The sequence below is a fragment of the Pseudoxanthomonas winnipegensis genome (assembly GCF_004283755.1).
In the GTDB taxonomy this organism is placed as follows: domain Bacteria; phylum Pseudomonadota; class Gammaproteobacteria; order Xanthomonadales; family Xanthomonadaceae; genus Pseudoxanthomonas_A; species Pseudoxanthomonas_A winnipegensis.
The window spans coordinates 226,420-332,413 of record NZ_SHMH01000003.1; the positions used below are offsets into that span (position 1 = coordinate 226,420).

Annotated in this window: 131 protein-coding genes, 3 tRNA genes and 1 pseudogene (2 of these 135 running past the window's edge); 61 read left to right on the forward strand and 74 right to left on the reverse strand. The window is 66.1% G+C overall.

Features of this window, described 5'->3' with window-relative positions:
- The 5 genes from uvrC to EAT51_RS07325 form a co-directional block, all read left to right on the forward strand.
- Nucleotides 1-1,697 carry the 3' portion of an excinuclease ABC subunit UvrC gene (gene uvrC / locus EAT51_RS07305; protein ID WP_130519558.1) on the forward strand. Its footprint begins 175 nt before the window's first position, so only the last 1,697 of its 1,872 coding nucleotides appear in the window; the start codon falls outside the window, past its left edge; it ends in the stop codon at nt 1,695-1,697.
- The gene (pgsA, locus tag EAT51_RS07310; RefSeq protein ID WP_130519560.1) at nt 1,694-2,338 is read left to right on the forward strand and encodes a CDP-diacylglycerol--glycerol-3-phosphate 3-phosphatidyltransferase; all 645 of its coding nucleotides are present in this window, start codon (nt 1,694-1,696) and stop codon (nt 2,336-2,338) included. Before uvrC ends, pgsA begins: the two co-directional genes overlap by 4 nt.
- A tRNA-Gly gene (locus EAT51_RS07315) sits at nt 2,329-2,404 on the forward strand. The genes pgsA and EAT51_RS07315 overlap by 10 nt, the downstream gene beginning before the upstream one ends.
- 108 nt (nt 2,405-2,512) lie before the next feature.
- Nucleotides 2,513-2,586, forward strand: a tRNA-Cys gene (locus tag EAT51_RS07320).
- Nucleotides 2,587-2,633: 47 nt separating this feature from the next.
- A tRNA-Gly gene (locus EAT51_RS07325) sits at nt 2,634-2,709 on the forward strand.
- A 188-nt stretch (nt 2,710-2,897) separates the two neighbouring features.
- Here EAT51_RS07325 and EAT51_RS07330 read toward each other — a convergent pair.
- Genes EAT51_RS07330 through EAT51_RS07340 form a run of 3 tightly spaced genes read right to left on the reverse strand, consistent with a single transcriptional unit; the run spans nt 2,898 to nt 4,380 of the window.
- Nucleotides 2,898-3,230, reverse strand: coding sequence for a putative quinol monooxygenase (locus tag EAT51_RS07330; RefSeq protein ID WP_130519562.1), 333 nt, complete (start codon nt 3,228-3,230; stop codon nt 2,898-2,900).
- Nucleotides 3,227-4,021 (reverse strand): alpha/beta fold hydrolase, encoded by a 795-nt coding sequence (locus EAT51_RS07335; protein ID WP_130519564.1) that lies wholly within the window; start codon nt 4,019-4,021, stop codon nt 3,227-3,229. The genes EAT51_RS07330 and EAT51_RS07335 overlap by 4 nt, the downstream gene beginning before the upstream one ends.
- A complete protein-coding gene (locus tag EAT51_RS07340) occupies nt 4,018-4,380 on the reverse strand; it encodes a nuclear transport factor 2 family protein (RefSeq protein ID WP_130519566.1) in 363 nt (120 codons plus the stop codon). The genes EAT51_RS07335 and EAT51_RS07340 overlap by 4 nt, the downstream gene beginning before the upstream one ends.
- A 106-nt stretch (nt 4,381-4,486) precedes the next feature.
- Here EAT51_RS07340 and EAT51_RS07345 point away from each other — a divergent pair, with 106 nt between their 5' ends.
- Nucleotides 4,487-5,281: a helix-turn-helix domain-containing protein gene (locus EAT51_RS07345; RefSeq protein ID WP_130519568.1), complete on the forward strand. Its 795-nt coding sequence runs from the start codon at nt 4,487-4,489 to the stop codon at nt 5,279-5,281.
- Here EAT51_RS07345 and EAT51_RS07350 read toward each other — a convergent pair.
- A complete protein-coding gene (locus tag EAT51_RS07350; RefSeq protein ID WP_130519570.1) occupies nt 5,262-5,966 on the reverse strand; it encodes a hypothetical protein in 705 nt (234 codons plus the stop codon). The genes EAT51_RS07345 and EAT51_RS07350 overlap by 20 nt on opposite strands.
- 136 nt (nt 5,967-6,102) lie before the next feature.
- Here EAT51_RS07350 and EAT51_RS07355 point away from each other — a divergent pair, with 136 nt between their 5' ends.
- Nucleotides 6,103-6,714: a M23 family metallopeptidase gene (locus EAT51_RS07355; RefSeq protein ID WP_165422515.1), complete on the forward strand. Its 612-nt coding sequence runs from the start codon at nt 6,103-6,105 to the stop codon at nt 6,712-6,714.
- Between the two features lie 666 nt (nt 6,715-7,380).
- Here EAT51_RS07355 and EAT51_RS07360 read toward each other — a convergent pair.
- From EAT51_RS07360 to EAT51_RS07470, 23 genes are all read right to left on the reverse strand, one after another.
- Nucleotides 7,381-7,623: a DUF2274 domain-containing protein gene (locus tag EAT51_RS07360; RefSeq protein WP_057386249.1), complete on the reverse strand. Its 243-nt coding sequence runs from the start codon at nt 7,621-7,623 to the stop codon at nt 7,381-7,383.
- Nucleotides 7,620-8,891: a TraB/TrbI/VirB10 family type IV secretion system protein gene (locus EAT51_RS07365; RefSeq protein WP_057380739.1), complete on the reverse strand. Its 1,272-nt coding sequence runs from the start codon at nt 8,889-8,891 to the stop codon at nt 7,620-7,622. Before EAT51_RS07365 ends, EAT51_RS07360 begins: the two co-directional genes overlap by 4 nt.
- Before the next feature lie 2 nt (nt 8,892-8,893).
- Entirely contained in the window at nt 8,894-9,886 is a 993-nt protein-coding gene (gene trbG / locus EAT51_RS07370; protein ID WP_057380740.1) for a P-type conjugative transfer protein TrbG, read from the reverse strand.
- On the reverse strand, nt 9,883-10,587 hold the full coding sequence (trbF, locus tag EAT51_RS07375) for a conjugal transfer protein TrbF (protein WP_057386250.1): 705 nt from the start codon (nt 10,585-10,587) through the stop codon (nt 9,883-9,885). Before trbF ends, trbG begins: the two co-directional genes overlap by 4 nt.
- Before the next feature lie 12 nt (nt 10,588-10,599).
- Entirely contained in the window at nt 10,600-11,985 is a 1,386-nt protein-coding gene (gene trbL, locus EAT51_RS07380; RefSeq protein WP_130534012.1) for a P-type conjugative transfer protein TrbL, read from the reverse strand.
- Nucleotides 11,982-12,302, reverse strand: a complete 321-nt coding sequence (locus EAT51_RS07385; protein ID WP_057380742.1) for a hypothetical protein — start codon at nt 12,300-12,302, stop codon at nt 11,982-11,984. Before EAT51_RS07385 ends, trbL begins: the two co-directional genes overlap by 4 nt.
- A gap of 12 nt (nt 12,303-12,314) precedes the next feature.
- A complete protein-coding gene (gene trbJ, locus EAT51_RS07390; protein WP_057380743.1) occupies nt 12,315-13,040 on the reverse strand; it encodes a P-type conjugative transfer protein TrbJ in 726 nt (241 codons plus the stop codon).
- On the reverse strand, nt 13,037-15,490 hold the full coding sequence (trbE, locus tag EAT51_RS07395; RefSeq protein ID WP_057380744.1) for a conjugal transfer protein TrbE: 2,454 nt from the start codon (nt 15,488-15,490) through the stop codon (nt 13,037-13,039). The genes trbJ and trbE overlap by 4 nt, the downstream gene beginning before the upstream one ends.
- 9 nt (nt 15,491-15,499) lie before the next feature.
- A complete protein-coding gene (locus EAT51_RS07400; RefSeq protein ID WP_008786754.1) occupies nt 15,500-15,772 on the reverse strand; it encodes a VirB3 family type IV secretion system protein in 273 nt (90 codons plus the stop codon).
- The gene (locus EAT51_RS07405) at nt 15,769-16,152 is read right to left on the reverse strand and encodes a TrbC/VirB2 family type IV secretion system protein (protein WP_003103996.1); all 384 of its coding nucleotides are present in this window, start codon (nt 16,150-16,152) and stop codon (nt 15,769-15,771) included. The genes EAT51_RS07400 and EAT51_RS07405 overlap by 4 nt, the downstream gene beginning before the upstream one ends.
- A complete protein-coding gene (gene trbB / locus EAT51_RS07410; protein ID WP_057386253.1) occupies nt 16,149-17,201 on the reverse strand; it encodes a P-type conjugative transfer ATPase TrbB in 1,053 nt (350 codons plus the stop codon). Before trbB ends, EAT51_RS07405 begins: the two co-directional genes overlap by 4 nt.
- A complete protein-coding gene (locus tag EAT51_RS07415) occupies nt 17,198-17,662 on the reverse strand; it encodes a ribbon-helix-helix protein, CopG family (RefSeq protein ID WP_057380746.1) in 465 nt (154 codons plus the stop codon). The genes trbB and EAT51_RS07415 overlap by 4 nt, the downstream gene beginning before the upstream one ends.
- Nucleotides 17,659-19,659: a conjugal transfer protein TraG gene (locus tag EAT51_RS07420; RefSeq protein WP_130534009.1), complete on the reverse strand. Its 2,001-nt coding sequence runs from the start codon at nt 19,657-19,659 to the stop codon at nt 17,659-17,661. The genes EAT51_RS07415 and EAT51_RS07420 overlap by 4 nt, the downstream gene beginning before the upstream one ends.
- A gap of 217 nt (nt 19,660-19,876) precedes the next feature.
- A complete protein-coding gene (locus EAT51_RS07425; RefSeq protein WP_016451559.1) occupies nt 19,877-20,104 on the reverse strand; it encodes an EexN family lipoprotein in 228 nt (75 codons plus the stop codon).
- A 13-nt stretch (nt 20,105-20,117) separates the two neighbouring features.
- Complete coding sequence (locus EAT51_RS07430; protein WP_049098552.1) at nt 20,118-21,044, reverse strand: LysR family transcriptional regulator; 927 nt, start codon at nt 21,042-21,044, stop codon at nt 20,118-20,120.
- Between the two features lie 147 nt (nt 21,045-21,191).
- A complete protein-coding gene (locus EAT51_RS07435) occupies nt 21,192-21,476 on the reverse strand; it encodes a CopK family periplasmic copper-binding protein (protein WP_057386255.1) in 285 nt (94 codons plus the stop codon).
- A gap of 128 nt (nt 21,477-21,604) precedes the next feature.
- Entirely contained in the window at nt 21,605-22,516 is a 912-nt protein-coding gene (gene copD / locus EAT51_RS07440; RefSeq protein WP_425599565.1) for a copper homeostasis membrane protein CopD, read from the reverse strand.
- A 19-nt stretch (nt 22,517-22,535) separates the two neighbouring features.
- Complete coding sequence (gene copC, locus EAT51_RS07445) at nt 22,536-22,922, reverse strand: copper homeostasis periplasmic binding protein CopC (protein ID WP_057386257.1); 387 nt, start codon at nt 22,920-22,922, stop codon at nt 22,536-22,538.
- A 141-nt stretch (nt 22,923-23,063) separates the two neighbouring features.
- Entirely contained in the window at nt 23,064-25,502 is a 2,439-nt protein-coding gene (locus tag EAT51_RS07450) for a heavy metal translocating P-type ATPase (protein WP_228257848.1), read from the reverse strand.
- Between the two features lie 155 nt (nt 25,503-25,657).
- Complete coding sequence (locus EAT51_RS07455; RefSeq protein ID WP_006226242.1) at nt 25,658-25,930, reverse strand: DUF2933 domain-containing protein; 273 nt, start codon at nt 25,928-25,930, stop codon at nt 25,658-25,660.
- 33 nt (nt 25,931-25,963) lie between these two features.
- Nucleotides 25,964-26,449 (reverse strand): DUF411 domain-containing protein, encoded by a 486-nt coding sequence (locus EAT51_RS07460; protein ID WP_006226241.1) that lies wholly within the window; start codon nt 26,447-26,449, stop codon nt 25,964-25,966.
- Nucleotides 26,450-26,486: 37 nt separating this feature from the next.
- A complete protein-coding gene (locus tag EAT51_RS07465; RefSeq protein ID WP_005408883.1) occupies nt 26,487-27,467 on the reverse strand; it encodes a copper resistance protein B in 981 nt (326 codons plus the stop codon).
- A gap of 25 nt (nt 27,468-27,492) precedes the next feature.
- On the reverse strand, nt 27,493-29,403 hold the full coding sequence (locus EAT51_RS07470) for a copper resistance system multicopper oxidase (protein WP_079742344.1): 1,911 nt from the start codon (nt 29,401-29,403) through the stop codon (nt 27,493-27,495).
- A 255-nt stretch (nt 29,404-29,658) separates the two neighbouring features.
- Between EAT51_RS07470 and EAT51_RS07475 the strand changes: the two genes are divergently transcribed.
- Both EAT51_RS07475 and EAT51_RS07480 read left to right on the forward strand, forming a co-directional pair.
- Entirely contained in the window at nt 29,659-30,351 is a 693-nt protein-coding gene (locus tag EAT51_RS07475; RefSeq protein ID WP_012202383.1) for a heavy metal response regulator transcription factor, read from the forward strand.
- Nucleotides 30,323-31,756, forward strand: a complete 1,434-nt coding sequence (locus tag EAT51_RS07480) for a heavy metal sensor histidine kinase (RefSeq protein ID WP_012202384.1) — start codon at nt 30,323-30,325, stop codon at nt 31,754-31,756. Before EAT51_RS07475 ends, EAT51_RS07480 begins: the two co-directional genes overlap by 29 nt.
- Nucleotides 31,757-31,831: 75 nt before the next feature.
- Here EAT51_RS07480 and EAT51_RS07485 read toward each other — a convergent pair whose 3' ends face one another.
- The 9 genes from EAT51_RS07485 to EAT51_RS07535 form a co-directional block, all read right to left on the reverse strand.
- Entirely contained in the window at nt 31,832-33,814 is a 1,983-nt protein-coding gene (locus EAT51_RS07485) for a relaxase/mobilization nuclease domain-containing protein (RefSeq protein WP_130561446.1), read from the reverse strand.
- A gap of 460 nt (nt 33,815-34,274) precedes the next feature.
- Entirely contained in the window at nt 34,275-34,871 is a 597-nt protein-coding gene (locus EAT51_RS07495) for a S26 family signal peptidase (RefSeq protein ID WP_057386259.1), read from the reverse strand.
- On the reverse strand, nt 34,868-35,401 hold the full coding sequence (locus EAT51_RS07500) for a DUF2840 domain-containing protein (protein WP_130561447.1): 534 nt from the start codon (nt 35,399-35,401) through the stop codon (nt 34,868-34,870). Before EAT51_RS07500 ends, EAT51_RS07495 begins: the two co-directional genes overlap by 4 nt.
- On the reverse strand, nt 35,398-35,682 hold the full coding sequence (locus EAT51_RS07505; protein ID WP_057380615.1) for a hypothetical protein: 285 nt from the start codon (nt 35,680-35,682) through the stop codon (nt 35,398-35,400). The genes EAT51_RS07500 and EAT51_RS07505 overlap by 4 nt, the downstream gene beginning before the upstream one ends.
- Nucleotides 35,679-36,317 carry a ParA family partition ATPase gene (gene parA, locus EAT51_RS07510; protein WP_013517157.1) on the reverse strand — a complete coding sequence of 213 codons (639 nt, stop codon included), beginning with the start codon at nt 36,315-36,317 and terminating at the stop codon, nt 35,679-35,681. The genes EAT51_RS07505 and parA overlap by 4 nt, the downstream gene beginning before the upstream one ends.
- 253 nt (nt 36,318-36,570) lie before the next feature.
- Entirely contained in the window at nt 36,571-37,428 is an 858-nt protein-coding gene (locus EAT51_RS07520; RefSeq protein WP_015014850.1) for a replication initiator protein A, read from the reverse strand.
- A gap of 26 nt (nt 37,429-37,454) precedes the next feature.
- Nucleotides 37,455-37,736, reverse strand: a complete 282-nt coding sequence (locus EAT51_RS07525; RefSeq protein ID WP_013721771.1) for a helix-turn-helix transcriptional regulator — start codon at nt 37,734-37,736, stop codon at nt 37,455-37,457.
- Nucleotides 37,737-37,820: 84 nt separating this feature from the next.
- Entirely contained in the window at nt 37,821-38,585 is a 765-nt protein-coding gene (locus EAT51_RS07530; RefSeq protein ID WP_057380590.1) for a DUF2285 domain-containing protein, read from the reverse strand.
- Between the two features lie 308 nt (nt 38,586-38,893).
- The gene (locus EAT51_RS07535) at nt 38,894-39,244 is read right to left on the reverse strand and encodes a DUF2958 domain-containing protein (protein ID WP_057380591.1); all 351 of its coding nucleotides are present in this window, start codon (nt 39,242-39,244) and stop codon (nt 38,894-38,896) included.
- A 240-nt stretch (nt 39,245-39,484) separates the two neighbouring features.
- On the opposite strand from EAT51_RS07535, the gene EAT51_RS07540 reads away from it, so the two are divergent.
- Nucleotides 39,485-39,790: a helix-turn-helix domain-containing protein gene (locus EAT51_RS07540; protein ID WP_041110964.1), complete on the forward strand. Its 306-nt coding sequence runs from the start codon at nt 39,485-39,487 to the stop codon at nt 39,788-39,790.
- A 63-nt stretch (nt 39,791-39,853) separates the two neighbouring features.
- On the opposite strand, the gene EAT51_RS07545 is transcribed toward EAT51_RS07540, so the two are convergent.
- A complete protein-coding gene (locus EAT51_RS07545) occupies nt 39,854-40,168 on the reverse strand; it encodes a DUF736 domain-containing protein (RefSeq protein ID WP_057380592.1) in 315 nt (104 codons plus the stop codon).
- Nucleotides 40,169-40,984: 816 nt separating this feature from the next.
- On the opposite strand from EAT51_RS07545, the gene EAT51_RS07550 reads away from it, so the two are divergent.
- Nucleotides 40,985-41,503, forward strand: a complete 519-nt coding sequence (locus tag EAT51_RS07550; RefSeq protein ID WP_130561448.1) for a GNAT family N-acetyltransferase — start codon at nt 40,985-40,987, stop codon at nt 41,501-41,503.
- 131 nt (nt 41,504-41,634) lie between these two features.
- Here the strand turns inward: EAT51_RS07550 and EAT51_RS07555 are convergent, their stop codons facing one another.
- The 6 genes from EAT51_RS07555 to radC all read right to left on the reverse strand — a co-directional run bounded on the left by EAT51_RS07555 (nt 41,635) and on the right by radC (nt 47,070).
- Complete coding sequence (locus EAT51_RS07555) at nt 41,635-41,844, reverse strand: hypothetical protein (RefSeq protein ID WP_057380594.1); 210 nt, start codon at nt 41,842-41,844, stop codon at nt 41,635-41,637.
- Between the two features lie 62 nt (nt 41,845-41,906).
- Nucleotides 41,907-43,955 carry a ParB/RepB/Spo0J family partition protein gene (locus EAT51_RS07560; RefSeq protein ID WP_130561449.1) on the reverse strand — a complete coding sequence of 683 codons (2,049 nt, stop codon included), beginning with the start codon at nt 43,953-43,955 and terminating at the stop codon, nt 41,907-41,909.
- A 78-nt stretch (nt 43,956-44,033) separates the two neighbouring features.
- A complete protein-coding gene (locus EAT51_RS07565; RefSeq protein ID WP_057386264.1) occupies nt 44,034-44,858 on the reverse strand; it encodes a DUF932 domain-containing protein in 825 nt (274 codons plus the stop codon).
- A gap of 708 nt (nt 44,859-45,566) precedes the next feature.
- Nucleotides 45,567-45,845, reverse strand: a complete 279-nt coding sequence (locus tag EAT51_RS07575; RefSeq protein WP_057386265.1) for a hypothetical protein — start codon at nt 45,843-45,845, stop codon at nt 45,567-45,569.
- Between the two features lie 72 nt (nt 45,846-45,917).
- Nucleotides 45,918-46,268: a DUF2958 domain-containing protein gene (locus EAT51_RS07580; protein ID WP_130561451.1), complete on the reverse strand. Its 351-nt coding sequence runs from the start codon at nt 46,266-46,268 to the stop codon at nt 45,918-45,920.
- A gap of 295 nt (nt 46,269-46,563) precedes the next feature.
- Nucleotides 46,564-47,070: a RadC family protein gene (gene radC / locus EAT51_RS07585; protein WP_130561452.1), complete on the reverse strand. Its 507-nt coding sequence runs from the start codon at nt 47,068-47,070 to the stop codon at nt 46,564-46,566.
- Nucleotides 47,071-47,434: 364 nt separating this feature from the next.
- Between radC and EAT51_RS07590 the strand changes: the two genes are divergently transcribed.
- From EAT51_RS07590 to arsC, 6 genes are read left to right on the forward strand one after another with little or no spacing between them, the layout of a single operon-like run.
- A complete protein-coding gene (locus EAT51_RS07590; RefSeq protein WP_425478572.1) occupies nt 47,435-47,782 on the forward strand; it encodes an ArsR/SmtB family transcription factor in 348 nt (115 codons plus the stop codon).
- A 12-nt stretch (nt 47,783-47,794) separates the two neighbouring features.
- Complete coding sequence (locus tag EAT51_RS07595) at nt 47,795-48,247, forward strand: ArsI/CadI family heavy metal resistance metalloenzyme (RefSeq protein ID WP_057380596.1); 453 nt, start codon at nt 47,795-47,797, stop codon at nt 48,245-48,247.
- 12 nt (nt 48,248-48,259) lie between these two features.
- The gene (locus tag EAT51_RS07600) at nt 48,260-48,757 is read left to right on the forward strand and encodes an arsenate reductase ArsC (RefSeq protein WP_057380597.1); all 498 of its coding nucleotides are present in this window, start codon (nt 48,260-48,262) and stop codon (nt 48,755-48,757) included.
- 58 nt (nt 48,758-48,815) lie between these two features.
- The gene (gene arsB, locus EAT51_RS07605) at nt 48,816-49,850 is read left to right on the forward strand and encodes an ACR3 family arsenite efflux transporter (RefSeq protein ID WP_425478575.1); all 1,035 of its coding nucleotides are present in this window, start codon (nt 48,816-48,818) and stop codon (nt 49,848-49,850) included.
- An 8-nt stretch (nt 49,851-49,858) separates the two neighbouring features.
- Complete coding sequence (locus tag EAT51_RS07610) at nt 49,859-51,154, forward strand: hypothetical protein (RefSeq protein WP_057380599.1); 1,296 nt, start codon at nt 49,859-49,861, stop codon at nt 51,152-51,154.
- A complete protein-coding gene (gene arsC / locus EAT51_RS07615; RefSeq protein WP_057380600.1) occupies nt 51,151-51,546 on the forward strand; it encodes an arsenate reductase (glutaredoxin) in 396 nt (131 codons plus the stop codon). Before EAT51_RS07610 ends, arsC begins: the two co-directional genes overlap by 4 nt.
- A 68-nt stretch (nt 51,547-51,614) precedes the next feature.
- Here the strand turns inward: arsC and EAT51_RS07620 are convergent, their stop codons facing one another.
- The 3 genes and pseudogenes from EAT51_RS07620 to EAT51_RS07630 form a co-directional block, all read right to left on the reverse strand.
- Nucleotides 51,615-54,575 carry a Tn3 family transposase gene (locus EAT51_RS07620; protein ID WP_057380601.1) on the reverse strand — a complete coding sequence of 987 codons (2,961 nt, stop codon included), beginning with the start codon at nt 54,573-54,575 and terminating at the stop codon, nt 51,615-51,617.
- An 18-nt stretch (nt 54,576-54,593) separates the two neighbouring features.
- Nucleotides 54,594-55,550 (reverse strand): annotated as a pseudogene (locus EAT51_RS07625) (site-specific integrase); the annotation flags it as partial.
- A complete protein-coding gene (locus tag EAT51_RS07630) occupies nt 55,547-55,978 on the reverse strand; it encodes a MerR family transcriptional regulator (protein ID WP_057380603.1) in 432 nt (143 codons plus the stop codon). The pseudogene EAT51_RS07625 and the gene EAT51_RS07630, both read right to left, overlap by 4 nt.
- An 82-nt stretch (nt 55,979-56,060) precedes the next feature.
- On the opposite strand from EAT51_RS07630, the gene EAT51_RS07635 reads away from it, so the two are divergent.
- From EAT51_RS07635 to EAT51_RS07660, 6 genes are read left to right on the forward strand one after another with little or no spacing between them, the layout of a single operon-like run.
- Entirely contained in the window at nt 56,061-58,010 is a 1,950-nt protein-coding gene (locus EAT51_RS07635) for an FTR1 family protein (RefSeq protein ID WP_057380604.1), read from the forward strand.
- Between the two features lie 48 nt (nt 58,011-58,058).
- Entirely contained in the window at nt 58,059-58,682 is a 624-nt protein-coding gene (locus EAT51_RS07640) for a cation efflux transmembrane domain-containing protein (RefSeq protein ID WP_057380605.1), read from the forward strand.
- Between the two features lie 23 nt (nt 58,683-58,705).
- On the forward strand, nt 58,706-59,986 hold the full coding sequence (locus EAT51_RS07645) for a TolC family protein (RefSeq protein ID WP_057386272.1): 1,281 nt from the start codon (nt 58,706-58,708) through the stop codon (nt 59,984-59,986).
- Nucleotides 59,983-60,936, forward strand: a complete 954-nt coding sequence (locus EAT51_RS07650; RefSeq protein ID WP_079743958.1) for an efflux RND transporter periplasmic adaptor subunit — start codon at nt 59,983-59,985, stop codon at nt 60,934-60,936. Before EAT51_RS07645 ends, EAT51_RS07650 begins: the two co-directional genes overlap by 4 nt.
- 10 nt (nt 60,937-60,946) lie before the next feature.
- Nucleotides 60,947-64,120, forward strand: a complete 3,174-nt coding sequence (locus tag EAT51_RS07655) for an efflux RND transporter permease subunit (RefSeq protein WP_057380607.1) — start codon at nt 60,947-60,949, stop codon at nt 64,118-64,120.
- Nucleotides 64,121-64,139: 19 nt separating this feature from the next.
- Nucleotides 64,140-64,421, forward strand: a complete 282-nt coding sequence (locus tag EAT51_RS07660; protein ID WP_057380608.1) for a hypothetical protein — start codon at nt 64,140-64,142, stop codon at nt 64,419-64,421.
- A gap of 207 nt (nt 64,422-64,628) precedes the next feature.
- Here EAT51_RS07660 and merR read toward each other — a convergent pair whose 3' ends face one another.
- Nucleotides 64,629-65,030, reverse strand: a complete 402-nt coding sequence (gene merR, locus EAT51_RS07665; RefSeq protein ID WP_057380609.1) for a mercury resistance transcriptional regulator MerR — start codon at nt 65,028-65,030, stop codon at nt 64,629-64,631.
- Nucleotides 65,031-65,101: 71 nt separating this feature from the next.
- On the opposite strand from merR, the gene merT reads away from it, so the two are divergent.
- Genes merT through EAT51_RS20415 form a run of 4 tightly spaced genes read left to right on the forward strand, consistent with a single transcriptional unit; the run spans nt 65,102 to nt 66,508 of the window.
- The gene (merT, locus tag EAT51_RS07670; protein ID WP_057380610.1) at nt 65,102-65,452 is read left to right on the forward strand and encodes a mercuric ion transporter MerT; all 351 of its coding nucleotides are present in this window, start codon (nt 65,102-65,104) and stop codon (nt 65,450-65,452) included.
- Nucleotides 65,453-65,464: 12 nt separating this feature from the next.
- Nucleotides 65,465-65,749 (forward strand): mercury resistance system periplasmic binding protein MerP, encoded by a 285-nt coding sequence (gene merP, locus EAT51_RS07675; protein ID WP_057380611.1) that lies wholly within the window; start codon nt 65,465-65,467, stop codon nt 65,747-65,749.
- Entirely contained in the window at nt 65,746-66,117 is a 372-nt protein-coding gene (locus EAT51_RS07680; RefSeq protein ID WP_057380612.1) for a carboxymuconolactone decarboxylase family protein, read from the forward strand. Before merP ends, EAT51_RS07680 begins: the two co-directional genes overlap by 4 nt.
- Nucleotides 66,118-66,151: 34 nt before the next feature.
- Nucleotides 66,152-66,508: a VOC family protein gene (locus tag EAT51_RS20415; RefSeq protein WP_057380613.1), complete on the forward strand. Its 357-nt coding sequence runs from the start codon at nt 66,152-66,154 to the stop codon at nt 66,506-66,508.
- A gap of 110 nt (nt 66,509-66,618) precedes the next feature.
- Here EAT51_RS20415 and EAT51_RS07690 read toward each other — a convergent pair whose 3' ends face one another.
- The 3 genes from EAT51_RS07690 to EAT51_RS07700 all read right to left on the reverse strand — a co-directional run bounded on the left by EAT51_RS07690 (nt 66,619) and on the right by EAT51_RS07700 (nt 69,297).
- Nucleotides 66,619-66,810 (reverse strand): copper-binding protein, encoded by a 192-nt coding sequence (locus tag EAT51_RS07690; RefSeq protein WP_057380614.1) that lies wholly within the window; start codon nt 66,808-66,810, stop codon nt 66,619-66,621.
- 121 nt (nt 66,811-66,931) lie between these two features.
- Nucleotides 66,932-68,095: a PDDEXK nuclease domain-containing protein gene (locus EAT51_RS07695; protein WP_057380149.1), complete on the reverse strand. Its 1,164-nt coding sequence runs from the start codon at nt 68,093-68,095 to the stop codon at nt 66,932-66,934.
- Complete coding sequence (locus tag EAT51_RS07700) at nt 68,092-69,297, reverse strand: tyrosine-type recombinase/integrase (RefSeq protein WP_057380150.1); 1,206 nt, start codon at nt 69,295-69,297, stop codon at nt 68,092-68,094. Before EAT51_RS07700 ends, EAT51_RS07695 begins: the two co-directional genes overlap by 4 nt.
- Nucleotides 69,298-69,680: 383 nt before the next feature.
- Between EAT51_RS07700 and EAT51_RS07705 the strand changes: the two genes are divergently transcribed.
- Nucleotides 69,681-70,670: a tyrosine-type recombinase/integrase gene (locus EAT51_RS07705; protein ID WP_130554111.1), complete on the forward strand. Its 990-nt coding sequence runs from the start codon at nt 69,681-69,683 to the stop codon at nt 70,668-70,670.
- Here the strand turns inward: EAT51_RS07705 and EAT51_RS07710 are convergent.
- From EAT51_RS07710 to EAT51_RS07805, 19 genes are all read right to left on the reverse strand, one after another.
- Nucleotides 70,654-70,908 (reverse strand): hypothetical protein, encoded by a 255-nt coding sequence (locus tag EAT51_RS07710; RefSeq protein WP_130554110.1) that lies wholly within the window; start codon nt 70,906-70,908, stop codon nt 70,654-70,656. The genes EAT51_RS07705 and EAT51_RS07710 overlap by 17 nt on opposite strands.
- A gap of 213 nt (nt 70,909-71,121) precedes the next feature.
- Nucleotides 71,122-71,304 (reverse strand): hypothetical protein, encoded by a 183-nt coding sequence (locus EAT51_RS07715; protein ID WP_130561454.1) that lies wholly within the window; start codon nt 71,302-71,304, stop codon nt 71,122-71,124.
- Nucleotides 71,304-71,810, reverse strand: a complete 507-nt coding sequence (locus tag EAT51_RS20585) for an XF1762 family protein (RefSeq protein ID WP_228257849.1) — start codon at nt 71,808-71,810, stop codon at nt 71,304-71,306. Before EAT51_RS20585 ends, EAT51_RS07715 begins: the two co-directional genes overlap by 1 nt.
- Before the next feature lie 235 nt (nt 71,811-72,045).
- Complete coding sequence (locus tag EAT51_RS07725) at nt 72,046-73,059, reverse strand: hypothetical protein (RefSeq protein WP_130561455.1); 1,014 nt, start codon at nt 73,057-73,059, stop codon at nt 72,046-72,048.
- The gene (locus EAT51_RS07730; protein ID WP_130561456.1) at nt 73,056-73,247 is read right to left on the reverse strand and encodes a hypothetical protein; all 192 of its coding nucleotides are present in this window, start codon (nt 73,245-73,247) and stop codon (nt 73,056-73,058) included. Before EAT51_RS07730 ends, EAT51_RS07725 begins: the two co-directional genes overlap by 4 nt.
- 60 nt (nt 73,248-73,307) lie before the next feature.
- A complete protein-coding gene (locus EAT51_RS07735; RefSeq protein ID WP_228257850.1) occupies nt 73,308-74,732 on the reverse strand; it encodes an RNA-directed DNA polymerase in 1,425 nt (474 codons plus the stop codon).
- 32 nt (nt 74,733-74,764) lie between these two features.
- A complete protein-coding gene (locus EAT51_RS07740) occupies nt 74,765-75,178 on the reverse strand; it encodes a four helix bundle protein (RefSeq protein ID WP_165422692.1) in 414 nt (137 codons plus the stop codon).
- 53 nt (nt 75,179-75,231) lie between these two features.
- Complete coding sequence (locus EAT51_RS07745) at nt 75,232-75,657, reverse strand: Lcl C-terminal domain-containing protein (protein WP_130554099.1); 426 nt, start codon at nt 75,655-75,657, stop codon at nt 75,232-75,234.
- A gap of 33 nt (nt 75,658-75,690) precedes the next feature.
- On the reverse strand, nt 75,691-76,239 hold the full coding sequence (locus tag EAT51_RS07750; protein ID WP_130561457.1) for an Lcl C-terminal domain-containing protein: 549 nt from the start codon (nt 76,237-76,239) through the stop codon (nt 75,691-75,693).
- Nucleotides 76,236-76,430: a hypothetical protein gene (locus tag EAT51_RS07755; RefSeq protein WP_130554096.1), complete on the reverse strand. Its 195-nt coding sequence runs from the start codon at nt 76,428-76,430 to the stop codon at nt 76,236-76,238. The genes EAT51_RS07750 and EAT51_RS07755 overlap by 4 nt, the downstream gene beginning before the upstream one ends.
- Nucleotides 76,431-76,440: 10 nt before the next feature.
- Complete coding sequence (locus tag EAT51_RS07760; protein ID WP_130554095.1) at nt 76,441-76,980, reverse strand: helix-turn-helix domain-containing protein; 540 nt, start codon at nt 76,978-76,980, stop codon at nt 76,441-76,443.
- The gene (locus EAT51_RS07765; RefSeq protein WP_130554094.1) at nt 76,977-77,270 is read right to left on the reverse strand and encodes a hypothetical protein; all 294 of its coding nucleotides are present in this window, start codon (nt 77,268-77,270) and stop codon (nt 76,977-76,979) included. Before EAT51_RS07765 ends, EAT51_RS07760 begins: the two co-directional genes overlap by 4 nt.
- Nucleotides 77,267-77,905 (reverse strand): hypothetical protein, encoded by a 639-nt coding sequence (locus EAT51_RS07770; RefSeq protein WP_130561458.1) that lies wholly within the window; start codon nt 77,903-77,905, stop codon nt 77,267-77,269. Before EAT51_RS07770 ends, EAT51_RS07765 begins: the two co-directional genes overlap by 4 nt.
- 315 nt (nt 77,906-78,220) lie before the next feature.
- Nucleotides 78,221-78,529 carry a hypothetical protein gene (locus tag EAT51_RS07780; RefSeq protein ID WP_130561460.1) on the reverse strand — a complete coding sequence of 103 codons (309 nt, stop codon included), beginning with the start codon at nt 78,527-78,529 and terminating at the stop codon, nt 78,221-78,223.
- On the reverse strand, nt 78,526-78,741 hold the full coding sequence (locus EAT51_RS07785; RefSeq protein ID WP_130561461.1) for a hypothetical protein: 216 nt from the start codon (nt 78,739-78,741) through the stop codon (nt 78,526-78,528). Before EAT51_RS07785 ends, EAT51_RS07780 begins: the two co-directional genes overlap by 4 nt.
- A gap of 1 nt (nt 78,742) precedes the next feature.
- Nucleotides 78,743-78,940, reverse strand: a complete 198-nt coding sequence (locus EAT51_RS07790) for a hypothetical protein (RefSeq protein WP_130519369.1) — start codon at nt 78,938-78,940, stop codon at nt 78,743-78,745.
- 238 nt (nt 78,941-79,178) lie between these two features.
- Nucleotides 79,179-80,009, reverse strand: coding sequence for a DUF3037 domain-containing protein (locus tag EAT51_RS07795; RefSeq protein ID WP_130561462.1), 831 nt, complete (start codon nt 80,007-80,009; stop codon nt 79,179-79,181).
- Nucleotides 80,006-80,770: a HipA family kinase gene (locus EAT51_RS07800; RefSeq protein WP_130561463.1), complete on the reverse strand. Its 765-nt coding sequence runs from the start codon at nt 80,768-80,770 to the stop codon at nt 80,006-80,008. The genes EAT51_RS07795 and EAT51_RS07800 overlap by 4 nt, the downstream gene beginning before the upstream one ends.
- Nucleotides 80,767-81,417, reverse strand: a complete 651-nt coding sequence (locus EAT51_RS07805; RefSeq protein ID WP_130561464.1) for an XRE family transcriptional regulator — start codon at nt 81,415-81,417, stop codon at nt 80,767-80,769. Before EAT51_RS07805 ends, EAT51_RS07800 begins: the two co-directional genes overlap by 4 nt.
- Before the next feature lie 73 nt (nt 81,418-81,490).
- Here EAT51_RS07805 and EAT51_RS07810 point away from each other — a divergent pair, with 73 nt between their 5' ends.
- The 5 genes from EAT51_RS07810 (at nt 81,491) to EAT51_RS20900 (ending at nt 83,247) form a co-directional block, all read left to right on the forward strand.
- Nucleotides 81,491-81,712 (forward strand): helix-turn-helix domain-containing protein, encoded by a 222-nt coding sequence (locus tag EAT51_RS07810; protein WP_130561465.1) that lies wholly within the window; start codon nt 81,491-81,493, stop codon nt 81,710-81,712.
- A gap of 1 nt (nt 81,713) precedes the next feature.
- Nucleotides 81,714-82,022, forward strand: a complete 309-nt coding sequence (locus tag EAT51_RS07815; RefSeq protein ID WP_165422694.1) for a hypothetical protein — start codon at nt 81,714-81,716, stop codon at nt 82,020-82,022.
- Nucleotides 82,019-82,477, forward strand: coding sequence for a phage regulatory CII family protein (locus tag EAT51_RS07820; RefSeq protein WP_130561467.1), 459 nt, complete (start codon nt 82,019-82,021; stop codon nt 82,475-82,477). Before EAT51_RS07815 ends, EAT51_RS07820 begins: the two co-directional genes overlap by 4 nt.
- On the forward strand, nt 82,470-82,697 hold the full coding sequence (locus EAT51_RS07825; protein ID WP_130561468.1) for a TraR/DksA C4-type zinc finger protein: 228 nt from the start codon (nt 82,470-82,472) through the stop codon (nt 82,695-82,697). Before EAT51_RS07820 ends, EAT51_RS07825 begins: the two co-directional genes overlap by 8 nt.
- A gap of 229 nt (nt 82,698-82,926) precedes the next feature.
- A complete protein-coding gene (locus EAT51_RS20900) occupies nt 82,927-83,247 on the forward strand; it encodes a DUF7696 family protein (RefSeq protein ID WP_425599566.1) in 321 nt (106 codons plus the stop codon).
- On the opposite strand, the gene EAT51_RS20265 is transcribed toward EAT51_RS20900, so the two are convergent.
- Nucleotides 83,132-83,389: a hypothetical protein gene (locus tag EAT51_RS20265; RefSeq protein WP_165422696.1), complete on the reverse strand. Its 258-nt coding sequence runs from the start codon at nt 83,387-83,389 to the stop codon at nt 83,132-83,134. The two genes, EAT51_RS20900 and EAT51_RS20265, sit on opposite strands and share 116 nt — an antisense overlap.
- Nucleotides 83,390-83,449: 60 nt before the next feature.
- Between EAT51_RS20265 and EAT51_RS07835 the strand changes: the two genes are divergently transcribed.
- The 5 genes from EAT51_RS07835 (at nt 83,450) to EAT51_RS07855 (ending at nt 89,251) form a co-directional block, all read left to right on the forward strand.
- Nucleotides 83,450-84,484, forward strand: coding sequence for a CHC2 zinc finger domain-containing protein (locus EAT51_RS07835; RefSeq protein WP_228257851.1), 1,035 nt, complete (start codon nt 83,450-83,452; stop codon nt 84,482-84,484).
- Nucleotides 84,481-85,884 carry a virulence-associated E family protein gene (locus EAT51_RS07840; RefSeq protein WP_130561469.1) on the forward strand — a complete coding sequence of 468 codons (1,404 nt, stop codon included), beginning with the start codon at nt 84,481-84,483 and terminating at the stop codon, nt 85,882-85,884. The genes EAT51_RS07835 and EAT51_RS07840 overlap by 4 nt, the downstream gene beginning before the upstream one ends.
- 408 nt (nt 85,885-86,292) lie before the next feature.
- Entirely contained in the window at nt 86,293-86,847 is a 555-nt protein-coding gene (locus tag EAT51_RS07845) for a hypothetical protein (RefSeq protein WP_228257852.1), read from the forward strand.
- Nucleotides 86,844-88,916, forward strand: coding sequence for a terminase gpA endonuclease subunit (locus EAT51_RS07850; protein ID WP_130554087.1), 2,073 nt, complete (start codon nt 86,844-86,846; stop codon nt 88,914-88,916). The genes EAT51_RS07845 and EAT51_RS07850 overlap by 4 nt, the downstream gene beginning before the upstream one ends.
- Before the next feature lie 20 nt (nt 88,917-88,936).
- Nucleotides 88,937-89,251: a helix-turn-helix domain-containing protein gene (locus tag EAT51_RS07855; RefSeq protein WP_130561470.1), complete on the forward strand. Its 315-nt coding sequence runs from the start codon at nt 88,937-88,939 to the stop codon at nt 89,249-89,251.
- A gap of 82 nt (nt 89,252-89,333) precedes the next feature.
- On the opposite strand, the gene EAT51_RS07860 is transcribed toward EAT51_RS07855, so the two are convergent.
- Nucleotides 89,334-89,648 (reverse strand): hypothetical protein, encoded by a 315-nt coding sequence (locus tag EAT51_RS07860; RefSeq protein ID WP_130554085.1) that lies wholly within the window; start codon nt 89,646-89,648, stop codon nt 89,334-89,336.
- Between the two features lie 37 nt (nt 89,649-89,685).
- Between EAT51_RS07860 and EAT51_RS20270 the strand changes: the two genes are divergently transcribed.
- Together EAT51_RS20270 and EAT51_RS07865 are read left to right on the forward strand one after the other, a co-directional pair.
- Nucleotides 89,686-89,835 carry a hypothetical protein gene (locus tag EAT51_RS20270; RefSeq protein ID WP_165422008.1) on the forward strand — a complete coding sequence of 50 codons (150 nt, stop codon included), beginning with the start codon at nt 89,686-89,688 and terminating at the stop codon, nt 89,833-89,835.
- Entirely contained in the window at nt 89,832-90,026 is a 195-nt protein-coding gene (locus tag EAT51_RS07865) for a hypothetical protein (RefSeq protein WP_130554084.1), read from the forward strand. The genes EAT51_RS20270 and EAT51_RS07865 overlap by 4 nt, the downstream gene beginning before the upstream one ends.
- On the opposite strand, the gene EAT51_RS07870 is transcribed toward EAT51_RS07865, so the two are convergent.
- The 3 genes from EAT51_RS07870 to EAT51_RS07880 are packed head-to-tail and all read right to left on the reverse strand — an operon-like array spanning nt 90,023 to nt 91,066.
- Nucleotides 90,023-90,244, reverse strand: coding sequence for a hypothetical protein (locus tag EAT51_RS07870; protein ID WP_130554083.1), 222 nt, complete (start codon nt 90,242-90,244; stop codon nt 90,023-90,025). The genes EAT51_RS07865 and EAT51_RS07870 overlap by 4 nt on opposite strands.
- Before the next feature lie 9 nt (nt 90,245-90,253).
- Complete coding sequence (locus EAT51_RS07875; protein WP_205965165.1) at nt 90,254-90,694, reverse strand: LPS-assembly lipoprotein LptE; 441 nt, start codon at nt 90,692-90,694, stop codon at nt 90,254-90,256.
- Between the two features lie 3 nt (nt 90,695-90,697).
- Nucleotides 90,698-91,066 carry a zinc ribbon domain-containing protein gene (locus EAT51_RS07880; protein ID WP_130554081.1) on the reverse strand — a complete coding sequence of 123 codons (369 nt, stop codon included), beginning with the start codon at nt 91,064-91,066 and terminating at the stop codon, nt 90,698-90,700.
- 315 nt (nt 91,067-91,381) lie between these two features.
- Between EAT51_RS07880 and EAT51_RS07885 the strand changes: the two genes are divergently transcribed.
- The 21 genes from EAT51_RS07885 to EAT51_RS07980 all read left to right on the forward strand — a co-directional run.
- The gene (locus EAT51_RS07885) at nt 91,382-91,816 is read left to right on the forward strand and encodes a hypothetical protein (protein WP_130554080.1); all 435 of its coding nucleotides are present in this window, start codon (nt 91,382-91,384) and stop codon (nt 91,814-91,816) included.
- Entirely contained in the window at nt 91,813-92,610 is a 798-nt protein-coding gene (locus EAT51_RS07890; protein ID WP_165422697.1) for a KilA-N domain-containing protein, read from the forward strand. The genes EAT51_RS07885 and EAT51_RS07890 overlap by 4 nt, the downstream gene beginning before the upstream one ends.
- 10 nt (nt 92,611-92,620) lie before the next feature.
- Nucleotides 92,621-92,884: a DUF7947 five-stranded beta-barrel domain-containing protein gene (locus EAT51_RS07895; RefSeq protein ID WP_130561472.1), complete on the forward strand. Its 264-nt coding sequence runs from the start codon at nt 92,621-92,623 to the stop codon at nt 92,882-92,884.
- Nucleotides 92,885-93,050: 166 nt separating this feature from the next.
- Nucleotides 93,051-93,263: a primosomal replication protein PriB/PriC domain protein gene (locus tag EAT51_RS07900; RefSeq protein ID WP_130554077.1), complete on the forward strand. Its 213-nt coding sequence runs from the start codon at nt 93,051-93,053 to the stop codon at nt 93,261-93,263.
- Nucleotides 93,263-94,801: a phage portal protein gene (locus EAT51_RS07905; protein WP_130554076.1), complete on the forward strand. Its 1,539-nt coding sequence runs from the start codon at nt 93,263-93,265 to the stop codon at nt 94,799-94,801. The genes EAT51_RS07900 and EAT51_RS07905 overlap by 1 nt, the downstream gene beginning before the upstream one ends.
- Before the next feature lie 2 nt (nt 94,802-94,803).
- Nucleotides 94,804-97,101, forward strand: a complete 2,298-nt coding sequence (locus tag EAT51_RS07910; protein ID WP_130561473.1) for a ClpP-like prohead protease/major capsid protein fusion protein — start codon at nt 94,804-94,806, stop codon at nt 97,099-97,101.
- A gap of 83 nt (nt 97,102-97,184) precedes the next feature.
- On the forward strand, nt 97,185-97,541 hold the full coding sequence (locus EAT51_RS07915; protein ID WP_130554074.1) for a DUF2190 family protein: 357 nt from the start codon (nt 97,185-97,187) through the stop codon (nt 97,539-97,541).
- Between the two features lie 62 nt (nt 97,542-97,603).
- Nucleotides 97,604-98,035: a structural protein P5 gene (locus EAT51_RS07920; RefSeq protein WP_130561474.1), complete on the forward strand. Its 432-nt coding sequence runs from the start codon at nt 97,604-97,606 to the stop codon at nt 98,033-98,035.
- Between the two features lie 11 nt (nt 98,036-98,046).
- Nucleotides 98,047-98,496 (forward strand): hypothetical protein, encoded by a 450-nt coding sequence (locus EAT51_RS07925; protein ID WP_228257853.1) that lies wholly within the window; start codon nt 98,047-98,049, stop codon nt 98,494-98,496.
- A 5-nt stretch (nt 98,497-98,501) separates the two neighbouring features.
- Nucleotides 98,502-98,780: a hypothetical protein gene (locus EAT51_RS07930; protein WP_130554104.1), complete on the forward strand. Its 279-nt coding sequence runs from the start codon at nt 98,502-98,504 to the stop codon at nt 98,778-98,780.
- On the forward strand, nt 98,777-99,280 hold the full coding sequence (locus EAT51_RS07935; RefSeq protein WP_130554071.1) for a hypothetical protein: 504 nt from the start codon (nt 98,777-98,779) through the stop codon (nt 99,278-99,280). Before EAT51_RS07930 ends, EAT51_RS07935 begins: the two co-directional genes overlap by 4 nt.
- The gene (locus tag EAT51_RS07940) at nt 99,280-99,627 is read left to right on the forward strand and encodes a hypothetical protein (RefSeq protein WP_130554070.1); all 348 of its coding nucleotides are present in this window, start codon (nt 99,280-99,282) and stop codon (nt 99,625-99,627) included. The genes EAT51_RS07935 and EAT51_RS07940 overlap by 1 nt, the downstream gene beginning before the upstream one ends.
- Before the next feature lie 17 nt (nt 99,628-99,644).
- Complete coding sequence (locus EAT51_RS07945) at nt 99,645-100,463, forward strand: hypothetical protein (protein WP_130561475.1); 819 nt, start codon at nt 99,645-99,647, stop codon at nt 100,461-100,463.
- Nucleotides 100,460-100,807, forward strand: coding sequence for a hypothetical protein (locus EAT51_RS07950; protein ID WP_130554068.1), 348 nt, complete (start codon nt 100,460-100,462; stop codon nt 100,805-100,807). Before EAT51_RS07945 ends, EAT51_RS07950 begins: the two co-directional genes overlap by 4 nt.
- Before the next feature lie 28 nt (nt 100,808-100,835).
- The gene (locus tag EAT51_RS07955; RefSeq protein ID WP_130554067.1) at nt 100,836-101,243 is read left to right on the forward strand and encodes a hypothetical protein; all 408 of its coding nucleotides are present in this window, start codon (nt 100,836-100,838) and stop codon (nt 101,241-101,243) included.
- Nucleotides 101,244-101,280: 37 nt separating this feature from the next.
- A complete protein-coding gene (locus EAT51_RS07960; RefSeq protein WP_130561476.1) occupies nt 101,281-102,024 on the forward strand; it encodes a phage tail tube protein in 744 nt (247 codons plus the stop codon).
- The gene (locus tag EAT51_RS07965; RefSeq protein WP_130561477.1) at nt 102,021-102,509 is read left to right on the forward strand and encodes a hypothetical protein; all 489 of its coding nucleotides are present in this window, start codon (nt 102,021-102,023) and stop codon (nt 102,507-102,509) included. The genes EAT51_RS07960 and EAT51_RS07965 overlap by 4 nt, the downstream gene beginning before the upstream one ends.
- A complete protein-coding gene (locus EAT51_RS20275; RefSeq protein ID WP_165422006.1) occupies nt 102,506-102,649 on the forward strand; it encodes a hypothetical protein in 144 nt (47 codons plus the stop codon). Before EAT51_RS07965 ends, EAT51_RS20275 begins: the two co-directional genes overlap by 4 nt.
- The gene (locus EAT51_RS07970; protein ID WP_130554064.1) at nt 102,649-105,414 is read left to right on the forward strand and encodes a phage tail length tape measure family protein; all 2,766 of its coding nucleotides are present in this window, start codon (nt 102,649-102,651) and stop codon (nt 105,412-105,414) included. The genes EAT51_RS20275 and EAT51_RS07970 overlap by 1 nt, the downstream gene beginning before the upstream one ends.
- Nucleotides 105,414-105,770, forward strand: coding sequence for a hypothetical protein (locus tag EAT51_RS07975; protein WP_130532613.1), 357 nt, complete (start codon nt 105,414-105,416; stop codon nt 105,768-105,770). The genes EAT51_RS07970 and EAT51_RS07975 overlap by 1 nt, the downstream gene beginning before the upstream one ends.
- On the forward strand, nt 105,767-105,994 hold the 5' end (the start) of the coding sequence (locus tag EAT51_RS07980) for a DUF1833 family protein (protein WP_130532612.1). Its footprint extends 240 nt past the window's final position; only the first 228 of its 468 coding nucleotides appear in the window; its start codon is at nt 105,767-105,769; its stop codon lies off the right edge, out of view. Before EAT51_RS07975 ends, EAT51_RS07980 begins: the two co-directional genes overlap by 4 nt.

Below are 105,994 nucleotides of genomic sequence, written 5' to 3' on the forward strand. Positions count from 1 at the left end.
ACCCGCGCACCCTGGCGATGATCTCGCAGATCGCGCGCATGGACGTCACGGTCACCCGCACCGAGGCCGAGGCGCTGCTGCTGGAAAACCAGCTGATCAAGTCGCTCAGCCCGCGCTACAACGTGGCCCTGCGCGACGACAAGAGCTATCCCTACGTCCTGCTGACCAGCGAGGAATTTCCGCGCATCGCCTTCCATCGCGGCCCGCGCGCGATCGCCGGGCGCTATTTCGGCCCCTACGCCAGCGCCGGTGCGGTGCGCGACACGCTGAACCTGATGCAGAAGCTGTTCCGCATCCGCAACTGCGAGGACAGCGTTTTCCGCAACCGCACCCGGCCGTGCCTGCAGTACCAGATCGGCCGCTGCACCGCGCCGTGCGTGGAGCTGGTCGGCCAGGCCGAGTACGACCAGTCGGTGCATCGCGCCAGCCTGTTCCTGGGCGGGCGCAGCGATGAGCTGTCCGACGAGCTGACCGCCGAGATGGAGCGCGCCGCCGAGAAGCTGGACTTCGAGGAGGCCGCGCGCCTGCGCGACCTGCTCAAGCGCCTGCGCGGCATGCAGTCGCGCCAGTACGTGGACGGCCACGCCGCCGACCTGGATGCGCTGGCCTGCGCGATGCAGGGCAGCACCGCCTGCGTGCTGCTGCTGGCCTTCCGCGACGGCCGCAACCTGGGCACGCGCGCCTTCTATCCGCGCACCAACGGCGAGGAGAGCGCCGAGGAAGTGCTGGCCGCCTTCGTCTCGCAGTACTACGCCGAGCAGGTGCCGCCGCGCGAACTGCTGCTGGACCGCGAGATCCCCGACGCCGAGCTGATCGAGGCGGCGCTGTCCAGCGCGGCCGGCCGCAAGGTCCAGCTGAAGTGGAACGTGCGCGGCGAACGCGCCGGCTACCTCGACCTGGCCCGGCGCAACGCGCAGATCACCCTGGCCACCGAGATGACCAGCCGCAACGCCCAGGCCGCGCGCAGCCAGGCCCTGGCCGAGCTGCTGGGCCTGGCCGAGCCGGCCCAGCGCATCGAGTGCTTCGACATCAGCCACACCATGGGCGAGGCGACGGTGGCCTCGTGCGTGGTGTTCGACGAGAAGGGCGCGGTGCGCTCGCAGTACCGCCGCTTCAACATCAGCGGCATCGAGCCGGGCGACGACTACGCGGCCATGCGCCAGGCGATCGAGCGTCGCTTCCGGCGCGCGATGGAGGAGGGCACGGTGCTGCCCGACGTGCTGCTGATCGACGGCGGCGCCGGCCAGCTGCGCCAGGCGCGCGAGGTCCTGGCCGACCTGGGCGTGGACGGCGTGGCCCTGGTCGGCGTGGCCAAGGGCGTGGAACGCCGCGCCGGCCACGAGACCCTGATCCTGGACGATGGCCGCGAGGTCAGCCCCGGCGCGGCCTCGCCGGCGCTGCAGCTGATCCAGCAGGTGCGCGACGAGGCGCACCGCTTCGCCATCACCGGCCACCGCGGCAAGCGCCAGAAGGCGCGCACCACCAGCAAGCTGGAGGACATCGCCGGGATCGGCCCGCGCCGGCGCGCCAGTCTGCTCAAGCATTTCGGCGGCCTGTCCGGGCTCAAGGCCGCCGGCGTGGAGGAGATCGCGCGCGTGGAAGGGGTCAATCACGCGCTGGCCCAGCGCATCTACGCTAACCTGCACGGGTTGCCGGAACCGGCGGCGCCCCCAACGCCCGGCCCAGATCGCCCATGAAGTTGACCGTTCCCACTTGGCTGACCCTGCTGCGGATCGTGCTGATCCCGGTGCTGGTGGTGGTCTTCTACCTGCCGTACGCGTGGACCAGCGTGGCCGCCGCGGCGGTGTTCGTGATCGCCGCGGTCACCGACTGGCTGGATGGCTGGATCGCGCGGCGCTGGCACCAGTATTCAGCTTTCGGCGCGTTCCTGGATCCGGTCGCCGACAAGCTGATGGTGGCCGTGGCGCTGTTCCTGATCGTGCAGGGTCATCCCACGCCGTGGATGGCGTTCTGGGCCGCGGTCATCGTCGGCCGTGAGATCGCCGTGTCGGCCCTGCGCGAGTGGATGGCCGAGATCGGCCAGCGCGGCAAGGTCAAGGTCGCCTGGATCGGCAAGGTCAAGACCACCGTGCAGATGATCGCGCTGGGCTGCCTGCTGTACTCGGTGCGCCCGGCCGGCCATTCGCTGAGCGATGTGTGGATGAGCGTGCCCGTGTTCCACATCGGCGACTGGCTGCTGGCCGTGGCCGCGCTGCTGACCCTGTACTCGGGCTACCAGTATCTGCGCGCTGCCTGGCCGAGCCTGCGCGAAGATGAGCAGGCAGCCGTTGACACGCGCAAGAAAGGCACTACAATTTCGCCTCTCTCGCGGGATTAGCTCAGTTGGTAGAGCACGACCTTGCCAAGGTCGGGGTCGAGAGTTCGAGTCTCTTATCCCGCTCCAAGTTTCAAGGCGCAGTTGAAGTGGAGTTGCTTCAACGGCGTTGACGAAACCCCGGCCCATCGGGGTTTTGTTTTGTCGGAAGGCTCTTGCGGCCAACCGCGCGTCACCGGCCTGGTGGCAGAGTGGTTATGCAGCGGACTGCAAATCCGTGCACGCCGGTTCGATTCCGACCCAGGCCTCCACAACTCGAAGAAGCGAAGGTAGACTTTCGCTTTACGTAACACAAAACGCGGGATTAGCTCAGTTGGTAGAGCACGACCTTGCCAAGGTCGGGGTCGAGAGTTCGAGTCTCTTATCCCGCTCCAATTTTCACTAGCGTTTCGCGCTAGTTTGAACGGCCCTTCGGGGCCGTTCTTGTTTTCCGGGATCGGCTCACGCCGGGCGAACTGGTCCAGGCATCCCGGACATCGGTGGAAAGCCTCCCGCGCCACCTCTCCCAACGCGGCGTCGCTCCATGGCGACGCATCGAGCCGCACGACCTGCTCGTACGGCTTCAATCGGCCCGCACGAGCGTCCAGATCGCGATCTGCCTGGGCTCGGCCAGCAGCGCGTCCAATGCGGCGTGCCATGCCTGTCGGTAGGGCCGGTGCAGCTGGACGTTGAGGACATCGTCGCGATCGGTCCAGGTCTCGTGGAGCTGGAACACGTGCGGCCGCTCCGGATCGACGTGCAGCGCGGCGCGCACGAAGCTCGTCTCATGGCGCATCGCATCGAGCACAGGACCCAGCAGGGCGAGGAAGCGCGCCACCTGGTCTGCCTTGACGTGGAAGGTGATGACGTAGGTTTCGGGCGCCGACTGCGGCGCCTGGGCGACAGGCACGCTCATGGGCTGGCCCGCCGGGCGATGTCGCCGGCAAGCCGCGCTGCGTGCGTCACCATCACCCCGTGCGCCACGCCTTCGTAGACGACCAGTTCCGCGCCGGGGATCGTCGCGGCGTAGACCCGGCCGCTGCTGTCCAGCGGCGCGGACACGTCGCGGTCGCCATGCAGCACGGCGACCGGCAGGTCGAGCGCGGCGGCTTCCGCCGACAGGTCGCTCAGGGCGATCGTGCGCTGGAACGCGACGACGGCGCGACGCGAGCAGTCCAGCACCATGCTCGCCATCCACGCGTTGATGCGCTCCGGCGTGCCGGGGGCGAAGGGCGCGATGTTGGCGTCGATCCAGGCCGACAGGTCGAAGGCGAGCTGCGCGCACAGCGCATCCACCATCGCGGGTGTGACGCCATCGGTGCCGATGACCCGCGGACCCGTGGCGCCGACCAGGATCAGCCTGGCGATGCGCGCGCGGCCGTGGCGCGACAGGTAACGGATCGCTTCGCCGCCCGCGCCGGAGTGCGCGACCAGCGTGACCCCGGTCAGGTCGAGCGCCTCCAGCACGGCGGCGAGATCGTCGGCGAGGTCGTCGTAGTCGTAGCCCGGCCGATCCGTCGATCGCCCATGGCCATTGCGGTCGTAGGCGATGGTGCGCAGGCCGGCGGCGTTGAGATGCAGCATGACCTCGCCCCAGATCCGTCCGTCCATCGCCCAGCCCGCCAGCAGGACCACGGGCGCTCCCTCGCCCCAGTCGCGGACGAACAGCGCGTGGCCGTCGCCGCGCAGGATGAAGGCCGCGCTCATGCGACCTCCCGGTCGAGAAAGCCGATCACCTCGGCGATACGGCTATCCGGCGCGAGGCGGACCACGTCGGTCCCGCCGGCCACCGGCGCCCCGTGCGGCGCCGCCAACGTCCAGGAGAAGCGCACGAACGGGCCATGCGCATCGGGCATGCCGCGAAGGGCAAAGGCGTGCCCGGGGAACTGCGCGCGCGCGGCGGCGATCATGGCGGCGATGCCGCCGTGGCCTTCACCTGCCATCATCGGATCGGTGTAGCGGGCATCGGCGGTCCAGCCGTCGGCCAGGCGACGATCGCGCGCCGCGGCGTCGGCTTCGTTCCACAGGGCGAGATAGGCGCGGGCCAGGGTGTCGGGGTCGGTCATCCTCGTTCTCCTCATCGTCGATGCGCCGAGGATGCCCAGGCCGCACAGAGCCTGCGATTACCCCGCAGGTAATGGCAGCGCTGCCGCCTTTCGCTAGGATGCGGCCATGGCCACAGACGCGATCACCGTTGGCGACTTGCTGCGCGAGTGGAGGGCCCGGCGTCGGCTGAGCCAGCTCGATCTGGCCGGCGAGGCGCAGGTGTCGACGCGCCATCTGAGCTTTGTCGAAAGCGGGCGCGCGGCGCCCAGCCGCGAACTGCTGCTGCGCCTGGCCGAACCGTTGGCGATGCCGCTCAGGGAGCGCAACCGCCTGTTGCTCGCGGCGGGGTATGCGCCGATCCATGGCGAACGCGCGCTCGAGGCGCCGGACATGGCGGCCGCGCTGGCCGCGGTCGAAGCCGTGCTAAACGCGCACGCGCCATTCCCGGCGCTGGCGGTGGACCGCCACTGGAACCTGGTGCGCGCCAACGAGGCGGCGACCGCGCTGCTGGACGGCGTCGATCCGGCGCTTCTGGCGCCCCCCATCAATGTGCTGCGCGCGACGCTGCATCCGAAAGGGCTCGCGCCCAGCATTGTCAACCTGGCGCAATGGCGACACCATCTGCTGGCGCGGCTGCGCCTGGACATCGCGCATTCGGCCGATCCGGCGCTCGACGCACTCCATGCCGAACTCAGCGGCTTTCCGTGTCCGGAAGGTGGCCAGGCCGCGCAGTCCGTCGCGCGCATCGCGGTGCCGCTCGCGATCCGCAGCGGACCAGGCGGTGGCGTGCTGTCGCTCCTGTCCACCACGACCGTGTTCGGCACCGCGACCGACGTGACCCTGGCGGAGCTGACGCTGGAATGCTTCTATCCGGCCGACGAACAGACCCGACGCGCGCTGCTCACCGGCTCAGGTCCGTGATCGATCGGGTGACATGGCCCTGATCGTCGAGAAAGTCGATCGTGGCGCGGCCGTCCGCCGCGACCTTCAGCTCCAGACGCTTGCGGCCGTCGGTGTCGCGCAGCGCCAGCACCGACGCCTTGTCCGAGGTCCGACCGAGAAACGCGCGCGGCGCGACGACCGCGCCGGCGGCGCGGATGGCGGCTTCGCGTTCGGCGCTGGGGGGCTGGTGCATCAAGCGGGCGACGGTCGGGAAGTCGACCGGCTGGTCCGGGCGGTCGTTGATCGCCAGCCCTGCCTGCCGGTCCTCGCCGTCCTCGCTGCTGCTCAGCGCCACGGTCTGGTCCTGGCGCCAGCGGTCGAAGGACAGCGCGCCGAGATTGGTCGGCTTGCCGTCCTTCAGCGCGCCGGAGAACACCAGTCCGCCGTTCTCCGTGCCTTCGTCGTTGTAGAAGATCATGCCTGCCTGGGGACGGTCGGGATGCGGCGTCTCGTGGCCGGCGACGATGATGCCCGGCATCCGGTCGCGCGAGGCGATCGTCATGCGCAGGGTGCCGTCGGGCTCGCGGATATTGATGCGCTGCACATCGATCGTCTCGAACCTCGTGCCCGTCGGGCTGGCATTGGCACCGAACATCATCCAGGCCATGGCGACGGTCATGACCGCCGCATAGGCCCCGACCGCGCGCGAGGCATCAATCTTCATGACATGCTCTCCTGATATCGGCGCCGCCCGACACAGGCGTCGAGGGCGATGCGAATTGAATCACCTTAGACCCCCGTGCCGCCATCCGGCTTGCGCCGGGAACGCCTACACCTGAACGCGTAGAGGAGCGATGGAGATGTGGTTCATGCTTGCCGCACTGCTTGCCGCCATGCCCGGTCCGCCGCCCAAGGCCGTGATGCCGAAGGGCGAGATCGAACAGATCACGCTTGCGCCGATGTTTCGCTATCGGTTCATGTGTTCCGAGCATCCCGTTGGCGAGCTGGACTACGCCGGTGATGCGCTCGGCACCGATTGCCTGGTCTTCGGCGGCATGGACGGGGACAGCGGCTTCGCCAGGCTCTATCGACGCGATGGACATGCCAATGCGGACTGGTACGGCTGGCACGCCGAGGTGCTGGCGCCGGTCGACGGCGTCATCGCGTTCGTCTACGACAATCCCCGGGTCAACACGCCCGGCACGCTGGGGCCGCCTCCGGCTGGCACCGTCCGCATCCGCACCCCGGACGGGGCGATCGTGACGATGGGGCACCTGGCCGAGCTGCGGGTGCACGTCGGCGAGACGGTCGAGGCAGGTCATGTGCTGGGCGTCGATGGCAACAACGGCAACGCGCGCGCGCCGCACATCCATGTCGGCGCGTATCGCGAGGCGGACAATACGCCGCTCCAGATCCGCTGGGACTTGCGAGCTTTGGCCAGGACCCAGCCGTTCCGCGAGTCGGGCGACTGAGGCGATGCAAGGCTCGGCGCGGGAGACGACCGCCGGCCCAGCCGGCAGACGTAGCGCCCGCGCGCGGCGTCGAACCGCGTGCGGAGGAGGCGTGCTTTTTGCTAGCCTGCGCACACCGCCCCATCCATGCCCGGATGGCGAAACTGGTAGACGCATCGGACTTAAAATCTGTTTTGTCAAGTCCTTTCTGCTAGAACTACCGAGCCAGAAGGTCAATAGTGACAACGGTTTGCGGGCATCCGAGCTGTAGCTTTGCAGCTAGGCTTGACGGCCAGGGGCCAGCTAGGCGCCAGTAGATGGAGGTAGGTGTTTTCAGTGCGTTGAGCACTACGCCCGAGTGGTGAAATCGGTAGACACAAGGGACTTGAACAATTTGAGCCTTCGGGGGGAAACGCCCGAAGTGAAGCCCGTCAAAGTCGGCGAACGCCCTGGATGCTTTTGCATCCGAGCCAACGCCGAGCCAAGCCCAAGCTACAGCTTGGGAAGGTGTAGAGAGCAGACGGCGGGCACCTACGGCCGCAAGGCTATGGTGAAGGCGTGCTCCAGACCACGAACGCCCTGCGTTGAGCAGGGCGGCGGCGAAAGTCGAAGTGGTAAGAAAATCCCTCGCCGAAAGGCGTGCCGGTTCGATTCCGGCCTCGGGCACCAATCCAAAGCCGCCCCTGTTCACGCAGGGGCGGCTTTTCCGTTCTTGGGCTGTGTGCGCTTGAATCCCCGATCCCCCACCATGAACGCCTCCAGCATGTGCGGGATCAGCGTCACGGCATCGACCGCCTCGCCATACGCCTGCGCGTGCAGCGCGGCGTAGCGGTCGAGGTCGGCTTTCAAGCTGGCCGGGCAGGCAAAGGTCAGTTTGACGCTTTCGGTCTTGGGCAGCGGCCCGAGCCGCAGCTTCTTGGTCGCGCTCATTGCGAAGCTCCCCGATTGAAGAACAGCGGCTGGTAGGGCCGCAGCACTAGATCCCGGTTGACGATGATCCGCACCGGCAGGCCCGGCCGCTCGGTCAGCGTCGGCTGGATGTTCATGTTGCGCCGGGTGATCTCCTGGCCGACCTGATTGATGCTGTCCTGTGCGCTGTCACGCCCGGCGATGACGATGCGGTTGCCGTCCTGCCGATTCTCCGGTGCGGCCAGTTCGGCGCTGACGCCCAGCAACGTCGTCAGCACTGCGCCGGCGACGATGCGCTTCCAATGCCAGTCCACGTCATCTTCCAGGCCCGAGTAGCCCGCAGGATCTGTGCCCACAAGGTTGTCGAGTGTCAGCGATGACGTGTCCGGCAGGATGATGCGATTCCACACCACCTGCACGCGGCTCTGCCCGTAGCTGACTTGGCTGTTGTATTTGCCCAAGATGCGCGATCCCTGCGGGATCAGCAGGAACTTGCCGGTGGCCGTGTCATAGACCGGCTCCGTGACGGTGCCGATCACGTCGCCCGGTAAGTCCGACTTGATGCCCGTCACCAGCGCACCCGCGATCACCGTCCCGGCCATCACCTGATATGGCGATGTCGGCAGCGCCAGGTTGCCGGAATTGCGGGTTTCCGTAGAACCGGCTTTCAGGAACGCCTCTTTCTGGTCTTGCCGGTTTTGCACGGCGGTTGGGTCGGCAGGCTGGGCCGCCGTCGAGGCCGGCCCTGCGGCAAGCGGGTCGAAGGCCGCGAGCGCGCTGGCACCACCGGCACCCGGCGCCGCTTGCGCCACCGTGGCGGTCGCCTCGCCTTGGCCGCCCGAGCGGAAGAACACCGACGAAGCCGCAGCGGCTTCCGCCTCCTTGCGCAAGGCGTCGTTGGGATCGTGGCCAGGGGCTGCGTAGGCGGCCACGGCCGGCTGCTGTGAGTTCACGATGGCCGGGCCGAGGTCGCCCGGCAGCGGCGGCCCCAGCTCCGGCACTTTCGGCGGCAGCTTCGAGTAGTCCGAAGGCAGGCCGTCCAGCCCTTCGGACTTCGAGACGCGATCGACGTTGTAAAGCTCGGTCTGTTCGCTGGCTCCGCGCCGCTGCGGTTGCAGCGACCAGATCGTGGCCCCGAGCACGGCGACCGACAGGCCGCCTACGAGGATGGCCAGCGTGCGCCGGTTCAGGCGCGTGACCGGGCGCGGCTGGGCGCGCAGCGTCACCGCCTCGGGCGCGACCTTGCCCGCCTGCGGCGTGGCGAGGTCGGGGGTGTCGTCCTGGCTCATGGTCAGTTCCTCCGCGCAACGCCGTCCGTGCGCTCAATCCGCACCACGTCGCCCTTGTCACCGCCCAGGCGCAGTTCGGCCGCGCCGAACAGCCGATCCACGATGTAATACGGCGAGCGGAAGCGGTAATTGACCAGTTGCCCGCCGCCTTCCGGCCCGATCACGAACAGCGGCGGCAGCTCGCCTTGCGCGATGCCGGCGGGGAACTGGATATAGACCTTCTGCCCGTCGTCGAACGCGCGCAGCGGCTTCCACGGCGGGTTGCTGCCGCTGACCGCGTAGCGGAAGCGCAGGTTCTCCAGCGACAAGCCGGAATCCACCGGCGCGGCGGCGCTGGCCGCCTGTGCCTGGCGCTGCAAGGCCAGCATCCGGTCGCGCGGATACTCCCAAGAAGCCGATGCCATCCACGTCTTTTCCGTCGAAGCCAGCTCCAGCAGGTATGTCCTGCGATTGGTGGTGATGACGAGATTGGTCTTGAGGCCCGAGCGGATCGGCTTGACCAGCACGTTCACGCGCAGGTCGGCACCGCTACCGCTCGATGTGTCGCCCACGATCCAGCGCACGGTATCGCCAGCGGCCACCGTTACCAGTTCCTCGCCCGGCTGGAGCGAAACCACGGTCACGCGGCCCACGGCCGCATAGACCTGATAGAGCGCGCCATCCGTGAAAGGCCACACCTGAATCGCGTTGACGTAGCCCTCGCGCGTGGGCGCGACGCGGGCCTCGGCATTGGCGCGCGAGACACGCACCTTCTCGTCTGCCGGCTCCGGCGTGGGCTTGGCGTCATCGGCTTCGGGCAACGGCTTCAACTGCGCCGGCATCGGTAGCACCTCGGGCACAGCCACCACTTCCACAGGCGCGGGTAGTTCAGGCAGCGGCTGGGCCTGCACCGGCTCATCAAGCGAAATCACGGGCGGCGGCTTGCCCTGCGTGGCGCAGCCCGCCAGGGCCGCAAGCGTCAGCACGGAAACGTAAATACGGAAAGACAGGTTCATGGTTTGGCTCCTTCGGAAGAATCCAACTCGCGGCTCCACGACAAGCCGTTGACGTAGATGCCCAGGGGGTTCTTGCGCAGGCGTTCTTCGGTGCGCGGCGGTTGGAGCACGATGGACACCACGGCCGTCCACCGTTCCAGCCCGGCCGTGGCGCCATTGACGTACCGGCGTTCCGTCCAGCGCACGTTGAAAGACGTGTCGCTAGCGCGCACGACGCTCGTGATCTGCACCGTCACCGACTCCTTGCCGATACGCGCGAACGGGTCGTTCACGCGCGCGTAGTCGTTGAGCACGGCCGCGCCCTTGTCGGTCGTGTAGTCGTAGGCGTCGAGCCAGTTCTGGCGGACAACGATGGGGTCGATGGACAGCGAGCGCACCAGGCCGATGAAGCGGCCTAGGTGGTACGCGGTCTGTGCATCGCTGGGCCGGTACGGCGTGGCGGCTTCGCCCACGGCGCGCACCTGGCCTGCGTTGTCCACCTCCACCACGTAGGGCGTCACGATGGACTGCGCCGAGCGCCACACCAGGCCGCCGGCCATCAGCAGCGCGAGCGTCAGGCAGCCGAAGGCCATCAGCCGCCAGTTCTTCGCCTGCACGCGCGGCGTGCCGATACGGTCGTCCCACACCTGGCCGGCAGCTTGATACGGCGTGGCAGGCTGCGGCGTGTCGGCATAGCGCACCTGCGGTTTCTTGAATCGCATGGTCAGTTCTCCTTATGAATCGGAATCGCGCAGGCTCGGGCCTTGCCCGGAGCCGCCGCCATCGCCACCGCGCAAGGCGTGGGCGGTAGTAGTCGCGGCATGGGTGAGTTGCTGGCGGCGATGCAGGCGCTTGGCCCAAGCGGGCTGTTCCTGCGTCTGCGCGGTGGCGGTGCCGGATGCGGCCTCGCCTGCGGCACCCTGACCGGATGCCGCGCCTGCGCCACTATCGGCCGCAGCGCCATTCCAGCCAGCGCGGAAGGGAGCAGCCATGCGTTGCCCGGCTGCGGAGGCGCGAGATGCAGCGCCTCGCCCGGCTGCCTGCGCGCCTGTCTTGGCGACGTTGCCCAAGCCCGCCATTGCGCCTTTCGCACCACCGCCTGCGGCGGCGGAGCCGGCCTGGAACGCCGATTTCGCACTGCCAGCCGCCGACGTGGCCGCACGCGCACCAGCGCCAGCCAGCTTGGCGGCAGCCGGTGCCATGCGCGCGCCAGCGGCTACCGCGCTGCCTACACCCGTGGCGGCGGCACCGACGGCCACCGCCGTCCCGGCTGCGCCGATAGCCGCGCCCGCCATTGCGCCCGCGCCGAGCTGCGGCGCACCGGACACAAGGCCCGTGGCGATGCCAGGGCCGAAGATCCCCAGCGCCAGCAAGGTGAGCGAGGCCAGCATGATGACCAGTGCATGGTCGATGGACGGCTCATCGGGATGGACTTGGAACTGAGTGAACAGGCCCGAGCCGATACCGACGATCACGGCCAGCACCAGCACCTTGACGCCGGAGGCAACCACGTTGCCCAAGACTTTTTCGGCCAGGAACGAAGTCTTGTTCCAGAGCGCGAACGGCACCAGCACGAAGCCCGCGAGCGTGGTTAGCTTGAACTCGATGAGCGTGATGAAAAGCTGGATCGCCAGCACGAAGAAGCACAGCACTACGACCAGCCAGGCGAGGAACAGCACCAAGATGGCATCGAGGTTCAAGAACACCTCGGGAAATCCCATCATGTCGTCCATCTGGAGGAAGATCGGCCCGCCCGCGTCAAGGCCGGTTTTTGCCAACCGGCCCGGCTGCAAGAAGTTCTCCATCGTGATGGCCGAGCCGGTGGCGGTGATGCCCAATCCCGCGAACGAGCGGAAGACGATGCTCGCCAGCCAGTTGAAGTTATTGATGATGTAGGCGAAGGCACCGACGTACATCACCTTGCGCAGCAGCTTGGCGATCACGTCCTCGCCCTGGCCGGTGGCGTGGCTCATGGCCCAATACAGCCCGGCGATCGTCATGTCGATAACGATCAGCGTGGCGGTGAGGAAGGCCACTTCGCCCCGCAGCAGCCCGAAACCCGAGTCGATGTAGGCGGCGAAGGTGCTGAGGAATTGGTCGATGATGGTCACGTCATTCATGGCATGGCCTCCGGTTCGGGGGGCAGTGCCGGTGCCACGCCATCGGCCGGCTCATCGAAGCTCGGTGGGATCGGCGGCAGGTCGGCCAAGGTCTGGTATTCATCCGGCCCAGCCAGGCCGGAGAAGAAGCGCCGCCGGAAGGCTTCGGCGGCGGCGCGGCAAGCGTCCTCGCCCGTGGCCTGCCGGTCGGCCGCGCATTGCGCGCGCAATGTCTTGAGTCGCACGGGATCGGCGGCCAGGGCATCGGCATGGTGGTCGGTTGGCTGCTTGCCGCAAGCGGCCAGCAGCACGACACCAAGGGCGAGGACGCATCGCATGGCGGCCTCCCGTCAGTTGCCGTAGAAATCCACGCGCTGCGGCGTGTACGGCGTGCCTTCGCCCATGAAACGCCGCCGCACCTCGCGGGCGCGCTCCGTGGCCGCCGCCTGCCGCGCCAGCTCCAGCGAGGCGGCCCGGTCTTGCGTGATCTGAAGCCGCTGCGACTGGATCGACTGCTTGGCCTGCAAGGCGAGCAACTGGTTCATGGCCTGCATCGCTTGCAGCGCGCCTTCGGCCGACTGGCTCTTGCCAACGAGATCGGCCAGCACGCTTTCGTCTTCGCCCAGGTTCTGCGACACCTGTGCCTGCATCTGCATGGTGGTTTGCAAGCCGTTGAGCGTGTTCCGCCAACGCTCCTGCGCGTCGCGGTACATCTGGTCGCCGCTGACGGTGGCGGCGTACTGCTCGGGGTACAGGCGCGCGAACTCCCGATCGAGGTTCGTCACGTCGTAGGCTAAGCCTCGGGCCTGCGCGATCAGCCGCTCGGTCGTCGCCAGGTTGGCGCGCAACTGGTTCACCACGCTGGACGGCAGGCTGGCGAGGTTGCGCGCCTGGTTCATCAGCATCTGCGCTTCGTTCTGAAGCTGCTGGATCTGGTTGTTGATCTGCTCCAGCGTGCGGATCGCGGTCAGCGTGTTCTGCACGAGGTTCGTCGGATCGACCACGACCCATTGCGCATGGGCGGTGGCAGTGCAGAGCATGGCCGCAATGGAGGCGGCGATAAGGCGCTTTTTCATGACAAGTTCTCCAGGGGTTGGTCAGCCAGGGAACCCGGCGCGAGGCCGGGGAACGAGGGCAGCAGGTCGGCCGCCCAATCGAGGCCGCGATGGCGCAGCCAGGCGCCCGCGAAGCCGGGCACGCCGGCGTCCAGCAGCACGCGGTCTATGTCGCGCTGGTCTTGCGGCGTGGAAGCGCCCGCAAACGCCAGCGCCGCCGGCCCCAGGTCGAGGTCGAACAGGCGGTTGCCGAGGCGGGATTGGTAGTAGTAGTCGCGCTTGGGCTGCGCGGTGGCGACGATTTCGATCTGCCGCCTGTTGAGGCCGAAGCCCTCGTAGATCGTGCGAATCTGCGGCTCAGTCGCCTGCGTGTTCGGCAAGAAGATGCGGCTTGCGCAGCTTTCGATGATCGCGGGCGCGATGCTCGAATCCTTGATGTCGGCCAGGCTCTGCGTGGCGAAGATGACGCTGACGTTCTTCTTCCTGAGCGTCTTGAGCCACTGCCGGATGCGCGCGGCAAACACCGGGTCATCGAGGAACAGCCACGCTTCATCGAGGATCAGCAGCGTGGGCGCACCGTCAAAGCGTTCATCGAAACGCGCAAAGAGGTAATGCAGCACGGCCATGACGGCGGCCTTGCTGTGCATCAGCTCCTCCATCTCGAAGCACTGCACGTCGGCCATGCCCAGCCGGTCGTGGTCGGCGTCCAGCAGCTTGCCGTGGGCGCCACCCAGCACATAGGGCGACAGCGCCTGCCGCAGCGTATTCGATTGCAGCAGCACGGAAAGTCCCGTCATCGTGCGCTGCTCCACCGGCGCACCGGCGAGACTTCCCAGCGCCGACCAGATAGCCGCCTTCTCGTCGGGGCCGACCGCCACGCCTTCGTGCAGCAAGCGGCCTTCGATCCATTCGGCGGCCCAGGTGCGGTCGCCCTCACGGTCGATGCGCGCGAGTGGCTGGAAGGCGATTTCGCCATCCGTGCCCAGGTCGTAGTGTTCACCGCCCAGGCCGAGGATGGCGGCCCGCATGGAGCGGCCCATGTCGAAGGCGAAGATGCGCGAGCCGCGATAGCGGCGGAACTGCATCGCCAGCGTGGCGAGCAAGACCGACTTGCCCATGCCGGTCGGGCCGGCGACCAACGTGTGGCCCACGTCGCCGATGTGCGTGACCAGGCGGAACGGCGTCGCGCCATCGGTGCGGGTGACGATCAGCGGCGGGCCGCCCAGGTGGTCGTTCTTCTCCGGCCCGGCCCATACCGCCGACACCGGCATCATGTGCGCCAGGTTCAGTGTCGAGACGATGGGCTGGCGCACGTTGGCGTAGGCGTTGCCCGGAAGCGATGACAGCCACGCATCCACGGCATTGAGCGTTTCGGGGATGGTCACGAACCCGCGCCCCTGGATGACGCGCTCCACCATGCGCAGCTTCTCGTCGGCTGCGCCAGCGTCCTCGTCCATGACGGTGACGGTCGCCGTCAGATAGCCGAAGGCGACTTGATCGCTGCCCAGCTCCTGCAAGGCTGCATCGGCATCGGCAGCCTTGTTGTTCGCATCGGTATCGACCAGCGGGCTTTCCTGCTGAAAGATCGTTTCGCGCAGCAGCGCGATGACGTTCTTGCGCTTGGCGAACCACTGGCGGCGCAGGCGCCCCAATTCCCGTTCCGCCTCGGATTTGTCGAGGCACAGAAAGCGCGTACTCCAGCGATACCCAAATCCCAGGCGGTTGAGGTCGTCCAGAATCCCCGGCCAGGTCGAGGTCGGGAATCCGCGCACCGACACCACGCGCAGGTGCTTGTCGCCCAGCATGGGCGCGAGGCCACCGACCAGCGGCGAGTCGGTCAGCAGCGCGTCGATGTGGAACGGCACTTCGGGCACACCGATTCGGTAACGCCGCGTCGAGATGGTCGCGTGCAGATAGGTCAGCGTCTGGCTGTCATCGAGCCAGGCGATTTCCGGCATGACGCCATCGAGCAGGTCAAAGACCCGATCCGTTTCCGCGACGAAGGCTTGCAGCCGCTCGCGCCAGTCCACGCCATTCGTCGGCGTGTTCTCGTAGAGCATCTTGGCGGCTCGGGCGCGCGATTCCTCGGGCGGCAGGTACACCAGCGTCAGGTGATAGCCGCTCTCGAAGTGATGGCCGGTATCCTCGAAGGCCGAGCGGCGTTCTTCGTCCACCAGCCACGAAAGCGGCTCGGGAAACTCCGAGTGCGGGTAGTCGGCAGCGGCGCGGCGCTCGGCCTCGATGAATAGCGCCCAGCCCGACCCCAGCCGGCGCAGCGCGTTGTTCAAGCGCGCCGACGTGGCGATCAGCTCGCCTTGCGTGGCACTGTCGAGGTCAGGCCCGCGAAACCGGGCCGTGCGCTGGAAACTGCCGTCCTTGTTCAAGACGACACCCCGCGCGACGAGTCCGGCCCAGGGCAGCCAGTCGGCGAGCAGTGCGGGCCGCTGGCGGTATTCAGCGAGGTTCAGCATGGCATCACCTCACACGTCCAGCAGCGGGCGGTGTTTGATGTGCCGGGCGAACACGGCCATGAACTGTGGATCGACGCGCGCACCCCATACCGCCAGCGAATGGCCGACGATCCAGAGCACGACGCCAGGAATCCACAGTTGCAGGCCCAGCCCGACGGCGGCGGCCAGCGTGCCGTTGGCAATCGCCACCGTACGCGGTGCGCCGCCCAACAAGATCGGCTCGGTGAGCGAGCGGTGCAAAGGCACCTCGAACCCTGCCGCGAAGCTGTCCGGGCCGCTCATACGACAGCCCCGCCAGAGAACGAAAAGAACGACAGGAAGAACGAGGACGCGGCGAACGCGATGGACAGACCGAAGACGATCTGGATCAGCTTGCGGAATCCGCCGGACGTGTCGCCGAACGCGAGCGCGAGGCCCGTGGCGATGATGATGATGACCGCGACGATGCGCGCCACCGGCCCCTGGATGGATTCGAGGATGGATTGCAGCGGGCCTTCCCACGGCATCGAGGAACCGGCGGCCTGCGCGGTTCCGGCCAGGAACAACAGCAGCGCGGCCAGCAGCAGCCCTTGCCCCGCAGGGCGGGCCAGGCAGCGCAGCCGTGCAAGACGCAAAGCCGGATTTGCAGAAAAACGGAAAGCAGGAATGGTCATCTGCGTCATGGCAGTTCTCCAAGTGAGTCAGGGGATGGGGAAGTCGCCGCAGCGGGTGCGGCATCGGGACGTGGCGGCAGCTCGGGAAACGGCGTTTCCAGCGCGTCCGCCAGTTGGTAGCCCACGCCGTCGAAGCCGACGACGCGGGCGATGCTCTCGATGCGGCGCTTGCGCCCGCGTCCGGCGATGTGGATCACCACGTTGACCGCCTCGGCGATCAGCGCACGGGGCGGATTCACCGCCACTTCGAGAATCAGTTGCTCCAGGCGCAGCAGAGCGCCGAGCGCGGAGCCGGCATGGATCGTGGCGATGCCGCCCGGATGGCCTGTGCCCCACACCTTGATGAGATCCAGTGCCTCGGCGCCGCGCACCTCGCCGACGACGACGCGATCAGGCCGCAGGCGCATGGACGAGCGCACCAGCTCGGTCATCGACACCACGCCTGCGCGGGTGCGCAGGGGAACGTGGTCGCGGGCCGCGCATTGCAGCTCCACCGTGTCTTCGAGCACCAGCACGCGGTCGCCAGTGGCGGCGATTTCGGCGAGCAAAGCATTGGCGAGCGTGGTCTTGCCGCTGCTGGTGGCGCCGGCGATCAGCACGTTCTGGCGCTCGCGCACGGCGCGAACGAGAAAGCCCGCTTGCGCGCTGGTCATCATCCTGTCGATGACGTACCGCTCCAGAGGAATAACGCCGATGGCGCGCTTGCGCAGCGCGAAGGCCGGCCCCGGCGCTGCCGGCGGCAAGATGCCCTCAAAGCGTTCGCCCGTTTCGGGCAACTCGGCGGACATCAGCGGCTGGCCGCGATGGACTTCTGCGCCAACGTGGGCAGCGACCAGGCGGATGATTCGCTCGCCGTCCGCCTCGGGCAGTTCCACGCCCATCGGCGCGCGTCCACTGGAAAGACGATCCACCCAAAGGGTGCGATCGGGATTCAGCATCACCTCCACCACGTCCGGGTCTTCGAGCGCGGCGGCGATCAGTGGCCCCATCGCCGTGCGCAGCATCTGGATGCGGCGGTCGAGCGACGTGGCACTCATGGACTGCGGAACGGCGCTCATGACGCACGCTCCTGCGCTTGCGCGGCTGCCGCCGCGTCTTCCATTCGCATCAGGTCGGGATGCAGTTCCTCCACCACGTCGCGCACCAGGCTGCGGCCCCGCAGCAGGTGGCGGCCAAGCTGCGCGGTGAACTGCTCGAAGCGCGCTTTGCCCTGCGCGCGTGCCGCGTCTTGGTGCGCCTCGGGAACCGGCGTGCTCACGGTCAGGTAGTAGCGGATGAACAGCGCCAGCGTTTCGATGGCAATGTTCTGGTCGCGCTCCATGCGTTCGGCCTGCCGCGACAGGCGATCAAGCCGCTTGGCAATGGCCGCCTCGCGCTGGTCGGCGGCATCGGGCGACAGCCACGATGCGAGCGCCGCCGCGACGATGGACGACTTGGACACGCCTTTCTTGGCGGCCAGCTCATCGAGCCGCTTGGCGTGCTCCGGCTGGATGAACAGGTTGAGGCGATAGTGGCTCATAGCTCGATTCCGTCGTTGGGGTCGAGGAAAGCCAGCCGGGCCGTGCGCTGCATGGCTGGATCAAGCTGGCGCGGAAGGGGGAGCGGCAGGTCGTCGTCGTCATCGAGCAGCCCAAGGTCGGCCGCAGGCGCGGCCAGCTCTGGGTCGTAGGCGACGGTTTCGGAGAGTTCGGGCTGACGGCGTGGGCCGCCGTCATCGGCGGAACCCAGGCCATCAGCGAAGGCCGCGGCCGGTGCGGTGGGCACGGAGGGAATCGCCAACCCGCTCCAGTCGTCGGGCCGCAATGGCGGCGCGTCGGCGTACTGCCCGCCCGCCAGCGCGGGCGGTGGCAGCACGCGACGCTTGAAATTGGCGTCCGCGTAGTAGCGCAGCTTCTTCGCCTTGATCGGCGCCACGCTGGACACCATCACCACGGCCTCGTCGGGCGGAAGCTGCATGACTTCCCCCGGCGTCAGCAGCGGGCGCGCGGTTTCCTGGCGCGACACCATCAGGTGGCCCAGCCACGGCGCGAGCCGATGGCCCGCGTAGTTGCGCTGGGCGCGCAGCTCGGTGGCCGTGCCCAGCGTCTCGGAGATCCGTTTGGCGGTGCGCTCGTCGTTCGTGGCGAACGTCACGCGCACATGGCAGTTGTCGAGGATGGAGTGGTTTTGCCCATACGCCTTGTCGATCTGGTTGAGCGACTGCGCGATGAGGAAGCTGCGGATGCCATAGCCCGCCATGAAGGCCAGCGCCGTCTCGAAGAAGTCCAGGCGCCCCAGCGCAGGGAACTCATCGAGCATCAGCAGCAGCTTGTGGCGGCGCTCGATGCCATCGGAGCCATCGAGCGACTCGGTGAGGCGCCGCCCGATCTGGTTGAGGATCAGGCGAATGAGCGGCTTCGTCCGCGAAATATCCGAAGGCGGCACCACGAGGTACAGCGACACCGGATGCTCGGCCGCTATCAGGTCGGCGATGCGCCAATCGCAGCGCGAGGTGACTTCGGCCACCGTCGGGTCGCGGTACAGGCCGAGGAACGACATGGCGGTGCTCAACACGCCGGAACGCTCGTTGTCGCTCTTGTTGAGGACTTCACGCGCCGCCGATGCGACGACCGGATGCGGCCCATCGCCGAGGTGCGGCGTGGTCATCATCCGGTGCAAGGTCAGCTCGAACGGGCTGGCCGGGTCGGACAGAAAGTTGGCGACGCCGCGCAGCGTCTTGTCTTCGCCTGCGTAGAGCACATGCAGGATGGCCCCAACCAACAGCGCATGACTGGTCTTTTCCCAATGGTTGCGCTTCTCCAGCGCGCCTTCGGGATCGACCAAAATGTCCGCGATGTTCTGCACGTCGCGCACCTCATGCGCGCCGCGCCGTACCTCCAGCAGCGGGTTGTAGGCCGCCGACTTCGCATCGGTCGGGTTGAACAGCAGGCAATGCGAGAAACGCGAGCGCCAGCCTGCGGTGATCTGCCAGTTCTCGCCTTTGATGTCGTGGATGACGGCGGATGCAGGCCAGGAAAGCAGCGTCGGCACCACGAGGCCCACGCCCTTGCCCGAGCGCGTAGGCGCGAAGGTCAGGACGTGTTCCGGGCCTTCATGCCGCAGGTATTGGTGATCGTGCTGGCCGAGGAACACGCCGGCTGGTTGCGTGAGGCCCGCCTTGCGAATGTCCTGCGCGTTAGCCCAGCGCGCAGAGCCGTAGGTGGTGACGAGTCGAGCTTGGCGCGAGCGCCAGACCGACATGGCGATGGCAACGCCCACGGCGACCATGCCGCTGGCACCGGCGATGGCGCCGCCGGTATCGAACACGCGCGGCGCGTAGGCATCGAAGAAGAACCACCACTCAAACAGTTTCCAGGGGTGGTAGATCGACGTGCCAAGGAAGTCGAACCAGGGCGAGCCAAGGCGTACTTGATAGCCAAGGGCGGCTGCTGTCCATTGTGTGGCGCCCCACACGCCGGCGATCACGATGCCGAATACCACGGCGATCTGACCGAACAGCACGTTCGTCCCTTGCATAACCTCGCCTCCGATCACGACACACAGAGGTGCCGCAGCACTGAGGATCAAGGCGTTCGCGCAGGTCGGTCAAAGGCCGATGTGGCGGCAATTTAGGCCCAAAAAGTCAGATTTCCTTTAGTGGCGAAAGCAATAAAAACGCCGCAAGCGCGAGCGCATTGCGGCGTAGTGAGGTAACAGCGAGAACTTCGTCGCAGCGAAGCGACCGAGAGATAACCTACTTGGATTTTTGCTCTGGCCGATCACCGAAAAATCGCCGTTTGGCGGCTTCGGCAGCACGCAGACATAGTTCGTCGCCAACCTTCGCGCGGTCTTCCTTGCATTGACGTTGAATCTCTTTGATGCGTTCGGGATTGGCTACGAGCGCATCCACGGTTTCCGAAGGTTGAGAAGGACCGCATGCAGGCAGTGCAGTGACCAATATCAGCAATATCACTTTGTTCATAGCCTTATTCCTACTATCGGTCGCGTGGAAGGTCTTCGGGGATGCCGAGTTCATCAGCCGAATCAATAAAATCTACTCGTTCGATAAATCGAGCCAGCATTTCGGACGGCTCCGTATCGCGGCGCAGCAGATAGGTCATGAGCATAGTCGGCTTGCCCGCCAAGCGCCGGGCCACGACTCCCGGCTCGCGGCTGGAAGCAATGTGCGCCTCGCCCGCCAAGCCCAATGCTAAGCCGGCGGAGACTAAAGTCATCATCACGTCGAAGGTCGCCACGCGCTGCGCGATCAGCGGCTCTTGTCCGCATGTGCGTAGGAACCGATCGACCTGGCGCGCGTGGCCTTCGCACACTGCTGGGTCGCCCAGCGCCAGCGGATGGCGCAACACCTCCTTCAGCGGGATCTGTTTGAAGGCAAGCACCGGATGGCGGGCTGGTACCGCCACCATCAATTCGTCTTCCCATGCAGGAGTGACGATGATGCCATCACCTGCATCCCCTGCCATCGAGAAGCCCGCGTCATACAGGTCGCTATGAAGCCCCTTGATCTGCTGATCCAAAGGCACCTCGAACAATCGGATTTCCACCTCGGGGTCCTCTTCGCGGCTGCGCGCCAGCAATGCCGGCAGGCGCGAAGGCGTGACGCCATCGGACAAGGCAATACGCAACTGGCCGCAAAAGCCGTTGGCGGCGGACTTGACACTATCGCGGGCCTGCTCCAGCACTGTAAAGACTCGCTGAACGTGCTCCAGAAACAGCCGTCCAGCGCGGGTCAGTTGTGTGCTGCGAGTGGTGCGGACAAACAGGCGTGCGCCGAGTTCTTCCTCCAACTCCTTGATGGTGCGAGATAACGGAGATTGGTCGATGTGCAACCGCTCGGCAGCGCGGGCAAAGTGAAGCTCCTCTGCTACAGCGAGGAAACACCGTAGATGACGAAGCTCCACAAATCAATCTCCTATTAAGTGTTATCTGAACCTACACATTGAATCTTCTGTCCGGGGTAGTCACCGAAGGCCATGCGCCTATCCGAATCGGACAGGCGCTGGGACTTCTTTCTGACGCCATTGGGAGGCATCAGCAGATCGCGCGAATTACCCGCCGTGCTCCTGTTCAAGCAGCGAGCTGAGGCGAGCAACTTCATTGCTGGTAATGGCAATGTTCCGCCCGTCCTTCGTCGCCACTGAGGCGCCGATGGGTTGATACACGGCGCGTCCGAAGCGACTTTCCTGTGCCATCTTTCCATCCTTGAAGACGTACAGCGTTCCCCCGTCAGCCAGCGGAACCATCTCCTTGGCTGCCTGGGCTGCTGCATGACCGGCGAAGGCAGGCACGGAGAGGGCGCTCAACAGGGCGGCAATGACAATTTGCGATTTCATGATCGACTCCTTTGTGAAAACGACGACAACTTGCGCCGCGCCGTTAAATGTAGAAGCGCGCGATCTACAGATCGCTTACCCGTGCATTACATTCAATTCATGTGCTGTCATTTGGTGCCAGTCAAGGATTAGGTGCCGTTGGGAGAAAGGATGCCAAGCCACGCAACGCTCGCCAAAACCAGAACGGCTAATGTCGCCTCCGTGAACAGACTCTGCCGTAGCTTGACGACCGCGTGTGCGTGGTTGCCTGTTCTCAATGCCGCCTCCAGACTTGGGCTCAGTCGAAACCGATTGGCTGCCGCCAGCGCGAGCATTCCTCCGAACAACAGGAGTTTTCCTACGAGCAGGCGGCCATAGAGCGTTGAGAAGAGCGGATCAAGCGATGGCCCAGCGATCAACAGGTAATTCAGGGCTCCGGTCACGACGAGTGCCGCCACGATCACAGTACCTATCTGAGCGAAACCATTGGATGTTCGGCTCAGGATCTCTACTGAGCCTTGCCCGGTATTTGGTTTGTTCGCCGCAAGCACCAAGAACGCGATCAATGCGCCTACCCAGGCACCGGCCGCCCAGAGGTGCGTGATGTCCGAAGCGAGATGAATGTATCCGCGCACGCCGTCATCCATGTCGCCATGTCCCGCCCATGCAAGGGTCGCCAACGCCACACCACTGGAAGCGGCCATCGCTGCAAAACGCAGTGTTGAATTCATGCGCAACACGGCGATGAGCACACACGTCACTAACGCCAGGATGCGAATGCACCAGGCGATGCCCATGTGCGTGCCCGTAATGAGCATGTCGAAGACGTGCATTGACAGCTCCGCGTAGCTCTGGGCACCGGACATGGCCTTGGCCATGACCGTCATGCCCCACATCGACAGGGCAATGCCGATGGCAGCGGATGCGCCAATGAGGACGCGATAGCGGCGCGAGATCGTCGAGGATCGCTCGTCGTTGCCCAAAGCATAGAGACCGAACATGGCGACGCCAAACGCCGCCGCCAGGTCCAGATACAGCGCCAGGCGCAGGACGATGGTCAACCAATCCCCGGCCATGGGCTTACTTCACCTTGAAGGTGACGTTACCCGTGATCGGATGCGTGTCCGAGGAGACGGCACGCCATTCGACGCGATAGTCACCGGGCTGGAGCGCCTGTGCCGGCGTGATGACCATGGTCTTGCCGTCGCCGGCAGCCGCGACGCGGGCGTTGATCTTCATCGGGCCATGGCTCGCCATTCCCGGCATGCCAGTCATGACAAGGCTCGCGGCGGAGAACTGCGGCACCAGCGTCTCGGAGAACTTCAGTTCGATGGTGGCTGGCGCGGAAACCTGCGACTTGTCGGCCGGCGTTGAAGACACCAGCGAAGGATGCGCGAATGCGGCGGTGGCGAACAGACCAGCAGCGATCGGCGCGACGAGCTTGGCGATGAAACCTGAACGGGTCATAGAAGTTTCTACCTGGATGTGTGAGGTGTGGTTTAAGAACGAAATGCCGAGATAAGGCTTGCACCTTTGCAACGGCGTGGAACGAAAGAAACGGTTCGCTGGTCGATAGCAGGCTCCTGTTGGCTCTGAAAGATGTCTTGGTCACAGTCGGGTCGCTCTCAGCCGCAAGGCGTTGCCTACGACCGATGCCGAACTCAGGCTCATCGCCAATGCTGCGATCAGGGGCGACAGCAACCAGCCCGTGAGGGGATAGAGAACCCCAGCGGCGACGGGGATGCCCAGCGCGTTGTAGAAGAAGGCGAACATGAGGTTCTCCTTCATGTTGCGCACGGTACTCACCGAGAGCGAGCGAGCGACAGCGATGCCACGCAGATCGCCTTTGACCAGCGTGACCTGCGCGCTGTTCATCGCCACGTCGGTTCCGGTTCCCATGGCGATGCCCACGTCTGCCTTCGCCAAGGCCGGCGCATCGTTGATGCCGTCTCCGGCCATGGCGACGATGCGGCCCTCTCTCTGCAAACGTTCGATCAACATGAGCTTGTCCGCCGGCTTGACTTCACCATGCACCTCGTCGATGCCCAGGCGTGCACCGACGGCTTTGGCGGTGGTCTGCCCGTCCCCGGTGGCCATGATGACCCGCAGGCCCGCAGCCTTCAACGCGGCCAGGGCCTCGGGGGTGCTGCCCTTGACCGGATCGGATACGGCGAGCAAGCCCGCGAGCTGCCCGTCCACAGCCAGATACATGACACTGGCCCCTTCGCCGCGCAGGGCTTCGGCCTGGGGTACGAGCGGCTCAACCGACACGCCAGACTGCTCCATCAGCACCGTATTGCCCAACGCCAGTTGCCGGTGCTCAACCTTCCCGCGCACGCCGATGCCCGTTCCCGATTCAAAGGTCTGAGGCTTCACGAGTTGGAGGCCCTGGGCACGCGCGGCCTGCACGATGGCGTCGGCCAGGGGGTGTTCACTGCCCTGGTCCAGGCTGGCCGCAAGACGCAGCACCTCATCGTTCGTAAAGCCGGGCGCTGCGACGACCTGATCGAAAGCAGGTCGGCCTTCGGTCAGGGTTCCTGTCTTGTCGATGACGAGGGTATCGACCTTGCGAAGATTCTCGATCGCCGCGGCATCGCGGAACAGCACGCCCTGCGTGGCGCCACGGCCCGTTGCGACCATGATCGACATCGGCGTGGCCAGACCCAGCGCGCACGGGCAGGCGATGATCAGGACGGCCACCGCATTGATGAGTCCATAGACCCAGGTGGGCTGCGGCCCGAAGAATCCCCAGACAAAGAGCGTCGTGACCGCAATGGCGACGACGGCCATCACGAAGTAGCCGGCAACGACATCGGCCATGCGCTGCATCGGCGCCTTGGAACGCTGCGCCTGGGCGACCATCTGCACGATCTGCGACAGAACGGTGTCCGAGCCGATCCGCTCCGAACGCATGACCAGCGCGCCACTGGTGTTGAGTGTGGCCCCGATGACCTTGTCGCCCACGCGCTTGCTGACGGGCAGCGGTTCGCCGGTCAGCATGGACTCGTCAATCGAGCTGCTGCCCTCGTGCACGATGCCATCCACCGGCACCTTCTCGCCGGGTCGGATGCGCAGCAGGTCGCCGACGTGCACATGGCTGAGCGGCACGTCTTCCTCGCTGCCGTCCGCATTGATGCGCCGTGCGGTCTTGGGCGCCAGCCCCAGCAGCGACTTGATGGCCGCCGAAGTCTGGGAGCGGGCTTTGAGTTCCAGCACCTGGCCGAGCAGTGTCAGCGAGATGATGACGGCGGCGGCCTCGAAATACACGCCGACCCGTCCCATGGACATGAAGGAAGCTGGAAACACTTCCGGCGCAACGGTTGCCACAACGCTGTAGATGAATGCCGCACCCGTTCCCAGGCCGATCAGTGTCCACATGTTCGGGCTGCGGTTGACCACGGACAGCCAGCCGCGGGAGAAGAAGGGCCAGCCGGCCCACAGCACGATCGGCAACGACAGCACCAACTCGACCCAGCTCTGTGTAGCCATGTCCATCAGGTGCAGCCGCTCGCCCAGCATCGCCAGCGCCAGGACCACGAGCGTCAGCGGCAAGGTCCACCAGAAGCGACGCGAGAAGTCACGCAACTCCGGGTTGTCGTCATCGAGGTCGGGCAGCAGAGGCTCAAGCGTCATCCCGCACTTGGGGCAGGTTCCCGGATGATCCTGGCGGATCTCCGGGTGCATCGGGCAGGTGTAGATGGTTCCGGGCGCGGTTGGCGATGCCGCCGGGGCCGGTGAAACTGCGGTGCTGGCATGGTGATGCGGTGCATGGCCGCTGCCTGTGCCTATGCCCGCGTCACCGCTGGCATATCGCGCCGGATCGGCGTCGAATTTGGCCTTGCATCCGGTGCTGCAAAACAAGTACGTGTTCCCCAAGTGCGTGGAGCGGTGCTCCGACGCCGCCGTGACCGCCATGCCACACACCGGATCTCGCGTCGCGGCATCGGGCTGCGTGTGGCTTGAGGACCCGCCCGCGTCGTCACTTCCAGCATGGCTGGCGTGATGGTGGTGGGTATGCGGGCCGGACGTTGTGGCACCCGCCGCCATGCCTGCGTGCTCATGTCCTGAAGACTTGCTGGGTGAATTCATAGTGACAAGTGCCCTCCGCCGTTAACTGTTGGTGTCTGGTGATCGCAGCAGGCCGCAGGCGCGCAAGGAGACAAGCGCGGCGTCGCGTGCTCGCACGGTGCGAGTGCCTCGACTCATTGCTTCTGCTCCTTGGAGGCTGCGGCACCTTCCTCACCCTGACGCGCGGCATGATCGTGTCCGCCGTGGCCGTGACCACGGTGCATGAACAGGTGCATCAGCGGACAAGCCGCCAGCAGCAGGAAGGGGAGATAGCCGGCAACATGTGCCGTGTGCTCCTTGAGCAGGAAATACGCGGCGACAGCGGCGATGATGAGGAACGCCACGCCGTAGCGCGATCGCCAGAACCGGGGACGATCGCTGGGGGTCTGTGTGTGCTGATGCTGCATGGCATATCTCCACGGAAAAGAGTTGATGGATGGTCAGAGATGCGACTGATAGACCGTGCTACTACCGTTTTTCCCGATCAGCAGCACGTCGTAGGCGTCCTTGCGTCCACCATAGGCCGGACCATCCATGCCGGGCGAACCGACCGGCATGCCTGGCGCCGCGAGGCCGATGGCCTGCGGGGCTTCGCGCAGCAAGCGTTGAATGTCCGAGGCAGGCACATGACCCTCGATGGCATAGCCGCCGATCTGCGCCGTGTGGCACGAACCGTACTTCTGCGGGATGCCCAGCCGCGTGCGCGCTGCCGTGTTCCCGGTGTCAAGAACCTGCACATCGAAGCCTGCGCCTTGCAGGTGTGAGACCCAGTCCTTGCAGCAACCGCAGCTCGGGTCCTTCCACACCTTGGCGATCGGTCGGCTCTGCGCCAGGCTCGGTCCTGCGAGTGCCATCACCAACAAGCCAGCGATCAATGCTTGGCGTCTCGGCACTTTGCCCTGGCTTCTGTCGTAGTGCATGTTCATAGATTGCCTCTCATCAGATGATCAAACCCACAAGGTTCTAGAACCAGAATCGCACGCCAGCCACCCAGCGCGTCTGCTGCGCGCGGCCACCTTCGGCACGCACATAGTCCGCTGTGCGTCCGAAGCTGCCCGCCCGTTCCACGCCGATGTAGGGAGCGAACTGGCGACTGAATTCATAGCGCAGGCGCAAGCCAGCAGACGCTTCGGCCAAGCCCTTGCCGATACCGCGTTCCGGGTCGTCCTTGCCATAGAACTGCAATTCGGCACGAGGCTCCAGAATCAGTCGCTGGGTCAGCAGCAGCTCGTAGCTGCCTTCGACACGCAGCGCCGTACGTCCGCCACTTCCCACGTAGCCCGTCGCCTCCAGCTCGAACCAGTAGGGGGCGAGGCCCTGGATGCCGAAAGCCAACCATTGACGGCTCGGGCCTTCTCCGTTATCCACCCGAACGCCGAGCTGGGTGTCCCAGTACGGTGCGACGGCGTGCCCCCAGAGAAGCTCGGTACGCGATTCTTCGAGCTTTCCTTTGGCGATATCGCCTTCGGCCTTCACGACGGCCTTGTTGTAGGTCGTCCCATACCAAGCCTGGAGGTCGTAGGCCGTGGAATCGTCCCCTTTGCGCGTGAAGCGGCGTTCCAGGGTTTCGCCGCGCAACGAGAAGAACCTGTGTTCGTCGGCCAGCATCAGCCGCGGCACACCGGGTACGGCGTAGTCGCCCGATCCCAATGTCAGGCCATTGGAGTAGCCATGCGGATCGCGGGCGTCAGGAGGCGCCGACCCGCCCTGCATCTGCATGTTGCCGTGATCCATGGCCGGGGCCGCGGTCGAGCCGCTCGCCGACGTCGCGTGACCCGCGTGCGGGTCGGCGGCAGGAGCCACGGTCTGAGTGGATGGCGCGGCCGTTTGAGCGTCGGCCTGGCCGTGCGCTGCATGGTCGTTCTGTGCTTGTGCCTGGGCGGCGACGCTTACCAGGGCCAGAAGCGTCGTGGCCAGTGCGCGAGTGGGGAGTGCTTTGGACATTCTTGGTCTTCCTTGTGCGCTGGGTTCAAGACACCACGACTTCGCGGAACATGCCGGCATCCATGTGGAACATCAGGTGGCAGTGCCACGCCCAGCGGCCGAGCGCGTCGGCTGTCACCAGGAAGCTGATGCGTTGTGCCGGCTGCACCGGCAGGGTGTGGCGGCGCGCAAGGAAGCGACCGTCGGGGCTTTCCAGCTCGCTCCACATGCCGTGCAGGTGCATGGGATGGGTCATCATGGTGTCGTTGTGCAGAATGACCCGCAGCCGCTCGCCGTGTTTGAAGTGCACCGGCGTGGACTTTCCGAACTCCAGCCCGTCCAGGGACCATGCGTAGCGTTCCATGTTGCCCGTGAGGTGCAGTTCGACCTCCCGGCCAGGGCCTCTCTTGTCCAGCGGCCCCGACGGGGTATGCAGATCCGCGAGGGTCAACACTCGCCGACCGTTGTTGCGCAGTCCGATGCCGGGGTCATCGAGGTTGGTGCGCGCCATGTCAACGCGCATGTCCGTGCTGGCACCATACTCGGTGCGAGCGTGGCGAGCAGTAGTGCTGGGCACGGCCAGTCCCCCCGCCGCCGCGGCGTGTTGGCTGTGATCCATCGCCATGCCACCGTGGTTCATGGCGCCGTGATTCATGCCAGCCACCGCCCCATGATCCATCCCGGACATCGAACCCGAGCCCATCCCGGTCATCCCGGTCATCCCGGTCATCCCGGTCATGCCCGTCATGCCCGTCATCTCCATGGCTTGGCCGGACCCGCCGTGGTCCATGCCCCCCATCATGCTGCCCATCATGTCGTTCATGGTCAGCCATTCGACCGGATCGAGGGCAGGCACGGGAGCTTGAAGACCTTCACGCACGGCCAGCGTGGCCCGCGCGTAGCCTGTCCGGTCCATCGCCTGGGCGAAGATCGTGTAAGCGTCATCCCGTGGCTGGACGATCACATCGACGGTTTCGCCCGGACCGAATCGGAACTCATCGACCGTCACCGGCTCCACGTCAACACCATCGACGTGCACCACCGTGAGTTTCAGTCCGGGAATGCGTACGTCGTAGAAGGTGTTGCCCGCACCGTTGACCATGCGCAGCCGCACGCGCTCACCCGGTCGGAACAGCGCCGTCCAATTGCCGGCGGGGGTGACGCCGTTGGCCAGATAGGTCAGCGTGGCGGCAGACAGATCGGCGAGATCCGTCGGATTCATCCGCATCTCGTTCCACATCTTGCGCTTGTCGATCGCAGCGGCCATGCCGTCGCGCGAGGCGTCCCGGAAGAAGTCGAAGACGGTAGGTTGGTTGTAGTTGTAGTAGTCGCTTTGGGACTTGAGCTTGGTGAACACCCGCATCGGGTCTTCGTCGGTCCAATCCGAGAACAGCAGCACGTGGTCACGGTCGGCGCGGATGGTCTCGGCACCAGCGGGGTCGATGATGATCGCCCCGTACATGCCCGTGAGTTCCTGGAAGCCGGAGTGCGAGTGGTACCAGTAGGAGCCGCTTTGCTGAACCTTGAAGCGGTACGTGAAGGTCTCGCCGGGAGCGATGCCATTGAAGCTGATGCCCGGCACGCCATCCATCTGATACGGCAGGATGATCCCGTGCCAGTGGATGGATGTGGCTTCACGCAGCTTGTTGGTCACACGGATTGTGACGGTGTCACCCTCACGCCAACGCAATGTCGGTGCCGGCAGCGAGCCGTTGATGGTCGTAGCCACGCCTGGCTTGCCCGTGAAGTTCACGGGCGATTCGGCGATCACCAAGTCGAACTCGGTGCCCTTCAGCACAGGGGCGGCACCGCGCGTCGCGGAGCCTTGTTGGGCAAATGCCCTGAGCGCCGGGGTGGACAGCCCGGCCAGGACGCCGCCAGCGGCCAGCCCCTGAACAAAACGCCGACGAGACAGGCCCAGTGGGGGCGCGATTACAAAGGGCGAACGAGGCGGCATGGCCTGAAATCCTCCATAGATAACTTGAAAGTCGTCTTTAGAGCCGCCTTTGGTCTTGGGCGGCACGGTTCGACGCATGGAGGTCATGCTATGGAGTGACCACTTTCGGATGAATGACCCTTGGATTACATTCATGTAATGGTCGCGTCATCTTCGTGGCAGGAAGCGACTATTACATTGCCCCTAAGAAGCAAATGAATGGGGCATCGTGGGCGGCAAAATTCCTTACGCCGCAGCGATTTCATGGGGCATGCGATGAAGCTGTTGGTCGTTGAAGACGAGAACAAGACGGCGGATTACGTCCGCCAAGGTCTCATGGAGGCAGGGTTCGTCGTGGATCTGGCGCGTAACGGATTGGACGGACACCACTTGGCCATGAGCGAGACCTACGATTTGGTGGTCTTGGATGTCATGCTGCCGGATGTCGATGGCTGGCGCATCGTGCGTTCGCTGCGAGATGCTGGCAAACAAGTCCCTGTGCTATTTCTAACCGCACGTGGCAGCGTAGATGACCGCGTCAAGGGGTTGGAACTGGGGGCAGACGACTATCTCGTCAAGCCGTTCGCGTTCTCGGAATTGCTGGCGCGGGTGCGGACGCTGCTGCGACGCGGAAGCGCTCCGAGCCAGCCTGATCGCATCCAAGTTGCCGATTTGGTGCTGGACTTGCCGCGCCGACGTGCAACGCGCGCTGGTCAGCGCATCAATCTCACCAGCAAGGAGTTCGCGTTGCTCGAACTGCTGGCACGCCGACAGGGTGAAGTTCTGCCGCGTTCGTTGATTGCGTCTCAGGTGTGGGACATGAATTTCGACAGCGACAGCAACGTCATTGATGTGGCCATCCGTCGTCTGCGCGCAAAGATCGACGATGCGTTCAATCCAAAGCTCATCCACACTGTACGTGGCATGGGATACACGCTCGATGCGCCTGATGATGACCTCGCGCCATAAGCCACGGCGAAGCCGTCCCGCGTCGCTTGCATTGAGGGTCACGGCCCTGGTTGGCATTGCCACTACCTTGGTATTTCTAGCGTTCAACTGGGTTGTCGTTAGATCCCTGGAGCACCACTTTGCCCAACAGGACGCCCATGAACTGGACGCAGTGGTCACGGCCTTGGCAGAGCCGTTGCGACAGATCGCTAATGACATGGACAAAGATGAGTTGCGGCAGCATTTAGCCAATGCAGTGGCAGGACATCATGGGATGACCTATGGTGTCTATGATCGGCCGGGCAATACCATCTATGCCACGCCGGGTCCTGACCTGTCGAAACTTGCCAGCAGCAAAAAGTTGGTCAACCGCATCACCGCCGACGATTTGACGGTGTGGCAAGAGAATCAGAGGTCTTATCGAGGTGTGGCGCTACAACTGCCTGCCGACGATTCGGCGGCACCTGGCTACCGCATCGTCGCTGCCATGGACATCGGCTTTCATCTCGATTTCTTGGCAGAGTTCAAGCGCATGCTCTGGTGGGCGACCTGCCTTGTTCTCTGCATTGCGCTCGGGGTGGCTTGGCTGGCCGTGCAATGGGGCCACCTTCCAATCCGCAAGGTCAACGAGGAGATTCGCACGATCCGCTCTTCAAAGCTAGATGTGAGACTTGATCCTCTGGACGTACCTATAGAACTGGCTGAACTTGTGGTCGCCTTCAACGACATGCTGGCCAGAATCGAGGAAGGGTTTGTCCGCCTGTCGCACTTTTCCGCCGACATTGCGCACGAGTTGCGTACACCCGTTACCAACCTGATTACGCAGTCCCATGTGGCGCTCGGGCAACCCCGCAGTGCAGAGGAATATCGGGAGATCCTCTACTCCAACTTGGAGGAGTTTGATCGCATGAGTCGCATGATCGGCGACATGTTGTTTCTAGCTCAAACGGAAAATGACCCTCGAAATCTCCGCCTCGGCGAAATCGACTTGGCTGAGTTGATCCGAGGTTTGTTTGACTACTTCGAGGCATTAGCTGAAGACCGCAACATCACACTTTACGCAAAGGGTGCTGCCGAACCAATACGGGCGGATCGTGAGATGTTGCTGCGGGCGCTCAACAATCTTCTTTCCAACGCAATCCGTCATACTCCCTATGGGTCGCGTATTACAGTCGCTTTGGCGCAAGATGAGCGATGGACAACGATAAGTGTCGAAAATCCGGGCGAGCGAATTTCGGAGGCTGATCTGCCGAAGTTATTCGATCGCTTTTTCCGAGTAGATCCTGCCCGCCAACGAAAGAACGCAGGTGCAGGGCTAGGGCTGGCCATCGTCAAATCAATTGCCGAAGCTCATGGTGGACATGTGCAGGCAACGTCCAGCGATACAGCGACTAAATTTGATCTAACGCTGCCTCGCATCGCTTAGTTGGCCTCTCGCCATTGCGGGAGAATGCAGATCGTGGATGGGCGCAGTTTCGACTCGTCGGAAGCAGGTTGCTCGTCAGATGATGGACATGCCTTTCTGCCGTCCAATCTCCCATGACACACCGCCGCCGCGTACAGTGGCAGCAAGTTGCTGACCTAGCCGTTGCTCGATCACTGGTTTCCACGGCACTAGGCTGAATCCCATGCCGTCATCGAGCATCGCGTAGCGCCCGCTGGCGAGCATGACGCTGCGCCGGTAGATGCCGGCCACGCGCTGCCCATCGGCCACCGGGCGATGCTCCAGGCCGGTTTCGCCGGCAATGTCCTTCGCGGCTTGTGCCAGTTCCCGGTTGCGCAGCGTGCCCAGCAGGTTGCGCGCCAGGATCACGCGCTGCCCGCGCCGCTCGGCCAGCCCCTGTTCGGCAAGGAAGTCGGCGCGTTTCTGCAATGCCTCCTTGACCTCGCCGCCAAAGCCCAGGTCCCCCAGGCCCGAGCCGCCGCCGATCAACTGCTGGTCGAGCCAGGTGGCCCCGATCACGCGCGCCTGCCGCTCGATGGGCAGGTGCGATTTCAGCTCTACAGCCACGCCGCCCAGGCGCTGCGCGTCGTACTGGCGACCGCGCTCGGCCAGGTCGCCCGGCACCTTCCATAGCCCCTCGGCCACGCGCTCCACGATGCCGCCGCGGCGCAAGGCTTCGAGCCGGCGGACATGGGCGGCGACGACTTCCTGCGGATCACGGCCCGGCATGGCCTGACCCTGTGCGATGGCGAGGTGGTGGTCGGTGCGGTACAGGCCATCGCTCGCCAGAGCGGCGATGTTCCTGTCGGCCGCGCGCACGTCGGCCGATCCCTTCACCTCCACCACGGCGCCGGTGGGATAGTTCGCCAGCTCGTCGCGGGCGTTGAGCGCGACGTAGTGGGCCTTGCCGTCCACCCCGTCGATGACCAGATAGCCCCGGTCGCGCAGCTCGTCGGCCAGCCCCTTCGCAGCCACGCGGCCGAGGATGGTTCGGCCATCGTCGCCCGGCTCGAACACCGCCAGCTCGCGCGGTTCGCCGCGCATGGCTCGCTGCATGGTGCGGATGATGTCGCCGCGCTCGCCCAGGGTGCGCAGCGTCTTTTCGGCATCCGCATGGACGGCCCAGGTGCCCGGCTGCGTCTCGTCGGCGAGGCCCATGCGCTGCAAGCGTGGCAGGCGGCCGATCAGCAGCAGGCGCTGGCGTTGCAGCCGCGGTTCGTTGAACCGTTCGACATGCACCAGGCCATCGTCGCCCAGTTCGCGTTTGAGCGTGCGATCCAGGCTCGTCCATCGCTCCTGATCCACTTCACGCTGCAAGGTCTGCTGGATCTCCAGCTCGGTGCGTGGCCCCAGCCATTCGGTCGCCAGCTCGGACGCGCGATGCCGGAAGCCATCGGCGATGTAGTCGCCCGCGATGATGAGGTCTTTGCCCGTGTCGTCCCGTCCGCGCACGATCAAGTGGGTGTGCGGGTTGTCGGTGTTCCAGTGATCGACCGCCACCCATTCCAGCCGTGTGCCCAGGTCGGCTTCCATGCGGCCCATGAGATGCCGCGTGTAGGTGCGCAGGTCGTCCAGTTCCGCGCCATCCTCCGGCGAGAGGATGAAGCGGAAATGGTGCCGGTCGTCGGCGCAGCGTTCCTTGAAGGCGTCGAGGTCGGCAGCATCGGTCTGCGGCCCATAGGCTTGGCCTGGCTCGCCATCGCGGCCGGCGCCGTCGCGCTCGATGTAGCGCAGGTGCTTGGCGAGCGACTGCGGACTGGCCCGCTGCTGATTGACCAGCAGCGTCTTGATGGTCACGCGCCGCGACATGGGCGTGAGCTTCGCGCCCGCGAAGCGCGCCGCCGTGTGGCCGCGTCCCAGCCGCGAGCCGGGCCGCTGGCCGATGCCGGCGCCCTTGCCACTGCCGCCAGGACGGCGCACCGCCGACTTGCCGCTGCTGGCCTTTCCTGCCTGCTTGAGCACCTTGGAAACGAAGCCCTGGCCCCGGTTCTTCGGGGCGCTGGGGCGAATGCGGAAATCGTCATCGCGGCGGTTGGTCATGGCTGGGCTCCCTGCAAGCTCTGGCGTGTCCGGGCGTGCGAAGCACGTGGACATGACTGCATCGGCGCGGGCTTCGCGCCCCAAGCGGCACGGCGGCAAAGCCGCTCCGTGCCGCGCCACCCCCACGTGCAGACAGGCTTTCGACGCGGCCCGGTGCCGCGTCCTTTTGTCTTGCCTTCCGCCTTTGCCCCTCGCTGGCGCTCCGGGCCGCGGCGGCCCGGCGGCGCTGCTGCGCGAGCAGCCAGCGCGCCGGCGAACGCGCGAACCAGCGCGGTGAGGGCCGCAGGTCGGGCGCGTTCGAGGCAAGACGCCTGCACGTGGGACGGCTGCGCCGAAGGCAGCGCGAAGTGCGGCGCGGATGCGCTCGCACTGCACGCGCGACAGCATGGCGACGGACAGCAGAACGACACGCCCGATGGCACGATGAAATGCACGGCAACGTGCAGCGAGTCGGCGGCCATCATGGGCGAGACTCCAGCCAGACCGGATGCGCGACGCCGATCACGGCGGATGCGCTGACCGGCCCGAAATACCGGCTGTCGAACGACGCCGGGTTGGTCACACTGAGCAGGAACAGTTCGCCAGCTTCAAGGCGACGGCACTGCTGCCAGGATGGCAGCGGCCGGCCCCAGCGGTCGGCGGGCAGCGCGGCGGCCGAAGGCACGCCGTCGATGCGGACGATGCGGCCAGTGATGCACACCTCCTGCGGCGCGATGGCGCCCACGCGCTTGAGCAGCGGGACGCGCGCCGGCAGGTAGCCGCGCTGCGCGGCCAGCGCGGCAGCGTCTGGCGGCAGCGTGGTCAGGACGATGCTGCCCACGGACAAGGGGCGTGGCAGCGAGCCGGGCTTACGGCCCAGCGGATCGACGCGATACCAGCCGACCGCCACGCTGTCGGACGGGTTGTAGATCAGGCGCGGCAGCGGATGCACGAAGGACGCCCAAGCCAGCGCAGCGAGGCCCCAGGCGGACAGGCTCGCCAGCACGAGGCGAGCGCGCAAACGTGCGCGGGGCGCGCGAGGACGCGGCTCGGTGCCGGCAGGGGAAACGGCGGTCATGGCAGCGCCCTCCCGGTCAGCCAGGCGGCGTGTCGCTCGGCGGTGTATTCGGGCAACGGCAGGCGCGCGGCGAGCCGGTTGGCGAGCGTGCGCCAGTACGCGGGCGACGCTCCGATAGGCGCGATGCCCAGCGCCTCGATGGGGTCGATGCGCTCCAGCACGGCGCGCACCTGGTTCTCCCCTTCGGCGTGCAGCAGCAGGCGCGCGCCAGGCTGCACGCCGGGGATGCGCTGCGCCGCATCGAACGGCGTGCAAGCCTGCATCACCATGAGCTGCCAGCGGATCGTGCCGTAGTCGTTGGCCTGCCAGCGGATGCGGCACAACATGGCGCCCGGCAGGAACACCGCGCAGCGACGGCTGCGGTCGAGTTGGTGCGTGCGCGCAGGTTCACCGAAGCGCAGGTAGAGCTTGAAGCGCGGTTCGATGTAGGCCAGTGCCACGCGCGTCAGCGGCGCGCTGGCAAGCTGGCCGGAAGGTGCTGCGAGCGCAGCCGTGGCCGCGCCAGCGGCAGGCGAAGCGGATGCGGTCATGGGGTGTTCTCCCTGCGGTGTTCTGGAAACTCGCGCTCCAGCAAGCCGCGCAGCAGGTCGGAGACGGTCACGCCTTGCGTGAAGGCCGACACTTTGATGCGCGCCCGCATCGCGGGCGTGATGTCGAGCGTGAGGCGGGCCGTGTAGAGGTCGCCCTTGCCCAGCGCATCGGCGTCGCCCTGGCGAATCCACGCCTCGGCGTGCGGATTCGCGGGCGGACGCGCGCCGATGCCGACGCGCTTGACCGAGCGTTTGCCGTTCGGTGGCGGCTTTGCGGTCATGGCGTCCACCGCAACAGTTCGTCCACCAGCGCGGTGATTTCGCGCGCGGCGGCGCTGTCCGGCGCCGTCTCGCGTGCAAGCCGTCCAGCGGCCACGCTGTCGGCGAACACGATGCGTTGATGCACTTCCGCGCGCAGCGCAGGAAGCGGCTGGTCGGCGAGTGCCTGGCGCGCTTCGCGTCCGATCACGGTGGTACTGACGCGCCGATTGATGACGAAGGCCGCGCGCAGCGCAGGCCGAAACACCTGCGCTTCGCGGATCAGCGCCACCATCTCCGCGCTGGCCCACAGGTCGTAGGGGCTGGGCTGCACCGGAATCAGCACGCGCTCGGCCGCCAGCAGCGCGGAGCGCGCCAAGGCGGCGATCCTGGGCGGCCCGTCGATGACGACGTGATCGGCCCGCCTGGCGAGTTCTGGCGCCTCCTGATGCAGCGTTTCGCGTGCGAGGCCCACGGCGCTGAACAGCCTTGGCAAGCCTTGCTGGCTTCTGCGCTGCGTCCAGTCCAGCGATGAGCCTTGCGGGTCGGCATCCAGCAGCACGACGTGCTGGCCGCGCATCGCCAACTCTCCAGCGATGTGCGTGGCGAGCGTGGTCTTGCCCACGCCGCCTTTCTGGTTGAGCAGAGCAACGATCATGGCGCGGCCCTCCGTGTTGGAAAGCCGGGCTGTTGCCGCTGCGCGTCGTGCCGCGTGGCGGTTGTCCACCGTGGCGCGGCGCTTCTACTACCAGTTAGAGGTTTTAAGTTAGGGAAGTTAGAGGGGCCGCAAACCCGCGCCGTTATTGGCTTTGCGGCCGATTCGTACTCCTGATAGCACGATAGCCGTACTCCCGATAGCACGATACCTCGTACTCCTGATAGCACGAGCCCGTCCACAAGTTGCGCACCGTTTATCCCCGTGCCGTGTATGGCACGGGCCGAAAGGTCAGCAGCTCGGCGCCGTTGTCCGGCATCCGCTCGATGCCCAGGGCGTAGCCCGGCAGCGACTGCCGCGCGACCAGCGTGCGCAGGTCGTAGGCGAAGTCCGAGAAGCGCGTAGCGCTGCCCGATTTCCGATACAGGTGTCGGAAATCGAACTGCCAGCCGCCCGGCTGTCGGCCACCGTGCTTGCGCACCAGCCGGTACAGCCAGCGCTCGATGCCGCCCGTCAGCCGGAAATACGCCGGGTCGATGGTCAGCACCAGGGCGGCGTCCATGACGCCGGCATAGAACCAGTCCGGCAAGATCAGCTCCAGCCCCAAGGGCGTGCCCTTGGCATCGGCCAGTTCCTTCCACTCGTTGATCCACGAGAAGCGATGCAGGCGCCGTCCGGTCGTCTCGCGGATCGACGTGGCCACCGTGGTCGATTGCAGCCGGTCGAGGGCGGCCTTGAGGCGCTGGTAGTCGCGCAGCGACGTACCGCGCCCGATGAACCGCAGGATCTCGTAGGGCGTGGCCTGCATCAGCCGCGACGAGCGGAAGCCCGCGTCGCGGGCTTCCACGATCTGCGAGGCCGCCCATATCAGCACGTCCGCGTCCCAAATCGTGGCGATGCCATGCTCGGCCGTGCCTTCCACGCGGATCGTGACGTTCCCCGCCCGGAAGTCGATCGGCGCGACGCGCCGCGACTTCGCCAGCGAGAAGAACGGAAAGGCCATCAAGTCCTGGCTGTCGCGCGGCGCCATGTCGCCGGGCAAGGCGCGGAACAGGTCGAGCTGTTCGCGCTCTTGCAACGGCCGCTGCCGGGACGGCAGCGCAGGGCTGGACATGGCGATGGCCTCCCGCGCTCCAGTGGTCAGCGCGCACGGCTGTCGGCCGAGTGGTGCTCGGCGTATTCGGGATCGGAAGTCGTCTCGAAGCTGCGGTCGGCGGCCCAGGCATCGAGGTCGGCCACGGCGTACATGACGCGCCGGCCGAACTTGCGAAAGCGCGGGCCGCCGCCGATCACGCGCTGCTTTTCCAGCGTGCGCGGCGACAGGCGCAGGTATTCGGCGGCTTCGTCGTTGGTCAGATAGCGTTGGGGCTGCGCGGCAGCAGTTGAGACAGCGGCGGCAGGCCGCAAAGGAGCGGGACGCATGAGATGAACCTCCATCGGTTGCAAAGCTCCGGCCACACAGCGCAACCGGATGGAAGCCAGTCTCAGAAAACGAAGCTGCTCTGCTCAGGGACGTTTTGCGTCTCCATCAAAACGTCCCTTCTCAAGCGGCGACAGTTGTGCTAGGCGGCGGTAGCCGCCGCGCATCAACGCATCGCCGCGCCGCACCAGGCGGCGCACGCGGGCACGCAGATCGCCATCGGCGTGCCAGTCGGCAGCCACGGCATCGGCGCCGAACAGACCTTCGGCCACGTCGCGCAAGGACGCACCCGCCAGGGTCGCGTCGAGCGCCTGCAAGGTGTGCAGTTCCAGCAGCGCGGCAGGTGTCGGCCTACGTCTGGCATCGGCCAGTGCCGCGCCGAACACATGACCGCGCGCAGGCGCGGCAGCGCCGCCGCGGTGGGCATAGGCGACGGCCATGCCGTCTTCGAGCCCAGCCGCCAGCGCAAAGCGCAGGCAATGGCGTGGACTGCGCGCGATCAGCGCCAGTTTCTTGCCGTCGTGGAACAGTTGCTTTTGGCCGGGGATGCGCCAGAACGCGAAGGATTCGGCATCCACGGGCGGATCGGCATCGGGGTAGAGTTGCACCACGGCAGCGTGGCCGGGTAGCCAGGCTGGATGCGCGTCGCGCGCATCCAGGGCTGGGTCTTCCAGCAGGCGCAAGCCCCAGCGATGCGCTGCTTCACGCCGGCGATGACGGCGCAGCCAGTCGAGCCGGTAGTCTGGATGCCTGCGCAGGTACTCCCAGGCGAGCGCGAGCGCATCCAGCCAAAAGACATACAGGTATGCGGCAGTGGGATACCAATGCGCGAGGTGATGAGGATTGACCATGACGCCTCCTCCTGCGAACAGGACTCGCCGCCACGGAAGAGCTACGCGCTACATCGCCTTCGTCGGAACGTCAGGGGTGAAAACAGCGGATGGGGCTATCAAGACCGATTGGCTCCGATGTGTTGCGGTATTCGTCTCAATGCTGCGGCGGCAGCGCCCCGACCGAGGGCACCGCACAAGCCAGCCTGCCGCAGCCCGCGTCAAGCATCCTGTCTATTTGGATCAGATTGGTAGGGCTTCGCCGCAAGAATCTCGATTGAGACCTACCCGGTATGACACCAGACTGAAAAAGTCACAGTAGGCCGTATTCAGTCCGGGATCGCTCCGTCGCGCTCGGCCAGCCGGGTGTATTCCGACAGCGTGCGCGTGGGGCGGAAATAGAGGTCGCGCATCACGGGCTGCTGGCGCGGCCCGACGATGCCAGCCAGGTCGGATAGCTTGACGGTGCCCTGCGCCGGCATCCCGATTCCCAGGTCGATGAGGCCCCAGGCGGTGTCGCCATCGGCGGGATCGAGCGCGGCCAGCAGCCAGGTCACATGCGCGTCCGGCGTGAACAGCCGCACCACGGGCACGGGGTCGATGGCCCGGCCAGCGGCGCGGGCCGCGCCGTTGGCGAGCAGTTGCGCGCGCTCCGGGGCGGTGGCGAGTGGCTGGGGCATGGTCGGCAATCCCACAAATCCAATGATGCACGGATGCGGTTTCACGCCCAAGCGCAGAACCGCCGAACCGGATTTACGCCTTCGTGCGCAAGCACGGATGCGCCTGCGTGGCTTTGCTGGAATCCGCCGATGCGGATTTCCGTAAAGGCACAAAAACGTAGAGCACCAAATGAACACTATAGATTGTAGTCCTATAGGGCGCAATGGGCTGTCATCTTGGTTTTTCGAGGGAAACCATAGGTGGCGGCTGGGAACTCATTGGCGAAGGCGTTGAAGATAGTTAGAAAGGCGCGTGGCTTGAGCCAGGAAGCCTTCTCTGACGTGTCCAGCCGCACCTATATGAGCACCCTCGAACGCGACCTCAAAAGCCCGACCCTGCACAAGCTGGCCGAGCTGTGCGAGGTGATGGAGATTCACCCGCTCACGCTGCTGACGCTCGCCTACGCGGGCGACAGCCCGCACAAGGCCGACGAGCTGCTGGCGCAGGTGCGCCAGGAGCTGGAGGCGGTGTTGAAGGAACGCGACGCGGCGAAGCCGCGCGCGTGACGTGGTGATGTGCTGCGAACAGCAGCACAGTGCCCCGCCGCGATGGGCGGGGCGCTGCGGCGGTTACGCCGCCTGGGGCTTGCTGCGCGACCAGATCAGGTCGTGCGTGCCGTCCTCGCCTTCGATCAGGCGGGCATAGACCGGAGCCGGGAACGAAGGATCGTCGAGGGTCACGGACTTGTATTCCCGCCCGGCCTCGCTGGTCTTGTTCCACGCCGCGCCGATGTCGTGGCCGGCGGCCTGGAGGCGGAAGTCGGGGGCGTTCTCGCTGCTGCCCTTGTCGTTGGGAACCAGCTTGACCTTGACGTTGAGCGTCAGGGTGCGAAGCGTGCCGGTGAAGCCCTCTTTGTCGGTGGTGAAGGTGCCGATGTTGGCCATGATGCTTTCTCCTTTCGGTTGAACAAGGTTCGCGCCCATCGCGTCCTTGTTGTGATCCGGCCGGCGAGGGACGGGCGGGCTGCACCGCTTGCGGTCGCAACGCAGTGGAGAACCGGAAGGCGAAAAGAATTTGCTGCGCGAGGAAGCCGCGCAGCGGCGGGGAAATTGTTTTCGCCGGACGGTTGCAGCCATGAAGCCCGAGGCGCAGCCGCGCCCCCGCCAGGATTCACAACGAGACAAGGACGCCTTGGGCCGAACCGCTCCGAAAGGAGATGGGGCCGACTCGGCATCCCCGCCCGAAGGCTTCCCCGGTGCGCTTCCTGACGCGGGACAGGTCAACCACCCGACGACAGGCGAGAACGCCCCTGCCGCACCTTGCGGTGCCGGTCTTGAGGCGTGGCGTGGAAGCTCCATAGCGATGCCGGGCGGGTTGTCCGTGAACCGTCCTTCGTGACGTGATGGGCAGGAGCCGCCAGCGTTGAGGACGGCACGCACCTGCACAACCTGTCGCAGCAAGCGCCAGCGTGTTCGCCAGTGCCCCGCCCATCGCGGCGGGGCGCTGGTCGGGCCGATCCGGCGCAGCCGGTTCGGCCGCATCGAGGGGCGCCAAGCTGCGCGCGGCGGGGATAGCCCGCAGGGCTTTCCCTTGGAGGCAAGCGAAGCGCGCAGCGCCGCAGGCGCGAAGGCGTAAGGGATTGAAGCCGAATGGCCGTGATTCGGCACGAAGCACGGGGCGCAGCCCGAAAGCCCGGCGGCGCTGCGCGCCGACACGCCCAAGCCGTTCTATATTTTCAGGAAGGAATCCAAGACAAGCCCATGACCCTCCAGCTACGACACGAAGCCCCGGACGACATCGCTGCCATCGAAGCCGTCACGACGGCCGCTTTCGCCGATGCGCCTCACACCAGCCACACCGAGCAATTCATCGTGCGTGCCTTGCGTGCAGCCAATGAACTGACGCTTTCCATCGTGGCCGAGGAACATGGGCAGATCGTCGGCCACGTCGCATTGTCCCTCGTCACGATCACCGACGACCAAGGGCGAAAGGCGGATGGCTGGTACGAGTTGGGGCCGATCTCCGTCTTGCCGCAAAGGCAAGGGCACGGCATCGGCTCGCGCCTGATGGAACAGGCGCTGTCTGAACTGCGGGCGATGCGGGCCGCTGGTTGTGTGCTGCTGGGCGATCCCGCGTACTACGGGCGCTTTGGTTTTCAGGCCCATGCGGGCCTGCAACTGCCGGGCGTGCCGCCCGGCTACTTTATTGCGCTGGCCCTGCATGGGCCAGCGCCGGAAGGCATCGCGCGCTACAGCGATGCCTTCAACGCCGCCGCCTGAGCCACCGCGAAGGCGGCGGCGTTCTGATTCGACTGTTGGCCTTGAACACCGGGCGCGGCCACTGCCGCGCCCGGATTTTTGCGTTTCACCGCGCCCAGGACGGAACGGCCTGGGCGCGGTACTGAACGCGGTTAATCCTTCGTCTCGATGAGCCACCACACGGCACGCGGCAAGGCGCGGCCCGTGATGGGGTGAATGTCGGTGAGGTCTGCGCGGGCCGACCAGCCCGAGGGCGGGCGGTAGCCGCGCACGTCGCCGTCGCCGTGCCAGCGGCGGACGCGCACCGTGCCGGGGGCGTAGATCGCCGCCATGCGCGGGCGGCTGGTGGTGGTGCGGGTCATGGGGGCTTCTCCTTGCAGCGAAGCGCCCCGGTCGAGGCCGGGGCGCTTGCCTTCGGCGCGGGTCAAGCGGCCAGCGCCTCTGCGGGTTCATCCGCCACGGCATCGGCATCCTCCGGGGCGTCCTGCGCCTGCGTTTCCGCCGGCGCAGCTTCCGGGCCTTCGGCCTTGAAGATGGCGGGCATCCAGCCCGTGCCATCGGCCAGCCGTTCGGCTTCGCTGGCAATGTCGGCCTTCTTCAACTTCGCCAGTCGGGTGACGGATTCCGGTGCAAACGCGGCCACGGCATCCAGAATCACGGCCTTGGAAATGTGCTTGAAGTAGCCTTCTGCGGTCGGCTTCCACCATGCGGCCATGTCGAGGCCCACGGCCTGCGCCAGTTCCTCGCCGGGTTGCTGCACCGTGGCGCGAGGCGTCACCACGTCCACCGTGGAAGCCACGCACACGGCCAGCAGCCGCACCAGTTCGTCTTGCGATTTCGCCAGCAGCACGGCGAACAGTTCGGCGCTGTCCTCCGGCAAGGCTTCACCGGCCACCTGTTGCAGTTCGCGCAGCGCCACGGCGGCGGGCGATTCCGGCCAGTCCGGGGCCATGCCTTCCAGTCGGTATTGCGTCGTGAGGCGCACGCCGAGCGGCAGGCCATCGCCGTAGGCGTCGGGCTGCAAGACGGTCTGCACCATGCCATGCACCAGCGCGGCCAGCGCGACGTGCGGATGCCGTGCGACTTCGATTTGCAGCGCCGCCGTGCGGTGGGCGCTCAACCGCTGCGCCAGCCGGTCGGACAGGCTCGCGGCTTTGGGCGCGTCGTCGGCGTCCTCGTGCTCGTCGTTGGCGGCTTCGCCTTCGGCACTGCCGAAACCGCGCCGCAGCTTTTCCAGCGTGCGCAGCGCCTTGGCCTCGGCTTCGCGCAGCAGGCCGCGATGAATGACGGCCTCGCCGTTGCGGTCGATGGTGACGATGGCACCGGCCACCTCGCGCACCTCGGGGGCATAGCCCTGCAAGGCATCCTCCGCGTCTTGCAGTTCCCCGACCACCTGATCGCGCCGCTGTTCCAGCTTCTCGGCCTTGGCCTCGTCCTCGGCGTCGCAGGCTTCTTCCAGTTCGGCGTCGATCTTTTCGAGGCGGGTTTCCAGCGAGGCGATGCGGCGGGCTTCGCGGGTGGTCGGCTCGCGACGATGGCGCGGGGCGTTCTGGAACGCCTGCCGTTCCTCGTAGGCCAGATGCGGCACGGCCTCCACCCATGCCCACCCCTCGGCGCGCACGTCCTCGGCCAGCGTTGCAAGCTTGTCGCGCACCAGCGTTTCCAGCACTGCGGTATCGGTGAGGTAGGTTCCGGCATCGCCTTCTGCGAACAGGTCGCGGCGGATGCCACCGCCTGCCTGCTGGTAGGTATCCAGCCCGACGAAGCGCACCAGCGCGTGCGTGGCGTCGATTTCGCGCTCGGTCAGGCGCTCGCGCAGCTTGGACGGGCTGCGCTGCCATTCCGGCGCACCATAGAACGCGGCTTCCTGCGCGGCGTGGTCGTCGGTGATGGTCAAGGCCATCAACTGTTCCAGCGTCACACCACCGGCCCGGTAGTCGGCCATCAGGCGCGGCGATACGTTCGCCAGCTTCAAGCGGCGCTGCACCACCAGCGGGGACACGCCGAAGTCGGCGGCAATGTCTTCGACGGGCCGGCCTTCCTTGACCAGCGCGGCGAAGGCCGCGAACTGGTCGGCGGGGTGCATGTTCTCGCGCTGCACGTTCTCCGCGAGGCTGACGGTGCGCGCGGACGCATCGGCCACCAGCAGGCACGGCACTTCGTAGTCGGCGGGGATGCGCTTCTTCTTCGCCAGCAGCTTCAAGGCGGTCAGGCGGCGGTCGCCTGCCACCACTTCGTAAGCCTCGCCATCGGTGGAAAGGATGACGATCAGGTTTTGCAGCAGGCCGATGCGGGCAATGCTCGCGGCCAGTTCGGGGATGGACTGGCGCGGGGTCGTGCGGACGTTGCGCTTGGAGCGGCGCGGCAACAGTTGCGACAGCGGAACCAAGATCAGGTTCTTGGTCGGGTCTGCCACTTCCAGCGGTGCGGCGGCTTCGATGGCGACGGTTTCGGTTTTGAGTACGGCGTTCATGGTGATAACTCCTTGCGGTTGGGATGCAGCAGCGAGAGAAGCGGCAAGGGCTGCTGCCTGCCCCTGCCGCGTGGGGATTCAGGCTTTCAACTGGCGCAGGCCATCGGCCAGCAGCCACAGGGCGCGATTGAGGCGCACGCTTTGGTCGATGCCCTGTACGGGCCGGGTGGTCTGGCGGCGGCCATTCGCGGCGCGGGCGGACAGGCCGCCTTTGGTCAAGTTCTCCTGCGTGCGGTTGAACACGCTCCACAGGTCGCGGCGGTCGTCGTCGTGGCGGCGCGGCATCAGGATTTGCGATTCCGTGATGGGCGCGGGCTTGTCCTCGTCGTACTTCAACGCCAGCGCAGCGCGGGCGAACACTTCCGATTCCCCGGCGTCGAGCGTGATGGCGCGCATAGCATCGCGGGATTCCTGCGCCCGGTCGAAGCCGTGCAGGACTTCGTAAGCGCCTTCGATGACGTGTCCGGCTACGTCGCCCTTGTGCGGCACGCGCACGTCGGCCACGGTGTCGCCGCAGACAAGCCCATTGCTGCAAACGAAGCGGAACATCCCGGCCAGCATCTGATAGCTGCTGGTGCCGTCATGGGAGTTCAGCAGGATGATTTCGTTGGCCTCGCGGCCGTTGATCTGGCTGGCGTGGCGCAGCCGGATCATGTGCTTGGTGTAGTCGCGGCGGTCGTCGTGGCGCACGCGGGTCTGCGTCACCATGAAAGGCTCGAAGCCTTCCCCGCGCAGTTCTTGCAACACCGTGGCAGTGGGGATGTAGCTGTACCGCTCGGAGCGGCTTTCGTGCGGGGCGTCCGCGAAGATGGACGGGGCCACGGCCCGGATTTGGTCGTCGGACAAGGGGCGTTCCGAACGCAGCATCGGGGAACGGGAAGCGAAGCGGGATGCGAGTTGCATGGCATTTCTCCTGACAAAGAAAAAAGGTTTGCTGTTCACCGCACACCGGATTCCTAGATTCGGAGCCCAGCCTTTCGGCTGTTTGGTGCGGTCGGCACGAGGAACCCGGTTGGCCCTGTTGCCACCGTCTTTCCTGAGTTCATCGCCCGCGACGGTCAGGAGCGCGCGAACGAGGGCCGTCAAGGAGGCAAGCGCAGGGTTGGTGCGGCCCGCAGGCGCAGCCGAGGACACGGCCCTGCGCGCCTTGACGGCACACGGCCGCGGGCTACAGTCGCGGACAAGGTGATGAAGTCAGGGGAGACGGCTGGACATGGCAACGGCCCTCCAACACGCTGACCGCACGGCAAGCGAAGCGCGCAGGCCCGAAGCTGGAAGCCGGGCCGGAGGCGTCAGCCGAGCGGAGCGAGGGAACGATGGAAGCCCGGAAGGGGCGAGACGCCGCAGGCGGCTCGATGCGCAGCGCGCACGACAGCGCGACCGGCCATGTTTCTTGGCCGGGGACGCACAGCCTTCAATGCTCGATGCACAAGCTCATGCGCCGGTCATGGGGAAGCGTGTTCGACAGCGACTGCTGCGGTCTGGCCGATCCGGCGCAGCCGGTTCGGCGGTCTTTGAGGGGCGCCAAGCACCGCGCGGCGGGGATAGCCCGCAGGGCTTTCCCCTGGAGGCAAGCAAAGCGCGCAGCGCCCCGCAAGGGGCGCGTAGGCATCACGCCGAGTCGTCAGGGCGCAGGCTGGATTCCAATACCGGCATCCACGGCGATGACGAGTCCAGCAGGTAGCGCGCACCGCGCGCGTACAGACCCGACAGCCCGGTGGGCTGGTAGAACCCGGTGACGCGGCGGCGGAACTGTGCGCCGTACTCGTTGGTGTAGATCACCGCGTCGCCGATCTTGAAGCGCAAGGGCTGGCCGTTCTCCGGCGCGAACGGTTTGAGCGCATCGTGCTGCGCGGTGATTTCGATGATGTAGTCGTGATGGCTGCTCATGGCATGGATCTCCTTCGATGGTCGAGAAAGCACAAAGCACAAGGAGCGCCTTGCGGCGCTCCCAAGGCCAGGTCAGACAGCGATCCGCCCGGCCAGCCGCGCATCGCGCGCATAGACGCTCAACCGCTTCTCGGCGCGGAAAGACAGGTCGCGCTCGATCGGCAGGCCCAGCCCGCCGCGCACCGTCGCCAGCTCGCCCAGGCTGACCCAGCCGATTTCCGGCGCCCCCAGGCCCAGGTCGCAAAGACCAAAGGCGTGGTCGTGGTCGTCGGGATCAATCTCGGTCAGCAGCCAGGTCGCGCCGGCGTCCGGCGTGAACAGCTTGACCACGGGGGCCGGATCGAAGTCCGGGTTCTCCAACGATTCGCGGCCGTTGGCCAGCAGCACGACGCGCTGCTCGTCAGTAATGAGTGCGTTGTTCATGGTGAACTCCTGAAAGGATGCCGGGCGGAATTGCCCGACCCTTCCGGGGCACGGCGCAGCGCAAGCAGTCAGGGGTCGCAGACGGCCGCCAGGACGCAAGCGCGCATGGCGCGCATGGCGCGCGCCGCCCTTGACGGCGAGAACGCCGTGGCACGATGAAGGGAACAGCAAGACCGCCTCCCTCGCACCTCCACGCAGTCCCGTTTTCGGCAAGTGCGCAGCACGCGTAGGCCCGCGAGGGCCGGAGTTGCGCCGCCGGGCGCAGCAAAAAAAAGGGGGCCGAAGCCCCCAAGGGTCAAAGCAGGCCGCGCTCGGCGAATGACGTGGTACGGCTTCCCGCGACGATGATGTGATCCAACGTGCGAACGTCCACCAGCGCCAGCGCCTGCCGAAGCTGCGAGGTCAGCGCCTTATCGGCCGCGCTCGGCTCGGGGTTCCCGCTCGGATGGTTGTGCGAAACGATGACCGCCGCCGCATTGAGTCGCAGCGCCTGCTTCACTACCTCGCGCGGATGCACCTCGGCGGCGTCGATCGTGCCGTGGAACATCTCCACGTAGTCGATCAGCCGATGGCGCGTGTCGAGGAACAACACCGCGAAGACTTCGTGCTCGAAGCCGGCCAGCTTGGCGCGCAGGTAGTCCTTCACCGCCTCCGGCGACGTGAACGTCGCGCCACGCTGCATCTTCTGTTCGATGACCTGGCGTGCGGCTTCCAGAATCTGGTCGGCGTCCGCCGGCCGATAGCGCCCACGGCCATCGCGCACCATCAGCGGGGTATCGAGAGAGAGGGTCAGTTGCGACATGATCGTGCTCCGGTTGCTCGGGCGGAATTGCCCGGAACCGGCGCCAGCACGGCGCAGCGCAAGCAGTCAGGGGTCGCAGACGGCCGCCAGGACGCAAGCGCGCATGGCGCGCGCCGCCCTTGACGGCGAGAACGCCGTGATACGGTGAAGGGAACAGCAAGACCGCCCACACCCGCCCACTGCACACAGTCGGCTTTTGGGGCAAGCGGAGCGCGCAGGCCCGAGAGGGCCGGAGGCGTCAGGGGTCAAAGCCGAATGGCCGCGATTCGGCACGAAGCGCGGGGCGTAGCCCGCGAACCCGACGGCGGCACGCCGGGACGCCATGAGGTTCTGTTTGCTAGCTCCTTGCACAATGATTCAATAAATGTTGTATTATCGAACCATGAACGAAGATCAAGCCGTTTCCGCCCTTGGTGCCCTGGCCCATACCCAGCGCCTGCGCGTGTTCCGCGCCCTGGTCGTCGCCGGCCCCGAAGGGCTGACGCCCAGCGTCCTCGCCGACCAGCTCGACGTGGCCCGCAACTCTTTGTCCTTTCACTTGAAGGAACTGGCCCACGCCGGCCTCGTCACCATCGAGCAGCAAGGCCGCAACCTGATCTACCGCGCCGACTTCGCGCAGATGAACAGCCTGCTCGGCTATATGACCGAGCACTGCTGCCAGGGCAGCGCCTGCGAAGTCACCGAGTCCTCCTCCGCCTGCAAGTCCTGCTGAAAGGAAATCCCCATGAAACGCTTTCACGTCCACCTCCACGTCGATGACCTGAACCGCAGCATCGGCTTCTACTCCCAACTGTTCGCTGCACAACCCACGCGCATCGAAGACGACTACGCGAAGTGGATGCTTGAAGACCCGCCAGTCAACTTCGCTGTCTCCACGCGCGGCAGCAAGCCAGGCATCGACCACTTGGGCATCCAGACCGACGATGCCGAGGAACTGGCTGCGCTGAAGGCCCGTGCGCAGGCCGCCGACATGACGCTGCTGGACGAAGGCACTACGACTTGCTGCTACGCGCGCAGCGAGAAGCACTGGATCACCGACCCGCAGGGCGTGGCTTGGGAACACTTCCACACGCTGGGCAACATCCCCGTCTTCAACGAAGCACCCCAGCCCGTACCCGGTGCCGCTGCGGCGTGCTGCGCGCCACGCGCTGCGAAATCGACTACTTCCTGCTGCTGACGCGAGGCGCATATGACGACAGAACCTACCTACAACGCCTTGTTCCTCTGCACGGGCAATTCGGCCCGGTCGATCCTCGCCGAAGGCATCCTCAACGCCTTGGGCCAAGGGCGCTTTCGCGCCTATTCGGCGGGCAGTCATCCGAAAGGCGAAGTGCATCCCTTGGCGCTCGCCACGCTGGAGCGCCTGCACCTGCCGGCGACCGGCTACCGCAGCAAGAGCTGGGACGAGTTCGTGGCGCCGGGTGCGCCGTTGTTCGACTTCATCTTCACCGTCTGCGACAACGCCGCTGGCGAGGCTTGCCCGCTGTGGCCGGGTAAGCCGGTATCGGCCCATTGGGGCGTGCCCGACCCGGCGGCCGTCGACGAAACGGAGGAACAGCAGCGCAAGGCGTTCACGGACGCCGCGATCACCCTGCGCCGGCGCATCGAGCTGTTCCTGTCGCTGCCCCTGAAAAGCCTTGATGCCATGTCCTTGCAGCGCGAGCTGCGCGACATTGGCCACCAGTGAGGCCCGCGCGATGACCGCAGGAACCGATACCGCCGGCCGCGCGCCGGTGGCGCCCGCCATGAGCGTCTTCGAGCGTTACCTGACCGTGTGGGTGCTGCTATGCATCGTCGCCGGCATCGCCCTGGGCCAGCTTGCGCCCGGCGTGTTCCAGGCCATCGGCCGCATGGAAGTGGCCCAGGTCAATCTGCCGGTGGGCCTGCTGATCTGGATCATGGTGATTCCGATGCTGCTCAAGGTGGACTTCGGCGCGCTGGGCCAGGTCAGGCAGCATTGGCGCGGCATCGGCGTCACGCTGTTCGTCAATTGGGCGGTCAAGCCGTTCTCGATGGCGCTGCTGGCGTGGATATTCATCCGTCAGGTCTTCGCCGAATGGCTGCCGGCCGACCAGCTCGACAGCTACGTGGCCGGCCTGATCCTGCTGGCCGCCGCGCCCTGCACGGCGATGGTGTTCGTCTGGAGCCGGCTGACTGGCGGCGATCCGGTGTTCACGCTGTCGCAAGTGGCCTTGAACGACACCATCATGGTTTTCGCCTTCGCGCCCATCGTCGGCCTGCTGCTGGGCCTGTCGGCCATCACGGTGCCGTGGGACACGCTGCTGGTGTCGGTGGTGCTCTACATCGTCATCCCGGTCATCATCGCGCAGCTCTGGCGCCGCGCGCTTCTGCGCCGGGGCCAGGCCGCGTTCGATCGGGCCTTGGAGCGCATCGGCCCGCTGTCCATTGCGGCGCTGCTGCTGACGCTGGTATTGCTGTTCGCTTTCCAGGGCCAGGCCATCCTGCAACAGCCGCTGGTCATCGCCATGTTGGCGGTGCCCATTCTGATCCAAGTGTTCTTCAATTCTGGCCTGGCTTACTGGCTCAACCGCAAGGTGGGCGAGAAGCACAACATCGCCTGTCCTTCGGCGCTGATCGGCGCGAGCAACTTCTTCGAGCTGGCCGTGGCGGCGGCTATCAGCCTGTTCGGCTTCCATTCCGGCGCGGCGCTGGCCACCGTGGTCGGAGTGCTGATCGAGGTGCCGGTGATGCTGCTGGTCGTGCGCGTGGTCAACCGATCGCGCGGTTGGTATGAACGCGAGCAGTCCGCGGCACGATGAAAGCGGCCATGAACCTCGCCGAACAGCTCAATCTTTCCTGTGCATGTCGCACGCTCGATGCAACACGGCTGCACCAAAGCCTGCCCACGTCGCTGGCCGACAGCCATCCCCACTTGTTTTCGGAAACGGCGGTGTTCATCGACATGCCAACCCGCAACGCCATCGCCCAGGCCGTGGCGACGCTGGAGCGTGTCACCTGCCTGCCGGGCTATCGGCAGGCGGTGGTGGAACGCGCGCACGGCACGGACACGCTGGCGCCGGACTTCGGCCCATCTGGCGTGTTCATGGGGTACGACTTCCACCTGGGAGCGGACGGCCCGCGTCTCATCGAGATCAACACCAATGCGGGCGGCGCGCTGCTTAGTGCCGCGCTGGCCGGGGCGCAGAACACCTGCTGCGCGGCGATGGAGCAGTGGCTGGGCCGTGCCGACCTCACGCAAGCCTTCATCGACATGTTCCGCGCCGAATGGCGGGCACAGCGGGGTGTGCAGTCCTGGCGCACGGCGGTCGTGGTCGATGACGATCCGCAGCAGCAGTACCTCGCCCCCGAGTTCGAGCTTGTCCGGCGGCTGTTCGAGCATCATGGCGTCCGGGCTATCGTGGCCGACCCGCGCGAACTCCAATGGCGCGACGGTGCCTTGTGGCACCCGGCGCTTCCCGCCGATTTGCCAATCGACATGGTTTACAACCGGCTCACCGACTTCGACTTGTCGGAGTCTTCGCATGCGGCGCTGCGCAGCGCCTATCAGGTGGGCGCGGTGGTGCTGACGCCGCACCCACGAGCGCACGCTATGCACGCAGACAAGCGCAATCTGATCTGGCTGGGGGATGACGTACAGATGGCCCGCTGGGGTGCCGGCGAGGCCGACCGTGCCGTGCTGCGCGCGGTGGTTCCCGCCGCCCAAGCTGTCCTGCCGGCCAATGCGGAAGTCCTCTGGCGCGAGCGGCGTCAATGGTTCTTCAAGCCGATGGCGGGCTACGGGGGCAAGGCCGCCTATCGGGGCGACAAGCTGACGCGCAAGACATGGGAGCACATCACTGCCGGCGGCTTCGTCGCCCAGGCGCTGGTGCCGCCCAGCGAGCGCATGGTCACAGTCGATGATGTGCCGATGCGGCTCAAAGTGGACATGCGGGCCTATGCCTATCGGGGACGTGTCCTGCTGCTGGCGGCACGCACCTATGCCGGCCAGACCACCAACTTGCGGACGCCCGGCGGCGGGTTCGCGCCCGTGCTGGTTTTGCCATTTGGTGATGCGGCGCAAGCGAACGATTCTTCCATCACGGTTCAGAAGATGCTGGCATGAGTGACATCACGATCTACCACAACCCGGATTGCGGCACGTCGCGCAATACGCTGGCGCTGATCCGCGCCAGCGGCATCGCGCCCACGGTCATCGAGTATCTGAAGACGCCGCCCGACCGCGAAACCCTAAAGGCGCTGATCGCACGGATGGGCATGCACGTGCGGGACGTGCTGCGCGTCAAGGGCACGCCTTACAAGGAACTCGGGCTGGATGCCGTCCATTGGAGCGACGACGAATTGATCGACCAGATGCTGGCGCACCCGATCCTCATCAATCGACCCATCGTGGTTTCGCCCCTGGGCGTGCGCCTGTGCCGCCCCTCGGACATGGTGATCGAACTGCTGCCACAGCGGCCGGCGGGCGAGATTGGGGTTCAGCCGACATACGTGTAAAAATGGCTCACAAGATTGGTTTTCATCCGATGAATCAGTGAGTTAGCGGATATTTTCTGGCGGCAAGACTACGCCGCCAACGCCAGTTCAATCTCATACGGCTCCGGGATCGCCTCCACGTCGATCAGGTAGTCCCCGAACCGTTTCACATGGCTGGTCACGTACGGGCTGAGGAAAGCCACGTCCTCCCGGGTGATCTTCCACCCCTGCCGCATCAGGGACTTCATGATCCGGGTCTGTTCGACCACGTTGTAGAAGATGACGGCATTGGAGACCAGGTCGTTGTATTTGACGGCCTTCTCCTGCTCGACGGGGTCGTTGTCGGCAATCACCCCTTCCCCGCCGAAGAAGAAATACTTCGCGAAGCCGTTGTAGGCCTCCACCTTGTTGGTCGAGGCCGTGATCTGCTCGCGCAGTTCGCGGTTGGAGATGTACTGCAGCAGGAACAAGGTGCGCACAGCCGAACCGAGCGCCTTGAAGGCTTGGTACAGGCGGTTCTTGCGGCTGTAGTTGCCCAGCTTGCGCAGCAGCGTCGAGGCCGCGATCTTGCCGGTTTTGATCGAGAGCACGACCTGCATCAGGTCCTTCCAGTGGGTCTCGATCAGATCCCAGTCGACCGTGTCGCGGAACAGCGGCTCGATGTGCTCGTAGCGGATGCCCTCGTCCGGGCGGAAGAACTTGTATTCGCGCCAGTTGCGGATGCGCGGCATCAGTTGGATGCCCAACAGGTGCGAGAGCCCGAATACCGGCAGCGACTGCCCCTGCGTGTCAGCATGGACGGTGTCCGGTTGGATGTCGGAGGTGTTCTTCAGCAGGCCGTCAATGATGTAGACCGCTTCCCAGACGCCGCACGGGATGAAGTGGCTGAACAGCGCGACGTAGGTATCGGAGACGTGGTGATAGGCGATGCCGCCGTAGCCACCATAGCGGATGTGGTACGAGGCGAGCAGGTTCTGGTCGTAGAGGTCGTATTTGGTGCCATCGGCGGCCGCGCTCTTGCCATCGCCCCAGAATTTGGGGAGCTGCAGACCGGCGTAGCTGTTGATGATGTCGCGGCAAGCCGCCGCCAGCTTGTTGGCGTCCACGTGCCGGCGGTTAACGAACGACAACATGTGCGCCGAAACAGCGCCGCGTAGGTGCCGGGCGGCTTGGGCCGGCCCAAGGTTGCAGCCATAGGTGAAAGTGGTGAGGACGTAGCGCTCGGTTGGCTGTTCGATCTTGGCGTCCGAACCGGACAGCGGCCCGAAATGCCGCGTCCAGCGCGTCCAATGCGCCACGTCGCACAGGATCTCGATGACGCTGCGTTCGCGCAGGCGTTCGAGGATTGCGGTTTCCAGGGCACGTGCCCCACTGCTCATCTCCTTGGCCTTGCTGCGCTTGAGTACCGGGATGCCGTCCTCGCCGATGATGACTTGGCCGTTCTCCAGATAGCCCTGATCGGTCAGTTCGGCGACCTGCATCAGACGCGATTGCAGTGCGTTGACGAAGCCCACGGCCGTTGCCGGTAGGCCGACCTGGCGACAGTAGTCCTCCAGCATGGGCTCGCATTGCTCCCACGGCAGCAACTGTTCGCGGTAGTCGGCGTAGGTTTCCGATCCGCGCACGGCCACGTCGCCCGATTTCAGCTCGTTGGCTAGCGACGAGAACACGCAGACCTCGAACAGGCGCCGGTGGATGCGCTCCTCGCCTTGTTCGGTGCGATGGACGATGGTCTTGCGCCAGAGCTGGGTGGTGAACGCCAGATCGACCGATTCATCCAACCAGTCGCCGCGGGCGCGCTCCTGCGTCAGGATCAGCTCGATCGCGTCGATCAGTGAGCGGTCCTCCGTGGTCGAGGCCAGGTCCAGCATGCGTACCATCCGCAGGATGGTGGCGCGGTGGCTCTTGTAGAACGGCCACAGCAGCGGCAAATGGTTGTCACCACTGTGTGCCGCGATGGCATTGCAGTCGGCCTGCAGGGTCTGCACGCCGCCGTGGGCGTTGACCAGGCGGCGGATTTCCCGTCCCGCCTCGATGTCGCTGGGATGATGGTCGAGGACGCGGACCACATCCGACATCGTCGCCACGATCGCCTCGGTCTTCTCGCGATAGCGCGCCCGCAACCGCTCCAGTTCCTCACGACCTCGGTTGTGGATGTTGCCCATGCGCTTGATGAACATCTCCGCGAGATCGTCGCGAGTCTGGACCCGGGCCCTGTGAATCAGGCACACCAACACTGCGTAGCGCTTGGCGGGACGAAACTTGCGCAGTTCGGAAGCATCCAGCGCCCGCGCCTCGGCGGCGAAGTGCTTGCGCTTGATCTCTGGGACGCCAGCGAGGTGCAACTCGCTGCCGACCAACTCGCCCAGTTCGGCGATATGGTCGATCAACTCCTGGAAGTGCTGCAGTGAAGAGCGCTTGGGCAGGCGCTTGATCACGTGCAACGGGCTCTTCTGGCGCCCCTCTTCAACTTGCAGGAGGCCTTCAAGGCGCTGCTTTTCGTCGACGGTCAGCCGAGCTTCAATCTGGGCGAAATAGCGCCCGTTGACCAGTGTGCGGATACGTCGGGTCAGGCGATCCAGGGTGGAGAACGCCGGCAGCTCGACGCGATCGCGCACGAGTTGTTCGATGGCGACGTTGATCAGATCCGCGGGGTTGTCCATCACCGCAGCGGCTTCGTATACCGCTCGTGCCGCGACCTTTAGCCTCCCATCGCTGTAGGCACGGACCTGCAGAAATTGGCGAATCCGGCGGTAGTAGCGATAGCGCGAGGCATTGGCGAGGGCCGCCGGCTTGACTTGCACTCTTAGCTTCAACGCGCCGCGGATATGGCGGACCACCGCCGGTGGCACCTCATCCAGTGCGGGGAAATACCCCAGCCGCTGGAACGTCTTGAGCAGGATCGCCAGCGTCAGGCGGTGCGCAGGTTGCCGAGTGTTCTGGGCAACAAAGGCCAGTTCTGGGTCGGTCGGCGTGTAGGCCGCAACCAGTTCTCGTACAACGGGGTTGCGCTTGAATTGCGGGTATGCGGTCCGTTCGATCGACGCCATTCGGTTTCCTCAGGTGGTCGCAGGCCCTGGCAGCCTGGGCGTTTCCGGCAAGCTCGCTTCGATCCGCTGGCGGGCGAACGGATCGCCGCCATCGAGGTAGCGCATGGCCGAGTGCACATCGCGCCAGCCGACGTATTCCATCAATGCCTTCACGTCCCAACCGTTCGCATTGGCCCAGCCGGCGAAGCCGCGGCGCAGGGAGTGGCTGCTGTACTCCTCGGCGTCCGGCAGCCCAGCGCACGTCAGCAACCGGCGCAGCAGCGGGATCAGGCTGTTGGGGTGCAGCGCTTCGTCCGCGATGTGGCCCCAGCGATCGATGCCGCGCAACAGGGGACCCTCGGTCAGTCCGGCGGCGTCGATCCACTCGCACGTGGCCGTCACCGGGCACAGCCGCGACAACGCCGGCACCTTGTACGTGTTGCCCTGCGCTTGCCGGTCACCCTTGCTGCGCGGCAGGAAACAGGTCATGCCTTCACCCGGCACCAGACGCAGGTGCTCGACCTGCACCCGGATCAGTTCGTCGCCGCGGAAGCCGCGCCAGAAGCCCAGAAGGATCAGCGAGCGATCGCGGCGATGACGCAATTCGTCCGCATGATCGCCGCGCTCGCGTGCGGCGGTGATCGCGGCGCCAAGCCAACCGTCCACCTGTGCCAATCGGGTCAGTTGCAACGGCTCGGCCTGCTTCTCTACCGACGGATGCAACGTCTGGATGCCCTTGAGCACCTTGCGCACCAGCGGTGCCCGAGTCGGATCGACGAAACCGTGCTCGCGGTGCCAGCCCGCCAGTGCGGCGAGCCGGTGCCGCAGTGTGTTGGTGGAGAGTTGACCTGCATGATCGGCCAGATAGCGGGCCACGCTGTCCGGCGTCGCCGGCAGGTGGCCGCCCCATTCGACCTCGAAGTGGCGCAGCGCCGAGGCGTAGCTGCGCTGCGTGTTTTCGCGTTCGGCGGCCTCCAGGTACCGTTCCAGCGTCATCGGCGGCACTCCGGATCCGTACACGAAGTCGGCGCGTTGTCCGTGTGCCGCAGTTCCCCCAGGATGGTGCACGTTCCGCGCTCGCCGCCGGCGCACTGGACAATCACCCGCTCCAGTTCCGCAGCCATGCGTTGCAGTTCCTCGATCCGCTGATGGATGTCGGCCAGGTGCGCACGGGCTAGCACATCGACATCGCCGCACGACAGCTTCGGATCGTCGTTCAGGCGCAGCAGGCTGCGGATCTCCTCCAGGCTGAAACCCAGCTCGCGCCCGCGGCTGATGAATCGCAGCCGCTCGACATCGTGCGGCGCGTAGGCGCGGTAGCCGCTCCCGGTCCGCGTCGGCCGTGGCATAAGCCCGACACGCTCGTAGTAGCGGATGGTTTCCAGATGGCAGCCGCTGGCGGCCGCGGCTTCACTGATTTTCATTCGCATTGGGCTTGACTCCGTAGCAGCTACGGACTTTATGCTGGTCTTGCCTCCGCTGCCACCCCCGTCGACCAGCCGCCCCATGTTCCCGCCGATTGCCCTGATCCGGTCCAGCCTGTTCGCCCTTCTGATCGGTTGGGCTGCGCTGCTGCCGGTCCGCGCCGAATCGCCCTCGGCCAACCCGCGCCAGACCTGGCAGATGCTCGATTACATCGCGGTGGACTATGCCGGTGCCGTCCAGAGCGGCCGCATCGTCGCCCCGGGCGAATACGCCGAGATGCAGGAGTTCGCCGGCGCAGTCCGTGCGCAACTGGCCAGGCTGCCCGTCACCCCGGAGCAGCCGGTGTTGCTGGGCGAAGCCGACCGGTTGACGGCGGCGGTGGCCGCCAAAGCTGAGCCCACGGAAGTGGCGGCGCTGGCCCGCAGGCTGGCCGACGACCTGCTGGCCAGCTACCCCATCGGGGCGGTGCCGGCCTCACCCCCGGACCTGAGCCGAGGCGCGGCGCTCTACGCCCAGCAGTGCGCGGCCTGCCACGGCCCAAGCGGACACGGCGACGGTCTGGCGGCCGCAGGGTTGGATCCGCCGCCCATCGCCTTCACCGATGCCGCGCGTGCCGCCCAGCGCACGCCCTTCGCGCTGTACGAGGTGATCTCGCAGGGCGTACCGGGCACCGCAATGGCCAGCTTTGCCGGATTGTCCGAAGCCGACCGTTGGGCGCTGGCGTTCTACGTGGGAAGCCTGGCGTATTCGCCGCAAGCCCGCACCGACGGCGAGGCGCTCTGGCGCCAGAACGCCGACGCGCATGGCCGCATCCCCACGCTGGAAGCACTGACCCGCACCCGTGAAGCCGATCTCGCGGCGATGCTGTCCGCCGAACAGGCCCACGCCATCGTTGCCTACCTGCGTTCCCGGCCGCAGGCCGTCAACGACGCGGTGGCGGGTGCCGGTCCCTTGGCGCTGGCGCGGCAGCGCCTGGCCGACAGCCAGCGTGCCTACGCCGCCGGCGATACCGCGCACGCCTCGACGTTGGCGTTGTCGGCCTACCTGGACGGCGTGGAGCCAATCGAGCCGACCCTGGCCACGCGCAACGCAGCGCTGCTGCGCGAGATCGAATCCGCCATGGCCCGCTACCGCACCCAGCTGGGCCGCCGCACGGCGCCGGCGGACATCGCCACGCAGGCAACACAGATCAACGCCTTGTTCGATCGCGCCGAGGCAGTGCTGCAGGATTCGCACACGGACACGACCACGGCGTTCCTCGGCAGCTTCACCATCCTGGTGCGCGAGGGGCTGGAAGCGTTGCTGATCGTGATTGGCATGATCGCGTTCCTGCGCAAGGCCGAGCGCCGTGAGGTGCTGCCCTATGTGCATGCCGGTTGGGTCGGCGCCTTGCTGGCCGGTGCGGCGACATGGGCGGTGGCGACCTATCTGGTGGACATCAGCGGCGCCAACCGCGAAGTGACCGAAGGCGTGTCGGCGTTGTTCGCCGCCGCCGTGCTGCTCAGCGTGGGCATCTGGATGCACCAGAAGAGCCTGGCCGGCCGCTGGCAGCAGTACCTGCACGCGAAGCTGTCGGCGGCGCTGACGCGGCGCTCGGCGATCTTCCTGTTCGTGCTCGCCTTCGTCGCGGTCTACCGCGAGGTGTTCGAGACGATCCTGTTCTACATCGCGATGTGGAGCGAACAGGCGTCCGGCGCGATCCTCGCCGGCCTCGCGGCCGGCAGCGTGGTCCTGGCCGCGGTGGCGTACTGGATGTTGCGCGTGAGCAAGCGCCTGCCGATCGGCCGGTTCTTCTCGATCAGTTCGATCCTGATCGCCGTACTGGCGGTCATCCTCGTCGGCAAAGGTGTCGCTGCCTTGCAGGAAGCCGGCTGGGTCTCGCAGGCGTTGGTCCACGCACCGCGCATCGAGTGGCTCGGACTCTATCCCTCCTGGCAGTCGCTGCTGGCGCAAGTAGCGGTGGCCGTTGCGGCGATCGTGGGGTTCGTGGTGAACACCCGCTCGGTACCGGCACCTGCCAAGCGGCCATGAATTGATCCGCCGTCCCCAACACAACTTCCTGTTTCCTGGAGAACCCCAATGAGCGATTGCGGCTGCCATCACGAAGCGAAGAATGCCCAGGAGCGGCGAATCCTGCGGATCGCCCTGGCGCTCAATGCCGCGATGGCGGTGATCGGTGGCATCGCAGGCTGGATCGCGCAGTCCACCGGGTTGCTCGCCGATGCGCTGGACATGCTCTCCGACGCCACCGCCTACACGATCGGCTTGATCGCGATCGGGCGAACGGCTCGCTTCAAAGCCAACGCCGCCTGGCTCAGCGGCAGCATCCTTCTGCTGCTGGGCGTTGGTGTACTGGTGGAAGTGGGCCGCCGCATCGCCTACGGCGCCGAACCGCTCAGCGGCTGGATGATCGGCACCGCCTTGCTCTCGTTGGCGGTCAACTTCAGCGTGCTGCGTATGTTGGCACCATTGAAAACGGGCGAAGTGCACCTGCGCGCTACGTGGCTGTTCACCCGCGCCGATGTCGTCGCCAATGTCGGCGTGATCGCCGCCGGCGTGCTGGTGTTCTGGCTGAGTTCGCCGTATCCGGATTACGTCATCGGCACGCTGATCGGCCTGTACGTGATCAAGGAGGCCGTGGAGATCCTGGGTGACGCGCGCAAGGCACGTGCCGGGGGCGACAACGGTCAATCCGCGGCGTGAACTGACCCCTGGTGGAGATCCCCATGCGCATCAGACTCGCGGCCGTGGCCGCGTGGTTGGCCGGCTGTGTCCTGATCGGACCGGCGACCGCCGCTGACAGACTGACCTTGGACGATGCCTTTGCCCGCGTCGCCCAGTCCCATCCCGAGTTGCGTCTGGTGGAGGCCCGCGCAACGATCCTGGCCGCAGAACGCGATCGCGCCGCGCAGCGTCCCCCGTGGAGCTTAGGGGCCGAGGTCGAGAACGCACTCGGCACGGGCGAGACCCGCGCCCTGGATCGCGCGGAACTGACCCTCAGCCTGGCCTCGGTGCTGGAGCGCGGCGGCAAGCTCGACGCGCGGCGTGCGCTCGCGCAAAGCCGCATCAATGCGTTGGCCGTCGAGCGCGAGACCCGCCGGCTGGATCTGCTGGCCGAAACGGCCCGCCGTTATCTCGCGGTGGTCGCGGCACAGCGGACGCAGGCGCTGGCGGCCCTCGACGTCGAACAGCGACAGCGCACGGTCGGCGCGGCGCGACAGCGTCTGCAGGCCGGCGCCTCGCCCGAATCGGTGGTGCTCACGGCGCAGGCGGCACTGGCCCGCGCGGAGCTGGCGCGCGATCGCGCGGCACAACAACTGAGCGCCGCCCGGCAGCATCTGGGCGCGTTGTGGAATGAACGTGCGCCCAGGTTCGACGCCGCCGGCGACCCCTTGGCCTTGCCGACCATCGCGCCGCTCGAAGCCCTGGCCGCCGAATTGGAACGCACGCCGGAACTGGTGCAGTTCGCCGATGCGCGACGCATCGGGGAAGCACGCCTGCAACTCGCGCGCTCGGCCGCGGCCCCCGATCTGGAGTGGCAGGTCGGTGTGCGCCGCCTGCAGGAGAGTGGCGACACCGCCCTGGTCGCCGGCGTATCGCTGCCGCTGGGAACCCGGGCACGCGCGCAGCCGGAGATCCGCGCCGCAGGCGCGGAGCTGGAAGCGCTGTCGATCGAACGCGAGGCCAAGGGCATGGCCTTGTACTCGACGCTGGTCGAGGCGCACGGCCGCTACGTCGTCGCGCAGGCCGAGGTCGAACGCCTGCAGCGCGACGTGCTGCCCAAACTCACTCGTGCCGAACACGCAGCCGAGCGCGCCTACCGTGCCGGCGCCATCAGCTATCTGGAGTGGGCGCAACTGCAATCGGAGCAGACGGCCACTCGCCAGCAGCAACTCGACGTCGCGCTCGATGCGCAGCGCGCCCTCATCGAAATCCAGCGGCTCACCGGCCAGGCATTCGTGACCCTGCCGGCAGCAGCCACTCCGTCCGGAGATGCCACCCCATGATTCGCTCCCATCGCACAACCCTCGGTTGGGCCGCCTTGCTGACCGCACTGCTCACCGCCTGCAGCGGCTCGACGCCAAATGCCGAACACGCGGATGCGGACGAAGCCCACGAGGCCGGCGAGGAGGCTGCGCCGCAGCAGACCACGATCGCCGCCAGGACCGCCCAGGCCGCCGGCATTCGTGTCGCCAGCATTGGCCCCGGGGTCATTGCCGACGAGCATGAGGTGCAAGGCCTGCTGACGCCTGTGGAAGGCCGCGTGGCGCAGGTCACGGCCCGCTTCCCGGGGCCGGTGCGCGCGGTGCGCGTCGGGGTGGGCGACCGCGTGCAGGCCGGCCAGGTGCTGGCCACGGTCGAGAGCAATCTGAGTCTGACCACGTATCCGGTCACCACGCCCATCGGCGGTGTGGTCATGGCGCGTAGCGCCGCCGTCGGCATGTCGGCCAGCGAGGGCGCGCCGCTGTTCGAGATCGCCGATCTGTCCACGCTGTGGGTGGACCTGCACATCTTCGGCCGCGATGCCCAGCACATCGGCGCCGGTGTGCCGGTGACGGTCACGCGCCTGAGCGATGGCGTATCGGCGACGACGACGCTGGAGCGCGTATTGCCGGGCACGGCGACCGCGAGCCAGAGCACCGTCGCGCGCGCCAGCGTGGCCAACACCGATGGTCTGTGGCGGCCGGGTTCGGCGGTGAAGGCACGCATCACCGTCGATCGCCAACCTGCCACGCTGGTGGTGCCGCTCACCGCCTTGCAGACCGCCGACGAGCGCGACGTGGTGTACGTCCAGCAAGGCGATACCTACCGCACGCGGCCCGTGAAACTCGGCCGGCGCGATGCCGAACGCGTGGAAGTGCTCGAAGGTCTCAAGACGGGTGAACGCGTGGTCGTCGCCCAGAGCTTCCTGGTCAAGGCGGACATCGAAAAGTCCACCGTCGAAGACGACGACTGAGGCCGCCGCGATGCTCGAACGTCTCATTCGCTTCTCGATCCGCCACCGCTGGCTGATGCTGGTGCTCACCGCCGCGCTGGTCGCACTGGGCGTGTGGAGCTACCAGCGCCTGCCGATCGACGCCACGCCCGACATCACCAACGTCCAGGTCCAGATCAATACCCAGGCGCCCGGGTATTCGCCACTGGAGGCCGAACAGCGCGTCACCTTCCCGATCGAAACGGCAATGGCGGGTTTGCCGAAACTGGATTACACGCGCTCGCTGTCGCGCTACGGGCTATCGCAGGTCACGGTGGTGTTCGAGGACGGCACGGACCTGTACTTCGCCCGACAACAGGTCGCCGAACGCCTGCAGCAGATCGCTTCGCAACTGCCCGAGGGCCTCGACCCCGAGATGGGACCGATTTCCACGGGCCTGGGCGAGATCTTCATGTACACCGTGGAAGCCGAGCCGAACGCCCGCAAATCGGACGGAACACCGTATACGGCCACCGATCTGCGCACCTTGCAGGACTGGGTGGTCCGTCCGCAGCTGCGCAATACGCCCGGTGTGACCGAGGTCAACAGCATCGGCGGCTACGAGCGGCAGATCCACATCACGCCGGATCCCGCGCAACTGGTCGCGCTCGGCTTCACCCTGCACGATGTCGTCGCGGCCATCGCCCGCAACAACCGGAACGTCGGCGCCGGCTACATCGAACGCAACGGCCAGCAGTTCCTGGTGCGCGTGCCCGGACAGTTGGCCGACCTGGATGCCATCGGCAACATCGTGCTGGATCGGCGCGAGGGCGTGCCGATCCGCGTACGCGATGTGGCGACCGTGGCCGAGGGCAAGGAGCTGAGGACCGGTGCGGCCACGCAGAACGGACACGAGGTGGTGGTGGGCACCACCTTCATGCTGCTCGGCGCCAACAGCCGCGAGGTGTCGCGTGCCGCGGCCGCCCGGCTGGAAGCGGCCAACGCCAGCCTGCCGCCGGGCGTGCACGCCAAGCCGGTGTACGACCGCACCGTGCTGGTCGACCGCACGATTCACACGGTCGCCAAGAACCTGATCGAAGGCGCGCTGCTAGTGATCCTGGTGCTGTTCCTGCTGTTGGGCAACGTGCGCGCCTCGCTGATCACCGCGCTGGTGATCCCGCTGGCGATGCTGTTCACCATCATCGGCATGGTGCGCGGCGGGGTGTCGGGCAACCTGATGAGTCTGGGCGCGCTCGACTTCGGCCTAATCGTCGACGGCGCGGTCATCATCATCGAGAACTGCCTGCGTCGCTTCGGCGAAACGCAGCACCGGCTCGGTCGCGTGCTCGATCAGGAGGAGCGCTTCGATGTGACGGCGAGCGCGACCGCCGAGGTCATCCGGCCCAGCCTGTTCGGCCTGGGCATCATCACGGCGGTGTACCTGCCGATCTTCGCGCTGTCGGGCGTGGAAGGAAAAATGTTCCACCCCATGGCCATCACGGTGGTGCTGGCCCTGACCGGCGCGATGCTGCTGTCTCTGACCTTCGTCCCCGCCGCGATCGCTACCTTCCTGCGTGGCCGCGTGGACGAGCACGACAATCGTCTGATGCGCTGGTCGCGCCAGCGCTACACGCCGATGCTGGATTGGGCGCTGCGCCATCGCGCCCCGGTCGTGGCCGGCACCGCGTTGCTCGTGATCGGCTGCGCGCTGCTGGCCACGCGGCTGGGATCGGAGTTCGTTCCGAGCCTGGACGAAGGCGACATCACGCTGCAGCCGCTGCGCATCCCCGGCACCGGCCTGGAGCAGTCGGTGGCGATGCAGAAGACGCTGGAACAGCGCATGCGGCAGTTCCCCGAGGTCGCCAACGTGTTCTCCAAGATCGGCACGGCTGAAGTCGCCACGGACCCGATGCCGCCCTCGATGGCCGACACCTTCCTGATGCTCAAGCCACGCGAACAGTGGCCGGATCCGCGCAAGCCCAAGGCGGAGCTCATCGAAGAGCTCGAGACCGCGGCACGCGAGATTCCGGGCAGCAACTACGAGTTCACCCAGCCGATCCAGATGCGCACCAACGAACTCATCTCCGGCGTGCGTTCGGACGTGGCGGTGAAGGTCTACGGCGATGATCTCGGTCAACTGGCGCGCCTGGCCGCGCGGGTGGAACGCGTGATGCGGGGTGTTCCCGGCGCGGAAGACGTCAAAGCGGAACAGGTGACCGGCCTGCCGTTGCTAACCGTCACCCCGGATCCCGCCGCGCTGGCACGCTACGGGCTCAACCCCGGTGACGTGCAGGACACCGTCGCCACCGCGATCGGCGGTGAGACCGCCGGCCAGTTGTTCGAGGGCGATCGCCGCTTCGACCTGGTGGTGCGCCTGCCGGAAGCGTTGCGGCAGGATCCGGCTGTGCTGGCCGACTTGCCGATTCCGCTGCCACAGGGCGTGGAGTCCGACGAATCCAGCCGCGAAGCGTCCTGGCGCAGCGGCGGTCCGCGCACTGTGCCGCTGCGCGAAGTGGCCGAGGTGCAGATCCAGCGCGGACCGAACCAGATCAACCGCGAGAACGGCAAGCGCCGCGTGGTGATCACCGCCAACGTGCGCGAACGCGACCTGGGCGGTTTCGTCGCGGACCTGCGCACGCGCATCGGTCGCGATGTGAAGCTGCCCGAGGGCTACTGGATCGACTACGGCGGGACGTTCGAGCAGTTGATCTCGGCGAGCCAACGCTTGGCGGTGGTCGTGCCGGTCACGCTGGCCCTCATCTTCGCGTTGCTGTTCATGGCCTTCGGCTCGGCCAAGGATGCAGCGATCGTGTTCAGCGGTGTGCCACTGGCGCTGACCGGGGGCGTCATCGCACTGGCCTTGCGCGGGATTCCGTTGTCGATTTCCGCCGGCGTCGGCTTCATCGCCTTGTCCGGCGTGGCGGTGCTCAATGGCCTGGTCATGATCGCCTTCATCCGTCGCCTGCGCGAGCAAGGCGATCCGCTCGAGAATGCGGTTCGCGACGGTGCACTGGGCCGGTTGCGGCCGGTGCTTATGACCGCACTGGTGGCTTCGCTCGGTTTCCTGCCGATGGCCTTGAACGTCGGCGCCGGTTCGGAAGTGCAGCGCCCACTGGCGACGGTGGTCATCGGTGGCATCCTGTCCTCGACTGCATTAACCCTGCTGGTGCTGCCGGTCCTGTATCGCTGGGTGCACCGGGATCGCACGGTGCAGGCGGAGGTCTGAAGCCCGCGAGGGAAAGCAGATGCATGAAGTCGATATCGAAGCCGTGCGCATGGCGATGTTCGTCCATTCCGGCGTGAAGGCGGTGGACTCGCCGCGCCTGTATCGGTCGGCGACCGGCATCGGCCTGGCCGCCACCCTCACGGTGGCGGCCCCCGATGTCGACCAGACCAACGTCCGCGACACGATCGCCACCGTCCTGCGCGAGCGGTTCGGTATCGACGAGGTGGACTTGCAGTTCCACGACCCCGGACCGATTCCACACACGATCAATCTCTCGCGTGGTCTGATCGAAAAGAAGTAGAGCTAGTCGGTTCGCGCTGCTGTTCATTGCCACCGGCTCGCCAAAGACGCTGCCACCGGGTTCGTAGTGGCGCATCGTCCCAGCCAGCGCTCCGTGGATGCCCTCGATGACGCCCACGGACATCGCGCTTACCGAAATGCAACAGCAGCATGATCGAGTTGCGCAACGTGATGCCGAACAGGGTCCACGGTCGTCACGTGGCGGTACTCAGTGCATCGCCGCGATCAACGGACACGACACCTTGCCGCGGCCCGTGCGGCACGCGGCCACAAGCTGGGAGAGCGCGGCTTCCATGCGCTGAAGATCCATCAGCCGGGCGCGCACGTCGGCCAAGCGCGCTGCCCCGAGTTCGGCAGCCTCCTGGCAGTGGGTGCCGTCCTCCAGACGAAGCAGTTGGGCAACATCGTCCAGGCTGAAACCTAGGCGCTGCGCCGACTTGATGAACCTCACCCGGGCCACGTCCGCAGCGCCGTAGCGACGAATGCCGCCAACCGGCCGGTCCGGTTCCGGGAGCAACCCTTTGCGCTGGTAGAAGCGGATGGTCTCGACGTTGACCTCGGCCGCCCGCGCCAAGGCCCCGATCGTCAGCGGGTGCAGATCGCCCACCATGGTGCTTGACTCCGTACTTGAGTACGGAAGTAAGGTTAACGCATCCAGCGAGAATCGGCAGGAGCACATGCATGGCTGAAACCGGAAATGGCCGTGGTGCCCTGGCGGCGGGCGGTCTTGCCGCTGTCCTCGCCTCGACCTGTTGTTTCGGCCCGCTAGTGCTGGTCACGCTCGGGTTCTCCGGTGCCTGGATCGGCAACCTGACCGTGCTGGAACCGTACCGGCCAATCTTCATTGGCGTCGGGTTGGGCGCGCTGTTCTTTGCGTGGCGCCGCATCTTCCGACCAGTTCGTGCCTGCCGCCCGGATGAGGTGTGTGCTGTACCGCAGGCGCGAACGACCTACAAGATGCTTTTCTGGATCGTCGCCGCCTTGATGCTGGTGGCGCTCGCATTCCCCTACGTCATGCCACTGTTCTATTGAAAGGAGACTGCCATGAAGAAGTTCGTCGCTATTTTCGGACTGCTCGCGGCGCTGAGTGCGCCGGCTTGGGCTGCCACCCGAACCGTCACGCTGTCCGTGCCGAGCATGACCTGCGCGACCTGTCCAATCACAGTTAGAAAGGCCCTGCAGAAAGTGGGGGGCGTTATCGAGGCCAAGGTCACTTGGGAGCCCAGGGAGGCGATCGTTACCTTCGATGACACCCGGACCAATGCCCAGGCGTTGACCGAAGCGACCCGCAACGCCGGCTATCCCTCGACCGTGAAGACGCAGCCATGAGCACCACCACCACGAATCCGTTCCATGCCACGGCGGCGCATGTCGAGCAGATGCGCCAAGTGGCGCTGTACACCAATGGCGCGCTGAGCGCACGCATCAAGGTGCTGGCAGCGCTTCTATGGTCGGTAAGCGTGCGCTGCGAGCCTTGCGTGGCGCACTACGCGCGCAAGGCGGTGGAACTGGGAGCCTCCCGGGAGGAGTTGGCCGAGATGCTCGCAATCGCCCCAACCATGGGCGGCTGCGTTGGCGAGACGTGGGCGCTGAAGGCGTTTGCGGCAGTGCGCGGGGTCGCGCCCAGCAACGATCAGCTCGAAGAAACGTGTTGCGCCTCGACGGGAGGCAATTTTGATCCAAGCACGTACAAATAGCATCATGCATGCCTAGGAGCTAATGGAGACATCCATGCCATTGAGCATTAATAGCCTCAAGCCCTACGTTCCTGCCAAAGACTTCGAGTTATCCAAGCGGTTCTACACCGCTCTAGGCTTCACCATGTCGGATGGCTGGGGCGGTACCGCAGACTTCGCGCTCAATGGCCACGCCTTCCGGCTTCAGGATTATTACGTGCAGGATTGGGCAAACAACTTCATGCTAGTCATTGGCGTCGATGACGTTGACGCTTGGCATCAACGCTCGCTTGAACTGCTCAGCAGCAATGCTTACCCAGGCATGCGAGTAAAGCCGCCTGAGCCAGTTGATGACTCAATGGTCCTTCACGTCGTTGACCCAACCGGTGTTCTGTTGGTCTTTGTACAGTAGTTGCCACGGTTGGCGCCCGACCTGAATCCGATCGAGAAACTGTTCGCCTAGCTCACATCAACGAAGACCGAAAGGCGGCCATAGGCCGCCTTTCGGGTTGAGGTGGCCACCTATTTCGTTGGGGTGATGCGGGTGATGGTGCTGTCCATGCCCTTGGCCTCGAACTCGAATTCCACCTGCTGACCGGCCTTCACCGACGCCAGCTGTTCCGGCGATGCCTTGAACGCCATGGTCATCGCCGGCCACTTCAGTGCTTCGACCGGACCATGGGCGATGGTGATCTTGCCCGCGCCGGTGTCCACCGGCGACGCGGCAGGCTGCGAGCTTGTGTCCTGCCAGCGCAGCGTTGCTTAGGCGGCCGATTTATCTGTAGCGCAGGCTGGCGCAGCCCGCGAACCCGACGCCGGCACGCCGGGACGCCTGCTATTGCGGGAGCTTCCTGGGCTGCTTCGCTGCGCGCGACTCCAGCAGGCGCCGTGTGGTTTCCAGCTCCTTCTGCAACAGCTCGGCATCCGGCAGGACGGTGCGGTAGTTCGCCGCCATCACCTTCGTCGGCAAGCCCTCCAAGGCATACCGCGCCAGGGCATGGCCCTTGTCGGCGCACAAGATCAAGCCTACGGGCGGGTTTTCATCGGGATAGGCCCAATGCTCCTTGGCATAGTTGCAATACATATGCATCTGGCCCACGTCCGCATGGGTCAGGCTACCCAGCTTCAAGTCGATGATGACCAGGCAGCGCAGCCGCCGGTGGAAGAACAGCAGATCCACCCGATACCACGTCTGGTCGATGCGCAAGCGCCGCTGCCGCCCGACGAAGGTGAACCCTTCGCCCAGCTCCAGCAGAAAATCCTCCAGCCGCTGGATCAGGGCCGCTTCGAGGTCGGATTCCGAATACTCATCCTTGAGGTTCAGGAACTCCAGCACATACGGGTCTTTGATCGCATCGTCCGGCCTGACGGCATCCTCCGGCCTGGGCGCAGCGCCCTTGACCAGCATCGCCGCCTTGTCCTTCGACAAGGCGGTGCGCTCGTAGAACTGGCTGCCGATCTGCCGGTCAAGCTGACGCACGCTCCAGCCGCCGCGCAGCGCCTCCGCCTCGTAGAACCGGCGGGCGTTCTCGTCCTTGACCGACAGCAGCCGCACGTAGGCCGACCACGGCAGCGTGAACACCTGCGCCAGCTCGCCCAAGGCCAATTTCCGAGACACGGTCTCGGATTTCTCGGCAGGCAGTCCGTCCCCCGATTTCCGAGACAGTGCCTCGGAAATCACCGGCCGGGGATAGGCGGCGAAGAACCGCCGCATGTTCTCCAGGTTGTCCGGGCTGAACCCGCGCCCGAAGCGCGCAGTCAGGTCGGCGGACAGCCGGGCAATCAACTGTTCGCCGTACCCTGCGCGCCGCTTGCCCTGTTGCTCGGCCTCCACGATGCGGCGGCCAATCTCCCAATAGCTGGCCGTCATCAGCGCATTGACGCTGCGCGCCGCCGCTTGGCGGGCGGCATCGAGCAGTTCCACGATGCCGCCGTGGATGCCGGCGTAGCCGGCAGGCACGGCAGCGCCTTTTACTGCTTTGGGCGTCCGGGCGCTCATGCCGTGGCCTCCTGGGGCTGGCGTTGCCGCGCCTTCGTGATGGTCTGGCGCCGGGTCGCCACCAGCTCGGCCGCCTGGCGCACAGGATCGTCCTCGGTGTGGACATAGCGCATGAACATCGCCACGGTCTTGTGCGCTGTCAGCGCCATGCCGACCTTGAGCGGTACGCCCGAATTGGCAATGTCCGTCGCCGAGCGGTGGCGGATGCCGTGGGTGCCGACCTTCGGCACACCGGCACGGTCAAGGATGCGCCGCCACGCCTGATAGTAGGAGTGGGGGCTTAGCGGCTTCTTGTGATCGAGGATCGCGGGGCAAACGTAGGGCGAATCGCCATAGTGGGGGGCACTCTCCAACAGGCGGCGAGCCTCGGCGCTTAGGGGCTTGGACATATCGCCGGTCTTGCTGTCCGGCCAGACCACCCGGCCGTTGGGCAGGTCGAGCCAATCCCATTGCAACAGCAGGATTTCCGACATGCGCGCCGCGAACTCGAATTGCAGCCGGACGGCCAGCAGGTGGATGGGATGTTCCAAGCCCTCGGCCTCGGCCTTCTCCAGATAGGCGAACAGCTTGGTCATCTGGTCGTCGGTAATGAGCCGGGTCGAACCCTTCTCCGGGTACTTGGGAACGTGGCGGCAGGGATTGGAGCCATCGGGCCGGTAGCCCCACAGCTCGGCCAGGTTGAACATCTTGCGGACGAGCGACAGCACGCGGTTGGCCTGGGTGGGCGACTTCTCCATGCGCTTCATCAGCGCGGTGATGTCGTTGCGCGTGACCTCATGAACCTTCTTGCTGCCGAAGGCCGGGATGACGAAGCTGTCAATCTGGTACTGGTAGCCGGCCTGCGTGCTGGGCTTGTTGTGCGGCTTGGAGTGGTCGTCCATGAACCGGCCGCACAGCTCCTTGACCGTCGGCGCCTTGCGGGCTTCGGCCTTGTCGAGTCCGGGATCGCCTCCGCGCCGGACTTCGGCCAGCCAGTCTTGTGCCAGCGATCGGGCCTGTTCGACCGTCAGCTCGCCGAACTGGCCGATTGCCGGCTTGCGCCGCACGCCGGAGTTCGTGCGGTACTGAACCATGAATACCTTGCGGCCGGTCGGTGTAACCTTGCACAAGAAGCCCGGAACGAGCGTATCCCGGAGTTCCACGTCGCAGGTCTGCGCCTGCGCCGTGTCAACGACGGACTTGGTGAGTTTGATCTTTGCCATGAGGTGCTCCTGAAAGGCCCCGATTCCAGGGGCCGGCTAGGAGCCAGGCGGAGGAGAACCGGGGCGGTTTGCATCGCGCACCGGGATATGATCGAAGGCATTGGTCTGGCGGAAAACCTGCTACAGCAAGCCACATCCAAGTCCAGCGTTAGCCCGGTGCGGATGCCATGCTCTGGCTTAAAATCCGCCGGGAGCAATCCCTTGCCGGTTCGATTCCGGCTCCGGGCACCAGCACGTTCACCCGAGGCACAACGGATAGGTACGTTTTCGCCACAATCCGCAACGGAATCAGTGGCTTGACCCATCCGACCTCCACGCACACGGCACGAATCGCCCGTGTTCGCACATAGCCACTCCCCAGAAATTCCCCATACGATGCCCCCATGGCGAGCATCAAGCAGAACGGCAAGGGTTACCGGGTCCAGCTGTACGTGGCCGGCGTCCGCGATTCCAAGACGTTCGACACCCGGAAGGAAGCGGCCCAGTGGGCGCTGGAGCGCGAGGCCGAGCTTCGCGGTAAGCGGCTGCCCGACAAGACGCTACTGGACGCCATGCGGCGCTACGCGCGTGACGAGGCGCCGAAGCGCGCTGGCGAGAAATGGGAGCTGCTGAGGCTGACTGCGTTCGAGAGGTTGCCGATGGCGCGCCGGCGCGTCGCTTCGCTGACGCCCGACGACTTCTCGACCTGGCGCGACGACCGCTTGAAGGTGGTCAAGCCTGGCAGCGTGGCGCGCGACATGACGTTGATGCGTGGCGTACTGGAGGCGGCCCGCCGCGACTGGCGCTGGATCCGCGACAACCCCATGAAGGACGTGCGCTGGCCGCAGTCACCGCCAGGGCGCGCGCGCCGGATCATGCCGGCCGAGGAGGAGGCGCTGCGCCGCGGATTCGGAGTGTGGGACGACCTGCCGACCACGACAGTAACCAACCGCGTCGGACTGGCCTTCATCTTCGCGCTGGAAACCGCGATGCGCTCTGGCGAGATCCTGGCGCTGACCTGGCCCAACATCCATCTGTCCGAACAGTACGTCCGCATCCCGACATCGAAGAACGGCGAAGCGCGCGACGTACCGCTGACGAAGCGCGCCTGCCAGATCCTCGACGCGCTTCCGCGCACGTTCGGTCCGGTGTTCGACATGGACGCCAAGCTGCGCGATGCGATGTGGCGGAAGGTGAGGGACCGCGTGGAGCTGCCTGACGGCGGCACGGTGCGCGACATCCATTTCCATGATTCCCGGGCCGAGGCGATCTGGCGCCTGTCGAAGAAGCTGGATGTGCTCCAGCTGGCCCGGATGATTGGGCATCGCGACCTGAAGTCGCTGATGCATTACTACAACGAGAGCGCCAGCTCGATGGCTAGGCAGCTCGGTTGATCCGCGCCTCGTCGTCGGCCCACTTCAGAACCTTCGACTTCTTCCACTTCTTCTCGTTGCCGATGACCAGCGGGGCAGGGAAGCTGCCACGCACGGCGACGCGCTCCAGGAAGCCGCGGCGGTTCGGCGATCCCTCCTTCGTGGTCAGCCCCAGCAGCACCGCGCAAGCGTCCGCCGAGAGATAGCAATCGCCGGTAGCCAGCGCGGCGATCAGGTCTATGACCTCTGTCTTGTCCATCACCCTCGCCCCTCCTGCGCCGCCTGTTCCTCGGTTGCATCTTTGGCGCGACCCTCTACCCCCACACCGAGCGGGCACCAAGAGGGCGGGGTAAATGGCGTCCTCAATTGTTTACCTCCGCCAGGCCTGAGCGATGGCTTTTCGTCTGGCATTGCCGTGCAGTAGTAGTAATGCCAGTCGAAGATCGCAAGATGAGGGCAACGCTTGCAGGACTCAGCCATCACCACCCTCCCGCGCGGCCCTCGCCGCGTCGATCACTGCACGTGGATCATCGCTGTCACCAAATGCGATCCGCGCGCGATGGCGGATGAAATGCACTGCGCAGCCGTCCTTGATACGCCAGGGGCGCAGGATTGCGGCGTTTGGCGGCACGGACTTAGAAGCTTCGCGGCCCATCAGCGCTTCTCCCCGGCCTGGGCGTCATCACTGGCCCATCGACCAGCCGGCGCGAGGCTTTCCCATGCGCCCCAGCCCCAGGCCTGCTTGTCCTCTGTGGGGTGCTTGTCGGTCCTTGGCCGCGATGGCGTGTCCCAGCTGCGCCCGCGAACGTCCCAGAGGTGGGCCCATCCGGCTGCGCGCAGCGACGCGCCTGACTCGGACGCGAGGATGTACGTCAGGCCGCGTCGATAGCCCTTGTCTTGGGCCACTCGCCGCGCGGCGGCGTACAGCATGCTGCAGGCGTTCGGGGTGCCGTCTGTGCATAGGCGCGTGACTTCAACCGTCATGCCGTCATCCAGGGCGCGCGCGACCGGTCGGCCGGACACTGCGACCCCGATCAGCTTGCCGCTGTCGTCGTGCACTGCCTGCCTCCATAGGGCTCCGACCGGGACGCCGTGGTGGCGGTGATGCTGACGGATGAATCCGTCGCCTTCCTCGCGGGTGATCGGTCGAAGCTCGATCATGGCGCCTTCTCCCCGGCCTTGGATGCCAACAGCCGATCCGCCTCGTCAAGAACCTCGCTGACGGTCCTCCTGACCTCGTCCCGCACCAGAAGGTCGCTCTCCCGAATCTGCACGCGGTGCTTAGCCGCAGCCTGTAGTCCGGCTGCGGTCCATCGCAGAGAAGACTCCAACTCGCCGATGCGTGCGTACAGCGCATCGCAGCATCGGCGTAGGTCTTCCGCCATAGGATTCCCGATCACGCCATTAGCCATCGGACTTCTCCTCGGCCTGGGCGGCGATGGCGATAGCGAGAGCCCCCTTGGGGCGCGGGCGGGGCAGCGGCGGGCTCGGGGTGGATCGGACTGGACCACGACACTGGGTCTATTCGCGTCGCGGTGGTCGAGTCGATGAAGCCGATGCCGGGCTCGTAGCGACCTTGCCGGATGCTCGGGCCGCCGTCGGCTGGCTGCTCGCCCAGGTACAGCGCCAAGCCAACCACCGCGCCGTATTCCAAGGGCCAAGTCGGCGGCATGCATGCGGTAATCCACGCACTGCGCGCCCCTCCCTGCGGATACAACAGCCCATCGGCAACGAGTGACGCGGCTTCAGGATTGATCGGATTGCAAATCCACTGCCCGTATTCGTTGACGCCCTCGACCTTCGCCACAGCCTCGCCCACACCCACCGCAGGTGCGAGCAGACCCGCAGCCATATCGTCGGCCATCGCTTGATAGTCGGTCGTGTCCCAGATTGCTCCGATCCCGCCGCATTCATCACAGCCGCCGCCAAGGTGGCACTGCAGGGTCTGGCTCACCGGTCCGGTCGGATTTCCCTCGTTATGTTCATGGCAGCCTGTGCAGGTCCGCCATATCCCGCCGCCTCCAGCAATTGCAGCGGCAACGCCGGTCAGTTCGACAGGCGCAGGGGCGGCGGCCTTGGCGGTCAGGGCGTTGGCGGCTTCGCGGATGAGCGACACGGGCACAGTGACTGACGTGGACGCAATGCTCTGCGCATCGAGGACGATTGCTCGCAGCCGCTCCACCAGCCCACCCCGGCCAGCGTCGGCGGGCGGCGCGGGGGCGGCCCTATGGGCATGGTCCTCGAAACCGAAGTTCAGCAGCTGATTGATCAGCCGAAGCTCGGTGTCATAGCTCTCCAGGTCGACAGATGCGAGGACATTCTCGGATTCCTGTGGATGCCCCCATTCGCTGAGGCAGGTGGCCAGAATCTCCTGCGCACGCTCCACCAGCTTCTCTCGTTCGTTGCTCATGTCCTGTGCCTCCAGTGCGTGGGGCGGTAGTAGACGTACATCACGTCCTCGCCTCGTTCGTCGGTGATGTACCAGAGCGAGCGCCGCCGGCGCAGCGGGCCTTCATTGCGCACGCCGTCGGCGTCGTCGATCTTGGTATCGACGATCACGCCTTCGGGGGCTGTGTCGATCGGCAACCAGTTGCTCATGTCACTCTCCCTTGAGGGCTGCACGGATGACCCGGCGCCACTTGATCGCTGCCGTCAGACTCATCGGGTGAGCCCTTTGCAGTTCGTCGATGGTCGGCACGCGATCGCGGTACATCCGCGCCAGCTTGTAGGCCACCAGCATCGTCGGCTCGCGGATCTCGCCGCGCTTGGCGAAGGGGCGCTCACCGACTCGCTGGCACAGCTGGTCACCCCTCCAGCCGGAGGCGATGCGTGCACGGATGACATCGCCGCCCACGGGAAGCGGCGTGTGAGGTGCTGGGTGAGTCGGCGCGCATTGGCGTGACGGAAGTGGCCGCCGTAGCTGGCAAGGACCGCTTGCACGCGCTGGAGCGCTTCGGGGGCGAAGTGCGGCTGCCCGTCTCGCGGGAGAGCTGCCTCGATCTTTTGCAGGGCCGCCTTGGCGTGTGCCACGACGCGCGGGCGCACCAGCGTATGCGTCGGCCGGATGACATAGCCGAGGAAGTCCAGGCCATCGTCGAGGCGACGCAGGCGGATCTCGGCCTTCAGGCCGAGGTGCAGCTGACGGCCGAGGAAGTCGGTGATCTGCGCCTGCCATGCTTCCAGCTGCGCGCGGTCCCGGTGGAACAGCACGAAGTCGTCCACGTAGCGCAGGTAGCGCTTGGCCTTGAGCTGGTGCTTGGCGAGCTGGTCCAAGGCGTCCAGGTAGACGTTGGCGAAGAACTGCGACGACAGGTTGCCGATCGGCAGGCCGCAGCCCGGCCCGGCGTTGCACAAGCGCTTGTGCGCGGGGACCTGGGCCAACTCGGCAGCCGTGGCGCGCGTCTGCGCGCCAGGGTGCAGCGGATCGCGACGCAGGAGCGCGTGGGTCGTCTGCAGGGCATGCGGATGCAGGCCGGCACGCAGCAGCCGTGGCTTTAGCATCGCCCACAGAGTGGGTCGGTGGATGCTGTTGAAGTAGTTGGCGATGTCCAGCTGCAGATACCAGCCGCCGCCCTGGCCGCTGGCCAGCTGTCGGCAGAACGCCTGCGCGCGGCGGACCGCGGCGTGGCTGCCCTTGCCGGCGCGGTTGGCATAGCTGTCGTGGATGAAGCCCGGTTCGTAGATCGCCTCCAGCTGAGGCACTAGCCAGTGGTGCACAACGCGGTCAGCGAAGTCCGGCGCGTGGATCTCACGCGCCTTGGGCCGGGTTGCGATGAAGCAGGTGGAAGGCCGCGGCGACCAGGTGCCGCTGGCGATCTCTTCTTGCAACTGGATCAGGTTGTCCATCCAGCGCGTGTCGAAGCGCCGCTGGTTGTGGCTGGGCACTTTTTGCCGGCGGGCGCGCTTCCACGCCCGGTGCAATCCCTGCAGTGTCACTCCCCCTTGAAACTCACCGGCACGACGCACGGCCAACGCGAACCCGTTGTTGTTGCGGTGGTTGTTGTTGACGTTGCCGTTGTTGAAATTGACGTTCCACGCGGACGACGCGGACCACGCCGCCGCATCCCTGCGCACTTGGGACATCGCTGACCATCCGGCTGGGTAGGACAGGTTCGTCATCGTGTAGCCCCCGCGGAGGCGGCACAGGTACTCAGTTTCTGGCCACGCTGCGGCACGGCTCCGACGCCGGCCGCATTCTGGGCTTGAGGGGTTGCCTGGTGCCGGCGCCATCCGCCGGCCTGGGCGCCAAGCTGGTGCGCCGCCCGTGCTAGGGCTTCGAACTGCCTGAAGCTGGCGAAGGCGTGCAACAGCTTGGCGACCTGCAGGTGCTGCTTGAGCTCGTCGATGTCCCACACCAGCTGCGCCACGCGCTCGGCTTGGTGCTGGCGGTCCCGCCACGCCCGGTCGGCGTTGCGATAGACAGCCATGGCCTGGCGCCGAAGGTCAGCACCGATCTGGTAGCGGTGGTAGCGCGGGAAGCGTCGCACGGCCTGCTCGATGTCGACGAGCAGCCGTTCGGCGGTCTTCACGATGGGTGGGAGCTGGAAGCGTGAGGGCATGGACGGATCAACAGAGAGTCAAATTACTGACCGGCACGACGCACGGCCAACGCGAACCCGACGTAGCCGCGGTGGCCGTAGCTGACGACGCCGAGGTCGAAATCGACGAACCACGCGGACGACGCAGACCACGCCGCCGGCGTGATGCTCCAGTACCAGTCGTTCCGGATGTCCTGGAAGAATTCGGTGTCGATCGCCGGCTCGTAGCGACTGCGGTCGATCAGCAGCTGCAACTCGTCGATGGTCGGCAGGTCCCAGTCACTGTGACCTGCCAGCGTCAGCGACTTGCACGCTTCCAGGCACTTCTCCTGCGGCACGTCGGTGTTCACGACGCTGGTGGCGCTGAAGGTCAGGCCATGCACCGGCAGATGCACGGCGACCCAATCCTTCGCGTCGGCGGGAAGCTGCTGGCCGTCCGCCCCGATCTTGATGTACTTCGGCTGTTCCATGGTGTTGCTCCTGTTGGTGATCAGAGAGGCCAATTACTGACCGGCACGACGCACGGCCAACGCGAACCCGCTGTAGCTGCGGCGGAAGCTGTAGACGTAGCCGTAGCTGAAATCGACGTACCACGCGGACGACGCGGACCACGCCGCCGCTGTGCTGGTCCAGTGCCAGCGCGGTTTCACGCGCGGGAACAGGGCGGTGTCGATCGCGGGCTCGTGGCGGGTGTCATCGACCAGGCCTTCCAGCTCCTTGCGCGTGGGCAGCCGCCAATCGTCGTACCCCAGAAGACGCAGCTCCGCGCAGCGCCTTTCGCAGGCGTCCTGGCTGATGCCGCTGTCGGGGTCCTTCGGATCCCCGAGCGATTCCACAGACCACATGAGGCTGGTGGCGTTGTCGATCACCGCGACGTGGTCGGTGCGCGAATCGGCGCCGGGTAGGTGGGTGCCGTCGGCGAGAACTTTCGTGTACCGGGGCGCGACGTGGCTGAAGGTCTCTAGGTGTGCGGGCAGCGTGATGTCGTTGGTGAGATTGGCCGGAAGATGGAGATGCATCTCCAGGCGGCGGATGTTGACCGTGGTGCTCATGCGGCCACCTTCTCGGCGGGCACGCGCACGCGCGGCTTAACGGTCGAGGCCAGTGCCTGGTCGTGCTTCCACTCACTGGCGCGCTGGCGGAAGACGGCTGCGTTGATCTCGTTGCCGTTCGCCAACTCGGCGTCGGCGACTGCTAGCAGGAAGTCTGGGCCGCTAAGGCGGCTAGGGTCGGTATCGAACATAGTTGCTCCTTTAGGCGGGCACGAAGCTGCCGCGCTTGGCTGGGTTGATGACGAACGGCTTGGGGCCCTTGGCCGCCTGTTTGGCCTCGAGGCGCAGGGATTCCCCTGTCGCGCCGCGCGGCACGATCTCGATACGGTTGCCGGGCTGGGAGAGAAACTTGGCTAGATCGGCCTGCAACTGCTCGCGCAGCGGTTGCCGCGCCGCAACGGTTGCATCGTGCAGTGCCTGAGACTGCCGCTGGTGCCCGGTCACCGGCTTGCTGCCGTTCGGCGTGATCTGCTTGGGTGGAAGGCTGAATGGCGTGGGCGGCGCAATCGTGGCGAGGATGCGATCCCCGGCGAACCAGGTAACGCCGCGCCCAACCCTGACTTGGCGTACCAGGCCGGCATCGTGCAGCTGCCGCAACGTGCTCGTCGCTTGTTCCCGACTGACCTTGATGCCTTCCTTGGAAAGTAGCGCACTGAGTTCAAGTGCGGTTACGCCCGATGGCGCGACCGCCAATAGCGCACGGATGCGTGCCGCGCGGCTGTTGCGTTGGTAGCCCGTCACGCTGCCCCCGCCTTCGGCTGCTGTGACAGTTGGGCCTGCAGAAGATCAGCAAGTGCACTACCGCGCGTGGTCAGCTTCGCCTCTCGCGGGAACGACTCGTCATCCAGCACGAGCAGGAAGCTGCGATACATGGCGCGAACCAGGCGAGAGGTGAAAACGGTCGACGAAGGATTCCCGCTTGCCTCGGCCTGGAAGCCGCCGCACGTGCGCTTCAGAGAGCCACTGCCGGATGTCTTCGCTGCGAGCAGCGCTTCGCGCTGCAACGGGGAGAGGTCCGCCAGTTGGATCATGTGGCAGCCTCCGTCGCTTGCGAGCGGAAGTAGGAGGGAATGCCGCTGGGAGAACTCGAGACCACATCGTCCGTCATACCCATGACCAGCCCGAAGCCACTGCCATCGAGCGTGAAAAGGGTCAGTGCCGCGTTCTCCGGACGGTGGTAGAAGCGCGCAGCGGATGGCTTGGGCCCGTACGCGTGCGCCTGTCGCACCTGGTCAAGCAGCTTCGGGTTGAACCCGCCCACGAGTCCCGGCTGATAGCTCTCGACATCACCAGCGACCGAGCGCAGGTCGGGAAACTTTCCCTCGATCAGTGGCACCGTGGACACCCACAACGGGAATCCAGAGCTGTCGCTGATCCAGGTGGTGCCTTCGGGGCTCACCAGCAAATGGGTGCCGCGCTTGAGTGCGGCCTTCTGCTCCTTGCCTACCGGAATCAGCATCGGCCGGTCCGCGCGCCCACCGATGTCGCTCAGGCAAATGGCTGCGTAGCCGTCGGTGGCCATGACCAGCACCCCATCGTCGCCCGCGGGCTGCAATGCGATGGCGTTGATGTAGTAGCGGATGTCGCCGTAAGGCCGAAAGGGCAGGGCCATCAGGATGCGCGAGGTATCGACGCGGGCGATGGCGTTGTTAGGATCGAGGTTCATGTCGTCTCCGGCCTTAGGCCGCGTGGCGTAGATCGGCCAGCACGCGATTGCGGGCCTGCCCGAGTTGAGAGATCGGAATCAGCTGCGCTGAGAGGGTCGGGTCGGTCCAGCGAAGCTCTGCGATCGCGCGGCTTGGATGAGGCTGAGTGGCACGCTGGCGCCGCGCGCATTCGATATGCCAGGTCTCAGGGCATGGCGTGCCGATGCGATGGCCCTGCGGCGCGCCAGCAGTGCGTACAAGCTGTGGCGTGTGACCGGGCTGGCAACCTGTGCCCATTGGGACACCAGGCGGCAGGCGTGTGGCTTCCTGGCGCATCAGCCGCGGTCCTGGGCTTCGTGGCCCTGGACCAGTTGCTCTGGCGTCAGGTCTGTGAGGTCGCTATTGCCGCGCTGAATGCCATCAAAGTTATGAGATTCGGCGGGCGACCAGTCGACACGGTGCTGGCGCCGTTGTGCGAAGCCATCGAGATTGCATAGGTCGGCGGACACCTGGGCGTCGAGGCGTTCGATCGCGTCCGCAACCTCACGCGTTCGTTCGGCGTCGAAGATGAGGACTAGACCAGCTTTCGTTTCCTGCCGGGGGGCGCCCTGGAGCGCGCACAGCAGGTCGACAAGCGCGCTCACGCGGCACCGCCCGGGAGCTGCGGCGCAGCCATCCGCACTTGGCGCACGCGCTCGGAGAGTTCGGTGAGATAGGCCCGGCTATAGCCACAACGCACAAACTCGTTGACTGCCAGGCGCGGGTCCATGCCGGCGCGCTCAGCGATCCGGCGGACGGTGTTCACGTCGTAGCGAACCGACGCCTCTCGGGGGAAGTGAAGAATCACCGCGGCCATGTCAGCGGACCTGTGAGCGCAGATCGCGCGAGCGGGATTCGGTGCTGGCGGCAAGCTTGGAAAGATGCGAGGCGCGCGCGTGGCGCCTCATGCGCTTGCTGCCGCGTGCATTGCGTTGCTGACGTGCTTGAGCATGGTCCCTGGCCGCCAGCGCGCAAAGGGCGCGCCTGGCTGCGGGAAAAGCGTCGAAGTCCAACATGAGCGCCTCCGGTTGAAGGGAGGGCTGCCGAGCAACAGCTGAGGGAAGGCTGCTGCTCGGCGCCGCGTTGCCGCTAGAGATGGGCGGCGGGCGGTTGCCCTGCCGACGGGTCGCCGGCAGAGAGAAATCTACGGGATGCCATAGAACGTTGTCAACGGTATCCCATAACTTTCTCGAGTCTCACAAAAAAACCCCGCCGGAGCGGGGTCTGCAGATCATTGAGCTAGCGCGGGCACGCCTACAGCAGGGGTTGCGCCTCGCGCGCAAACTCCACGATGCGCATCCGATCGCTAGCGGGCAAGATGTCGGCGCCAAGCTGGCCAAGGTCGTCCATGATCTCTTTGGCGGCACGGCCTGGACGGCCGTCTTGAGCTGCGTCGACTGCGAACAGCAGCTTTCCGGGCAGTGCGCCGTGCCGCTTGAGGCGTGCGATGCGGCCAACCCACTGAGTGCCATGGTCCAGGACCTTGCTGGCCTCTTCCTGAGCGAGATGCAGCGGCTTGATCACCAGTTGCGGCTTCCCGTGGTGATCCTCATGGACGTAAGGGAACTTGACCTCGTAGTCGGCATTGCCCACCTGTGCCGCTTTGAAGCGTGCGCGCAGGTTCGCAGCTGACAATGTTTTGCCAATCAATGCCGTCAGGCGTTGCTCGTGATACTCGCGCGTGGCGAAGTCGCGCTCCACCAGGCGATTGAACAACCGCAGCAGCGCCTCATCTGGATGGCCCGTAACCATCAGGGCGCGGGGTGCGCTGTAGCGGATCAGAGTCTCGCGCGGGCGCGTGATCTCGGCAAAAGCTGGCCCGGCTGAGATCCATCCTTCCTGGACCTCGACACTGATGCGCTGGAGGTCGCGCTCGACGTACTTGATCGCCTCGCGATAAATGCGTGCATCCAGGCCCTCCCAAAAATCCGTGATGCGCTTGCTGCGGCGGGGCGCGGCCAGCTTGACGCCCAGGTATCGAAAAGGCGCGCACGCCAGTACCACCCCGACGTTGGCGAACTCGTTCGTCTCGGGGTAGGGCATGAACTCTACGATGGCGTATTGGCAGGGGACGCGCATAGTCATGAGGAAAAATTCCAGAAATCGTCTTGGGTGTAGCGCTCGAGAAGCCGACGGCTGGCCGAAAGGTCAAAGTCCGTGGCGATGCTCGCTTCTTCGTCGTGATGTAGCCAATCCAGGGGGATCGAAGCTTGGATCCGATCCCAATGCGCTAGGGCGCTCGCCAGTCGCTCACTATAGTCTGCCCGTGCATACAAATCCTGTTGAAGCCCAGGGATATCGTGACGAAAGACGTGCAGCTTCGTGAACGCGGAGACGTTGAAATCGCGGTCAAATGCCTGGTTGTAGTCGATGGTGACCAGACGGCTTTCACTGGGCGACCATAGGAGATTGGGGTTGCCCCCATGGCTGGTCAAGGTCCTGTCGTTATTGTGCAGCCACCAATCGAGCAATAGGACATCCCTGCGCACGTTCTGGGGGACATCTTGGACGCTGGACCAGGTAAGTTCCGCCAGGTTGGGGACCTCGCGTGAGGCAAAACCGGCAGCGTGCCCCAGATCCGATCCATCCGGGATGGCGGGCAGAAGCAGCACGCTCGCACGCGCGCGTCCAAAAGGTGGCAACTCAAGTCCGAATGCGGCGGCCAGCTGGCCGGCGATCCATTCACAAAGGTGGCTGCGTGTGCCTGCTGAGCGGCCTTTCACGAAATAGGTGTGCTCGTCTGCGCCGACGCAGCGGAATGGCTTGGTGATGCCTTGGCTGCTGCGTCCAAGCACCTCAACTATCTCAATCTCATCTGGGATGAGGCTGGAAGGCGGCGAGTTCAATCTTCCCAGCTCCCAATCCAGCGCACTCGCCCCACGATGCTGACCGGTTCGCGCTTGTTGTCCAGGCGCTTGGGGCGTCCCCAGTTGTGGTCCCCCCTGGGGTTGTCGCTTTCGACCAGCACGATGTCGTCGGCCATCTTGATGCGCTTTACGTACTGCTCGCCTCGCCAGGTGACGATGTAGAGCCCGTTGTGCACAGGCTGGACGTCGTCCTGATCGAATAGCAGCGCATCCCCGGAGTGGATGCGCGGTTCCATGCTGTCGCCGCTGGCGTAGTAGACGGCCAGTCGGCGATTAAGAAGTCCTTTGCGCCGCAGGCTGTTCGCTCGGAACTTGAGCGCGTGCGTCTCTGCGTATTCCTGTACTTCGGTGCCGGCACCGGCGCCTACCGCCTGGGCGTAGCCAAGCACGTCCTTCCAGTCGGGATCTCCGGACTCATCTGCGACCATCGACCCCTTCCCAGTCTGCAGCCAGTGCACGGACACTCCGAGCGCCGATGCAATCTGTGGAAGTTGGGTAGTGCCGCTCTGGTCGTTGTTTTCTATTCCGGCGAGGGTCGAATAGGGGATCTTGGCCTTCTCGGCCAACGCTGGTCGCTTGAGGCCCATCTTGTCTCGGGCCTGCCTGATTCGTTCACCTACGGTCATCCGCAAATTCTTATGGGAAACCGTTATGGCATCCCGTTGACATCGAGCTATGGGATGCCATAGATTGCGTTCCATGAACTGGTCCGCCTGCATTTCCTCCCTCGAAACCCTGGGCTGGTCTCTGACCGGCATCGGCAAGGCCATCGGCCTATCGCCCCAGGCCGTCAGCGACATCAAGCAGGGCCGGACCAAGGCACCCAGCGGCATGGCCGCCGTCCGCCTGCACGACCTGCACGAGCGCGGCGAAGGTCCGCCGCGCGACACCAGCGAACCCACCACGGCTGAGGCCGCCTGATATGTCGGAATCCATCCCTCCTCGCCGCGTGCGTGTCCCGTACACGGCTGAGTTCATTGATTGCACGTGCGGCGCTGCAACCAGCGCCGGATGCGCGTTCATGCCGCTTGCCGGTGTCGTTGTCGGGGTCACATCCGCAGCGTCCATCAGCAATGGGCTCCATTTGAAAAAAAACTGCAGCCACCTCGCCTGCGCCTCTCAAGGTGTGGAAGTGGCGCAGGGCGGTGAAGCGGAGTGGCGCATTCGACGGCATGCCCACATGGTGCTGCGCGGCAAGAATCAGGAATACGTTTCCAGGGGGCGTCCATGAACGTTGTCGATTCGGCGCATGCCACCGTGCATCAGTACCCAGGCGGAAGCGAGAGCCTCGCGCCGCGGCTGGGGATGTCGGCAGCTGTGCTCAACAGCAAAGTCAATCCAAAGACCGCCACGCACCACCTGTCACTGGTGGAGGCCCAGTGCATCATGGACCTCACCGGCGACCACCGGATCCTGCATGACCTGGCGCACGCCCTGGGTTACGTCCTCACACCGGTGTCGGACGACGTGCGCGGCGACGAGACGGTGATGGAGCTGGTCCTGGATCTCAACGCCGCCCAGGGCGAGTTGGCGCGCGAGCTGCACGATGCGCTCGCCGATGAGGTGTTGACCCTAAACGAGCTCAACGAGGTTGCCAAGGACTGCCACGGCAGCATCAGTGCCATCCTCATCCTGTTGCGCAAGTTGCGAGCGGTGGCCAGGCAACAGGCGGTGCGCCATGGGTGACTTGATGGACCGCGTGCAGGCTCAGACCGAGGCACAGCTGGCCAATGCGCTGGAGCACCTCGCCCGGCGCGTAACCCGGCCAGGCTTGACGCACTGCGAGGACGCGGACTGCCGGGAGCCGATCGCGCCGGCGCGTACGGCCATGGGCGCGCGGCTCTGCATCGACTGCGCCCTCGCGGACGAACATCGCGTCCAGCAAAACCGGGGCCGTGGTGTCTGACTGCCGTGTATCGCTCGCGCCCGCCCTCGCAAAGCAAGGTGAGCCGCGACTGGCCCAAGGCCGTGGCGACCGCGAGTGCCTCGCGCGGCCTTCAGGCCGCACTGCAGGCGCTCTATGGCGACACCACATGCGAGCTGGGCGAGGCAGGCATTGCCGAACGCGACCAGCGCCACCGCGAGGCGATTGCGGCGGATGCGGGGCAGGGCTGCCTCCGCTTGGTCTCACGGCCATGAGCGCAAGCAGCGAAAATGCCGCTATCGAAGACTTTCGACGGCAATGTGAGGCGCGCCATTGGCTCGCCCATGGCTACGGCGTTCCTGGAAAGATAGATCAGCTGATGGCGCGCATCAGCGCCAAGCGAGGGTCCGAGGCTGCCAATGCACTGCGCGAGGAGATGCGAGTGCAGTGGCGTGCAGCTGCCGCCCGCAGTTCGGCTAAAGATTACCCAGTTTCTGGACGAGACCGGTCCGCGCTACAGCCGCCATCACCGCCTCCTTCTTCGCGCTGCCAAGAGGGTGTTTCACCTGAACGCTCTGGAGAGCATCCGTGAGCGCGTCTCTCAACGCCGAATTGTTCGGCGCCAATCCGTGCACTAGTGCTCCGACAAGAGCTACAAGCACTTCGCGCTCCGCCTCGAGCGCCTCAACGCGCTTGGCAATATCGCCAAGCGAAACCGGTGCTGGGTTTGCCATTCCCGATACCTCCCTGTGTGTGTCCACCGAGCCTAGCAGGACAGCGCGAGGCGTGGCAGCGTGAGTATTGGTCGCATCGATACCGCCGCAGTCTTGGCGGGCGTGGATATCGTCCAGGTCGTGGGCGCATACGTGCAGCTGAAGAAGGACGGCAAGGAGTACAGGGGCCGCTGCCCCTTCCATGAAGAGCGCACGCCAAGCTTCTACGTCAGCCCAGCCAAGGGCTTTGCGCACTGCTTTGGATGCGGTGCGCACCACGATGCCATCGGCTTCCTGATGGCGTACGAAAGCCTGTCCTTCCCCCAGGCGTGCGGGCGATTGGGCAACCGCGAGTTCGCGCCAGCGCGGGGCATCGCGCCCCCCGAGTCGACGGCCGCAAAGCCAGCGGCGGGAATGTGGCGGCCGGTGCTGCCGGTGCCGGCCGGCATCCCGGATCTGTTCCGCGATGACAGCGGCTGGACAGTGCCGCTGTGGAACCCGAAACGGGACAAGTGGTCGCGCTTCAAGCCCACGCGCGCCGATGCCTATCGGCATCACGACGGCCGGTTGCTGGGCTACGTGCTGCGCTGCGAGTTCGACGACGGCAAGATCACGCCTACGGTGACGTGGTGCGTGGGGCCCGATGGCGCGCAGACTTGGTGCATCAACCACTTCCCCAAGCCACGGCCGCTGTGCGGCCTTGATGAGCTGGCAACGCGGCCTGACGCGCCGGTACTGCTAAGCGAGGGCGAGAAATGTCGCGCGGCCTGCGCTGGCGCGCTGCCGATGTACGTCAGCGTGACCTGGCCGGGCGGTGGCAAGGGGGTGTCCTACGTGGACTGGAGTCCACTGGCTGGGCGCGATGTCGTGCTGTGGCCCGACGCCGATGAGCCCGGGCAGCAGGCGATGTTCGGCTGGCGGGACGTGCCCGGGCATTTCCACATGGGCGTTGCGCAGTACCTGCACCGCATCGGCGTCAAGTCGATGCGGGCCATCGACACCGAGGGCCAGCCGAAAGGCTGGGATATCGCGGACGCGATCGATGAAGGGTGGACGCCCAAGCAGTTGGCCAGCTGGGCGGCGACGCGCGTCCAGCAGATCGAGGTTGGAGCATGAGCAAGCAGGGGAAGTTGCGCGTGGTCGACGGTGGCGCTTCGCCTCCGCCTGACAGCGAGAGCTGGAAGGAGCAGTTGACGTTCAACCGTGACGGCAACGTCGAGGGCACGCTGCACAACCTGATCCTGATCTTCGACAACGACAAGCGCCTGGCGAAGCTTTGGTGGCTCAACGACAGCAGCAACCAGATCGAGCTGACGCGAGACCCACCGTGGAGCGGTGGCAAGCGGACCGAGTTCATCGACTCGGACGCCTACGAACTGGCAGCGTGGCTGCAGCACCCGAAGAACTACAACGCCAAATGCAGCGACGAGGCTGTTCTAAAAAGCGTCATCGCGGTGGCGCGCCGCTATCGGAGGCACCCAATTCGCGATTACCTCCATTCACTGGTTTGGGATGGACAGCCACGCGTCGAGGCGATGCTTGTGGAGATGTTCGGCGCCGCAGACACGACCTACAGCAGGCGCGCAGCGCAATGCTTCGCGGTCAGCGCGGTGGCCCGCATCCTGTGGGAGGACCCCAAGCAGCCTCACGTCGGCGCGCAGGTGGATTTCATGCTGGTACTGGAAGGCGAGCAGGGAAAGCGCAAGTCCAGCAGCCTGCGCGCGATCTTCGGCAGTGAGTGGTTTGTCGAAACCAGCGAATCACCCAGCGGCAAAGACTTCTATCAGGTGATCCAAGGCGCTTGGGGCGTCGAGATCGGCGAGATGGACAGCTTCAGCAAAGGTGATGTGACCAGCGTCAAGACAGCTATCACCCGACGTGTCGACAAGTTTCGTGCGCCCTATGAGCGCGTTCCGCGAAGCTACCGGCGCGAGTGCGTTTTCGCGGGCACCACGAACGAGCATCAGTACCTGCGCGACCCGACTGGCGGCCGGCGCTTCCTGCCGGTGCGCACTGATGGCGAGGCGCGCATCGAGGCGATCAAAGCGGCGCGGGATCAGCTGTGGGCCGAGGCGGTGCAGATGTTCCTCGCTGGCTTCGAGTGGTGGCTGCTGCCAGAGGACGCAGCCGAGCAACAGGCCGCGCGGTACGTGGGCGACAGCTGGGAGGGCAGGGTAGAGCGATGGGTCGACGTACGCAGCGACCCGGGCAAGTATCCAGACAGGGTGCCGGTGACCACCATGAGGCCTGGCGCAGCCGGGGACGAGGTGCTGACCTGGTGCACCACCGACGAGGTGTTGGTGCATGCCATCGGGCTTGACCCCGGTAAGCACGGCAAGCCCGAACAGATGCGGGTGGCCAACATTCTCAAGACCTTGGGATGGGAGACCGTGCGACGTAGGTGGCCGGACGGCGGGCGCGAGCCCAGGTGGTTTCGCGTGGGCTTCGACGTGGATGGGTGGATGAGTGAGTCCAAGCGCAAGCAGTTGGAGGCGGTCGATGACGTGCCCTTCTGACCGCTGGCCTCCGGTGCTGTCCAGACCGTCCAGACCGTCCAAACCTGCTGTCCAGACCTTCAGCCAAGCATGGCGGGCCTGTCCACACCGTCCAGACCTTTCGCGCGCGCACATGGGAATCTGCAACTCAACACATTTAAAGAATTCCTCAAAAAGGTGTGGACAGAGTGGACAGAGTGGACAGCCAAGTAGCGGCGCGCGTTCCAGCTGTCCACACCTCGCCCCTGGGGTCCGGACGGTGTGGACGACCCGATCTCACCTCATGTTTCACGGGAATCGTGGAACTTTCGGGTCCTCCCAGCGGGGTGCCCGGCTGCGGGTAATTCGGACCCCATTTTTCGTGCATCTTCGGTTCTGCCGTTTGGTTCCGCGTGGAACATTGGGGGCGCTGTGAGTTCCGAAGCGACCATGACCGTTGCCGAATTCGCCGTCCACCGCGGTTGCAGCGACAGCTACATCCGGCGGATGCGCCGCCAGGGCAAGCTGGTGATGTCGGCCGACGGTAAGCTGATCCGCGTGGCGGCCAGCGATGCGCTGCTGGATGACGTGACCGACCCGGTGCGCGGCGGCGACCGTTCCGCTGGCGCGGAGGTGCCACGCCAGCCGCTGCCCACCTATGCGATACCGCTGGATGCCATCAGCACCCAAGAGGCTGTGCGCCGCGAACGGCTGGCGCGGGCGCGGACGGCCGAGCTGGAGCTGGGCGAGTTGTCCAAGGAGCTGATCCGGGCCAAGGAGGCCGAGCGCGCCGTTTTCACCCTGGTGCGCCAGGCGCTCAACGCGATGATGGGCATGCCCAGCCGCTTGCGCGCTACCGTCGCGGCCGAGAGCGATCCGCGCGCCTGCGAGGCGCTGATGGAGGCCGAGGTGAGGCGCATCGCCGACGACATGCGCCGCGGCGCCCGCACGCTGCTGGAAGACCGGCGCGAAGCTGCCGCTGACGCGGAGGTGGATGCCGCATGAGCCTGGACACGGTCATCTACGACGTCGATCTGGCCGAGGCACGCGAAGTGGTCGCCAGCGCGTGGGAGCGGGGCTGGCAGCTTCCCCCGCGCATGACCGTCAGCCAGTGGGCCGACACCTACCGGATCATCGCCAAGGGCGCGGGTGCAGAGCCCGGCCCCTGGCGCACCGCGCGCAACCCCATCCTGCGCGAGATCATGGATTGCCTGTCCGATCACTCGCCGGTGCGTGTGGTGGACTTCATGAAGTCCGCCCAAATCGGCGCCACTGAGATCGGCATCAACTGGACCTGTTACGTCATCGACCGCGGCGCGGACTCCATGATCGTGGCCCAGCCGGTGAAAGACCTGGCGCGCAGCTGGGCGGCGTCCAAGTTCGACCCTGCGGTGATGGAGATGCCGGGCCTGCTGTCCAAGCTCGATACCGACAACACCCTGGAGAAGCGCTATCCCGGCGGCACCATGTGGGTGATCTGGGCCAACTCGTCCAAGCAGCTGCGCCAGCGCACCGCGCGTTACATCTTCGAGGACGAGGTGGACGAGTATCCGCGCGACGTGGGTGGTCAGGGGCCGGCCGACCAGCAGCTGGAGGCACGCGCCATGTCCTACGGCGATCGCGCCAAGCTCTACCGGGCCTGCACGCCCACCATCGCCGGTGCCAGCGCGATTGAGACCGGACACGCGGCAGGGGACATGTGCGTCTACGTGGTCCAGTGCCCACACTGCGGCGCCGAGCAGACGCTGGACGAAGAGCGGCTGCAGCCCAACGGCACCTTCGCCTGCGCGGCCCACGGCTGTGTGATCGAGGAGCATCACAAGGACACGATGCTGCCCGAGCGCGGCTACGGCGGGACCGCCTACTGGAAGCCGACCAACCCCAACGCGGACCCGTTCCACCGCAGCTTCCACGCCTGGGCCGCCTACGCACCGCTGGGCCTGGGCCTGAGCTGGAAGGACATCGCCGACAAGCGCGCCGAGGCGCAGCGCGACCCTGCCAAGATGCCGGGCTTCCGCAACCTGGTGCTGGGCCTGCCGCACGAGGGCGAGCGCAGCCGCCAGGACGCCGACGTCGTTGCCGGCCTGGCCGAGCCCGGCGTGCACCGCGGCCACGTGCCTCGCGGCGGCCTGGTGCTGACTGCGGGCGTCGACTTCGGCCACGACCGCGCCGAGGTCCAGATCATCGCCACCGGTCGCGGCCAGCGCCGCTGGGTGGTCGATTACCTCGTGGTGGACCTGGACCCAACGCGACTAGAGACCTACGTCACGCTGGACGAGGTGCTGCTGGGCACCTGGAAGAGCTGCGCGGGCGTGGACATGGCCATCACCGCCGTCGCGGTGGACGGCGGCAACTGGACAGAGACCGTCGCCCAGTTCGTCAAGGCCAAGGTCGCCACCAGCGGTGGCGTGCGCGCCATCGAGACCCGCAGCGGCTTCCAGATGCAGACCGTCTACCTGGTGCGCGGCCGCGCTGAGCGGCGCAGCGAGCGCGCCGTCTACCGGCCGTCCAAGACCGAAGTAGGGCAGGGCGAGAAGACGCTGGCCCGCAGCGTCGGCGTGTGGGGCGTCGGCGGCTCGGTGCTCAAGACCATGGTGTACGGCTGGCTGACGGCGGCCGTGGCCGCCCGTGCCGCGGCCAGCGAGGCGGGCGAGCCCGAAGACTTGGCTACGCGCATGCTCCGCTTCCCGGGCGGTCGTGGCGACGAGGTCCACGACCCGCTCAACCCCGACGTGGGCGCCATGCCCCCTGGCTACTACAAGGGCCTCACCGTCGAGTTCTACGACGCCGACAGCGGCTACTGGATCCGTCCCAAGGGGGCGGCCAACGAGCCGCTGGACACCATCGTCTACGCCATCTGGGCCTCCCTGGCGCCGGCGGTGAAGGCCGACATGGTGCGCGAGTCCCAGTGGGAGGCGCTGGAGGCCCGCTTCCAGCCGCCAGAGGACCTGTTCAATCCAGCGCCGCAGGCGCTGCCGCCACCGGCCGCTCAAGCCACCCCGCATCCGCCGGTGACTACCTCCGCGCCCCCGCAGCGCAGCAGTATCGCCACGCGCGACGGGTGGGGCCTGTGAGCGCGCCCAAGCGCCGCAGCGTGGGCGCCGACGACCTGCGCGAGCAGATGACCGAAGCGCTGCTGCGCGATGTCGGCATCAGCGAGCGAATGTCCGCGCCCATCGTCGATGCCGTCATGCGGTGCTTCGCCGGCCAGCAGCCGTATTTCCCCAGTGGAGAGCGGACCTACCCGCTGCTGCAGATCCGCGCCGCCCTGCAGTCCGGCCGCACCGTCAAGCAGGTTTGCGACGACTTCCGCATCTCGCGCCGCCAGCTCTACCGCCTGTTCCCTGGTGGCCTGCCTGCTGCTGAGCGGTGGTGGCGGGATGGCGGCAACGACCCGGCCTGCAAATGAGAGGACCAACTCAATGATCATCGAACGCACCTACAGCGCAGGCACCTTGCGCATCGCAACCCCGGAGGGGAGCGGCGAGCCTTCAGTGAGAAGTGTGGCTATGGCCCAGCTTCTTGCCGAGGAAGTCGCGCAGGGCAGTGACCTGAGCGGGTTCCAATTCAAAGGGGATCCAGCCAAAGCCCTCGTGTCGGAGCCACACGCGGAGGCCGCCATTTGCGCGACTGCGGATGCGGAATGAGGCGTTTGGCTGCGGCAGAAATTCGCCTTCAGCCGGTGGTTCTGTTGGTACTTCCGGCATCATGCCCGATCGTGCCGCGGCCAGTTCGCTCAGCAGACCTTCGATCTCGGTTGCGCTGAACTCGCCATCGATCTTGATAGTGGTTTTGGAGGTGGTCATGGGTAATGTCGTTAAGGGGTTGGCATGGCTTTCTAGGATGTTGGCTCATGTCCTCGGGGTGCTGGAGCCTTTCCTGGGCTTGGTCATCGGCGTCATCCTTGTGGTGGTGGTCACCCACTGTACCTACGACTGGCGGCACAGCCACCGGCTGGAATGGCAGGCGCCAATCAAGGTGGTGCCGCGGTGATCCGTGCGCGCCTGGCGTTGCTGAAGTTCCGGCTGCTGCGCCTGCGCCTGGGCCTGAAGATCGCCGTGCAGGCGCGCCAGTGCAGACGGCTGGGCATCGAGGAGCCCAAGGCGCTGCGCGAGGATCGGCGGCGCGCGGCATTCGTGGACCAGTTCTTCGAGCGGAGCAAGCGCTGGAGGCGGGCAGGCTAGCCGCCCAGCAGCGCGCCGAAGATGCCCAGGACGGCGAGGCAGCCGGTCAGTTCGTTGTCCTTCTTGTGTGCGGCAGCGGCGCCCTTGGGAAACGCTGCTGCCGCCTCGGCCCGGCACTTGTTGACGAACTTGTTGAAATAGCGACCATGCCCGCGCGATTTGGTGCGGCTGATCAGGTAGGCGAGGTGCTGGCGGTAGTTCTGCTCGTTGTCTTCCATGGGCACCCTTTATTTTCCGTTGCACTTATTGCTTCCATCCAGCCAGCCGCGGATGCCTTGACTCGTGTAATACACGTACCGGTCACCATTACCTTGGATAACAATGTGAGAGCCTGTGCCGAGCTGGGAGATGGTTACAGTCCTTGGAATTTTGCTGTCCGAGTCTGGCTTGGCGCCAGTAACTCCAACGAAATATAGCTCGATGCGCCCTTGTTTTGCCTGCGTGTCCAAGTCCGATTGGATGTCGAATCCGTTACCGAATATGCCAATCACTCGATAGCAGGCGCGCATCTGGCGTGCCACTATTCGGTAGGCTTCGTCGTAGGCTACGTGGGAGTCGAGTTCGACATGCGTTTGCCCTTTGAGATTGGCCGGCACGCTGGCGCAGCTGGCCAGCATCAGAGTTGCCAGCGAGGTGATTGCGTAGCGAATTTGTCTTCTCCTGGTCATGGCTTACGGGTCTCGCCCGTACTTCTGCTTGAAGTCGGATTCCATTTTTTCGCAGGCCGAGGCAATAAATCTTTTGCTCGCCGGATCGAGAGACTTCTTTCCGTATTCTTCCCAGCAAACGTCGATCGTCGCGCGATCGTCGGCCTCTGGTCGATGTTGGCTGCTCGCGTATACGATCAAAATCACCGAGAAGAGAAGCGCGAGGCCACTCAGTACAAGTGCGGCCTTGAGATAGCTGACTCCACCTTCAGGAAGGGGGGCGCGGGCAGCTGCTGCCGAAGGAATCCGCTCAATGGGAGCGCCGCAGTGCGGGCAAGCGTGAGCAAGGCTGCTGATTTCTTTCCCGCATTCGCGGCACGGCATGAGCGCCATGTCACTTCCCCTGTGATTTCCCCGGGCCGGATATTGACACAGCGTGGCGCGTGGCGCACATTCCGCGTCGCAGCGGCCCAATCCGCTGCCGGGTTTAGCAGCCCGGTACCTGAGGCGCACCAGCGCCCATCTGCCGATGCCGGCGCTTTTTTCTTGCCGGCAGCCTGCCGGTGGCGCGTGCCAGCCAGTTCCATGGCGGGCGGTGCGCGGAGGCCGCAAGGCCTGCCGGTCCTCAGGCCGGTCTGCTAACCGCGTACCGTCCGCCACCTCGTTTAGCAGCGGGTGTCGGACTCCATCAATCCTGAGGAGCCCACCATGTCCCGTTCTGCCCAGCCGGCCGTGCCGGTGATCGATTCCCTTGTCTCCCAAGCGCTCGGCGCCGCCGCCGCCGCCCGCTTGCCGCCCGATCTGGCCCGCCGTGTCGCCCTTGCGCTGGCCGCCGCCGCCCAGCCTGCCGCCAATGCCGATCCCTCGCCCTCGGCCGAGGACCTGGATCACTACGCCAGCCGGCGCGGCTTGGCCTCCAGTCTGACGGGCTTCCTGGACGAGCAGGCCCAGCATGATCGGGAGGCGGACTTCCTGCTCGCCAGCATCGCGCAGGCAATCGATGATGACGACGAGCGGGCGCACGCACTCTGCCGCATTGGGATGGGGTGGATCGCCTCCTGCGCGCGGGAGCGCGAGCGCTTCCATCGGGTAATCAGCGCAGCATGCCAAGTCGTCATGCGCGAGGAGGGCGCGCAGGCATGAGCGCGCTGATCATCGCCAATACCCAGATCCGGCAGGACGCAGCTGGCCGCTTCTGCCTCAATGACCTGCATCAGGCCAGCGGCAGCGAGGCTCGTCACCGCCCCAGCCGATGGCTAGAGAACCAGTCAACGGCTGAGCTGATTGAAACCATCGAGGCCGAATATCCGGCTACCGAAGCCGGAATTCCGGCTTCGGCAGTGGAGACCTTGAATGATGGTTTCGTCAAGGGCACCTATGCCGTCAAGGAGCTGGTCTACGCCTATGCGATGTGGATCAGCGCCGCCTTCCACCTCCACGTCATCCGCGCCTACGACGCGCTCGTGACGGGGCAGGGCGCCGCGGCCCCGCCGCCGGTCCCGCTGGCCCCAACCCACCGCGCCGACGTGCTGGTGTCCGCCAGCCGCAGCTTCCAGGCCCTGCTGCGCACGGACCGCGCCCTGCGCATGTCCCATGCCCGTGCGGTGGCCTCGGCCAACGCCGCCACGCTGCGCGCCACCGGCATCGACCTGGTCGAAGAAATGGCGGCCGAGGATCTCCTGCAGGAGGTCGGCCCCACTGGTCTGCTTTCCGGGCCGGCCGAGGAGTTCCCCGGCGCCGGCGCGGTGCTGGCCTGGCTGGACGGCCGCGACGGCGTGGCCATGTCCGACATCCTCACCGGCGCCCTCGGCGTAGACCCCACAGACCGCGCGCAGGCCACCCGTGTCGGCTGCCTGCTCAAGCGCCACGGCTGGCGCGTGGTCGAGCACCGCCGCGGCAGCAAGCGGCGCCTCTATGTGCGCTCGCAGCGTGAGTGAGGCTGATCCCATGCCCAGATACACCATCCTCATTACCGAGCTAGATATGGAGAGGCGCTCTGCCAAGGTCCATGTTGAGGGATACGTCTTCCGGCGCGTTCGTGCGCTGATTACCGACCCAGCGGTATCCAAGCCTGGCAACGCCTATGCCGTTGCTCTGGCGAACAACAAGCGGGTCGCTGTGATTGGTAAGCCGCTACTGCGCGCGGGGAGGATTGAGATGCTCCGAATTACCGGTATCTCGCTATCGATCGAACCGGCGTTCACTGCCTGAGTGGGGACGACGCAGCATAGAGCCGCGAAAAACCTGCCCCTGAGACAGTTTCATTGAAATCAGGCACAAATTAGTTTTTCGCGCCTTGTAAATCAGTGACTTGCAAGCGGGGTTGTGCCAGCTTTTATTGAAGTTTGGCACAACCCCCTGCGTAACTTAGCTGTCCATGGCAACCGCCCTGGACATGGTCACGCTCTACACGAACGCCGAGCAGAAGGTGCTCAGTGGACAGCGCGTGCGCTTCGGCGACCGTGAGCTGACCTACGCCAATCTCCCGGAAATCCGCGCTGGTCGGCAGGAGTGGGAACGGCGCGCCGCGTTGGAAGCCTCTGCCAGCCGGCCCGGCTGCGCAACCGCCGACTTCGGCGGGGTGACCTGATGGGCACCGCCGCCACCGCGCGCCAGCGCCTGCTGGCCCAGCTGCCCGACGACAAGCGCGAGCGCGAGGCCTTTGCCGCCCGTCAGGTGCTGGCCCGCGCGCATGAGGTCACGCGTCCCTCGCGCAGCCGCAAGCTGGCGCGCGACTGGGGCAGCGGCTCGGCCATCACGGGCATGGACGCCAAGCAGCTGCGCGACCAGGCCCGCCACCTCGAGCGCGACCTGGACCTGGCCGATAACGCGCTGAACATCCTGGTGCAGAACACCTGCGGCAGCGGCATCGACGTGCTGGCCGCCCCGCGGCAGCCCGGTCGCCCAGTCGATCGCGGCCTGGCGCGCGACATCGACCACCTGTGGGACGCCTGGTGGGATGCGCCGGAGGTCACCGGCATGCATGACTACGGCCGTGCCCAGCAGCTGATGGCGCGCAGCTGGTTCCGCGACGGCGAGATGTTCTTCCAGGACCTAGTTGGCCCGGTCAGCACGCTGCCACACGGCACCGAGGTGCCTTACAGCTTCGAAATGCTCGAAGCGGACATGGTGCCGCTGGATCTCAACGACCCGGCCAGCAACGTGGTGCAGGGCGCGGAGCGCAACGCCTGGGGCCGCGTGGTGGCCTGGCACGTCTACAAGCAGCACCCCGGCGACATCGGCAGCGCCTACGGCTGGGCCAACGAGACCAAGCGCGTCTCGGCCGACAACATGCGCCAGCTCGCCCTGGTCAAGCGCCTGCATCAGGTGCGCGGCCTGAGCGTGTTCGCAAGCGCCATGTCGCGCTTCGAGGACATCAAGGACTACGAAGAGTCCGAGCGCATCGCCGCCAAGGTCGCGGCCAGCATGTGCGCCTACATCAAGAAGGGCACTGACGGCACCCAGTCGCCTCTGGGCACCACCGCTGTCCTGCCGAGCGGGCAGCCCGTGCGCGAAATGCGCATGACCCCCGGCATGATCTGGGACGACCTGTTGCCCGGTGAAGATGTCGGGATCATCAACTCCAACCGGCCCAACGCCGGCGCAGCCGAGTGGGTCACCAACCAGTTGCGGCGCGCTGCCGGCGGCATCGGCACCAGCTTCAGCAGCCTGTCGCTGGACTACAACGGCACCTACAGCGCGCAGCGCCAGGAACTGGTGGAGAAGTGGGGTGGCTACCTCATCTTCGGCGAGCAGTTCATCGCTCAGGCGGTGCGCAAGCAGCGCACGCGCTTCATTGAGGCCGCGCTGCTCGCCGGCCTGATCAGGATCCCGCGCGGCTGGAGCTTCCAGCATGTCGCCGCTGCCACCTACGTGCGCCCGGTCATGCCGTGGATCGACCCGCTGAAGGAGGCCACCGCGCGCGGTGAGGCCGAGGACCGCGGCTGGGTCAGCCCGCAGCAGAACACGCTGCAGTACGGCAACAACCCCGAAGAGGTCGCCGCGCAGCGTCAGGACTGGCAGCAGCGCAATAGCGAACTCGGTCTCAACGCCTCCGCGCCGGCCTCCCCCGAGGCCCGTGCCGACTTCCGCCGCGGTCTGACCGCACAACTCCTCACGAGGGACTGACGATGCTGGCATCGGCCATCGCACGGATCTACACCTCGCTCACCAGCCTGTTGCTGCTGGCCTGGGCGCTCATCGATAGTGCGTTCGCCGCGCCAGGCCGCGTGCTGCCCCGCGTTCGCGCCGATGCGGGTGGCACGGTGCAGACCGGCTGCCTGCTGCGCCTCACCGCCAAGGCCAATGACACGGCCGAGATCATGGTCTATGGCTGCATCGGCGAGAGTCTCTGGGGCGACGGCGTGAGCGCGCGGGAGCTGGCCGAGCAGATCGCCTCCAGCACCGCGCGCACGCTCAACGTGCGCATCAACAGCGGCGGTGGCGACGCCGCCGATGGCATCGCGATCTACAACGCGCTCAAGGCGCACAGCGGCCGCAAGGTGGTTTACATCGACGGGCAGGCCTGCTCCATCGCCTCGCTGATCGCCATGGCAGGTGACGAGGTGGTCGCCTACAGCACGTCGATCTTCATGGTGCATGCGCCGCACACCATCGCTGCCGGTAACGCCAACGACTTCCAGCAGGTCATCGACTGCCTGGGCACGCACGCCGCTGCCATGCAGGAGGCCTACGTCGCCAAGACCGGCGATGCCGCCCAGATCCAGACCCTGCTGACCGATGGGCTGGACCACTGGTACACGGCCGCGCAGGCGCTGGAGCTGGGCTTTGTGGACCGCATCGAGACGCTGGGCCAGGCCAAGGCCGCCAGTGCCGGCGCTGTAGTGGCCATCGGCTCGCTGCTTGAGGCGCTGCCGTCCACGCCCGCCCCGATTTCGGCCTGCCTGCGCGGCCACATCACCGCGGCGCTGACGCCGCAGACCTTCGCCTCGCTCCCCGAGGTTCACCAGCAGGCCGTCATCGGCCACATCGAGGATCCCACCATGAAGCAGAAGTACCAGCAGATCATGGCGAATGCGAATGGCGGGACCACCGCCACGACCGCGGCCGCCACCACCACCGCCGCCGCGGCGCCGGCCACGGTGACCGCCGCCGCCCCGGTCGCCGCTCCGGCTGCTGCGGCGCCGCCCGATGTCCTGGCCGCGCTGCGGACCCGTAACACCGACATCCTGGCCCTGGCCCAGCCGCATCTGGGCAACCAGGCCGTGCGCAGCTATGTCGATGGCGTGATCGCCGCGGCCGACCCGGCGGTGACCGCCGACAACGTCGGCCGTCACATCCTGGCGCTGCTGGCGACCGGCGCCGAGCCGCTGGGCGGCGCCGCCCGCGTGCAGGCCGGCCCCGAGCAGCGGGACCGCACCCGTGCGGCCATGCGCAATGCCATCGAGGCGCGTTCGGGCACCGCGCAGTACGACGCGGCCAACCCCTACCGCGGCTTCACCCTGGCCGAGTTGGCGCGCGAGTCCCTGGTCCAGGCCGGCGTGACCACGGCGGGCATGAGCCGCATGGACATCGTCGGCCTGGCCTTCACCCACAGCACCAGTGATTTTCCGGGTCTGCTGGGCGACACCTCGCGTGCGGCGGTGCTGCGCGGCTACCAGGAGGCCGAGGAGCAGTTCGACCAGTTCACCCGGGCGGTGAGCGTGCCGGACTTCAAGCCGACCAACCTGGTGGGCCTGGGGGCGTTCTCTGATCTGCTGATCGTGCCGGAGGGCGGCGAGTACAAGCAGGGCACCTTCAGCGAGCAGTCGCAGGCGATGAAGATCGTCACCTACGGCCGCCTGTTCTCCATCACCCGCCAGGCGATCATCAACGACGACCTGGGCGTGTTCAACGACGTGCCCCGCAAGATGGGTCAGGCCGCCAAGCGCACCATCGCCAAGGCGGTGTTCGACCTCATCAACAGCAACCCGGTGCTGGCCGACGGCAACGCGCTGTTCTCCGCGGCCCACGGCAACCTGCTGACGGGCGCGACCATCAGCACCGCGAGCGTGGACGCCATGCGCGTGGCCATGGCCGGTCAGAAGGATGCCGACGGCCACCGCATCCGCGTGCCGCTGCAGTCGCTGCTGACGCCGATCGCGCTGGGCGGCCTGGCCCGCATGGTGCGCGCCAGCCAGTACGAGGTGGGCGGCAACAAGAACCTGACCACGCCCAACATCGTGCAGAACACTTTCGAGGTGATCGACGACGGCCGCCTGGACGATGCCAGCCCCACCGCCTGGTACGGCACCGCCAACCCGGCCTTCGTGGACGGCATCGTCGTGGGCTACCTGGACGGCAACCAGACGCCGTACCTCGAAGAGCAGCAGGGCTTCACCGTCGACGGCGTCGCCTGGAAGGTCCGTCTGGACGCGGCGCCGGCCATCGCCGACTACCGCGGCATCTACAAGAACCCCGGCGCGTGACGGCGCAGGGCGCCCGCTGCACGCGGGCGCCCGCACCGGCTGCTGCCTGATTCCCAACCCGTCACGATCTCCGGAGAACCATCATGAAGAATCAGTATCAGGACGGCCGCGTCCTGGACATCACCCTGGAGGCGCCCGTCGAGAGCGGCGGCGTCATCACCAAGGGACGCCTGCTGGCCATCGCCGTCAGCAAGGGCGCGACCGGCGACACCATCGCCGCGCATGTGGAGGGCGTCTTCGCGCTGCCCAAGCTCAACACCGCCGTGATCAATGTCGGCGACCCGGTCACCTGGGACATCAGCCCGGGCCGCGTGATCGTCTCCAGCGCGACCACGGGCGATGTCGAGAACTTCGGCTATGCCGTCCGCGCCGCGGGCAATGGCACCACCGAAGTGTTGGTGCGCCTGACGCCGGGTGCCGGAGTGCCCAAGTCGGCCTGATCCACCTCGCCCCGCCGTGCGCGGCGGGGCCCTCTTCCCGCGTCTGATCGAGTACTGCACGCATGACTGCACCGCGCGGCGTCCGCAACAACAACCCAGGCAACCTCGACCGCAATCCGAACGTGATCTGGCAGGGCGAGGACCGCAGCGAAGGTGCGCTGGCGCGCGAGAAGCGCTTCTGCGTGTTCCTGACTCCCGAGTATGGCTTCCGGGCGCTTGTGCGCACCCTGGTGACCTACCAGGACAAGCACAAGCTGCGTACGGTCGATCAGATGATCCGGCGCTGGGCGCCGCCCAGCGAGAACGACACCACGGCGTACGTGCGACAGGTGGCCAGCGCGCTGGGCGTCGCGCCGGACCGGCCGTTGGACATTCATGCGCCTGAGACCGCGTTCCAGTTCGCCAAGGCGATCGCGCGCCACGAGAACGGGGGCAACTTCTGGGGCGACCAGGTCATCCGTGACGGCGTGGAGCTGGCGGGGGTGCGCGCGTGATGGATGGCGGCATGTCCATCGGCCTCAAGCTCTTCGCCGCGCTGGCCGCCTCGGCCACCGGCAGCGCCGTGGCTACCGAGGTCATCACGCGAAGCGAGCGGATCATCCTGGGGGTGCCGCAGTCGTGGTTCCTCGCGGCCGTGGTCGGCGCGCTGATCGGCGTGGTCTTCCTCAAGGACATCGACGCCGGCCGGATCTCGCCGGCGGCCGAGGCGGCACTGGCGGTGCGCTGGTCCACGCTGCTGTTGCGCGTGGTGATGCTGGGCGGCTTCGTGCTGGCGTTCGCCATGCTGGCCAGCTGGCTGGTGGTGGCGCTGACCGTGCTGGCTCCAGGCATCCGCGAAGCGGGGGTGGTGTTCAGTGGGCTGAGCGGCGCGGTGATCCGGCCGATGCTGCCGCACTACCTGTCCGGCCTGCAGAAGTTCACCGACCGCTGGGCCGGCAGGGGAGGGCAGGCGTGAACAGCATGCCCTACCTGGTCAACCTGGTGTCCACGATGGCCGTGTTCTGCGGCTGCACCTGGAAGCTCGCGCTCTTGCAGGTGGGCGGCGGCGACCGGCGCCACTACGCCACGGGCGTCCTTTGCGCGCTGTGCTACATGGCCATCGCCTTGGGCATGCTGGGCATCTTCCTGCGCGATCTGGACCGCCACAGCTACGTCGCGCCCTGGTACCTGCTGGTCCTGCGCATCGGTCTGACCGTGCTGTTCGTCTACCCGTGGAAGCGCCGGGCGGGTGACGCATGAGCGGCGTGCTGGCGTTCCTCAACGCGGCCGTCGGCCTGGTGTTCGGCTGGGCGGCGGACCTGCTGGGCTGGCTGCGCCGCCCAGGCAACTGGCTGAAGGCCTGCTGCGCGGTGCTGGCCGTGCTGCTCGCGGTGGCATGCCTGGCCTCGTACCGCCAGGGCCAGCAGATCGTGGTCGTCACTCGCCAGGTCACCCAGTGCCGCGCCGACGCCAAGGCTGCGGCCGACAAGGCGACCATGGACGCCGCCACGCTGCAGCAGAACTACGACGCGTTGCGCTCGGCCATGGGCACGATCAAGGACAACCTGGACGCCGAGGCCGAGAAGATGCGCGCCCTGCAGGCCCGCAACGCCCAGTTGGCGGCGCAGACCGCGTCGGAGAAGGCCAAGGCCGATGCCGGCGCCAAGTCCTACCGGCAGCAGTACGACCAGCGCCCGCCCGAGTGCATTGCGGCACTCGATGCGATGGCGGCGGCCTGCCCCGCGCTGAGGGGGTATTGATGCGCGCCGTTGCCTTCGCCGCCCGGCGCCTGGCGCGCTATGGCTTTCGGTTCGGTCTGCTGCTCGCGGTGCTGGGTGTCGGCGCATGCGCGCGCAACAAGGTGCAGCCGGTCCAGCCAGTGCCTGCGCCGATCATCATCCGCGTGCCTGAGGCGCGTTACGTGCCGATCCCGGACGAAATGACCGAGGCCTGCCGCTGGGTCGCCGACGGCCCGCTGCAAGACGTGCTGGTGGTCGCGCGCGGCCGGCGCCAGTGCCTGGAGCGCTACGAGAGCCAGCTGCGCCAGATTCGCGCTGTGCAGGGCACGCCGGTGTCTGTGTCTTCCGACCTGGGAGGCAAGCCGTGAGCCTGCTGGTGTTCGACGTGGACGGCAACGGCAGCTGCAGCCGCACGCTGACCGATCTCGAGCAGCGCCAGTTGCCCTATGCCCTCATGCAAGCGGTCAACGGCGTGGCGGGCGAGATCAAGTACCAGTGGGATCGGCTCATCCAGTCCCAGTTGGACGCGCCGGTCAAGCTCACGGTGAATTCCGTCTACCTGCGCAAGGCGCGATACACGCGCGGAGACGATGGCACGCGCGAGGCGGGCGCGGCTGAGGTCTTCATCCGCGACGAGGCCGCCAAGGGCACGCCGCCTGCGCGCTACCTGATGCCGCAGGTCTTCGGTGGCCTGGGCCACGATCGCGGCATCGACCGGGGGCTGCGGCGCGCAGGCTGGTTGCGGCCCGGCGAGTTCGCGGTGGCGGTCGCCGACAACACCCTCATGGACAGCCACGGCAACGTGCGCAACGGCGTGGTGCAGCAGATCTTGTCGCAGCTGGGTGCGCAGTTCGATGCCAATAGCAACGAGGACGCCGACGCCAAGGTCTTCCGTAATCGCCGCGCCCGCGGCAAGTCGCTCAAGCAGGCGCGCAACCGCCGCTTCTTTGCCGTCAGCCGTCAGGGCAAGGAGGTGGGTACGGTCGGCAACCACACGGCGCACCTGTCGCCCGGCGTTTATGTGCGCGACGGCAAGCACGACCTGACCAAGGTCTACAACTTCGTGGGCCGCGCGCCGACCTACGCGCCCCGGCTGGACCTGTTCGGCGCTGCTGAGCGCACCTGGTTGAAGCTGATGCCGTTCTTCACCGACCGCGAGCTGGACAAGGCCATGGCCGATGCGGCGCGCCGGGGGTGGGCATGAGCCAGGCCGACTTCCTGCGCGGGTTTGACGCGATGGCGTTCGGCGCCTTTCAGGCCGCCGGAGTGGGTGATCGCGCGCGCTACACCGCGCCGGGCGCGGTCGCGGGCGTGCCTTGCGATGTGCTGGTGGACCGGCAGATGACCGAGTACGGCAACGGCGTGGCCGATGTCGCGGCGTCCCATGTGGTCGTCGGCTTCCAGCGGGCCCAGGTCCAGCCTGTGCGCCTTGGCGCCCTGGTCCTGTTGCGCGCCGATGGAACAGACGGCGAGGCCTTCCGCCTGGATGCCGAGGTCGAAGGCCTGTCCGACGAGTCGATCGTGCGCTGGGTGGTGTCTCGTGGCTGACAGTCCTCGCAAGCAGCTCCTGGCGGCCATGAAGGACGTGCTGTCCATCATCACCACCGCCAATGGCTTCAACACCGACGCCGGGCTCAATGTCACCACCGAGCCCGCGCAGATCCCCGGCACGCTGACCGAGCCCGTGCTGGCGCTGCTGATCGAGAAGCAGCAACGCCCTGCTGACGCCGCCGCCGTGGCGCGCACGCGCTTGACCACGCTCATCGTCGCGGTGCGTGTGCCAGCCGACCTGGACGAGGCCCAGGACCGCCTCGATGACGTCATCAGCGATGTCGAAGCGGCGATGGACCGGCCGTCGATGGACCGGTTTCCAGTCGGGGTCCAGTGGCCGCGCTACGTCGGCGTCGACTTCGGCCAGCCGCTCGCCGGCCTGGGCTGGAACGGCGCGCTGATCACTTACCAGACCCACATCCCCATCCGATAACCCGCCGCCCGAGCGGCTCCTACCCGAGGACATCACAATGGAAGACTACAGCTACCTGGGCAGCGGCAAACTGCTGGTGCGAGAGTTCGGCTCGGCCGCCCCCTTCGTCGAGGTGGGCAACTGCAGCGCGGTCGCCCTGACCCCGCAGACCAACTCGATTGTGCTGGCCGACAGCACCCAGCCCGGCGGCGGCACCCGCAACCAGGTCGATCGCGTGACTGGCTGGCAGCTCGCCTACACCTTCACCGATCTCTCGCCCGACAACCTGGCGCGCGCCACGCGCGGCATCGCCTCGGCCATCACCGCTGGCACCGTGACCGATGAGACCGCCGTGGCCTACCTCGGCGGCAGCACGCCGCTGCTCAATCCCGCGGCCACCATCACCACCGTCAAGGGCGCCAGCGGCAGCACGACCTACGCCGCCGGCACCGACTACGAGCTGCGCGACGGCATGCTCTACATCCCGGCCACCAGCAGCATCCCGGCACCGGTGGCCGGTGCGGCCAACGTCAAGGTGACCTACACCAACGTGGCGGGCCAGCGCGTGGAGGCGCAGACGACCTCGCAGAAGAACTACGAGTTCCTCTTCGCCGGCCTCAATGAGGCCCGCAGTGGCAAGCCGGTCCGCCTGAATGCTTACAAGGTCAGCGGCGGCGTGCTGCAGGAGATGGCGCTGATCGGCGACCAGTTCGGCAGCTTCCAGGTGACCGGCGGCCTGCTGGCCGACACCAGCAAGCCGGCTGGCAAGTCCCAATACTTCAACGCGGTCATCATCGCGTGAGCGGCCACGACGACGCCGATGTGCTGACCGTGCCGACGCGCACGGTCAGCTTCCGGGGCAAGGCGCTGGCGCTGGAGCCGCTGAAGCTGCGCCAGATCGGGCCGTTCATCACCGCCGCGCGCACGATCATCGCGCGCGTCTCGGTGGCCGCCGGCCTGCTGGGCGAGGCGCAGCCGCTCCAGGTGGGGGCGGTGATCCTGGATCTGCTCGAGCAGGACGCAGGATCCCTGGCCGAGGCGCTGTCCATCGCCACCGGAGAGGACGCGGCGTTCATCGCCGATGGCAGCCTGGACGAGGTCACCGCGTTGGTGGAGGCGGTCGTGGCGGTGAACAAGGATTTTTTCAGCCAGCGCCTGCCCGCGCTGCTGGCCAAGGCGGCGGTGCCCAAGTCCAGCGCGCCGGCGCAGGCGAGCCCCTCGGTTGGGCCGACCACATCCACTACCTCGTCAGCCGCGGATACCGCCTCCCCGACGTCCTCGGCATGACGCTCGCGCAGCTGCGCGGCTTCACCGCCGCCGCTGCGCGTGACGATCGCCACCGTGAAGCCCGCAGCGCCGTCGCCACCCGCGTGGCGATGGGTGCCGACAAGAACGACTGGACCAACTACCTCCGGACCCTGCACTGATGGCCGACCAGACCGCCAACCTCCGCGTCCGCATCAGCGCGGATCTCAACGACATCAAGCAGGGGCTGGGGCTGGTCCAGCGTCAGGTTGAGGCGTTCAAGAAGAGCGCGGCAGCGCCGCTGCCGTCCAAGAATCCAATCTCCCAGGTCGGCAAGGATGGGGTGGAGACGTCCAAGGTACTAGCGGCCCTCCAGCCGCAGATCACGGACATCATCACCAGCCTGCAGGGGGGCATGCCATTCACCACCGTGCTGCTGCAGCAGGGTGGCCAGATCCGGGACATGGCCGGCCAGATGGGCTTCGGCTTCAAGGATGTTGGCAAGGCGCTGCTGAGCCTGGTGAACCCGTACACCGTAGCGGCCGCGGCGGTGGGTGTCCTGGCGTTGGCTTGGTACAAGGGCGCGCAGGAGCAAACTGCCTATGCCACGGCGCTAGCCGCGACCGGCAGCGTGGCTGGGGTGACCACGGACCAGATGGTGGCGATGTCTGAAGCGCTGGCGCAAGGAGATCTGACGCAGGCCAAGGCAGCTGAGTCGCTGGCCGCGGTGGCGGCCAACGGCAAGATCGCGGGTGCCAACTTCCGGCTGGTCGCTGAAGCGGCCGAGGCCATGGAGCACGCCACCGGGCGCGCTATTGAGCAGACCGTTGAGGACTTCGCGGCGCTTGCGAAGGATCCTGTTGCAGGCGTGCTCAAGCTCGACGAGAGCATGCATTTCCTGACCGCATCGATCTATGAGCAGATCAAGGCACTCGATGACCAGGGCGATCGACAGGAAGCGGCCCGCGTCGCGACGGAGGCTGCTCACGCCGCTGCGATGAAGATCCGTGAGGAGACCGAGGCCAGCCTTGGCACGCTTCAGCGCGCCTGGAACGGCGTTAAGGGTGCTGCAGCCGCCGCGTGGAGCGCGATGCTCAACGTAGGCCGCGCTGACTCTGGCCAGTCCCGCTTCCAGGAGCTGGAAGGTCAAGTCACGAGGATGCAGGCCCTGCTCGAAACAATGGGCCCGAATGATCGCCGCAGTGGCTTGCTGCAGAACAAGATCGCTTCGTTCAAGGCAGAGATGGCCAAGCTGCAGGACGCCAACATCAAGGCGACCAAGGAGGCCAACCAGAAGATGCAGGCGGCGCAGGCCAACGAGACCGCCATCAGTCAATCTCAGGAGCTGGAGCAGTACCAGAGTAGGGAGCAGAAGCGCGCCAGCGAGATCGAGAGGGCCATGGGCGCGGCGCGCCTCGGCATCTTCAACGCGGAAGCCTCAGGCAACAAGGACCTCGCCAAGCGCATCGCGGCCAACCGTGACGCGCTGGTTGCAGGGATCAACAAGAAGTACGAGAAAAAGGGCGGCGCGTCCGCAATCGCCAATGCAACGCGAAACGCAGGGCTTCAAGGCTTCAAGGACAGCCTGGCGCAGGAGCAGGCCCAGCTCAAGGCCAGCACGGACGCCTTGAAGGCGCAATACGATGCCCGCGAGATCACCGTGGAGGAGTACTACGCCAAGCTCCGCACGCTGACCCAACAGGGCGTGGATGCCCAGACTGGCGCGCTCGAGAAGCAGATCGCTTATCTCAAGCAGCAAGCCGTCAGCGGAAAGGACGCGATTGCCGTCAACGAGCAGATAGCACAGCTTGAGTCGCAGCTCGCCGTTGCGCGCACGAACGGCGCCGCGGCGCAGGCCAATCTGGCCGCGGAAGAAGCCAAGGCGCTCAAGGCGCGCCAGGTCGCCATCGACAGTTACACCGCCGCGCTGCAGGCCAGCAATGTTGCGCTGGGGCGTCAGTTGCAGACGATGGTCGATAAGGTGGGCATGGGCGACCGCGAGTACGAGATCCAGCAGCGGATCAATGACGCCTACGCCGACGAGGCGGACAAGCTGCTGGACCTGCAGGCCCAACTCAACGCCAACCAGATCGACCAGGTGCGTTTCGACGCAGAGCGTGCCGCGCTGCATGAAAAGACCGTAGAGCGCATCGATCTCATCAAGGCGAAGTATGGCGAGCTCGCCGACGCTGAGGCGGACTGGACGAACGGCGCCCGTGCCGCTTGGGCTAACTATGCCCAAGGCGCTTCCGATCTCGCGTCGCAGGTCGCCAGCGCCACAGGTGATGTGCTGACTTCGCTCGAAGATGTGGTGGTCTCCGCGGCGTCCCGGTCGAAGGTCTCGTCCAAGGACATGGCCGATTCCATCATCAAGGACCTCGAGCGGATCGCGGCGAAACAGCTGATCCTCGGCCTTGGCAATCTGGTGGCCGGTTGGTTCGGCAATGCGGCTACGAGCCAGGCCCAGGCGACCGGCAACTACGGCGCCTTCAATCCCAACTCGCTCGACTGGACGCGCACCCAGCTGGCCGAAGGTGGGATGCCGCCCGCTCCGGCCAGCTGGTACACGGGCCCCGGCACCAAGTTCCAGCCAGCGGGCATTGTCCATGCCGGCGAAGGCGTCCTCAGCCAACGCGACGTCGCCGCCATTGGCGGCCCGAGCGGCTTCATGGCCATGCTCGCCAGCATCCGCAGCGCACGGGGCTATGCGGATGGCGGCTTGGTCGGCGCCAGCGGTGGCGTGAGGATGGTCGGCGGTCGGCGCGACATCAAGGTCGAGCTTGTCAATAACGGTGCGCCGGCGACGGCGCAGGCCACCATAACGGAGCAACCGGACGGCACCTCGCTGATCAACATTGTGCTCGACGCTGTGGCAGACGACATCGCCAATGGCGGAAAGGTCGGACGCGCTGGCAAACGTCGCTACGGCTGGAAGGAGCCAGTCTGATGGAAGCATTCCCTGCTTATGCGAAGGTCGTGTTCGACAGCATGCGGCGCAGCTTCGACCCGTCGATCCTTCGCACCGACATGGAGCGCGGCTTTCCCAAGCAACGCTTGCTCAACAGCCAAGTGCTCATGAAGGACGCGCTGACGCTGTACTTCTACGACCTGGCCGACGCACTGGCATTTGAGGATTGGTACTTCGGCCCGCTGGCACGCATCGGATTTTTCACTATGACGCATCCGGTGACGGGGCAGTCGCTGACGTGCAGGTTTGAGAACGGCAGTATCGGTGAGCTTGCGCCGGGCCAGGCGGAGATCGCGGATTTTCAGCGGTCCGTAGTTGTGGAGTACCTGCGATGACCAGCGCTGCTTTTGTGGAGCAAATCCAGCGCGTCACCGACACCGACGGCATCATCGCCCTGCTGCAGATCACCTGCGACGCCTGGAGTGGCCCGCTGTTGATCGCCAATGACACCAAGTCGTGGACCAGCAACGGGTTGGAGTATCTGGGCTTCCAGTTCGGATTCACACTGCTCAATGACGTCGCCGGCGAGACGCCGCGTACCAGCATCGTGATCACCAAC

Coding starts and splice junctions, on each gene's coding strand:
- EAT51_RS07730 (WP_130561456.1), bottom strand. CDS start 73,247: ATGAGCAACTGGTTGCCGATCGACACAGCCCCCGAAGGCGTGATCGTC.
- EAT51_RS07950 (WP_130554068.1), top strand. CDS start 100,460: ATGAGCCAGGCCGACTTCCTGCGCGGGTTTGACGCGATGGCGTTCGGC.
- EAT51_RS07930 (WP_130554104.1), top strand. CDS start 98,502: ATGCCCTACCTGGTCAACCTGGTGTCCACGATGGCCGTGTTCTGCGGC.
- EAT51_RS07520 (WP_015014850.1), bottom strand. CDS start 37,428: ATGTCCAGCCCTGCGCTGCCGTCCCGGCAGCGGCCGTTGCAAGAGCGC.
- EAT51_RS07590 (WP_425478572.1), top strand. CDS start 47,435: ATGTTGTATTATCGAACCATGAACGAAGATCAAGCCGTTTCCGCCCTT.
- EAT51_RS07450 (WP_228257848.1), bottom strand. CDS start 25,502: ATGGCGGCGGGTGCCACAACGTCCGGCCCGCATACCCACCACCATCAC.
- merR (WP_057380609.1), bottom strand. CDS start 65,030: ATGGTGGGCGATCTGCACCCGCTGACGATCGGGGCCTTGGCGCGGGCG.
- EAT51_RS07785 (WP_130561461.1), bottom strand. CDS start 78,741: ATGGCCGCGGTGATTCTTCACTTCCCCCGAGAGGCGTCGGTTCGCTAC.
- EAT51_RS07610 (WP_057380599.1), top strand. CDS start 49,859: ATGAACCTCGCCGAACAGCTCAATCTTTCCTGTGCATGTCGCACGCTC.
- EAT51_RS07715 (WP_130561454.1), bottom strand. CDS start 71,304: ATGGGCCGCGAAGCTTCTAAGTCCGTGCCGCCAAACGCCGCAATCCTG.
- EAT51_RS07365 (WP_057380739.1), bottom strand. CDS start 8,891: ATGAGCCAGGACGACACCCCCGACCTCGCCACGCCGCAGGCGGGCAAG.
- EAT51_RS07940 (WP_130554070.1), top strand. CDS start 99,280: ATGCGCGCCGTTGCCTTCGCCGCCCGGCGCCTGGCGCGCTATGGCTTT.
- EAT51_RS07340 (WP_130519566.1), bottom strand. CDS start 4,380: ATGACCGACCCCGACACCCTGGCCCGCGCCTATCTCGCCCTGTGGAAC.
- EAT51_RS07480 (WP_012202384.1), top strand. CDS start 30,323: ATGCGCCTGATGATGACCTCGCGCCATAAGCCACGGCGAAGCCGTCCC.
- EAT51_RS07645 (WP_057386272.1), top strand. CDS start 58,706: ATGCGCATCAGACTCGCGGCCGTGGCCGCGTGGTTGGCCGGCTGTGTC.
- EAT51_RS07405 (WP_003103996.1), bottom strand. CDS start 16,152: ATGACGCAGATGACCATTCCTGCTTTCCGTTTTTCTGCAAATCCGGCT.
- pgsA (WP_130519560.1), top strand. CDS start 1,694: ATGAAGTTGACCGTTCCCACTTGGCTGACCCTGCTGCGGATCGTGCTG.
- EAT51_RS07655 (WP_057380607.1), top strand. CDS start 60,947: ATGCTCGAACGTCTCATTCGCTTCTCGATCCGCCACCGCTGGCTGATG.
- EAT51_RS07885 (WP_130554080.1), top strand. CDS start 91,382: ATGTCCCGTTCTGCCCAGCCGGCCGTGCCGGTGATCGATTCCCTTGTC.
- EAT51_RS20275 (WP_165422006.1), top strand. CDS start 102,506: ATGACGCTCGCGCAGCTGCGCGGCTTCACCGCCGCCGCTGCGCGTGAC.
- EAT51_RS07900 (WP_130554077.1), top strand. CDS start 93,051: ATGGCAACCGCCCTGGACATGGTCACGCTCTACACGAACGCCGAGCAG.
- EAT51_RS07970 (WP_130554064.1), top strand. CDS start 102,649: ATGGCCGACCAGACCGCCAACCTCCGCGTCCGCATCAGCGCGGATCTC.
- EAT51_RS20585 (WP_228257849.1), bottom strand. CDS start 71,810: ATGATCGAGCTTCGACCGATCACCCGCGAGGAAGGCGACGGATTCATC.
- EAT51_RS07695 (WP_057380149.1), bottom strand. CDS start 68,095: ATGAGCGCCCGGACGCCCAAAGCAGTAAAAGGCGCTGCCGTGCCTGCC.
- EAT51_RS07810 (WP_130561465.1), top strand. CDS start 81,491: ATGAACTGGTCCGCCTGCATTTCCTCCCTCGAAACCCTGGGCTGGTCT.
- EAT51_RS07460 (WP_006226241.1), bottom strand. CDS start 26,449: ATGAACATGCACTACGACAGAAGCCAGGGCAAAGTGCCGAGACGCCAA.
- EAT51_RS07620 (WP_057380601.1), bottom strand. CDS start 54,575: ATGGCGTCGATCGAACGGACCGCATACCCGCAATTCAAGCGCAACCCC.
- EAT51_RS07420 (WP_130534009.1), bottom strand. CDS start 19,659: ATGCAAGGGACGAACGTGCTGTTCGGTCAGATCGCCGTGGTATTCGGC.
- EAT51_RS07635 (WP_057380604.1), top strand. CDS start 56,061: ATGTTCCCGCCGATTGCCCTGATCCGGTCCAGCCTGTTCGCCCTTCTG.
- EAT51_RS07475 (WP_012202383.1), top strand. CDS start 29,659: ATGAAGCTGTTGGTCGTTGAAGACGAGAACAAGACGGCGGATTACGTC.
- EAT51_RS07560 (WP_130561449.1), bottom strand. CDS start 43,955: ATGAACGCCGTACTCAAAACCGAAACCGTCGCCATCGAAGCCGCCGCA.
- EAT51_RS20900 (WP_425599566.1), top strand. CDS start 82,927: ATGAGCGCAAGCAGCGAAAATGCCGCTATCGAAGACTTTCGACGGCAA.
- EAT51_RS07725 (WP_130561455.1), bottom strand. CDS start 73,059: ATGAGCAACGAACGAGAGAAGCTGGTGGAGCGTGCGCAGGAGATTCTG.
- EAT51_RS07910 (WP_130561473.1), top strand. CDS start 94,804: ATGCTGGCATCGGCCATCGCACGGATCTACACCTCGCTCACCAGCCTG.
- EAT51_RS20415 (WP_057380613.1), top strand. CDS start 66,152: ATGCCATTGAGCATTAATAGCCTCAAGCCCTACGTTCCTGCCAAAGAC.
- EAT51_RS07575 (WP_057386265.1), bottom strand. CDS start 45,845: ATGAGCAGCCATCACGACTACATCATCGAAATCACCGCGCAGCACGAT.
- EAT51_RS07465 (WP_005408883.1), bottom strand. CDS start 27,467: ATGTCCAAAGCACTCCCCACTCGCGCACTGGCCACGACGCTTCTGGCC.
- EAT51_RS07795 (WP_130561462.1), bottom strand. CDS start 80,009: ATGACTATGCGCGTCCCCTGCCAATACGCCATCGTAGAGTTCATGCCC.
- trbG (WP_057380740.1), bottom strand. CDS start 9,886: ATGAACCTGTCTTTCCGTATTTACGTTTCCGTGCTGACGCTTGCGGCC.
- EAT51_RS07530 (WP_057380590.1), bottom strand. CDS start 38,585: ATGGTCAATCCTCATCACCTCGCGCATTGGTATCCCACTGCCGCATAC.
- EAT51_RS07705 (WP_130554111.1), top strand. CDS start 69,681: ATGGCGAGCATCAAGCAGAACGGCAAGGGTTACCGGGTCCAGCTGTAC.
- EAT51_RS07600 (WP_057380597.1), top strand. CDS start 48,260: ATGACGACAGAACCTACCTACAACGCCTTGTTCCTCTGCACGGGCAAT.
- EAT51_RS07790 (WP_130519369.1), bottom strand. CDS start 78,940: ATGTTGGACTTCGACGCTTTTCCCGCAGCCAGGCGCGCCCTTTGCGCG.
- EAT51_RS07935 (WP_130554071.1), top strand. CDS start 98,777: ATGAGCGGCGTGCTGGCGTTCCTCAACGCGGCCGTCGGCCTGGTGTTC.
- EAT51_RS07860 (WP_130554085.1), bottom strand. CDS start 89,648: ATGACCACCTCCAAAACCACTATCAAGATCGATGGCGAGTTCAGCGCA.
- trbF (WP_057386250.1), bottom strand. CDS start 10,587: ATGCGATTCAAGAAACCGCAGGTGCGCTATGCCGACACGCCGCAGCCT.
- EAT51_RS07385 (WP_057380742.1), bottom strand. CDS start 12,302: ATGCGATGCGTCCTCGCCCTTGGTGTCGTGCTGCTGGCCGCTTGCGGC.
- EAT51_RS07455 (WP_006226242.1), bottom strand. CDS start 25,930: ATGCAGCATCAGCACACACAGACCCCCAGCGATCGTCCCCGGTTCTGG.
- EAT51_RS07535 (WP_057380591.1), bottom strand. CDS start 39,244: ATGCCCCAGCCACTCGCCACCGCCCCGGAGCGCGCGCAACTGCTCGCC.
- EAT51_RS07710 (WP_130554110.1), bottom strand. CDS start 70,908: ATGGACAAGACAGAGGTCATAGACCTGATCGCCGCGCTGGCTACCGGC.
- EAT51_RS07880 (WP_130554081.1), bottom strand. CDS start 91,066: ATGGCGCTCATGCCGTGCCGCGAATGCGGGAAAGAAATCAGCAGCCTT.
- EAT51_RS07825 (WP_130561468.1), top strand. CDS start 82,470: ATGGGTGACTTGATGGACCGCGTGCAGGCTCAGACCGAGGCACAGCTG.
- EAT51_RS07805 (WP_130561464.1), bottom strand. CDS start 81,417: ATGACCGTAGGTGAACGAATCAGGCAGGCCCGAGACAAGATGGGCCTC.
- EAT51_RS07955 (WP_130554067.1), top strand. CDS start 100,836: ATGAAGGACGTGCTGTCCATCATCACCACCGCCAATGGCTTCAACACC.
- EAT51_RS07845 (WP_228257852.1), top strand. CDS start 86,293: ATGACCGTTGCCGAATTCGCCGTCCACCGCGGTTGCAGCGACAGCTAC.
- EAT51_RS07680 (WP_057380612.1), top strand. CDS start 65,746: ATGAGCACCACCACCACGAATCCGTTCCATGCCACGGCGGCGCATGTC.
- EAT51_RS07905 (WP_130554076.1), top strand. CDS start 93,263: ATGGGCACCGCCGCCACCGCGCGCCAGCGCCTGCTGGCCCAGCTGCCC.
- EAT51_RS07335 (WP_130519564.1), bottom strand. CDS start 4,021: ATGAGCGCGGCCTTCATCCTGCGCGGCGACGGCCACGCGCTGTTCGTC.
- EAT51_RS07505 (WP_057380615.1), bottom strand. CDS start 35,682: ATGACCGCAAAGCCGCCACCGAACGGCAAACGCTCGGTCAAGCGCGTC.
- merP (WP_057380611.1), top strand. CDS start 65,465: ATGAAGAAGTTCGTCGCTATTTTCGGACTGCTCGCGGCGCTGAGTGCG.
- arsC (WP_057380600.1), top strand. CDS start 51,151: ATGAGTGACATCACGATCTACCACAACCCGGATTGCGGCACGTCGCGC.
- EAT51_RS07470 (WP_079742344.1), bottom strand. CDS start 29,403: ATGCCGCCTCGTTCGCCCTTTGTAATCGCGCCCCCACTGGGCCTGTCT.
- EAT51_RS07735 (WP_228257850.1), bottom strand. CDS start 74,732: ATGTCCCAAGTGCGCAGGGATGCGGCGGCGTGGTCCGCGTCGTCCGCG.
- EAT51_RS07745 (WP_130554099.1), bottom strand. CDS start 75,657: ATGGAACAGCCGAAGTACATCAAGATCGGGGCGGACGGCCAGCAGCTT.
- EAT51_RS07360 (WP_057386249.1), bottom strand. CDS start 7,623: ATGAGCGCGACCAAGAAGCTGCGGCTCGGGCCGCTGCCCAAGACCGAA.
- EAT51_RS07425 (WP_016451559.1), bottom strand. CDS start 20,104: ATGAACAAAGTGATATTGCTGATATTGGTCACTGCACTGCCTGCATGC.
- trbB (WP_057386253.1), bottom strand. CDS start 17,201: ATGAGCGCCGTTCCGCAGTCCATGAGTGCCACGTCGCTCGACCGCCGC.
- EAT51_RS07870 (WP_130554083.1), bottom strand. CDS start 90,244: ATGGAAGACAACGAGCAGAACTACCGCCAGCACCTCGCCTACCTGATC.
- EAT51_RS07840 (WP_130561469.1), top strand. CDS start 84,481: ATGAGCAAGCAGGGGAAGTTGCGCGTGGTCGACGGTGGCGCTTCGCCT.
- EAT51_RS07925 (WP_228257853.1), top strand. CDS start 98,047: ATGTCCATCGGCCTCAAGCTCTTCGCCGCGCTGGCCGCCTCGGCCACC.
- EAT51_RS07660 (WP_057380608.1), top strand. CDS start 64,140: ATGCATGAAGTCGATATCGAAGCCGTGCGCATGGCGATGTTCGTCCAT.
- EAT51_RS07435 (WP_057386255.1), bottom strand. CDS start 21,476: ATGAAATCGCAAATTGTCATTGCCGCCCTGTTGAGCGCCCTCTCCGTG.
- EAT51_RS07525 (WP_013721771.1), bottom strand. CDS start 37,736: ATGCGTCCCGCTCCTTTGCGGCCTGCCGCCGCTGTCTCAACTGCTGCC.
- EAT51_RS07915 (WP_130554074.1), top strand. CDS start 97,185: ATGAAGAATCAGTATCAGGACGGCCGCGTCCTGGACATCACCCTGGAG.
- EAT51_RS07890 (WP_165422697.1), top strand. CDS start 91,813: ATGAGCGCGCTGATCATCGCCAATACCCAGATCCGGCAGGACGCAGCT.
- trbJ (WP_057380743.1), bottom strand. CDS start 13,040: ATGAAAAAGCGCCTTATCGCCGCCTCCATTGCGGCCATGCTCTGCACT.
- EAT51_RS07495 (WP_057386259.1), bottom strand. CDS start 34,871: ATGACCGCCGTTTCCCCTGCCGGCACCGAGCCGCGTCCTCGCGCGCCC.
- arsB (WP_425478575.1), top strand. CDS start 48,816: ATGAGCGTCTTCGAGCGTTACCTGACCGTGTGGGTGCTGCTATGCATC.
- EAT51_RS07555 (WP_057380594.1), bottom strand. CDS start 41,844: ATGACCCGCACCACCACCAGCCGCCCGCGCATGGCGGCGATCTACGCC.
- EAT51_RS07960 (WP_130561476.1), top strand. CDS start 101,281: ATGGAAGACTACAGCTACCTGGGCAGCGGCAAACTGCTGGTGCGAGAG.
- EAT51_RS07580 (WP_130561451.1), bottom strand. CDS start 46,268: ATGAACAACGCACTCATTACTGACGAGCAGCGCGTCGTGCTGCTGGCC.
- EAT51_RS07895 (WP_130561472.1), top strand. CDS start 92,621: ATGCCCAGATACACCATCCTCATTACCGAGCTAGATATGGAGAGGCGC.
- EAT51_RS07545 (WP_057380592.1), bottom strand. CDS start 40,168: ATGGCCAACATCGGCACCTTCACCACCGACAAAGAGGGCTTCACCGGC.
- EAT51_RS07350 (WP_130519570.1), bottom strand. CDS start 5,966: ATGAAGATTGATGCCTCGCGCGCGGTCGGGGCCTATGCGGCGGTCATG.
- EAT51_RS07640 (WP_057380605.1), top strand. CDS start 58,059: ATGAGCGATTGCGGCTGCCATCACGAAGCGAAGAATGCCCAGGAGCGG.
- EAT51_RS07875 (WP_205965165.1), bottom strand. CDS start 90,694: ATGACCAGGAGAAGACAAATTCGCTACGCAATCACCTCGCTGGCAACT.
- EAT51_RS07595 (WP_057380596.1), top strand. CDS start 47,795: ATGAAACGCTTTCACGTCCACCTCCACGTCGATGACCTGAACCGCAGC.
- EAT51_RS07400 (WP_008786754.1), bottom strand. CDS start 15,772: ATGAGCGGCCCGGACAGCTTCGCGGCAGGGTTCGAGGTGCCTTTGCAC.
- EAT51_RS07650 (WP_079743958.1), top strand. CDS start 59,983: ATGATTCGCTCCCATCGCACAACCCTCGGTTGGGCCGCCTTGCTGACC.
- trbL (WP_130534012.1), bottom strand. CDS start 11,985: ATGAATGACGTGACCATCATCGACCAATTCCTCAGCACCTTCGCCGCC.
- EAT51_RS07485 (WP_130561446.1), bottom strand. CDS start 33,814: ATGACCAACCGCCGCGATGACGATTTCCGCATTCGCCCCAGCGCCCCG.
- parA (WP_013517157.1), bottom strand. CDS start 36,317: ATGATCGTTGCTCTGCTCAACCAGAAAGGCGGCGTGGGCAAGACCACG.
- EAT51_RS07700 (WP_057380150.1), bottom strand. CDS start 69,297: ATGGCAAAGATCAAACTCACCAAGTCCGTCGTTGACACGGCGCAGGCG.
- EAT51_RS20270 (WP_165422008.1), top strand. CDS start 89,686: ATGTTGGCTCATGTCCTCGGGGTGCTGGAGCCTTTCCTGGGCTTGGTC.
- trbE (WP_057380744.1), bottom strand. CDS start 15,490: ATGCTGAACCTCGCTGAATACCGCCAGCGGCCCGCACTGCTCGCCGAC.
- EAT51_RS07415 (WP_057380746.1), bottom strand. CDS start 17,662: ATGAGCCACTATCGCCTCAACCTGTTCATCCAGCCGGAGCACGCCAAG.
- EAT51_RS07820 (WP_130561467.1), top strand. CDS start 82,019: ATGAACGTTGTCGATTCGGCGCATGCCACCGTGCATCAGTACCCAGGC.
- EAT51_RS07550 (WP_130561448.1), top strand. CDS start 40,985: ATGACCCTCCAGCTACGACACGAAGCCCCGGACGACATCGCTGCCATC.
- EAT51_RS07565 (WP_057386264.1), bottom strand. CDS start 44,858: ATGCAACTCGCATCCCGCTTCGCTTCCCGTTCCCCGATGCTGCGTTCG.
- EAT51_RS07750 (WP_130561457.1), bottom strand. CDS start 76,239: ATGAGCACCACGGTCAACATCCGCCGCCTGGAGATGCATCTCCATCTT.
- EAT51_RS07765 (WP_130554094.1), bottom strand. CDS start 77,270: ATGATCCAACTGGCGGACCTCTCCCCGTTGCAGCGCGAAGCGCTGCTC.
- EAT51_RS07770 (WP_130561458.1), bottom strand. CDS start 77,905: ATGAACCTCGATCCTAACAACGCCATCGCCCGCGTCGATACCTCGCGC.
- EAT51_RS20265 (WP_165422696.1), bottom strand. CDS start 83,389: ATGGCAAACCCAGCACCGGTTTCGCTTGGCGATATTGCCAAGCGCGTT.
- EAT51_RS07345 (WP_130519568.1), top strand. CDS start 4,487: ATGGCCACAGACGCGATCACCGTTGGCGACTTGCTGCGCGAGTGGAGG.
- copC (WP_057386257.1), bottom strand. CDS start 22,922: ATGACCCGTTCAGGTTTCATCGCCAAGCTCGTCGCGCCGATCGCTGCT.
- EAT51_RS07815 (WP_165422694.1), top strand. CDS start 81,714: ATGTCGGAATCCATCCCTCCTCGCCGCGTGCGTGTCCCGTACACGGCT.
- EAT51_RS07755 (WP_130554096.1), bottom strand. CDS start 76,430: ATGTTCGATACCGACCCTAGCCGCCTTAGCGGCCCAGACTTCCTGCTA.
- EAT51_RS07920 (WP_130561474.1), top strand. CDS start 97,604: ATGACTGCACCGCGCGGCGTCCGCAACAACAACCCAGGCAACCTCGAC.
- merT (WP_057380610.1), top strand. CDS start 65,102: ATGGCTGAAACCGGAAATGGCCGTGGTGCCCTGGCGGCGGGCGGTCTT.
- EAT51_RS07500 (WP_130561447.1), bottom strand. CDS start 35,401: ATGACCGCATCCGCTTCGCCTGCCGCTGGCGCGGCCACGGCTGCGCTC.
- EAT51_RS07330 (WP_130519562.1), bottom strand. CDS start 3,230: ATGAGCGTGCCTGTCGCCCAGGCGCCGCAGTCGGCGCCCGAAACCTAC.
- radC (WP_130561452.1), bottom strand. CDS start 47,070: ATGTCGCAACTGACCCTCTCTCTCGATACCCCGCTGATGGTGCGCGAT.
- EAT51_RS07630 (WP_057380603.1), bottom strand. CDS start 55,978: ATGAAAATCAGTGAAGCCGCGGCCGCCAGCGGCTGCCATCTGGAAACC.
- EAT51_RS07850 (WP_130554087.1), top strand. CDS start 86,844: ATGAGCCTGGACACGGTCATCTACGACGTCGATCTGGCCGAGGCACGC.
- EAT51_RS07355 (WP_165422515.1), top strand. CDS start 6,103: ATGTGGTTCATGCTTGCCGCACTGCTTGCCGCCATGCCCGGTCCGCCG.
- EAT51_RS07975 (WP_130532613.1), top strand. CDS start 105,414: ATGGAAGCATTCCCTGCTTATGCGAAGGTCGTGTTCGACAGCATGCGG.